Genomic DNA, 115,343 nt, shown 5'->3' with positions numbered 1-115,343 from the left:
CCCACCAGGGCAAGTACCCGTACTACATGAACATCGTGATCATGGACCTGATCGCCAAGACCGGCGGCATGGAATCCGTGAAGGCGATCGACAACCTCGACAAGAAGGCCTTCGTCGGCAACCCGGCCGCCGAGCGCGCCATCGAGGCGGTGTACGAGATCGTGGAGAAGGGCCTGCTGATGCCGGGCACCAACTCCCTGGAGCACACCGAGGCCCAGACCAAGTGGAACGAGTACAAGGCCGTCTTCATCCCCTCGGGCTCCTGGCTGGAGAACGAGCAGGCCAAGCAGACGCCCGACGACTTCGAGATGACGTTCCTGCCGCTGCCCCTGCTGCCCGACTCCAAGATGAAGCTGCACGCCCTGCGCACCGGCGCGGACGAGCCCTTCATCGTGCCGTCCAAGGCGAAGAACGTCCCCGGCGGCCTTGAGTTCCTGCGCCGGATGCTCTCCAAGGAGGGCGCCACCGCCTTCGCCAAGGAGGCCAGTTCGCTGTCCGTGATCGGCCCCGAGTACGTCGACAAGAGCGTCCAACTGCGCCCGGGCATCAAGACCGCGCTCGCCGCCGTCGACGCCTGTCCGGTCGACGAGCGCTTCAACTTCCGCTACTCGGAGTGGTACGGCGAGCTGGACGTCGCCATTCAGAACGCCACCGGCGAGCTGATGGCCAAGCGCATCACGCCCAAGAAGTGGCTCGAGCGCTGCCAGGCGGCGGTCGACAAGGAAGCAGAGAAGAACCCGGACACGAAGCGGAAGTAGTCGTCGTCAGCCGCCGGCCGGGGCCGGGCGCCGCCCACGGCCCGGCCGGGGGTGCGGTGCCGCCTCGGCACGGTCACGGCAAGGCCAGGAGCAGGGTGTTATGCATCGGAAAAAGTACCCGTTCATCGCGGGGTTCCTCATTCTTCCCGTCGGGCTCTATGTATTGCTGGTGATCTGGCCCTATCTCCAGACCATCAGTTACTCCTTCACCGACTGGAGCGGCGCCTCCCAGAACTTCAATTTCGTCGGCCTCGACAACTACAAGGACCTCGCGAACGACGACGTCTTCATCAAGGCGCTGCAGCACAATGCCCTGCTCCTTGTCCTGGTGCCGACCCTGACGATTCTGCTCTCGCTGTTCTTCGCCTTCATGGTGAATGTCGGCGGGCGCGGCGGAGCCGGCGGTGTGTCCGGCGTCAAGGGTTCCGCCTTCTACCGCGTCATCTTCTTCTTCCCGCAGGTCCTGTCCATCGCGATCCTCGCCATCCTGTTCAAGGCGGTCTACCGCGGCGACGACTCGGGCCTCATCAACGGCACGCTGCAGGCGGTCGGCCTCGGCGACAAGAACAACCCCACGGAATGGCTCAACGACCCCGACCTGGTGCTCTGGTGCATCGTCTTCGTGATGGTCTGGGCCGGGGCGGGCTTCTACATGGTGCTGTTCTCGGCCGCCATGCAGTCCATCCCCAAGGACATCTACGAGGCGGCGCTGCTCGACGGCGCCGGACGGTTCCAGACCTTCTTCCGGGTCACCCTGCCGCTGCTCTGGGAGACCATCCAGACGGCCTGGGTGTTCCTCGCCATTCTGTCCATGGACGCGTTCCTGCTCATCTCCACCCTCACGTCGCAGGACTTCGGCGGTGGCCCCGACCACAGCAGTGAGGTCATCTCGACGTACCTCATGCGCAACTTCCAGACGTACAGCAAGAGCGGATACGCCTGCGCCATGGGTGTGGTGATGCTGCTGCTCACCCTGATCGTGTCCATCGTCACGCTGCGGCTCAGCCGTCGTGACCGCATCGAGTTCTAAGGAGGCGCGAGCGATGACGGCTCCTGCGACTCAGCCACCGGTCACCAAGGTCAAGGTGCCGGGCCAGCGCGGCGGCGGCCGCGGCCCCGGCAAGGACGGCATGGAGGGCAGGACCCTCAACGCCTTCTCGCACGGCTTCCTGGTGCTGTGGGCGGTCATGATCGTCCTGCCGCTGTTCTGGATCCTGCTCGGCAACTTCAAGACCGACTCCCAGATCAAGTCCAGCGCCTGGACCTGGCCCACCGAGTGGACCTTCGACGCCTTCCAGCGCGGCTGGGAGAAGGGCGTCGGCGACTATCTCCTGAACACCGTGATCGTGATGGTCATCTCCGTCCCGCTCACCATGCTGCTCGGCGCGATGGCGGCCTACGTGCTCGCCCGCTACGACTTCGTCGGCAACCGGTTCGTGTACTACTTCTTCGTCGCCGGGTCGATGTTCCCGGTGTTCCTGGCGCTCGTACCGCTGTACTTCATGGTCGACCGGCTCGGCATGCTCAACACGTACCAAGGGCTGATCCTGGTGTACGTCGCCTACTCGCTGCCGTTCACCGTGTTCTATCTGCACTCGTTCTTCCGCACCCTGCCCACGGCCGTGCACGAGGCCGCCGTGATCGACGGCGCCTCGCACACCCGGGTGTTCTTCCAGATCATGGTGCCGATGGCGAAGCCCGGACTGATCAGCGTCGGGATCTTCAACGTCCTCGGCCAGTGGAACCAGTACATCCTGCCGCTGACCCTGATGCAGAAGCAGAGCGGCTCCGACCCGGACCGCTCGATGCTCGCCCAGGGCCTGGTCAGCCTGATGAACCAGGGGAACTACGAGACCGACCTGCCCGCCCTGTACGCGGGCATGACCATCTCCATGATCCCGGTCCTCGTGGTCTATCTGTCCTTCCAGCGGCAGGTGCAGTCCGGCCTCACGGCGGCCACGATCAAGTAGTCGAACGCGATCAAGCACAGGGAACGCCCCGCACGCGGGGCGTTTCGTGTGTGTGGTGTGACCTACTGGATTTTCGTCAAGGACTTGACTGCGGTAACCCCTTCAGCAGAGCTTGGAGTTCACAACTTGTACGGGCGGCGCAGGCGCCGCCCGCCATAGGCGGGAGTGGATGAGTCGATGGAGACTCCGGGGTCGCAGTCCTCACTGCACCGAGCAAATCTCGAGCGGGTCGTACGCGCGGTACGGCTCGCCGGATCGCTCACGCAGGCGGAGATCGCCAGGACGACGGGCCTGTCCGCCGCGACGGTGTCGAACATCGTCCGGGAGCTGAAGGACGGCGGCACCGTCGAGGTCACCCCCACCTCGGCGGGCGGCCGCCGGGCCCGCAGCGTCTCCCTCAGCGGGGACGCGGGCATGGTCATCGGCATCGACTTCGGCCACACCCACCTGCGGGTCGCCCTAGGCAACCTCGCCCACAAGGTGCTCGCCGAGGAGGCCGAGCCGCTGGACGTGGACGCCTCCGCCGCGCAGGGCTTCGACCGGGCCGAGCGGCTCGTCGGCAAGCTGATCGAGGCGACCGGCGTGGACCGCACCAAGGTCGCGGGCGTCGGCCTCGGCGTGCCCGGGCCCATCGACGTGGAGTCCGGCACGCTCGGCTCCACCGCGATCCTGCCGGGCTGGGCGGGCACCAAGCCCGCCGAGGAGCTGAACGAGCGGCTCGGGGTGCCCGTGCACGTCGACAACGACGCCAACCTCGGCGCGCTCGGCGAGCTGGTCTGGGGCAGCGGCCGCGGGGTCAAGGACCTCGCGTACATCAAGGTCGCGAGCGGCGTCGGCGCCGGTCTGGTGATCAGCGGCCGGATCTACCGGGGGCCGGGCGGCACAGCGGGAGAAATCGGGCACATCACCCTGGACGAGTCCGGCCCCGTCTGCCGCTGCGGCAACCGCGGCTGCCTGGAGACCTTCGCCGCCGCCCGGTACGTCCTGCCGCTGCTCCAGTCCAGCCACGGCACCGACCTGACCATGGAGCGCGTGGTCGCCCTCGCCCGCGACGGGGACCCGGGCTGCCGCCGGGTGATCTCCGACGTCGGCCGGCACATCGGCAGCGGTGTCGCGAACCTGTGCAACCTCCTCAACCCCAGCAGGGTCGTCCTCGGCGGTGCCCTCGCCGAGGCCGGGGAGCTGGTGCTCGCGCCGATCAGGGAGTCCGTGGGGCGGTACGCCATCCCCAGCGCGGCCCGTCAACTCTCCGTGCTTCCGGGGGCACTTGGCTCGCGCGCCGAGGTCCTGGGGGCGCTCGCCCTCGCGCTCAGCGAGATGGGAGATTCAACCCTTTTGGACGAGAGTCTGCCTGCTGCCACACCCGCCTTCACTTAGATAACGCATGGCACCGTTGTCATCTCGTTAAGGATTTACTCCTTGACGCGTGTCGGGCGGCCGAGTTGACTTCGAGCCACCTCGGCCGCAGCGACGCGGCCACGTCAGGGAGGCACCCCCAAATGAACGCATTGACGCGCCGCGTCGGCATAGGCACCGTCACCGTTTCCATGGCGCTGGCCTTGGCCGCGTGCGGCGAGGCCGGTGACGGCGACGACAAGGGCAGCGGCGGCGACGGCAAGACCATCGGCCTGCTCCTTCCGGAGAACAAGACCACCCGCTACGAGACCTTCGACCGCCCCATCATGGAGGCGAAGATCAAGTCGCTGTGCAGCGACTGTGAGGTCAAGTACAACAACGCCGCGCAGGACATCGAGACCCAGAAGAAGCAGTTCGACGCGCTGATCACGCAGGGCGTCAAGGTGATCATCCTGGACTCGGTGGACTACAAGTCCACCAAGGGCTGGATCGAGCGCGCCAAGAAGGAAGACGTGCAGGTCGTCGCGTACGACCGGCTCGCCGAGGGTCCGCTGGCCGCCTACGTCAGCTACGACAACGAGAAGATCGGCCGCCTCCAGGGCGGCGCACTCGTCAAGGCGCTGGGCTCCGACGCCAAGGACTCCAATGTCGTCATGATCAACGGCTCCCCGACCGACCCGAACGCCCCCTTCTTCAAGAAGGGCGCCCACTCGGTGCTCGACAAGAACGTCAAGAAGGTCGCGTACGAGCAGGACATCCCGGACTGGTCCCCGGACGAGGCGAACAAGAAGATGGCCGCCGCCATCGACAAGCTCGGCAAGGACGGCATCGACGGCGTCTACTCCGCCAACGACGGCATGGCGGGCGGCATCATCACCGCCCTCAAGCAGCGCGGCATCGACGTCCCCGTCGGCGGCCAGGACGCGGAGCTCGCCGGCATCCAGCGCCTGCTGAGCGGCGACCAGGCCTTCACGATCTACAAGCAGATCAAGCCGGAGGCCGAGACCACCGCCGAGATCGCGGTGCGGCTGCTCAAGGACAAGAAGATCGACGACCTGACCGACCGCAAGGTCAACTCGCTCAGCGGCGACTACAAGGGCATCCCCGCCAAGCTGTACGACGCCCAGGCGATCACCAAGGACGAGGTGGCGGGCACCATCGTCAAGGACAAGGTGTACAAGGCCAGCGACATCTGCACCAAGCAGTTCAAGAAGGCCTGCGACGAGGCCGGGATCAAGTAACTCCCGGTCAGGTTCAAGGTGTTGACGCGGCCCGCGGGCCGCGAGACACCTTCCCCAGCGGTCCGGTGTCCGCCCGCTCCATTCCGCCCCGCAGTCGGAGGGCGGGCACCGGGCACCTTGTCCTGCGTGCCGCACGCACCCGTGTTCCCCCGCACGGGGTCCGTGCCGCCCGCGCGCACCACCATCCCCGCCCCTGAAGGCGGCGAAGGAGATGATTCACGTGTCCGCTACGCCCGTGCTGGCGTTGCGCGGGGTCTCCAAGCGGTTCGGCGCCGTCCAGGCGCTCACGGACGTAGACCTCGAGATCCACGCCGGTGAGGTGGTCGCCCTCGTCGGCGACAACGGCGCCGGCAAGTCCACGCTCGTCAAGACCATTTCCGGGGTCCACCCCATCGACGAGGGCGCCATCGAGTGGGAGGGCAGGGAGGTCCGCATCGGCCGCCCCCACGACGCACAGGGCCTCGGCGTGGCCACCGTCTACCAGGACCTCGCGCTCTGCGACAACCTCGACGTCGTCGCCAACCTCTTCCTCGGCAGCGAGCTGAAGAGCGCCAGCGTCCTGGACGAGATCAAGATGGAGAAGCGCGCCCGGGTCCTCCTGGACACGCTGTCCATCCGCATCCCCAGCGTCCGCATCCCCGTCGCCGCCCTCTCCGGCGGCCAGCGGCAGGTTGTCGCCATCGCCCGCGCGCTGGTCGGCGATCCCAAGGTCGTCATCCTCGACGAGCCCACCGCCGCCCTCGGCGTCGAGCAGACCGCCCAGGTCCTGGACCTGGTGGAGCGGCTGCGCGAGCGCGGCCACGGCGTGATCCTCATCAGCCACAACATGGCCGACGTGCAGGCCGTCGCCGACCGGGTCGCGGTGCTTCGCCTCGGCCGCAACAACGGCGTCTTCCGGGTCGCCGACACCTCGCCCGAGGAAGTCATCGCCGCCATCACCGGCGCCACGGACAACGCCGTCACCCGCCGCAGGGCGCGCACGGCCACGGCAACGAAGGAGGGCGCGAAGTGAGCGACCTCGCCAAGACCCCCGACACCGACAAGGTCGAGGCGGCCACCGGCGGCATCGTGGACGCCGAGCCGTCCGCGACCCCCGCCGCGGCCGTCGACCCGCGCCTGCTGGTGCGCGAGCAGGGCTTCGCCGGTTACTGGACGGAGTTCGTCCGCAAGGTCCGCGGCGGTGAGCTGGGCTCGCTGCCCGTCGTCGTCGGCCTCATCGTCATCGCCCTGGTCTTCCAGCTCCAGAACGACAAGTTCCTGTCCGCGAGCAGCCTCGCCAACATCGCGGTGTTCACCTCCGGCGTCGGCATCATGTCGGTCGGCATCGTCTTCGTGCTGCTGCTGGGCGAGATCGACCTGTCCGTCGGCTCCGTCGCCGGTGTGGGTGCCGCCGTCTGGGCGGTCCTGAGCGTCACCCACGGGTGGGGCGACTGGCTGTCGGTGGTCGTGGCCATCGGCTCCGGCCTGGTGATCGGCGCGCTGCACGGATTCTTCTTCGCCAAGATCGGCGTACCGGCCTTCGTGGTCACCCTGGCGGGCTTCCTCGGCTGGAGCGGTCTGCAGATCTGGCTGATGGGCAAGGAGGGCAGCATCAACACGCCCACCGGCTCCGTCGTCGAGGACCTGACCACGCACTTCTTCGCCGACAAGGCCGCCGCGTACGGCCTCGCGCTGATCGCCGTGCTCGCCTACGGGGCCTCCCAGTACCTGGACGCCCGCCGCCGCAAGAACGCCGAGCTGCCCTCGCGTCCGCTCAGCGAGATCCTGCTGCGCACCGGCCTGCTCGCGGTCCTCGCCTTCGTCGCCGCGTACTTCCTGAACGAGCCGGAGGGCGCCCGCGGGCTGCCGCTGGCCCTGGTGCTCTTCCTCGCCGTGCTCGTCATCGCGGACTTCGTGGCCCGCCGCACCACCTTCGGCCGCCAGGTCTTCGCGGTCGGCGGCAACGCGGAGGCGGCGCGCCGCGCGGGCATCAACGTCGACCGGGTGCGGATCACCGTGTTCGCGATCTCCGGCATGCTCGCCGCCTTCGGCGGGCTCTTCATCGCGAGCCTCTCCGGCGGCGCGACCAAGAGCCTCGGCGCCGGCAACACCCTGATGATGGTGATCGCGGCGGCCGTCATCGGCGGCACCAGCCTCTTCGGCGGCCGCGGCAAGATCTGGTCCGCCATGCTCGGCATGCTGGTGATCCAGTCGATCCAGCAGGGCCTGAACCTGGAGGGCATGCCCAACGAGATCCAGTACATGATCACCGGCGCGGTGCTGCTCGCCGCCGTCGTGATCGACTCGGTCTCGCGCAAGACCCAGAAGTCCGCGGGCCGCGCCTGACCGCGCAGGTCCATGCTTGATCACGCGTGTCCGTGCCCGGTACCGGTCATTCCGGTACCGGGCACGGGCATGTCGCCGAATGGGAACATGCGTTCCCGTCCGAAGGGTCGGATTTCCGGGCCGCCCCCGGTCGTACCAGTCGATTTACAGCCGATCGCGTGACGCGGGACCCCTGGCCCGGACTACGCCGTCAGCGGCGGAACATTAGACTCGACAGGCCCGGCAATGCTCGAACAGCGCTACACGCTCTACTGCAAGGAGGCACGGGTGCCGCTGCTGACCCGCATCACGGGACCGCGCGATCTGGACCTGCTCGGCCCGGAACAGCTCAACCAGCTGGCGAACGAGATCCGCGGCTTCCTCGTCGACGCTGTCTCCAAGACCGGCGGTCACCTCGGCCCCAACCTCGGTGTCGTCGAGCTGACCATCGCCCTGCACCGCGTCTTCGAGTCGCCGAAGGACAAGGTCCTGTGGGACACCGGCCACCAGGCCTACGTCCACAAGCTGCTCACCGGCCGCCAGGACTTCGCCAAGCTGCGCGCCAAGGGCGGCCTGTCCGGCTACCCCTCGCGCGCCGAGTCCGACCACGACGTGATCGAGAACAGCCACGCCTCCACCGTCCTCGGCTGGGCCGACGGCCTCGCCAAGGCCAACGAGGTGCGCGGCAAGGACGACCACGTGGTCGCCGTCATCGGCGACGGCGCCCTCACCGGCGGCATGGCCTGGGAAGCGCTGAACAACATCGCGGCCGCCAAGGACCGCCCGCTCGTCATCGTCGTCAACGACAACGAGCGCTCCTACGCCCCCACCATCGGTGGTCTCGCCAACCACCTCGCCACCCTGCGCACCACCGACGGCTACGAACGCTTCCTGGCCCGCGGCAAGGACCTCCTGGAGCGCACGCCGGTCGTCGGCAAGCCGCTGTACGAGACGCTGCACGGCGCCAAGAAGGGCCTGAAGGACTTCATCGCCCCGCAGGGCATGTTCGAGGACCTCGGCCTGAAGTACGTCGGCCCCATCGACGGCCACGACATCGAGGCCCTGGAGTCCGCCCTGCAGCGCGCCAAGCGCTTCGGCGGCCCGGTCATCGTGCACTGCATCACCGAGAAGGGCCGCGGCTACAAACCCGCCGAGGAGGACGAGGCCGACCACTTCCACGGCATCGGCCCGATCCACCCCGACACCGGCCTTCCGATCGCCGCGGGCGGCATGGACTGGACGTCCGTCTTCGGCGAGGAGATGGTCAAGCTCGGCCACGAGCGGGACGACATCGTCGCCATCACCGCGGCCATGCTCCAGCCCGTCGGCCTGCAGAAGTTCGCCAAGGCCTTCCCCGACCGGGTCTACGACGTCGGCATCGCCGAGCAGCACGCCGCCGTCAGCGCCGCAGGCCTCGCCTCCGGCGGTGTCCACCCCGTCTTCGCGGTGTACGCGACCTTCCTCAACCGCGCCTTCGACCAGCTCCTGATGGACGTGGCCCTGCACAAGTGCGGCGTCACCTTCGTCCTGGACCGCGCGGGCGTCACCGGCACGGACGGCGCCTCGCACAACGGCATGTGGGACATGTCGATCCTCCAGTGCGTGCCGACCCTGCGCATCGCCGCGCCCCGCGACGCCGACCAGGTCCGCCTCCAGCTCCGCGAGGCCGTCGAGGTCGACGACGCGCCGACCGTCGTGCGCTACTCCAAGGGCGCCGTCGGCCCCGCGGTGAAGGCCGTCGGCAAGGTCGGCGGCATGGACGTGCTGCGCAAGCCGGACACCGGCCGCCCCGACGTGCTGCTCGTCTCCGTGGGCGCGCTCGCCCCGATGTGCCTGGAGATCGCCGACCTGCTCGACAAGCAGGGCATCTCCACCACCGTCGTCGACCCCCGCTGGGTCAAGCCGGTCGACGAGGCGATGGCGCCGCTCGCCGAGCAGCACCGCGTCGTCGTCACCGTCGAGGACAACTCCCGCGCGGGCGGCGTCGGCTCGGCCGTCGCCCAGGCCCTGCGGGACGCGGGCGTGGACGTGCCGCTGCGCGACTTCGGCATCCCGCCGCGCTTCCTCGACCACGCGTCGCGCAAGGAGGTCATGGCGGAGATCGGCCTGACGGCCCCGGACATCGCCCGCCAGGTGACGGGTCTGGTCGCCAAGCTCGACGGCCTCCCCCACTCCTCACTTCGTTCGAGCGGGGGGACCCCCACCGGACGCGACGCCACGGGCGTGGACTCCGTGGAGCCCGCCCGCGACTGACGTACGTGACGTGCGCGGCTGACGTACGAGGACGACGTTAACGACCGATGTGTCCGGATGGGTCGGTTTCACCACCGTGAAGAGTGGTGAAACCGGCCCATTTGCGTGAATCCACCCGCGTCGGGGCATAAGCAGAACGTGCCCTCTCGATCATGTCGAGGACGACAAGCGTGGGAGGTACGCCGTGAGCAGCACCCTCTTCCGGACGAAGAAGGTCGAGCAGTCCATCCTCGACACCGAGGAACCAGAACACGCGCTCAAGAAATCCTTGTCCGCGCTGGATCTGACCGTCTTCGGCGTCGGTGTCATCATCGGCACCGGCATCTTCGTCCTCACCGGCACGGTCGCCAAGAACAACGCCGGTCCCTCGGTCGCCCTGGCCTTCGTGGTCGCCGGGGTCGTCTGCGCCCTCGCGGCGCTCTGCTACGCCGAGTTCGCCTCCACGCTCCCGGTGGCGGGGTCCGCGTACACGTTCTCGTACGCCTCCCTCGGTGAGCTGCCCGCCTGGATCATCGGCTGGGACCTCGTCCTGGAGTTCGCGCTCGGCACGGCGGTGGTCGCCGTCGGCTGGTCCGGCTATATCGCCTCGCTGCTCGACAACGCGGGCTGGCAGCTGCCGGAGGCGCTCAGCGGCCGGGACGGCGCCGACGGCTTCGGCTTCGACATCCTGGCCGCCGCCCTGGTCCTGGTGCTCACCTTCATCCTGGTCCTCGGCATGAAGCTCTCCGCGCGGATCACCTCCCTCGTCGTCGCGATCAAGGTCCTCGTCGTCCTCGTCGTGATCGTCGCGGGCGCCTTCTTCATCAAGGGCGAGAACTACGATCCGTTCATCCCGAAGGCCCAGGAGGTGGAGGCGGGCAGCGGACTGCACTCCCCGCTGATCCAGCTGATGTTCGGCTGGGCTCCGGGCAACTTCGGCGTGATGGGCATCTTCACCGCCGCCTCCGTCGTCTTCTTCGCCTTCATCGGCTTCGACATCGTGGCCACCGCCGCCGAGGAGACCAAGAACCCGCAGCGGGACATGCCGCGCGGCATCCTCGGCTCCCTGCTCATCTGCACCACGCTCTACGTGGCCGTGTCGATCGTCGTCACCGGCATGCAGCACTACAGCGAGCTCTCCGTGGACGCCCCGCTCGCCGACGCCTTCAAGGCCACCGGGCACCCCTGGTACGCGGGCTTCATCAGCTTCGGCGCCGCCGTCGGCCTGACCACGGTCTGCATGATCCTGCTGCTCGGCCAGACCCGGGTGTTCTTCGCGATGAGCCGCGACGGACTCCTTCCGCGCTTCTTCTCCCGCGTCCACCCGCGCTTCCACACCCCCTACCGGCCGACCATCCTGCTCGGCGTGATCATCGCGGTGCTCGCCGGGTTCACCCCGCTGAGCGAGCTCGCCGAGCTGGTCAACATTGGCACCCTGTTCGCCTTCGTGATCGTCGCGATCAGCGTGATCATCCTCCGCAGGACGCGCCCCGACCTGCACCGCTCCTTCCGCACGCCGTGGGTGCCTTTCCTGCCGATCCTGTCCGTCGGCGCCTCGCTGTGGCTGATGCTCAACCTGCCCGCCGAGACCTGGGTCCGGTTCGCCGGGTGGATGGCGCTCGGCGTCGTCGTCTACTTCCTCTACAGCCGCTCGCACAGCCGCCTGGGACGGCAGCAGGAGACGGCGGTGGGCGAGGTGCTGCGGCCACCGGGCCGCGACGGCAAGGAGTCGTAGCCGCGTCGGTCGCCCGGCCCCGTGTGGTCCCTTCGGAGGGGAGCGCACGGGGCCGGACGCTGTCCCGGCCGTGCCGTTCGAGTCCCTCGCCCCGCTGCCCTTTCGGGCACATTCGCCCTGCAAATCCTGCCCTCGGGGCGGACGGCCGGGGCAGTCTCCGTCTCCGCGTGGGTCTGCTCGCCGTCCGCGGGCCGGGGGGAGCGGTGAGGGGAGGGTCGGGGGCCTGGCGGCCCCGGGCGGGCGCGGGTGCCCCTGAGGGCTCCTGGGTGCCCTCAGGGGCACCGGCGCTACATCCGCCGCCAGTCCCGCGTCACCGACGCCATCGCCGACACCGCCGCCCGCAGATGCCGCTCGCGGTCGCGGATCCGGGCGCCGAACTCGACGTGCAGGAACTCCGTGTCCTGTGCGGCGGCGCCCCGGCCCTGGACGTTCTTGCGGCCTTCGAGGGGGCAGGAGCGGGCCCAGGCGCGGCATACGTCGTAGCCGCGGCGGCGCAGCGCGTCCGCCAGGTCCCGGCCCTCGGCGACGGCCTCGCGGCCCTTGCCCGTGGAGGCGACCACGTCGTACTTGGGGGCGGAGTCGTCCGCCATCCCGTGCACCTGGATGCCGGGCACGCCGCGCTTCGCCAACTCGTCGCAGATGGCGTGGAATACGCTCTTCCGCCGGTGCGCCACGTCCGCCTCGTCGTCGCGCCCAGCTTTGCGATGTGCCCCCGCAATGACCATGACGCCGCCGGGGGAGCGGCTCAGGAGCGCGGCGCCGAGCCGTTCGGTGTGGCGGTCGGCGACGGGGTGGGGGACCTGCACGGACCAGCGGATCGGGGAGTCGAGGTCCACATAGATCCGGCCCCAGCCGCGCGGCGCGGAGGCGTCCTCGGACAGGTCGGACACCTCGGCGTAGCGCCGCCCGGACTCGGTGTCGGTGACCGTGCGCACCCGGAAGTCGACGTCGGCCAGGCGGCGTTCGGCCCGGGAGCGGTGCCGGTCAAGGAGCAGGGCCACGCCCTCGGCGACGGTGCGCCGGTCCCGGGCGGAGGGGCGGCGGTAGCCGCTGTCCTCGGAGAAGCCCGAGGTGTACGCGGTGACCCGGCGCTCCAGGTCGGCCCGGACGCGGCCGCCGGACGACGGCGACGACGTGGCCGAGGGGGACGGCGTCGCGGACGGCTCCCGGCCCTCCGGGGAGCGGTCGGCCGACGGGCGGCGGTCGGGGGAGCGGTCGGCCCACCCGGAGCGCGGCTTCTCGCTGTCCGACGCCGAAGAGCACTGTGTGAGGCACAACACGCTCGCCAGGACGATGGCAAGCGCCACAAGACCCCTGCGCCGCTTTGCGTTTGTTATCGACCGAATTGGAGGGTGAGTCATGGTTGTATAAAGATAGCCTCGTGATGACACGTCCTTCTCGCAGGCTCATATCGACCTGCGCCGCCTCGCTCGTCCTGCTCGCGGGCACCGCCTGCGGTCCTTTCGGCGACGACGACGGCGACGCCGCCGACGGCGAGCCCACCTTCACCGTCGCCGCCGCGGGCGACATCCTCATCCACCCCGAACTCACCGAGCAGGCCCGCAAGGACGGCAAGGTGACGGGCAAGGGTGAGAAGGGCATCGACTTCGACCCGATGATGGCCGGCATCAAGCCGGTGATCAGCAAGGCCGACCTCGGCATCTGCCACTTCGAGCCGGTCGTGGGCGCACCCGGCGGCCCGTTCCAGGGCTTCCCGGACTTCGTGGTCCCGCCGCAGATCACCACCGCCGTCAAGAACGTCGGCTACGACCAGTGCTCCAGCGTCTCCAACCACAGTCTCGACCACGGCCCCGAAGGCGTCACCCGCACCCTCGACGCCCTCGACAAGGCGGGCCTGCGCCACACCGGCACGGCACGGAACAAGGCGGAGGCCGACAAGCCCCTCATCACCAAGGTGAAGGGCGTCAAGGTCGCCCAGATCGCCTTCGCCCTCGGTTTCAACGGCCGCGAAGTCCCCAAGGACAAGCCGTGGCTCGCCAACCTCACCGACTTCGACCGGATCGCCGCGGCCGAGAAGAAGGCCCGCGCCGCGGGCGCCGACGTCGTGATCCTGAGCATCCACTGGGGCAAGGAGCACCAGCCCAACGCCGCCGCCCAGCAGGTCGAACTCGGCCGCAGGATCGCCAAGGAGACCGGGATCAACCTCGTCATCGGCCACCACGCGCACGTCGTGCAGCCGATGGAGAAGATCGACGGCACCTGGATCGCGTATGGCCTCGGCAACCAGATCGCCCGGCACGACGCGCCCAGCGGACTGACCGAGGAAGGCGTCATCGGCTGGTTCGAGTTCCGCAAGAACGGTGACGACTGGGACGTCAACGCCAAGTACGCGCCCACGTTCACGGAGATCCCGCCGGAGCCCGACGAGGACGGCGGCGCGCTGCCCAAGGGCGCGGTCAAGGACCACCGGCTGCTCGACGTGGCCAGCGCGCTGCGCGCGGACAAGGGCCTCACCACCCAGCAACGCGCCCGCTACCGCCTCGCGTTCGAGCGCACCCAGGGCACGCTGCTCAACCGCGGCGCGAGCAAGGACGGCCTCAAGCCCCTGGAGACGTTGCCGGACTGAGAAATTCCGCGGAACTCCAGGTGAACCGTCCGGCGGCCTTGTGAAGGATGCCGGAAGTGGATCTTTGACGTAGCTCACATCTCGCTACTCTCGTACATCCATCCGGACCCGTCATGGGTCATGACATTCCAGATCGCACCCGTGCGCCCGCGCGCGCCGCGGCGCGACACCCACACCCCGTGTCACATCAGTGTCACTCGCTGTGTCACTCCAGGAGAGGAGCACCCCCTTGGCCGCTTCGCCCACGAAGCGGCGGCACAAGGTCCGCCGAAGGACCGACATGTCACTGATCGGAGGCATCCGCCCCCCGATCGCCGTGTTGTCGGTCCTGCTCCTTGCCCTGGCGGGCGTCACCGCCCTCACTCTTGGCCGCGTCGGCCAGGAAGCCGTCCCCAAGGCAGTCAAGTCGTCCCAGCAGCACTTCGCCGAGGACGGCGCCATCGCCCTGCGCGCCTCGATCGACGAGAGCGTCACCGACCTCACCCGGACCGCGGATCTGTTCAACGCGTCCGACCCGGTGCCCGCCGACGCCGTGCTCGACAAGATCAGCAGCGTGTACCAGAAGTGGATGGGCACCGCGGTCATGGAGGTCCGCTCGGGCAAGCTCCTCGCCGCCCGCGGCGAGAACGTGCCGCTGGCCGCGATCGACCGCGCCAAGCTGTCCGACGAGGACGGCCTCGCGCCCCGCATGGTGCGCCTGGAGAGCGGCGAGACCCGGCTGCTCGCCTTCGCCGTCCTCGCCTGGAAGGGACAGCCGCAGCAGCTCCTGGTCGCATCGAGCAGCCTGCGCTTCCCCGGCATCAGCCTCGGCAACTTCCGCTCCATCGCCGTCGTCGGCGACGACGGCAAGGTGCTGAGCACCGACGGCATCCCCGCTCCCGAGCAGGTCAGCACCGACCAGGAACGAGCGGAGGTCAAGGCCTCCGAGAAGCAGCTCAAGGCGTTCGCCGAGACCGCCGCGAAGAAGTCCCGCAGCCACCCGATCCTGGCCAAGGAGCCCGGCTCCGGCGGCTATCTCGGTGTCAGCGGCCATCTGGTCGGCGACCGCCACCTCGGTGAGCGGTCCATCGCCGGTTACGCCTCGCTCGCCGCACCGGAGGCGGGGGAGTCCACCGTGGCCACCCGCCTCGGCCTCAGCGTCGTCTCCATGGTGCCGGTCGCCGAGGACGCCAAGCGCACCAAGGGCTCCGCCCTCGGCCTGTTCGCCGCGGGCGCGCTCCTCCTCATCGGCGGCCTCACCGTCTTCCTGCTCCTGCGCACCGTGCAGCGCCCGATCGTCCGGCTGTTCCTGGAGAGCCGCAGACTCACCCGCGGCGACCTCGGCCGGCCGGTGTCCGTGCCCAAGCACGGCGAGGCCGCCCGCATCGGCGGCGCCCTGGAACGGCTGCGCCGCCAGCTGAACGGCGAACCGGCGGCCAAGGCCACCCCGGCCAAGCGCAAGGGGCTCGGCAGCCGGACCCTGCTCGCCGTCGCCGGTGTGCTGCTGCTCGTCTGGTCGGCGCCGCTGCTGCTGCTCCTCAACCGCGCCGGGGACACCGTCCAGGTGCCGCAGCAGATGGTCAACGACCAGCGCGAGCGCACCGACACCCTCTCCGACCGGGTCCGCCGCGCCCTCAACGAGGGCCACGCCGACCTCACCTCGCTCGCGTCCCTCATCGGTGCCCGCACCGACCCCGCGGACATGGACAAGGTCCTGGAGAGCACCCGCAACCAGCACTCCCGCTATCGCTCGCTGTACGTCCTCGACAAGGACGGCAAGGTCCTCTCCAAGGCGGGCGACGACCCGCGCAGCCCCTCCGGTGAGAAGCCGTCCGACGACGCGGTCCGGGTGATCGACGACGACGGCAAGGAGCCGGTCATCATCGGCACCGCCGAGGTGCCGGGCCGCCAAGGCGCCGCCGTGGTGGGCGAGTTCCGTATCGAGTTCCTGAACTCGCTGCTCAAGCGCCCCGGCCTCGGCGAGGTCCGCGTCGTCGACGCCAAGCGCCGGGTGCTCGGCGGCAACAACGGCTACCGCGAGTTCCAGGGGCTGCCCAGCGGCCGCCTCAACGGGCTCGTCGAGGGCACCGGCCAGAAGGTCGGCGGCAAGCCGCGCCCCAGCGGTGTGCTGTACCGCGACGGCGGCGACATCCAGATCGCGGCCGCGGCCCCGTTCGCCGGCGGCGGCGCGGCCGAGCAGCTCGGCTGGTCCGTGGTCAGCTGGCAGCCCGCGTCGAACCTCGAGATCCCCGAGTACACCCTGCAGAACCGCACGGTCCTCGCGGGCATGCTCGGCATCACGGCGGCCGCGGCCTGCCTCGGCTGGCTGCACATCATCGTGGTGCGGCCGCTGCGCAAGCTCGCCGACCAGGCCGAGGCACTGGCCGACGGCGACCGCAAGACCGTCCTGTACCCGGTCCATCACGACGAGGTCGGTGCCGTCACGCGCAGCCTCGAACTGATCAGGCAGCAGCTGCCGTCGGGCACGCAGCGCAAGCGGGACGGCGCGAGTGCCGGCCTCGCCGGAAGGAACTGAACCGCTGTGCTCTTCCTCTACACCGTCCTGGTGGTGTGCTGCGCCGTCCTGCTGGTCGCGGGCGTGATCGAGCAGCGACGGCACTTCACCAACCTGGAACACATACCGTCGCGGGTGCTGGTCAACGGCATCCGCGGCAAGAGCTCCATCACCCGCCTGTGCGCGGGCGCCCTGCGCGGCGGCGACCTGACCACGGTCGCCAAGACCACCGGCACCGCGGCCCGGTTCATCCACCCGGACGCCACCGAGGAGCCGGTCTACCGCAAGTTCGGCATCGCCAACGTCGTCGAGCAGATCGGCATCGTGCGGCGCGCCGCCGCGTACAACCCGGACGCGCTGGTCATCGAGTGCATGGCGGTCATGCCGGCGCTCCAGGAGATCAACCAGTCCAAGCTGATCCGCTCCACCATCGGCGTGCTCTGCAACGTCCGTGAGGACCACCTCGCCGAGATGGGCCCGACCCTGGACGACGTGGCGCGCTCCCTGTCCCGCTCGATGCCGGAGAACGGCATCTGCGTGACCGCCGAGAAGGACCGCTTCGCGATCCTCAAGGAGGAGGCCGACGCCCGGAACTGCGAGCTGATCTACGCGGACCCGGAGACGGTCAGCGACGAGGAGCTGCGCGGCTTCAGCTGGTTCACCTTCAAGGAGAACGTGTCGATCGCCCTCAAGGTCGCCGAACTCCTCGGCGTCGGCCGCGAGGTCGCCCTCCAGGGCATGTACGACGCGCCGCCGGACCCCGGTGTCCTCTCCGTCGAGCGGTACGTCACCGAGGAGGGCAAGAAGCTCCGCTTCGCCAACGTCTTCGCGGCCAACGACCCCGAGTCGACGCTGATGAACATCAACCAGCTGCTCGACCTCGGCGCCATCCACCGGCCGCTGAACGTCGTCATCAACTGCCGCCCCGACCGCGTCGAGCGCAACGGCCAGATGGGCGAGATCATCCCGGACCTGCAGCCGGACAAGGTCTTCGTCATCGGCCACCCCGCCAAGTCCGCCATCGACGCGATCCCCGCCGACTGGCGCTCGCGCGCGGTGGACCTCGGCGGCGACCGGCGCGACCCGGAGGAGTTCATGGGCCAGCTGCTCGGGCAGCTCGGCGCCGACTCCTCGCTCGTGGCCATCGGCAACATCCACGGCCAGGGCGAGCTGCTCCTCGAGCACCTCGCCGAGCTCCCCGCCGACGAGAGCGAGGACCCGGCGACCCCGGCGGCCCCGGCGGGGGAGTCCGCCAACGAGACCACCGGCAGCCACCAGCTGTACGAGCCGCACATCGACCCGTACCAGCACTACCCGGAGGCGTACGAGTCGCGGTACACGAACACGGGATCGCACCGGATGGTCCCGGTGCCGCCCATCCCCGTGCAGCGCACCGCACAGCAGCCCTACCCGCAGTACGACGCCCAGGCCGCGCAGGACCCCTACGCGGGGCAGGGCGCGTACCAGCAGGGCCAGGGGCAGTACGCGGCGCAGGAACCGTACGCGGCACAGCAGGCGTCGTACGACACGTCGGTCACCTACGACGCGTACGGCCAACAGCACCAGCAGGCCCCGCACGAGCACCACGGCCAGCAGGGTCACTACGGCCAGCACTCGCAGCACCACCAGCACGCCCCGCACCAGCCCCAGGGCGCGCACGAGCAGTACGCGCCGCACGAGTCCTACCGCGCGCCGCACGCGCCGCACCCCGAGGACCCGTCCCAACCTCCCGCCCCCCGCGGCCTGTTCGAGCCGCGCGTCCCGCCCGCCCCGCCCGCCGCGGATGAAACCCAGCAGTGGCACAGCCCAGGAGAGCAGCGTTGATCCCGTCCGTCCTCACCCCCGAGATCGCCGCGGTCGGCATCGCGCTCGGGCTGCTGTTCTCGCTCGTCTGCTATCTGACGACCAACCTGTCGCCCGGCGGCATGATCACGCCGGGCTGGCTCGCGCTGACCCTCGTCGAGGACCTCCAGCGCGCCGCCATGGTGGTCGGCGTCACCGTCCTGACGTACGTCTGCACCCTGCTGATGCAGAAGTTCGTCATCCTCTACGGCAAGCGCCTGTTCGCCGCGGTCGTGCTCACCGGCGTGGTGCTCCAGGCCACCGTGATGATCGTGCTCTCGATCGAGTTCCCGCTGATGTACAGCAACCAGACCCTCGGCTTCATCGTGCCGGGCCTGATCGCCTACCAGCTGGTCCGTCAGCCCAAGGGCCCCACCCTGCTCGCCACCGGCTCGGTGACCCTCATGGCCTATGTCGTCCTCACGGCCGGGATCCTCCTCGGCTTCATGCCCTCCGCCTGACTTACCGGAGCCACACATGCCGCCCAAGAAGAAGCGCCCCGCAGTCCACGCCGTCACCGTCCTCGCCCTGCTCGCGGGCAGCACCTACCTGACCGTCGAGCTGCGCAAGGACGAGAAGGACAAGACGCCGACGGTGCAGGCCGTCACCGACACCCCGGACCTGACCAACGGCACCGGCCAGGCCGACGGGAAGCAGAAGTGGGAGCGGCTGCGCAACCCCGACCGCTCCGTCCTGCGCACCGAGGACGGCAAGGTCCTCGCCTCGTTCACCGACGGCGCCCGCACGGCGACCCTGTCCGGGCCGAGCCGTACCTTCGCCGAGCCCAGCCAGACCAAGTCGAAGGTCGTCACCGACGACTGGGTGCGGCTGATGCCGGAGGTGTGGCGCAAGGGCGCGGAGAAGGAGAAGTGGTTCAAGGACTGGTTCAAGGAGTTCGCGGGCAGCGAGGAGGACGACCTCTTCGCGATGGCGTTCCAGTACGTGGAGGGCGCGCCCGTCAAGAAGGACGACGAGGGCATCTCCTACGCCGGTGACGCCAGCTTCGGGCCGCTGAACCCGGCCGGCAGCGAGGGCAACGACCTGCGCGAGGAGCAGTCCGACTTCTACGACTACCTCGGCATCCCGTACACCTTCCGCGACGGCACCACGATCCAGCCCGAGGCCAAGCGGGCCCGCGCCATCGACTGCTCCGGCTTCATCCGGACCGTCTTCGGCTACCGCGCCCGCTTCCCGCTGATGGCGAGCGACACCACCGGCGACGGCCTGCCCCGCACCGCCAACGGCATGGCCCGCGGCAAGCTCGGCGCGCCCGTCATCCCGCTCAAGGGCGTGGGTGCCACCGACCGCCCGAAGACGATCGATGTGGTCCAGCCCGGCGACCTGGTCTTCTTCAAGCTCGACGCCCGCACCAAGGAGCGCCTCGACCACGTGGGGATCTTCCTCGGCCACGACGCCGAGGGCCACAAGATATTCATCTCCAGCCGCGAAGAGGTCAACGGCCCCACCATCGGCGACAAGGGCGGCACGTCCCGCCTCGACGGCAACGGCTACTACGCCAAGGCGCTGCGCAGCGCCAAGCGCCTCTAGCCACCCGGCTCCCGCGCGGCCCGGCCAGGCCCGCGCGGGAGCGCCGTACCCCTCCTCACCCCCTACCTGGCGAGAACGTCACCCGTGACAGGAGCGAGAGCCCCTATCGCTGATGACAGGCCGCGGGGCGGCGTGTTTGTCTGGGCCGCCCGATCACGGACGGCCCCGCAACGCGGGCCGCAGAAGGGGGAGTTCATGAAGTTCGCCAAGGTGCCCGCGCGCGTGCTGCTGCCGCTCGCCGGAGCCGCGCTCGCCACCACCGCCCTCGCCGCGCCCGCCACGGCCGCGCCCGAGCACTGGACCGACGGCGAGGTCCACTACGCCGAGTCCCGCTCGTTCGTCACCCCGTACGACGGCTCCCAGGGCGCCCGCGCCGTCCTCCGCGTGGACTGGGAGACCGGCAAGGGCGGCGTCTACGGCAACACGTGGGACCTCAAGAAGGACGGCAACGACGCCATCCTGCAGGCCGGTTACTCCTGGCTCGACGGCGCCACCTGGAAGTCCACCACCCGCACCCTCAACACGGTCAAGGACGCCAGCGACAGCGGCCGCCACACCAGCCTGCACACCGACCCGGCAGTCAAGATCAAGGACCTGAAGGTCAGGGTCTGCACGGTCGACGGCGCGGGCGCCCAGGTGTGGTGCGGGGCCTGGTACTGAGCACCGGAGCGGGCCTGAGCGCCGGGGCGGGCAGGCCCTAGTCCCGCACCGTCCGCGGCCCCACGCACTCCGCCCCCAGCGCGCCGACGCGGCGGCGCAGTTCGCGGTCCGCGGTCACCACCACACGGCGGCCCGGGATCTCCGCGACCAGCTCCACGATCCGGTCGTCGCCGCTGCCGGGGGCGGAGTCGACCCGTACACCGGGGACGGACTCGACGCCTCGGGCCTGCCCTTCCACGACGAGGACGACAGCCAGGGGCCCCGGCAGTTCGGGCAGGCCCGCCGCGGCGAACGGCACCAGCCGGTCCCGCAGCCGCTCCGCCGCGCCCCGCCGGTCCCGCCACCAGCCGTCCGGCACGGAGCCCACGACATTGGCGGCGTCCACGACGAGGGTCACAGTGTCCATGCGGCCAAGCCTCGCACGCCCGGGTGCACCCACCCCCACCTCGCCCATTAGAGTTGCTGTGACCCGACGTCCCTGGCCACGGAAACCGCCGCATGCCCCCAGCCCCCACCCCACCGACCGTGAACGGCGACTGGCTCATACGCGCACGCGACGGCAGGCTCGCCGTCTACGCCTGCGAGAGCGACGCCGTGGTCTGCCGCACCCAACGCCACCCCGGCGAGCCCTGGACCGCGCCCCGCGTCGTCGGCGGCGACCAGCGCGTCCACCCCGTCCTCGCCGTCGCCCAGGGCACCGACACCTACGCCCACCTGGTGTCGTGGCGCCCCACGGTCTCCGGCGAGTCCGGCCTCGTGCACTCCACACACTTCCAGCCACATCTCACCGCCCTCGACTGGAACCCCCTCGGCCACCCCAACAAGAAGGGCGCGAGCACCGGCGTCCCCGCCGTCACCGTCGACGCCCAGGGCCGCGCCCATGTGTTCGTGCCCAACCGGGGCGGCGGGGTCAGCATGCGCGGTCAGAAGGAGAAGGGCGGCTGGGGTCCCTGGCGCGACCTCAAGGGCCAAGGGGTGCGCGGTCCGCTCGCCGTCGTGACGGGTGAATCCGGCCTGGTCACGGCGTACGCGGCCACCCAGGACAGCATCCTGTGCTGGCGCCAGGCCTCACCGGGCGCCGTCCCCGCCCCGGACGAGGAGCCGCTGCCGGTCAGGGCCCGCCCCGGCACCCTGCGCGCCCTCGCCACCTCCGCCGAGCACACCACCCTGTTCTTCACGGACGAGGACGGCGAGCTGTGCGCCTGGCGCGGCACCGCGGCCGACGAGCCCGTACGCCTCCTCACGGCCGCGGGCCCGGGGCCGGTCTCGGCCATGCGCTGCGAACTCGACGGCCACGACTGCACGTTGCTGGCCCAGCGCGCCGAGAGCGGCCGCGTGGCCTTCGCCGCCTACCCGACCGAGCTGGAGTCTGCGGGCGCCTGGTGGGCCGAGTCGGGCCCCGCCCTGCCGGTGGACGCGCGGGTCGCCCTCGCCACCGACGCCGCGGGACGGGTGATCGCGGCGACCTTCGTGCCCGGCACCGGAGCGCTGCGCCTGACCCACCGCAAGGACGAGCCCGGCCTCGCCCTCAAGGCGTGGGAACAGGCGGCCTCCGCGTAGCGGATCCGGACACGACAGTGCCCGGCACGCCAGTCGGCGTACCGGGCACTGAGGCTTCTCCTGTTACGCGGGGACGCTCGCGAGACCCTGCGCCAGGAACCGCTTGCCGTTCACACGCTCGCTGACACCCTCACGGTCCAGGTACGGCGTGACGCCGCCCAGGTGGAAGGGCCAGCCCGCGCCGGTGATCAGGCACAGGTCGATGTCCTGCGCCTCGGCGACGACACCCTCGTCGAGCATGAGCCCGATCTCCTGGGCGACGGCGTCGAGCACGCGGGCCCGCACCTGCTCCTCGGTCAGGACGGAGTCGCCCTGCTTCAGGAGCGCGGCGACCTCCGGGTCCAGCTCCGGCTTGCCGCTGTCGTACACGTAGAAGCCGCGCTTGCCGGCCTCGACGACCGCCTTCAGGTTCGGCGACACCGTGAAGCGGTCCGGGAAGGCGCGGTTCAGCGTCTCCGAGACGTGCAGACCGATGGCCGGGCCGACCAGTTCAAGGAGGACCAGCGGCGACATCGGCAGGCCGAGCGGCTCCACGGCCTTCTCGGCGACCGGCACCGGGGTGCCCTCGTCGATGACGTTCTGGATCTCGCCCATGAAGCGGGTGAGGATGCGGTTCACGACGAACGCCGGGGCGTCCTTCACCAGGACCGCGGTCTTCTTCAGCTTCTTGGCGACACCGAAGGCCGTGGCCAGCGAGGCGTCGTCGGTCTGCTCGCCGCGCACGATCTCCAGGAGCGGCAGGATCGCGACCGGGTTGAAGAAGTGGAAGCCGACGACCCGCTCGGGGTGCTTCAGCTTCGACGCCATCTCCGTCACCGACAGCGAGGACGTGTTCGTGGCGAGAATCGCGTGCGCCGGAGCGACCGCCTCCACCTCGGCGAACACCTGCTGCTTGACGCCGATCTCCTCGAAGACCGCCTCGATGATGAAGTCGGCGTCGGCGAAGCCCTCGGCCTTGTCCAGGACACCCGTGACCAGGGCCTTCAGGCGGTTGGCCTTGTCCTGGTTGACGCGCCCCTTCAGCAGGAGCTTGTCGATCTCCCCATGGACGTACGAGACGCCCTTGTCCACGCGCTCCTGGTCGATGTCGGTCAGGACGACCGGCACCTCCAGGCGGCGCAGGAACAGCAGCGCCAGCTGCGAGGCCATCAGGCCCGCGCCGACGACGCCGACCTTGGTGACCGGCCGCGCCAGGCTCTTGTCCGGCGCGCCCGCGGGACGCTTGCCGCGCTTCTGCACCAGGTTGAACGCGTAGATGCCGCTGCGCAGTTCGCCGCCCATGATGAGGTCGGCGAGCGCCTTGTCCTCGGCGTCGAAGCCCTTCTGGACGTCGCCGTCCTTCGCGGCGGCGACGATCTCCAGGGCGCGGTACGCGGCCGGGGCGGCGCCGTGCACCTTGGAGTCGGCGATGGCGCGGCCGCGGGCGACCGCCGCGTCCCAGCCCTCGCCGCGGTCGATCTCGGGCCGCTCCACCTTGACGGTGCCGTTGAGGACGGAGGCCGTCCACACCAGCGACTGCTCCAGGAAGTCCGCGCCCTCGAACAGCGCGTCCGCGATGCCGAGTTCGAAGACCTGCTTGCCCTTGAGCTGCTTGTTCTGGTTCAGCGAGTTCTCGATGATGACCGAAACTGCTCGGTCCGCGCCGATCAGGTTCGGCAGCAGCGTGCAGCCGCCCCAGCCCGGGACGAGCCCCAGGAAGACCTCGGGCAGCGAGAACGCGGGCAGCGCCTTGGAGACGGTGCGGTACGCGCAGTGCAGACCGACCTCGACGCCACCGCCCATCGCCGCGCCGTTGTAGTACGCGAACGTCGGCACGGCCAGGCCCGAGAGGCGCTTGAAGACGTCGTGGCCGCCCTTGCCGATGGCCAGCGCGTCCTCGTGCCGCTTCAGGATCTCGACGCCCTTGAGGTCGGCGCCGACGGCGAAGATGAACGGCTTGCCGGTGATACCGACACCGACGATCGTGCCCTCGGCCGCCTCCTTCTCGACCTGGTCGATCGCGGCGTTCAGGTTCGCGAGCGAGCCCGGGCCGAAGGTGGTCGGCTTGGTGTGGTCGAAGCCGTTGTCGAGGGTGATGAGGGCGAACCGCCCGGCGCCCGCGGGCAGGTCGAGGTGACGTACGTGGGCCTGCGTCACGACCTCGTCCGGGAACAGCTCCGCCGCACCCTTCAACAGCTCAGTGGTGGTGGTGCTCACTTGTCGCCTCCGGCGTCCTTGTGGTGCGGGTTCTCCCAGATGACCGTGGCGCCCATGCCGAAGCCGACGCACATGGTGGTCAGGCCGTAGCGGACCTCCGGCTGCTCCTCGAACTGCCGGGCCAGCTGCGTCATCAGGCGGACACCGGACGAGGCGAGCGGGTGGCCGAAGGCGATGGCGCCGCCGTACTGGTTGACGCGGGTGTCGTCGTCGGCGATGCCGTAGTGCTCCAGGAAGGCGAGGACCTGGACGGCGAAGGCCTCGTTGATCTCGAAGAGACCGATGTCGGAGATGCTCAGGCCCGCCTGGGCGAGGGCCTTCTCGGTGGCCGGGATCGGGCCGTAGCCCATGACCTCGGGCTCGACTCCCGCGAAGGAGTACGACACGAGCCGCATCTTGACCGGAAGGCCGTTCTCCCGGGCGAAGTCCTCGGAAGCGATGATCGAGGCGGTGGCGCCGTCGTTGAGCCCGGCGGCGTTGCCCGCCGTGACGCGGCCGTGCGTACGGAACGGCGTCTTCAGCCCGGACAGATTCTCCAGCGTCGTGCCCGGACGCATGGGCTCGTCCTGGGTGGCCAGACCCCAGCCGGTCTCGCCCGCCTCCTCGTTGGTGCGGCGTACGGAGATCGGCACCAGGTCCTGCTGGATCTTGCCGTTGGCGTACGCCTTGGCGGCCTTCTCCTGCGAACGCACCGCGTACTCGTCGGCGCGCTGCTTGGTGATGGAGGGGTAGCGGTCGTGCAGGTTCTCGGCGGTCATGCCCATGAACAGGGCGGACTCGTCGACGAGCTTCTCGCTCACGAACCGGGGGTTCGGGTCGACGCCCTCGCCCATGGGGTGGCGGCCCATGTGCTCGACGCCGCCCGCGATCACCGCGTCGTACGCGCCGAACGCGATCGAGCCGGCCGTCGTCGTCACGGCCGTCAGAGCGCCCGCGCACATGCGGTCCACCGAATAGCCCGGCACGGACTGCGGGAGCCCCGCGAGGATGCCCGCCGTGCGGCCGATCGTGAGCCCCTGGTCGCCGATCTGCGTGGTGGCGGCCACCGCGACCTCGTCGATCTTGGCCGGGTCCAGGGCCGGGTTGCGGCGCAGCAGCTCCCGGATGGCCTTCACGATGAGGTCGTCGGCGCGGGTCTCGTGGTAAATGCCCTTGGGGCCCGCCTTGCCGAACGGGGTGCGGACGCCGTCGACGAAGACGACGTCCCTGACGGTACGAGGCACGATGGCTCTCCTCCAGGGTGCGGTGCGCCTGCGGCGCGCTTCCTCCGGTCATGCTACTTGTCGGTAACTATGAGGCCAAGGGTTGGTCCGGGGAGGCACACGTCACATGCGGTGCGCAGCCCGGACGCCTGCCTCCGTCCCACCGCTCCGCGGCGGGTTCCTCCCACCCGCCCACCCGTGACTGCCGTCCCAGTCGTACCGCCTGGAGACCCGCTTGTCGGCTCGCGGCGGGGTGGTGTGGTGTCTCGGGGGTGAGGTCTGTTGTTGGGGTGTCCGCCGGTGGTCGGCTGCATCCCTCCGCCGCTTCGCGGCGGGTTCCCCCCACCCGCCCACCCGTTCGCCGCCGTCCCAGGGGCACCGGCGGGGGTGGGTGTCGGGGTGCCGAAGTGGGTGCTCGGGCCGGCGTTCGGGTCTGTCGGGTCGAGAGTCGTCTGCAAGTTGGTTGATGGGGGGCGGGTGGGAGATCGCCGCGCACCGGCGGGGGTGGGTGTTGGGGTGCCGAAGTGGGTGCTCGGGTCGGCGTTCGGGTCTGTCGGGTCGAGAGTCGCCTGCAAGTTGATGGGCGGGTGGGTGGGAGAGACCGCCGCGCAGCGGCGGGGGTTGGCGCCCCGGGGGAAAGGGTGAGGCGCCCTCGGGGATGAGGGCGCCTCTGGTGGGGTCGGGGTGGTGCGGTCGGGCAGGGGGCAGGGGGCAGGGGGCAGGGGGCAGGGGGCTCGGGCCAGGGGCCAGGGGCCAGGGGGGCCGGGGTTTACGGGGCCGGGGTTGTGAGGGCTGTGGTGAGGGTGGGGGTTACCTGGGTGATTTGCCAGGGGCGGGCGCCGTGGGTGGCCAGGGCTGTGGAGACCGTGTCGGGGGTGAGGTCGGACGGGGGCTCCCAGCAGACGCGGCGGACCGTGTCGGGGGTGATCAGGTTCTCCTGGGGCATGTTCAGGCGCTCGGCGAGCGCGGAGACGGCCGCGCGGGCCGCGGACAGGCGCGCGGCGGCGGCCGGATCCCGGTCGGCCCAGGAGCGCGGCGGCGGCGGCCCCGCCACCGCCTGCCCGGGCTGCGGCAGCTCGGAGTCCGGCAGCGCCCGGGCACGATCGACCCCGGCCTGCCACTGCTCGAGCTGGCGCCGCCCCATCCGGTGCCCGAACCCGGGCAGCGCGGTGAGCGCGTGCACATTCGGGGGCAGGGCCAGAGCCGCCTCCACGATCGCCCCGTCACTGAGCACCTTGCCGGGCGAGACGTCACGACGCTGGGCGATCCGGTCCCGGGTCACCCACAGTTCCCGTACGACAGCCATCTGACGCCGCCGCCGGACCTTGTGCATGCCGGACGTACGCCGCCAGGGATCCTTGCGGGGCGGCGCGGGCGGCGCGGAGGCGATGGCGTCGAACTCCTCGCGGGCCCACTCCAGCTTCCCCTGCCGGTCCAGCTCCTTCTCCAGGGCGTCCCGCAGGTCGACGAGCAGCTCCACGTCGAGCGCGGCGTAACGGAGCCAGGGCTCGGGGAGCGGACGGGTCGACCAGTCGACGGCGGAGTGACCCTTCTCCAGGACGTACCCGAGGACGCTCTCGACCATGGCGCCGAGCCCGACCCGGGGGAATCCGGCGAGCCGCCCGGCGAGCTCCGTGTCGAAGATGCTGGACGGGACCATGCCTATTTCCCGCAGACACGGCAGGTCCTGGGTGGCGGCGTGCAGCACCCACTCGGTACCGGCGAGCGCCTCGCCGAGCCCGGACAGGTCGGGGCAGGCGACGGGGTCGATCAGCGCGGTGCCCGCGCCCTCGCGGCGCAGCTGGACCAGGTAGGCGCGCTGGCCGTAGCGGTAGCCGGACGCCCGCTCGGCGTCCACGGCCACCGGTCCCGTACCGGCGGCAAATGCCGCGATGACCTGCGCGAGCGTCGCGTCGTCGGCCACGACGGGCGGAATGCCGTCACGCGGTTCGAGCAGAGGGGTGGGTGTCCCTTCGACGGAGACGCCTGTGACGCCTTCGTCCGGAGGAGCGCCTCCGGTGGTTCGCAGTGAACTGTCTGCTGCGGTCTCTTGGGCGTCGGTCACCTGTCAAGGGTATCTGTGAACGCACGGCGCCCGTCGACGGAACGTTACGTCGACGGGCGGCCGGGGGGTGTAAATCGGTCAGTGGATGATTCCCGTGCGCAGGGCCACCGCGACCATGCCCGCCCGGTCGCCGGTACCGAGCTTGCGTGCGATGCGGGCGAGGTGGCTCTTGACGGTCAGTGCGGACAGGCCCATCGAGACGCCGATGGCCTTGTTGGACTGCCCCTCGGCCACCAGGCGGAGAACCTCCACCTCGCGGCCCGACAGTTCGCGGTAGCCGCCCGGGTGGCTCGGGGTGCCCGGCGGGCGCCGGTGCATACGGGCGGCGGCGGAGCCGATGGGGGCGGCGCCGGGACGGGTGGGCAGACCCACGTTGGTACGGGTGCCGGTGACGACGTAGCCCTTGACGCCGCCCGCGAGGGCGTTGCGCACGGCGCCGATGTCGTCGGCGGCGGAGAGCGCGAGTCCGTTGGGCCAGCCCGCGGCGCGGGTCTCGGACAGGAGGGTCAGGCCGGAGCCGTCGGGAAGGTGGACGTCGGCGACGCAGATGTCGCGGGGGTTGCCGATGCGGGGACGAGCCTCCGCGATGGACGAGGCCTCGATGACGTCACGTACACCGAGGGCCCACAGGTGGCGGGTCACGGTGGAGCGGACGCGGGGGTCGGCCACGACGACCATGGCGGTCGGCTTGTTCGGGCGGTAGGCGACCAGGCTTGCGGGCTGCTCGAGGAGAACGGACACCAGGCCTCCTGGGGTGGCGGGTCGGAACCGGCTCGGGGATGAAGCCGGGACGAACCGTACGTTTCAAGGTCACAGACCTCTTCGGCACCAATGGCACCCGCCTTTAGGGGATGATCACGATTTGGTGAGTAACAAATTCGGGCGATTCGGACGCGTGATCGATCATCCGACGATCAACCCCTCTCACCAGGCGTGCCGTTCCCGTCGCCCGCGCTCGACCCCCGGCCACGTCAACGCCGGGGGTCATCGCCGCGACGCCGGGGGTACCGCGCTCCCGCGCCCTCAGGTGGAACGGGGCCCCCGCCGCTGCGGCAGCGACACCACTGAGCCGTCGGCGGCCGCCACCGGCGGCAGCCCCGCGATCTGGCACAGCAGGTCGCACCACGCCGCCAGGTGCGCCGCGGTGTCCGGCACCCCGGTGGCAGACTCGCGCGGCGTCCAGGACGCGCGGATCTCGATCTGGGAGGCGGGCGGGCGCTCGGCGAGACCGCCGAAGTAGTGCGAGCCCGCCCGCGTCACCGTCCCGCTCGGCTCCCCGCACGCCAGGCCCCGGGCGGCCAGCGCCCCGGTCAGCCAGGTCCAGCACACCTCCGGGAGCAGCGGGTCCGCCGCCATCTCCGGCTCCAGCTCCGCCCGCACCAGCGTCACGAGCCGGAACGTCCCCTGCCAGGCGTCGTGCCCGTCCGGGTCGTGCAGCAGCACCAGTCTGCCGTCCGCCAGATCCTCGTCGCCGTCGACGACGGCCGCCTCCAGCGCGTACGCGTACGGAGCGAGCCGCTTCGGCGACCGGGTCTGTTCGACCTCGATCTGCGGCCGCAGCCGTGCCCCGCGCAGGGCGTCGACGGCAGCACGGAACGGCGGTGGACCCGCGTCCGCCACCACCCCCTGCGCGCCGTCCATCTCGCCCGCGTCGTCCGACCGTTGTCCTTGAGCCGCAGCCATGCGGGGAAGATTAAGGGGAACGGCGCCTCCGTGCAGGGAGGCGCCCCTCTCGGGGCGCGCTTTGCTCACTCCTTGACACTGGCTCGGGGTGGTGTCCGCCTGTCGCGCTGCGTGCTTGTCCTCGTGCGCCGGGCGGGCTGGTTCCTTCCGGGTGTGGGTTTTGTCCCTTCTCGCCGTGGGGGTGCTGGTCCGTCGCGCTTTGCGCTCGTCCTCAAACGCCGGACGGGCTGGGTGTGTCCGGCTGCGGGCTTTCTGCGTGCCGCAGTGGGGGAGTTCCGTCGGCTGACCCGGCGTTCCGGGGCTCCGGGCGCGTGCGAGACTTTGGGGGTGAGTGTCAATGACGAGGCCACGGGCCGGCAGAACGCAGCTACGTACGACTCCGCATTCCTGAAGGCGTGTCGGCGGGAGCCCGTGCCGCATACGCCGGTCTGGTTCATGCGGCAGGCCGGGCGCTCACTGCCCGAGTACCGCAAGGTCCGTGAGGGCACGGCCATGCTGGAGTCCTGCATGATGCCGGAGCTGGTCACGGAGATCACGCTGCAGCCGGTGCGCCGCCACGGCGTGGACGCCGCGATCTACTTCAGCGACATCGTCGTCCCGCTCAAGGCCATCGGCATCGACCTCGACATCAAGCCGGGCGTCGGGCCCGTCGTCGAGCAGCCGATCCGCTCCCGCGCCGACCTCGCGCGGCTGCGCGACCTCACGCCCGAGGACGTCTCGTACGTCACCGAGGCCATCGGGATGCTCACGCGCGAGCTGGGCGGGACGCCGCTCATCGGATTCGCCGGTGCGCCTTTCACCCTCGCGAGCTACCTCGTCGAGGGCGGTCCGAGCCGTAACCACGAGCACACCAAGGCCATGATGTACGGCGACCCGCAGCTGTGGGCCGACCTGCTCGACCGGCTCGCGGAGATCACCGGTGCCTTCCTGAAGGTGCAGATCGAGGCCGGCGCGAGCGCCGTGCAGCTCTTCGACTCCTGGGTGGGCGCGCTCGCCCCCGCCGACTACCGCCGCTCCGTGATGCCCGCGTCCACCAAGGTCTTCGAGGCCGTCGCGGGGTACGGCGTGCCGCGCATCCACTTCGGTGTCGGCACGGGTGAGCTGCTCGGCCTGCTCGGCGAGGCCGGGGCCGATGTGGTCGGCGTCGACTGGCGCGTGCCGCTGGACGAGGCCGCTCGGCGCGTGGGTCCCGGCAAGGCGCTCCAGGGCAACATCGACCCCGCCGTCCTCTTCTCCTCCCGCGAGGCCGTCGAGGCGAAGGCCGACGAGGTGCTCGCCGCGGCCGCCGGGCTGGAGGGGCACGTCTTCAACCTCGGGCACGGCGTGCTCCCCACCACCGACCCCGACGCCCTCACCCGGCTCGTGGAGTACGTCCACACGCGTACGGCCTGAGGCGCGCGTACGGCCTGAGGCGCGCGTACGGCCTGAGGGGCGAGTCCGCACCCCCTCCCGGAGCCCGACGCCGCGCGCGACGCCCCCCCTGGGCCCCGGGAGGGAGCCCCCCCACCATCCGCGGCCGCCCTCCCACCTGCCCCCCGACGGGTGGGAATGCGGCCCGCGGGCCTCGCCGAGGGCCACCGGACCGAGGTCCGGAAGCCCGAGTCCCCCCAGCGAACCGAACGCCTGTTGCCGTGTGTGTTCGTTCCGCTCTGACGCGTCACATAGTGCGGCCCGCCCGTGGGGCCTGTGCCGATTCTGTGAAAAGTGGCGGAAAAGAGCGGGCAGCTGCTGGGAGGCGTGGGGCGGGGCGTATGGGGCCCGTGGGGAGGGGTCCGGTGTCGCCGTGTGTCCGGTGGGGATGACGGCGTGGCCGCTCAGCGGGGTTCGGGCTGCCTCGTCGGCGTAGTGCATGGTGCACGCATGTATGGGGCGTGCGCCCGGCGTGTTCGGGTTTTTGCAGTGGACCGGACCAATGAAGGAAATCGGCCACGCCCCAGGGCTTGCCGAACGCCGCACCGGAATGCCGGAAAGCGCGTTCTGACCTGCACGGCAGACGCGTTCCGGGGGAGCGGTGCGCGGTGGGTATCAGGCCCCGTTCCCCACGGTGCCGGGCGCCGTCGCGCCGTGCCCCCGGAACCCGTCGCCGCAAGGGTGCGGACCGCGCCAGCGGCAGGGGGGCGGCCGGACGGCGGACACCTCAGCCCCGGGTGCCGCCCCGCCGCACCCCCGGCGCCGCCCCCGCCGTCCCCGGCGCCCCCGACGCCCCCGTCCCTCAGGCCCCGCCCGCCCGCACCGCCGACACCGCCTTGCGCGCCGCCACCAGGACCGGGTCCCACACGGGCGAGAACGGCGGCGCGTACCCGAGGTCGAGCGCCGTCATCTGCTCCACCGTCATGCGTGCCGTCAGCGCCACGGCTGCCACGTCGACCCGCTTGGCCGCGCCCTCGCGGCCCACGATCTGGACGCCGAGCAGCCTGCCCGTGCGCCGCTCGGCCAGCATCTTCACCGTCATCAGGGCCGCCCCGGGGTAGTACCCGGCCCGGCTCGTCGACTCGATGGTCACCGCCACGTACTGCAGGCCCGCCGCCCGCGCGTCCTTCTCCCGCAGGCCCGTGCGCGCGATCTCCAGGTCGCAGACCTTGCTCACGGCCGTGCCGACGACGCCCGGGAACGTGGCGTACCCGCCGCCCACGTTCGACCCGATGATCTGCCCGTGCTTGTTCGCGTGCGTGCCGAGCGCGATGTGCCGCTCCCGGCCCGAGACCAGGTCGAGGACCTCCACACAGTCGCCGCCCGCCCAGATCGCCCCGTCCGCGACCGGCCCCCGCACCCGCATCGCCAGGTCCGTGAGCAGGCCGCCGTGCTCCCCGAGCGGCAGCCCGGCGGCGCGTGCGAGCGCGGTCTCGGGGCGTACGCCGATGCCGAGCACCACCACGTCCGCGGGGAACTCGCGGTCCTCCGTGGCCACGGCCCTGGCCCGGCCGTCGTCCCCGGTGAGGATCTTGGTGACCTCGGCGTCGTTCACCATCGTGATGCCCATGCCGGTCATCGCCTCGCGCACGAGGCGGCCCATGTCCGGGTCGAGCGTGGACATCGGCTCCCGGCCGCGGTTGACGACCGTGACCTCGTAGCCCCGCCCGATCAGCGCCTCCGCCATCTCCACGCCGATGTAGCCCGCGCCGATCACCACGGCCCGGCGGCCGGGCGTCCCGGTGAGCGTGTCGAGGAGCGCCTGTCCGTCGTCCAGGGTCTGCACGCCGTGCACGCCCGGGGCGTCGATGCCGGGCAGGTCCGGGCGCAGCGGCCGGGCGCCGGTGGCGATCACGAGCTTGTCGTACGCGGTCCACTCCTCGGCGCCCGACGCGAGGTCCCGTGCGCGCACCCGCCGCTCCCGCGCGTCGATCTCGACGACCTCGGTACGCATCCGCAGGTCGATGGAGCGTTCCCGGTGCTCCTCGGGCGTCCGCGCGATCAAGTCGTCCCGCTCGGCGACGTCGCCGCCCACCCAGTAGGGGATCCCGCACGCCGAGAACGAGGTGAAGTTGCCCCGCTCGAAGGCGACGATCTCCAGCTCCCGCGGCGACTTCAGCCTGCGTGCCTGCGACGCGGCCGACATCCCGGCCGCGTCCCCTCCGATGACCACCAGTCGTTCACTCATGCGGACACGCTACGGGGCAGGGGCAGTTCGGGTCCCGGTGCCGCCCCCGGCACGGCACCGGGACCCCGTTCCCGCCCCCGCGCAGGTCAGGAACCGCCCGACGCCTCGGGAGGCTTCGGGCCGCCAGTACCGCCAGTACCGCCAGTACCGCCCGGCCTCCTGCCGCCGGAGCCGCCGGAGCCGCCGGAGCCGCCGGAGCCGCCTGCGCCACTGCCACCGGAGCCGCCGGAACCGCCCGTGCCGCTGCCGCCGGAGCCCCCCGCGGGCAGCGCCACCACCCGCCGTCCCATCCGCGGCCGCACCACCCGCAGCCACAGCAGCACCAGCAGCGCCGCGACCGCCGCGAACGGCAGGGCCGCCGCCAGGGCGACCGCCAGCCACCCCAGCATCGTCACGAACGCGCCCCAACCGCCGGACAGCGCGCCCGTGAACGTCGGGTCGTCGTCGTCCTTGCCGTCCGCACCGGAGTCCGGCGACTCGGTGAGCGTGAGCGTGATGGTGGCCATCGTTGTGCGGTCCTTCAGCGAGGACTGCCGTGCGAGCAGTGCCTCCAGGTCCGCCTGGCGGCTGCTCAACTCGCCCTCCAGCGAGACGATGTCGCTGATCTTCGTGGCCTTGTCCATCAGCGTCCGCACCCGTGCCACGCTTGCCCGCTGCGTCCTGATCCGGCTCTCGACGTCCACGACCTCCTCGGTGACGTCCTCGGCCTTGGCGTTGCGGCTGATCAGCTTCCCCGTGCCCGCGAGGTCGGAGAGGACCTGCTGGTAGCGGTCCTGCGGGACGCGGAGCACGACGCGGGAACGGTCGTGGCCGCGCCCGTCGCGGTCCGTGGACTCGTCGCCGACGAGCCCGCCCGCGCCCTCGGCCGCCGTCCGCGCCCGCTCCAGGGCCCGCGGCACGTCCTTGACGCGCACGGTCAGCGAGGCGGTGCGGATGATGTGGGTGTCGGCGCGCCGCAGCGGACCGGACGGGTTCCGGGCGTCGCCGCGCTTCTTCCCGCTCCCGGCACGGTCGCCGCCCGCCTCGGCGTCGCCCCGCGCCCCGCTCTCGTCGGTCAGGGCGGCACTGCCGTCGCCGGGCCCCTGGCTGGCCTGCGCAGCCGCGGCCCGGTCGCCGCCGGAGTCGCTGCCCTTGGCGTCGTCGTTGTCACCGCCCGCGCCGCACCCCGCGAGCGCGAGCGTCACCGCGAGGAGCACCGCGGCGAGCCCGGTGAGCGGGCCCCGCCGCACCGCGCGCCCGCGCCCCGCCCGCCCGGGAGGCGTCGGCGCACCCGGAAGCGGCGGCCCATCGGCGGGCGCGGGCCCACCGCCCGTACCGGATGACCCTGACGTGCTGGACGTGTACATCGACATACCCCCGAGGTCGTGGTGAGTGTGCTCCTACGACGCCGGGACCGGTCACGGCGTTCGGTCCGGGTGGTCCCGATGAGGTTCCGGCGCGGTCACGGACGGGACTCGTCCGCAAGAGTGCGCGGGGGCACGGAGCGGGGGCGAGGGGGTGCCCGGGCCCCAGGCCGTGCGGGCGCCTGGGCCGGAGGGGTGTGCGGCGCCGGGGTCGGAGGGGTGCGTGGGCCACCGGCCCGGAAGGGGGTGCGGGCTCCCGGTCCGGAAGGGCGGGTGGGCACCGGGGTTCGGATGGGCATGCGGGTGCCGATCCGGAAGGCGGCGCGGGCCCCCGGCCAGGAAGGGCGCAGGTGCCCGAAAGCGGTTCTGATCGGCTCTGAGAGAGTGGGGGTATGTGCGCAGCGGACACACGGGCCAGCAACAGGACGAGTCAGGATTCCTCCGCCCCCGGCGGCCCGCCGGGCGGCCTCGGGCACGTCGTCGTCATCGGTGGTGGCATCGCGGGGCTCGCCGCCGCACACCGGCTTCTGGACGCCGGAGCGCGTGTCACCGTCCTGGAGGCGTCCGACCGGCTCGGCGGCAAGCTGCGGGCGGGTGAGATCGCGGGCGTGCGCGTCGACCTCGGTGCCGAGTCGATGCTGGCCCGCAGGCCGGAGGCGGTGGGCCTGGCCCGCGAGGTCGGCCTCGGTCAACGGTTGCAGCCACCGGCGACGGCGAGCGCCGCGATCTGGACCCGCGGGGTGCTGCGCCCCATGCCCAAGGGCCACGTCATGGGCGTGCCCGGGGACGCCTCCGCCGTCGCCGGGGTGCTCTCCGACGAGGGCCTGCGCCGCATCGAGCGGGACCGCGAACTGCCGCCCACCGAGGTCGGCGAGGACGTCGCGGTCGGGGAGTACGTCGCCGGGCGGGTCGGCCGCGAGGTCGTGGACCGGCTGGTGGAGCCGCTGCTCGGCGGGGTGTACGCCGGGGACGCGTACCGCATCTCGATGCGCTCCGCCGTCCCGCAGCTCTTCGAGGCCGCCCGCACCCACACCTCCCTCACCGAGGGCGTCCGCGACCTCCAGGCGCGGGCCGCCGGGAACCAGCAGACCGGCCCCGTCTTCATGGGCATCGACGGCGGCGTCGGCCAACTGCCGCTCGCCGTCGCGGAGTCGGTGCGGGCGCGCGGCGGCGAGATCCTGCTGGGCTGCGCGGCGCACGGCCTGCGCCGGGTCGAGGACGGCTGGGAGGTGTACGTCGAGGACTGGGACCTGGAGGCCGACGCCGTCGTCCTCGCCGTGCCCGCCCCGCACGCCGCCCGCCTCCTGGAGCACGACGTCCCCGGGGCCGCGGCCGAGCTGCGCGCCGTCGAGTACGCCTCCATGGCGCTGATCACCCTCGCCTACCGCCGGGCCGACGTGGGCGCGCTGCCCGCCGGGAGCGGGTTCCTGGTGCCGCCCGTGGACGGGCGGACGATCAAGGCGTCGACGTTCGCGAGCCAGAAGTGGGGGTGGATCGCGGAGCAGGACCCGGAGCTGTTCGTGCTGCGCACGTCCGTGGGGCGCCACGGCGACGAGAAGGACCTGGGCCGCCCGGACGACGAGCTGATCGGCGTCTCGCGGTCGGACCTGCGCGCGGCCACCGGCCTCGACGCGGCGCCCGTCGCCTCGGCCGTCACGCGCTGGGACAGCGGACTGCCGCAGTACCCCGTCGGCCACCACGCGCGCGTGGCCCGTGTCCGCGAGCACGTGGGCCGGGTGCCGGGCCTCGTGGTCTGCGGGGCGGCGTACGACGGAGTGGGCATCCCCGCCTGTATCGCGAGCGCGAACGCGGCCGTCGACCAGCTGACCGGGGACCTTTCCGGGGTGCGGGAGCTCACCGCCAACCCGGTGCAGAGCCTGCACGGCGGCGCGGGAGAATAGCCGCATGAGTGACGACGCCCCCGCCAAGATCCCGAACGCCGGCAAGAAGGCCAAGGACCTCAACGAGGTCATCCGCTACACCCTGTGGTCCGTCTTCAAGCTGCGCGACGTCCTGCCCGAGAGCCGCCTCGGGTACGCGGACGAGGTCCAGGAGCTGTTCGACAAGCTCGCGGCCCGTGACATCACCGTCCGCGGCACCTACGACGTCTCCGGCCTGCGCGCCGACGCCGACGTCATGATCTGGTGGCACGCGGAGACCGCCGACGAGCTCCAGGAGGCGTACAACCTCTTCCGGCGCACCAAGCTCGGCCGCGCCCTGGAGCCGGTCTGGTCGAACATGGCGCTGCACCGCCCCGCCGAGTTCAACAAGTCGCACATCCCGGCGTTCCTGGCCGACGAGACGCCCCGCAACTATGTGAGCGTCTACCCCTTCGTGCGCTCCTACGACTGGTACCTGCTGCCCGACGAGGACCGTCGCCGCATGCTCAAGGACCACGGCATGATGGCCCGCGGCTACCCCGACGTGCGCGCCAACACGGTCGCCTCGTTCTCCCTCGGCGACTACGAATGGCTGCTGGCCTTCGAGGCCGACGAGCTGTACCGCATCGTCGACCTCATGCGGCACCTGCGCGCCTCCGAGGCCCGCATGCACGTCCGCGAGGAGGTGCCGTTCTTCACCGGCCGCCGCAAGTCCGTGGCGGACCTCGTGGCGGGCCTCGCCTGAGCCGAAATTCGGTTGCCGCGCCCGCCCCGCGGGGGTTTCATCGAGAGGTCGAACCTCTGGCCGAGAGGACCGACCTCCTCAGCCGAACCCCCAGACGGAAAGCCGGTGTTGTATGCCCAGGGCCCTGCGGAATCTCTCGAGTTCACCCCATTCCGCATCGCTCAGGAGTCCTCTCTCCCATGTCACGCAACACCTCCCGGCGGGCGCGCACTGAAGCACGCGCCCAGTCCTTCCGCTGCCTGCACTGCGGCCTCGACGTACCGATGACCGCACCCGGCACCGACCACCGCAACCACTGCCCCACCTGCCTGTGGAGCCGTCACCTCGACGACACTCCCGGCGACCGGGCGGCGGACTGCGGAGCCCGGATGGAACCCCTCGCCATCTCCGTACGAGGAGACGGCGAGTGGATCCTCGTCCACCGCTGCACCCACTGCGGCGTCCTGCACGCCAACCGCACTGCGGGCGATGACAACGCCCTGCCGCTGACGCGTCTCGCGGTGCGCCCGCTGGCCCAGCCACCGTTCCCGCTGGAGCGGCTCGGCGCGCTCTGACGTCTAGAGCGGCTTGGGGAGGCCCGCCGCCCGCGCCGCGGACAGCGGCTTCGGCTCCGGGTGCGGCGCGCACGACGCGCGTCGCACCGGGAGCTCGCCCTCCAGGAGATACGCGTCCACGTGGCCGTTGACGCAGGGGTTCGGGCCGCCCGCGATGCCGTGCGTGCCCGCGTCCTTCTCGGTCACGAGGACCGAGCCCGCGAGCCGGTGGTGCAGCTCCAGAGCGCCCTCGTACGGCGTCGCCGCGTCCCGCTCGGCGGCCAGGATCAGGGTCGGCGGCAGGGCGCCCGCGGCGGTGCGCACGTCGAGGGCCTGCTGGCGCGGCGCGGGCCAGTAGGCGCACGGCAGGTTCATCCAGGCGTTGTCCCAGGTCTCGAACGGCGCGAGGCGCGCGAGGGCGGAGTTGTCGCGGTCCCAGGTGGGGAAGTCGGTGGGCCAGGCGGCGTCGTTGCACTCGACGGCCGTGTAGACGGCGTTGCCGTTCTCGTCCTCGGCGGCCGCCGCCGGGTGCGGCGCGGCCTGGTCGATCAGCGGCTTCGGGTTGCCCTTCAGATACTGCGACAGGGCCGTCGCCCGCATCGGCCAGTAGTCGTCGTAGTACGCGGCCCGCAGGAACGCCGCCCGCAGCTGCGAGGAGCCGACCTTGCCGCCCGCGGGCTTGTGCGTCAGCTCGGCGCGGACCGTCTCGTAGGAGCGCTGCACCTCCTGCGCCGTCGTGCCCAGGCCGTACGTCTTGTGGTGCTTGGCGATCCAGGTGCGGAAGTCCGCCCAGCGCCGCTCGAAGGCGAAGGACTGGTCGAGGTTGTTGGCGTACCAGATCTGGTCCGGAGCCGGGTTGACCGCGGAGTCGAAGACCATGCGGCGCACGTGTCCGGGGAACAGCGTCGCGTAGACGGAGCCGATGTAGGTGCCGTACGAGGCGCCCATGAACGTCAGCTTCCGCTCGCCGAGGGCCGCGCGCAGCACATCCAGGTCGCGGGCGTTGTTCAGGGTCGTGTAGTGGCGCAGGTCCGGGCCCGCGTGCCGGGCGCAGCCGCGTGCGTACGCCTTCGCCTGCGCGATGCGCTCCGCCTTGTACGAGGCGTCGGGGTGCGTCGGCGAGTTGGTGGGCGCCTTGGTGAACTGCTTGGGGTCCTGGCAGGACAGCGGCGCGGAGCGGCCGACGCCGCGCGGCGCGTAGCCGACGAGGTCGTACGCCGCCGCGATGCGCCGCCACTCCGGCATCGGGCCGACCATCGGGAAGTACATCCCCGACGCGCCCGGGCCGCCCGGGTTGAAGACCAGCGCGCCCTGCCGCGACACCACGGCCCGGCCCGACTTCCCGGTGGCCTCGACGCGGCTGACGGTCAGCCGGATCTGCTTGCCGTCGGGCTGGGCGTAGTCGAGGGGGACGGTGACCGTGCCGCACTCCACGGACGGCGGCAGGTTCTCCGCCCGCGGGCAGGGGCCGAAGTCGATGCCGGTGGTCTGGGCGCGCTGGGCGGCGAGCGCGGTGCCGAGGGTCTCGGGGGAGGGGGTGGCGTTGGCGGGGGTGGCGGCGCTGCTCGCGGGGGCCGCGGCGAGGGCGGTCAGGACGAGGGAGCCGATGGTTCCGACGGTTCTGTACAGGGCGGCTGCTGCTGGTGCTCTCATCGCTGTTCTGTGTCCCTTTCGCGGCGCGGGCCCAAGTGACTGCGTAAATCGCAAAATCACAACAAAAGGGATATTCAGTTCGAAGAGTGGCAATGTCCAGCACCGGCCCGCGGGCGTCGCGAGTCGCGCCCCAATGGCCCCTCGGGGGCGGCGGGGCGGGGCCCTACGGCCGGGTCTCGCGGTACCCGTCGAGGTTCGGGTCCCGGTGCGAGAGCGCGGCGCGCAGGGCCGGGTCCTCCAGGGCCCGCAGACCGCGCACGGCCACCGACGTCAGGTCGTCCCGCGAGGGCAGCGCGCCGAGCAGCCGCCGCCCCGCCGGGGAAGCCCAGCGCGTGGTCGGCACCTCGAAGCGGGCGATGGCCAGACAGCTCACCGTGAGGAAGAACGGCAGCGCGAACCACACCGCGACCGGCAGCTCCCCCTCGCGCCCCTGGGCCGGAAGCAGCGCCGCGCACGCCCCGAGGACGACGACGGCGACCGCGGCCGCCCGCACCTGCCGCGCCGCGCCCGCGATCCCCGACCACATCCCGTCCGGCACCGCGAGGCCCGCCGCGACCAGCCGGTCCGCGAGCGCCCGCACCCCGTCCCCGGCCGCCGCGGCCCTGCGCACCGGCGCGATCCGCGACTGCCCGGCCGGACCGATCGCCCCGAGCACCGACCGCTCCAGGTCGTCCCCGGCCACCGGATCCACCACGGTCGCCCACCCCGTGTGCGCGAGCAGCAGCCGCCGCCCCCGCGCCATCGAGAGGAGCGCCACATCGACGACCCGCCCGGGCCCGCCCGACAGGAACGCCGCCTCGTACAGCGTCAGACGCCGCCCCTCGTGCGCCCCGCGCGCCTCACTGGCCGCGGCGCGCACCGCGGCCACGCAGAGCCGGCCGCAGGACAGCGCGGCGAGAGCACAGGCGAGGAGCAGCAGCGGGACCCAGAACATGCCGGTTTTCTATGTGAAGGAGGTGTGACGCCGCTACCGGTATTCCACGATGTGGACACCCGCCCCCGCGCCCCGCTGATCCGCCGCCCCGGCTGCCCCGCCGCCCCGGCTGCCCCGCCGCCCTGGTCGTCCCGCTGTCCCGCAGCCCCGCCACCCCGGTCCCGCCTCAGTCGCGCGCGCCGGGCGCGGGCCGCGAGACCGCGGGGGGCAGGGAGTACGTGGGCGTCGGGGACACCGGTACCGCCGGGGGCGGGGAGTCCTGGGGGCCCGGGGGCGCGGGGGAGCGGGCCGGGGGCTGGGGCGTGGACGTGGCGGCGTCGCGGGCCAGGCCGTCGAAGTCGACCAGGCCCGTCCCCTCCAGGACCTTGATGTGGTCGAGGACCGTGGTGTTCGCGTCGTCGGCGAGCGCCCGCACCTGCGAGTTGCGGGTGGTGGCGCGGACCTCCGCCACGAGCGCGAAGACCTTGCCGTGCGCGCGCCGCAGGATGTTCGCGAACTTCACGTCGTACGCCGTGCCGCGCTCCGCGCTCAGCTCCGCCAGCCAGCGCCGCTGCTGGCCGCTGGGCTGGCTGGGCAGTTCGAGCCGCAGCGCCGCCGCCACCTCGCGCACCCGCGCGTCCAGGAACGTGTGCCCCTCGACCAGGTGCTTGCCCGCGATGTGCACGGCCCGCGTGGTGCCGCGCTCCCCGGCCTGCTGGCCCGCGGGCAGCTCCCACAGGCCCGCGAGCCGCACCTTGGTGATGAAGTCCCGGTCGAGCGCGGACAGCGGTCCGTAGTCCGTCGACACGGTCTGCGAGGTGAGCGCGTCGAGGCCGGTGCCCGAGCGGTCCTCGTACGACCACACGGGATAGACCAGCGCGGCCAGCGTGGCCACGAGACCGGTGAGAACGAGACCGGTGCCGCTGATGATTCGGGAACGCATGCCGCCTCCTGTCGCGCCACCGCACGCTAGTGCGCGGCGCGGGGGAGGCGTTCCGCATACCGAACGGAGTACGTCAACGGCTGTACGAGGCCGGGAGATTCCGTTACGTCGCCGGGGCGGGGTCGGCGTCCACGCCCTCGTGGCCGGGGGCGGACCGCCGCGCCCTGCGCAGCGCGAGCCGGGCCGCCCGCGTCCGCAGCCAGCGGGTGAGGGGCCGCCCGTCGAGCGGCTTCGGCCCCGAGCGCTCCAGCCACCAGGCCGTCAGCTCGCCGCGCGCCGCCGCGTCCTCGGGCCGCCCGGCGAGCAGCAGGTGCTCGGCGAAGTCGAGGGCGTCCTGGCGGTAGCCGCCCGTCATGGGGCGGGTGCGGGCGTAGTCGAGGAACTCCGCGCGGTACGCGTCGCCGACGATCCACGGCAGCTCCGGCGCGACCTTCGCCACCACGTCCGCCCGCTTGGCGCCGAGCGCGCGGCTCTGCACCCGCAGCCGGGCCCCGTCGAAGCCCTCCGGCGCGGGGGTGCCCGCGACGAGGGCGGAGAGGAGGGCGGCCTGGGCGAGGGCCACGCGCTGGCGGGCTTGGGGCGTGGTGGGCTCGGTGGTCGGCTCGGGCTTGAAGGGTGTGGGGGACGTGGTGGGCGTGGGGCCGTCGGCCGGGTCCGGTGCCGGGGGCAGCGCCGACCTCGTGGCCGTGACCGTGGCCGTCGCCACCGTCTCCCGGATCGCCGCCAACTCCCGCTCCAGCTCGCCCTCCTCGGGGAAGTTCTCGTCCCGCTCCAGGAGCACGCCCGGCGGCCGGGTGCGCGCGGCGAGGTCGGCGAGGATGTCGAGGACGGGCCGCGGCACGGGGTGGGCGTGGCTGTCGTGCCACACGCCGTCCCGCTCGAAGCCGCCCGCCACATGGACGTACGCGATGGCCTCCACCGGCAGCTCGTCCAGGGCGCGGGCCGGGTCCTCGCCCCGGTTGACGTGGTTGGTGTGCAGATTGGCGACGTCGATGAGCAGCCGGACGCCGGTCCGCTCCACCAGCTCGTGGAGGAACTGCCCCTCCGTCATCTCCTCGCCGGGCCAGGAGATGAGGGCGGCGATGTTCTCGACGGCGAGCGGCACGGGCAGCGCGTCCTGGGCGATGCGGACGTTCTCGCACAGCACGGCGAGCGCGTCCCGGGTGCGCGGCACGGGCAGTAGGTGCCCCGCTTCGAGGTGTGGCGACGCGGTGAGGGCGCCTCCGGCCCGTACGAACGCGATGTGCTCGGTGACGAGCGGTGAGCCGAGTGCCTGCGCACGCTCCGCGAGGGCGGTGAGCCGGGCCTCGTCCGGGCGCTCGGCCCCGCCGAGGCCGAGCGAGACGCCGTGCGGCACGACCGTCACGCCGCGCTCGCGCAGCCGCAGCAGGGAGTCGGGCAGGTGGCCCGGGCACACGTTCTCGGCGACGGCCTCGACCCAGTCGATGCCGGGCATGCGCTCGACGGCGTCGGCGATCTCCGGACGCCATCCGATGCCGGTCCCCAGCTGAGCCATCGTGCCTCGTGCGGTCGTTCGTGTGGTCGTTCCTCGTGCAGTGGCGGCCTCGCCCGCCGCTGTCTCCTGTACCGCTCGTACCGTCGTCGTCCCCCGTGCGGTCATCGTCGTTCCCCCTCCTTGCCGCTGGTCCTCCCCGGTCGTTCACGTAGCCGTAGTCATGACCGCGCCAGACCTGGGTGAACCCTCTGATCAGGGGTTTCAGAGCTACATTTGAGGTTCGGGCCGATCGGTGTTGACGGTGCCCGGAGCGCCGGGGGAGGGCCGTGAGGTGCCGGAGACGTCGCCGGTGGGGGCTGCGGGGTCGGGCTGCGGGGGAGCGTTGCCGTCGGGCGGCGGGGGCCCGGTCGGGCTCGCGGTCGCCTTGCCCGCGGTGTCGTTCGCGATGGCGTCGAAGTCGACGTAGCCGGTGCCTTCGAGCATCGTGATGTGGTCGAGGACGGTCTGGTTGGCGTCGGACGCGAGCTGGCGCACCAGGGAGTTGCGGGTGGTGTCGCGCACCTGGGCGACGAGGCTGAAGACCTTGCCGTGCGCGACGCGCAGCCGGTTGGCGAACTTGCGCTGGTAGTCCTCGCCGGTCGCCGCGGTCAACTCCCGCAGCCAGCCCTGCTGCTGGTCTGTGGGCTGGTTCGGCAGCTCGACCCCGAGCTGCGAGGCGATGCCGCGCACCCGCTCGTCGAGGTCGGTGTGGCCGACGATCAGATGGTCGCCCGCCTCCTTGACGGCCTTGCTCGGTGCGCGCTCCACGGCCTGCTGTCCGGCGGGTATCTCCCAGAGCCCGGCGAGGCGCACCTTCACCAGGAAGTCCCGGTCGGTGGCGGACAGCGGGCCCCAACGGGTCGACACGCTCCCGGCGTTGAGGTTCGCCTCGCCCGTGCCCGAGCGGTCGGCGTAGGACCACACCGGGAAGGCGAGGGCGCCCACGGTGACGACGAGAGCCGCGATGATCAGGGCCGTGCCGTTGATACGCCCCATGTGCCTGATGCGCTGCAAAGTGCCTCCCGAGCCGCATCCCGGCCGGGGGCCGGGCCACTTGGTGGTACGGGAAGGTACGGGAGGGGCGGGGCCGGTGTTCAGCGACGTGAAGGTTCTGTGACGGGGGTCACGTGTCGGGGGTGCGTGGGCGGGTGGTGCGCGGCCTCGGCGTTGTCAGTGCCGTCGACTAGGGTCCGGAAGGACAGGGGCCGGGGCCGTGTGGAACGACCCGGTCCGGACACGATCGTCAACTCAACACCGCGGGGCGGCTCACGCGCGCACGGGGAACGTGTTCGGAGTGCGCGGGGGAGCCGTACCGGGCGGTGCACACGGGGAATTGGGAGGGGCCATGGCGCCTGCGGAGCCGATCGACCTGATCCGCCTGGAGGGCGAGGACAACAGCGTCGTCGTCAGGATCACCGGAAAGCGCCCCGCCCCGGGGCGCCCCGGAGTCGACGAACTCGTCGGCGAGATCCTCGTCGACACCGCCTTCGTCCGGGGGACGCTCGCCACGTCGGTGTCCCCGGAGGACCTCACTCAGTGGCGCGAGACCCTCGACGCCCTGGACGGCGGCGACGACACCACCTGGCGCGAGGGCGACCGCGCCCCCGAACTCCTCGTCGAACTCGACCCGGACGGCGAGCACGCCCACGTCACGATCACCGACCATGCGATGTCCCGGACGACGGTCACGGCGACCGTCACGCTCACGGACGAGTGGTTCGACGAGGCGTACGACCGGTTGGACGCGACGCTGCGGGCGTGGCCGGTGGAGGGGGCGCTGCAAGGGTGACGGGACGGGCGGACGTCGAGTACTGGCGGGGCTACCTCGCCTCCTACAGCGCCGACATCCTGCGGGCGAACGGGAGCGACGCGTCGCGGGAGATCAGCGACGCTCAGCGGGCTGCCGGGTGGCTCGGGCAGGCGGGCGCGACCGAGGAGCAGCTGGCGGCCGCGGAGGAGCGGCTCGGTGTCCAACTGCCGCCCAGCTACCGCGCGTTCCTGGGCGCGTCCAACGGCTTCAGCCACCTGGGTCCGTTCATGTACGAGATGAGAACCACAGGAACGGTGGGCCTGCTGCGCGAGGCGGCTCCCTCGACCTGGGCGATCATCCGCAAGGGCGGACCCGAGGAAGCCGCCTACATGGACCGGGTGTTGCTGGTGTCGGACTTCGGCGACGCTCAGTTCTGGCTGCTCGACCCCGGTGACGTCTCGCCCGACGGGGAGTGGGCCGCCAACATCTGGGCCAGCTGGTACCCGGGCCTGCGTGAGCGTCGCCGCTCGTTCGCCGACCTCGTCGCCGACGAACGGCGGTCCTTCGAGCAGTTGCGGGACGACGCCTGACCCGGCCGGACGCGCCGGCTCACCCCGCGCGGAGCCGGGCTCAGGCCTGCCGCAGCGCCGGGTGGTCCGCCACCACCGTGCAGGAGCCGGGGGCGATCTCCGTGAAGCCCGCGTCGCGGACCACGGGGAGGCCGCTCGTGGTCAGTCCGGGCCAGCGGGACGCGGGGGCGGTGCGGACGGACAGGGGGAAGCCCGCCTCGCGCCAGGCCGTGCGGTCCGCGGCGGAGAGGTCCCACCAGGCCAGCTGGGCGCCGTGGCCCGCCTGGGCCATCGCCTTGCCCGCCGACATGGTGATGTCGGGGTTCAGCCAGAGCACGGGGGTGGACGGGTCGGGGTCCCGCGGGGGCTCCGGGTCGTCCAGGTCCGTGCCGGAGACCTGGAGGCGGGCCAGGTCCTTGGGCCAGCCGTCCAACGGCACCGGCGGATACACGCGCACCTCGGCCGACTTGCCCGTCACCGTGATGCCGGGCAGCGCCTCCGCCCGCCGCCACTCCGCGCCGCGCGCCCTGCGCACCACCTTGCGGATGCGGGCGTCCTGCCAGTCCCGCATCGCCCGCGCCCACTCCCCCTCGCCGAGCGCCCGCTCGTCGCTGAGGATCGTCAGGACCGCCCGGGCCGCCGTCTCCAGCGCGTCCGTACGGGCCGGGGGCGCGGCCCGCTCGATCCGGGCCACCAGGGGCAGCACGAACTGCGGGGCCTCGTCGCGCGGCGTGCGTTCGACGCGGAAGGGGCCGGCCGGAGCGGAGTCCCCGGCGGCGGGGGTGCCCTGGGAGCCCTGCGGGTCTTGGGGGCCCTGCGGGTCTTGGGAACCCCGCGAGTTCTGGGAACCCCGCGAGTCCTGGAAAGCCTGCGTGTCCGGGGAGTCGTCGGGGCGGGGCGCGTTGCTGGTCACCCGTCCAGTCTGCCAGGGCGGTGATCGCGGCCCCGGCGCGGTCCCGCGGCCCCCAGAGCCCTCGCCCGCGGCCGTGCGCGAGGATGAGGCGCATGACGAGCGACCCCCTGGTGCGCCTCGACGCCGTCGGCCGCCGCTACGGACTCCGCGGCCCGTGGGTGCTCCGGGACGTCCGCCTCGACGTGCGGGCCGGCACCCTGGTCCGGGTCCAGGGCGGGAACGGCACCGGCAAGTCCACGCTCCTGCGGCTGCTCGCCCGTATCGACGCCCCCTCCACGGGCCGCGTCACCGGCCGCCCCCGTACCGCCTACGTCCCCGAACGCTTCCCCGCCGCCCTGCCGTTCACCGCACGCGGCTACCTCACCCACATGGGCCGCGTCCACGGCCTCTCCGGGAACACGGCGGCCCGGCGGGCGCGGGAGTGGCTGGAGCGGTTCGGGGCGGGACACCACGCGGACGCACCGCTGTCCGAGCTGTCCAAGGGCAGCAGCCAGAAGGTCGCCGTCGCCCAGGCGCTGCTCGCCGGGCCCGAGTTGCTCGTCCTCGACGAGGCGTGGACCGGCCTGGACACCGAGGCCCGCGACACCCTGGACCGCGCGGTCGCCGAGCACACGGCGGCCGGTGCGGCCGTCGTCCACGTCGACCACGACCCGCGACGCCTCGCGGGGCACGCCGACGAGACGTACGCGATCACGGGCACCGGCGTGAACCGGGTCACGGGGACGGGGAGTTCCGCGGGGACGGCGGCCGAGGCGACCGCCGGTCCCGTCGTCGTCATCGAGGCCCGCGGACCCCACGGGGCGCCGCCCCCGCTGCCCGTGACGGTGACCCGTGCCGACGGCACCGTCACCCCCGGCCCGGACGGCACCACCCGCCTGGTCGTCGCCGCGGCCCACTCCGACCTCGCCCTGCGCACACTCCTCGCGGCACGCCCGCCGTGGCACGTGGTGTCGGTGAACCGGGGGAGGGCGCCCGGCCCGGCGGGGGAGAGCGCGGAGGCCGGGGGCGCGGACGTGGACGAGGGCGGGCGTGGTGACGTACCGGGTGATCGGGGCGTACCGGGTGCTCGGAGCGCACCGGCCGACCGGCCCGACGGCCGAGCCGCAGCCGAGCACCAGAACCGGGACGAGAACCGGCACCAGAACAGGGACCAGGACCGGCACCAGCGCCGCCACGACGACGAGGACGCACACCGGTGATCGCCCTGCTGCGCTATCAGACCGCCCTCCTCCTGCGCTCCCAGCGCTGGCTCGCGCCGGTCGTCCTGTACGCGGCGTTCCTCGCCGTCGGCGTACAGGGCGGGCAGCCCGTGCTCGACTCGCTCGCGTACGCGGCCGCCGCGCTGCTGCCCGTCGCCGCCTGGCTGGTGCGGATCTGCGTCACCAACGAACCGCCCGCGGCCCGCGACTGCGCCGCGGCGGCGGGAGGCACCCGGCGGGCGCACCTCGCCTGTGTGCTCACCGCCTTCCTCACCACGGCCGTGCTCGGCACGGCGGCCGTCGCGGCGGTCGCCGTCATGAGCGACGCGGCGAGCACCGACCACCAGACGGCGGTGGCGCGGGGTCCCGCGGCCGGGGCGGGGCTGCTCGCGATGCTCGTCAGCGCGCTGCTCGGCACGGCCGTCGGCGCCCTCACCAGCCGACCGCTGCTGCGCTCGCCAGGACGGGCCGTTCCGGCGCTCCTGTCCGGCGTGCTCATCGCCCTGGTGACGGCGGGCTCACCGGCCAGGACGGCGCTGACGGAGCTGGTCGGCGGCTCGCGGGACGGGGTGGTCCCGGTGCCGGTGGGGGCGTTCGCGGGGGCGCTGGCCGCGGCGGCGGTCGCGGTGGGGGTGGCGTGCGGGGTCTGCTCGCGGCGGGGGTGAGGCCCGGCCGCGGCAGGCCCGGACGACCGCCCCGCTCAGCCCGAGCAGGCCGTCCGCTGGGCCTCCTGCCACTCGCAGACCGGGCACAGGGTGCTGCCGCGGTGGGACTCCGGGTACTCCGTGGGCTTCCGGCACAGCACGCACTCCGCGAACGGTGGGCCCTCCGCCGGGAGGGGGCCGGTCGCGGGGGCCTGGGCGCAGTACTCGTCCTCGTCCGCCATGGTGGCGAGCCTAGGTTCTGCCCGGTGGGCCGGGCGACAGCCCCCCCGGGACACGACAGCCCCCGGACCCGACAAGCTCCCGCCGGACAGCCTCCAGGTGCCGCGTCGGCGAAGGCTCATGAGTCGGACGCGTCAGCGGCGGCCCAGGAGACGGGTACGTCCGGCGCGGCCGCTGAGACGAGCGCGTCAGCCGAGGCCCATGAGACGCAGGAGCGTCTCCCGTGTGGTCAGGCCGGCATGCGAGCCGGTCTTCTCGCCCTGGTCGAAGGCCATCGCCATCGGCACGGACCGGACGCTGTACCGACGCACTGTCCCGGGGCAGTCGTCGATGTCGACCGAGACGACCTTGATCTTGGTCCGGAAGTCCTCCGCGATCTTCTCCGCGACCGGGGCCATCTGCTTGCACGGCCCGTTCCACGAGGCGCGGAACACCACAAGGACCGGCACGGGGGCCATGAGGACATCCCCGGGGAAGTCGGCATCCGTCGCGACGGCCTTCACGAACTGGTTGTCTGCCATGGGGCTCTCCCCGGTCTCGGCCGCGCACGCCGCATCGGACAGCGCTTCACGCTAGTGCCGCCGCCGACGGTCCAGGAAGAGCGCTGTCAGGCCAGGGAGACGCCCTCGGACAGGGCCTAGCCCCGCGCGGCCCCGATCTGCTCGGAGACCCGGACGAAGCGGAACCCGCGCTCGCGCAGCTTCGGGACGATCGTGCGCAGGGCGCGCTCCGTCGCGGGGGCGGCGCTGCGGGTGCAGTGCAGGACGACGACCGAGCCGGGCCGCACCCCGTCGAGCACCTGCCGGGCCACCGCGTCGGGGTCCGTGGCGAACGCGTCGCCGCCCACCACGTCCCACTGCACGGCGGTGACCCCGGCCGGGGCGAGCGCGCGCAGCGCCCGCTGGTCGTAACAGCCGCCCGGGAAACGGAAGTACGGCACCGGGCGCTCGACGCCCGCCCTGCGGAAGGCGGTGAACGCGCGCTCCACGTCGGCGCGCATGCGGTGCGGGGCGACGGTGGGCAGGCCGTAGCAGTCGGGGGTGAAGGAGTAGTGGCTGTACGAGTGGTTGGCGACCTCGAAGAGGGGGTCGCGGCCGATGGCCTTGGCCTGCGCCGGGTACTCCTCGGCCCACCGGCCCGTCATGAAGAACGTCGACGGGACCTCGAGGCGGCGCAGGGTGCCGACCAGGGCCGGGTTGTCGAAGCGCTCGCCCGCCCGGGCGCGGGGGCCCTGACCGGCCGTCATGTCGGCGTCGAAGGTGAGGGCGACGGTGGGGGACCCCTGCCGGGCGCGGGGGGCGTTCCTGAAGACCGGGGTGAGGCCCTGGGGGCCGGGGGCGAGGGTGGGCGGGGCGGCCTTCTCTGCGGGGGCGGTGTGGCGGGGAGCGGGCTTGCTGGGGCGTGGGGCGGGCGCGGCGCAGGCGCTGAGGGCGGTCAGTGCGGCGGCGGTGAGGGCGGCCAGGGAGACGCGGGCGGCCCGCTGCTGTGCGCGAGTGATCATGCCGCGAAGATAACTGTGCAAATAGGATTAATCGGGTAGGTGGGGCCTGGTTCGCGAGGCCGTGCCGGGCTGTGCCGGGCCGGGCCGTGCCGGGCTCGCGGGAGACGACGCGCGCTCGGCTCGTGATCGCAGGAGAGGGCGTGCCCCCTGCCCGCCTCCCTCGCGTTCGCCGGGGAAGTCCGGGTTTGCCAGGGGGCGGTCGCTGTGTAATCGTCCTGAGATCCTGAACGCTTCCCGGTCGCTCCGCGGCCCCGGGCCCCGCGCACCCGCGACCACGAGGAGTTGACGAGCCGTCGATGTCCGACCGCACCGACATCACCTGGACCGAGGACATCCGGCCGACCAGAACCCCCGCCCCTGAGTCCGAGCCCGCCCCCACCACCCTCACCCACACCACCCCCTGGCACTCCGAGAGCGGCCTCCCCGCCCCCCGGCGCGTCGTCGTCGCCGACGACCGGATGAAGGCCGACGCCGCCTACCGCCTGGTGTGCGAGGGCACCGCGCTGCTGTGGCGCGGGGACTACCAGGGCGCCCGGCAGCTGCTGAGCGCCCTCGGGCGGCGGCTCGACCGGCTGAAGCCGAAGCCGGGGGCCACCCCGGCCGAGACGTTCCACCGGCACCGGCAGGCCCGCGGCCACCGGGCCAGGGTGCTCGGCATGCTGCTCGTCGTGCTCGAGGACGACCACGGGCTCGCCCTGCGCCGCGCCCCCGACGTCCGGGCCGCCTGCACCGAGGCCTACGGCCCGCCCCGGCACCGCACCGTCGTGTCGCTGCGCGAACTGCTCGGCGTGATCGGCGCCCACGAGTGGCGCCGCAAGGGCGTGCCGATCCCGGCGCTCGACGCCCGCATCCACCCGCACTACGGCGTGTTCTCCCCGGTCAGGGGCGAGTACGTCGACCTCGTCGGCGACGCCCCGCTGCCCGCCGCGGCCGCGGGTGCCCCCGCGGTCGCCTTCGACCTCGGCACCGGCACCGGCGTGCTCGCCGCCGTCCTCGCGCACCGCGGCCTCGGCCGGATCGTCGCCACCGACAGCAGCCCCCGCGCGCTCGCCTGCGCGCGGGACAACGTCGAACGGCTCGGCATCGGCGACCGCGTGGACGTCACCGACAGCGGGGACCTCTACCCGGCGGGCCGCGCCGCCCTCGTCGTCTGCAACCCGCCGTGGCTCCCGGCCCGCCCCACCTCCAGCGTGGAGCAGGGCGTGTACGACCCGGGCAGCGCCATGCTGCTCGCCTTCCTCGACGGGCTCGCCGAGCACCTGGAGCCGGGCGGCGAGGGCTGGCTGATCCTCTCCGACCTCGCCGAACACCTGGGCCTGCGGAGCCGCGACGAACTCGTCGGCGCCTTCGACGCGGCCGGGCTGCGCGTCGTCGACCGCCTCGACGCCAAGCCCCGCCACCCTCGCGCGAGCGACACCACGGACCCCCTGCACGCCGCCCGCGCCGCCGAGGTCACCTCCCTGTGGCGGCTCGCCCCCGCCGTCTGAACCGGGGAGTCAGCCTTCGCTCAGCAGTCGCGCCTTGCACTCCGCCACGTCGAAGTCCGCCTTCGGGTACTGCGGGTCCAGCGCCTCCAGGTGCTCGCGAAGCAGTGTGCTGATCGCCCAGTTCCGGTACCACTTGCGGTCCGCGGGGACCACGAACCAGGGCGCCGCCGACGTCGAACAGCGTTCCAGGGCCAGCGCGTACGCCTCCTGGTACGCGGGCCACACCGCCCGCTCCTCGATGTCCGTCGGGTTGAACTTCCAGTGCTTCTCGGGGGTGTCGAGGCGGGCCGCGAGACGGCGCCCCTGCTCCTCGTACGAGAGGTGCAGGAAGCACTTCACGAGCGTGACGCCGTCGTCGGCGAGGGACTGCTCGAAGCGGTTGATCTGGGCGTAGCGGCGGGTCACCTGGGCGCGCGGCACCAGTTCGCGGACGCGGGCGATGAGGACGTCCTCGTAGTGCGAGCGGTCGAAGATGCCCAGCTCGCCCGCCTCGGGCAGGGCCTTGCGGATCCGCCACAGGAACGGGTGCGCGCGCTCCTCGGGCGTCGGCGCCTTGAACGCCCGGATGCGGCAGCCCGACGGGTTGAACAGGCCGACGACATGCTTGATCGTGCCGCCCTTGCCGCTGGTGTCCATGCCCTGGAGGACCAGGAGCAGCCGGCGCGGATCGCCCTTCGTGCTCGCCGCGTACAGGCGCTCCTGGAGGTCCGCGAGATGTTCACCCATCCGTGCGGTCGCCGCGAGCCCGGCCGCCTTGTCCGCCGGGCCCGCGGGGGTCGCGGCCGCGTCCTGCGCTGCGAGGTCGTAGGGCTCGCCCCCGGGGACGCGCAGCAGGTCACTGAGTCGGAGCGCGGGCTCCTCGACGGCGCCCCTGCCCTTCCCGTCCCGACCCTTGGCACCCTTCGCGCCCTTCTTGCCCCCGTCCTTCCTGCCTTTGCCCTCGCTCTTGCCCTTGGCCACAGCCCGCACCTCTTCCGGTCGCCTGCCCCGATCGTGCGCCGGGGCAGGCGGCGGCGCTACCTGTGCCAGGGGCCGGTCACGGCGAACGTGGTGCCGGGCGTGTAGCAGTTCACGTACATCGTGTCGTGGTCGGGGGAGAAGGCGACGCCCGCGAACTCGCCCCACTCGGGCTCTTCGGGGGTGCCGATGTTCTGGGCGTTGCGCGCCATCGCGTACACCGTGCCGCCGCGCGTCACGCCGTACACGTGCTGGGTGCCGCCGCCGTCCTCGCACACCATCAGGCCGCCGCTGGGCGCGAGGCAGATGTTGTCCGGGGACTCGCCGGGGAGCTGGACGTCGGTGTCGGGGCCGAAGACGATCACGAGGGTGAGGCGGCGGCGCGCCGGGTCGTAGCGCCAGACCTGGCCGTAGTGGTCGCCTGCGGAGCCCTCCGCACTGCGCGCGTAGCTGGAGACGAAGTACACACAGCGCCCGCCCCAGTAGCAGCCCTCCAGCTTCTGGGCGTGCGTGATGCCCTTCGGCCCGAAGTCCTGGTTGCGGATGGGTGTCCGGGCGGCCAGCGGGTCGGGTACGTCGGCCCACTCGACGCCGTCGAAGGTGGCGCCGGTCTCCTGGATCGCGGACAGGTCCGGCACACCGGGCACGCGCATCGCCTGGAGCTTTCCGCCCGCGCGCAGCGAGCCCCTGCCGCCCTCGGGCTTGTCCGGCAGGAAGCGGTAGAACAGGCCGAACGGCTTCTGGAAGGCGTCCTCCGTCTCGTAGACGACGCCGCGCCACGGGTCGACGGCGACCGCCTCGTGCTGGAAGCGGCCCATGGCGGTCAGCGGCACGGCTCCCGTGCGCCGCGGATCCACCGGGTCGACCTCGAAGACGAAGCCGTGGTCCTTGGTGTAGCCGTTGGTACCGGCCTTGTCCTCGGTCTCCTCGCAGGTCAGCCAGGTGCCCCAGGGGGTCGGGCCGCCCGCGCAGTTGACGGCGGTACCGGCGATGGCGACGCGCTCGTCGACCACCCGGCCGTGCCGGTCGAGCCCGAGCGCCGTACAGCCGCCCTTGGCCATCGGGTCGTACGTCAGGCCCTTGACGGTCGGGACGCCGAGCTTCGCGGTGACGCGGTTCTCGTGGTTGCGGACGAGGTGGACCCCGCCCCGGCGGCCCCGGAACGCGGCCATCCCGTCGTGGTTGCTGGGGACCTTGCCCTCGCCCGAGCGCAGTTCGTCGCCCTCGCGGGAGAGCACCCGGTAGCGGAATCCTTTCGGCAGATCGAGCAAGCCGTCGGGGTCGGGCACGAGCGGGCCGTAGCCCGCCTTGCCCTGGGTGGCCGCGGTGGCCGTGCCCGCGAACAGCTCCGACAGGGCGCCGGTGAAGGCGATGGACGCCCCCAGGGCTCCGGTGCCGGCGAGCACTTGGCGTCTGGTCGCGGACAGCTTGGCGTCTGACATGGGGCAACCTCCTGCTGGCGGACAGGAACATGACCCGCACGTGTGTAGCACGCACACGGCCCGCGCACGAGGGTTTGCACACCCCCGCGATCAACCGTCGCCGGGACGGCCGGTCAGTCCCGCACGAGCCCCTTCGCGTCCCGCGCCAGCGCCGTCAGCCGCGAGATCGCCCGGAAGTACTTCTTCCGGTAGCCGCCGTTCAGCATCTCCTCGCTGAAGAGCCTGTCGAACGGGACGCCGGAGGCGAGCACCGGCACCTCCCGGTCGTAGAGCCGGTCGGCGAGGACGACCAGGCGCAGCGCCGTCGACTGGTCGGGCACCGGAGTGACGTCCGTGAGGCAGACGGCCGTGACGCCGTCGGTGAGGGCGCCGTACCGGCTCGGGTGGACGCGCGCGAGGTGGCCGAGCAGATGCGGGAAGTCGTCGAGGCTGGCGCCTTCGGTGGCGTACGCGGCCTTGGTGACCTGCTCGTCGGAGTACGGCTCGGGGGCCTCGGGCAGCCCCCGGTGGCGGTAGTCCTCGCCGTCGATGCGCAACGCCTTGAAGTGGGCCGAGAGGCCCTGGATCTCGCGCAGGAAGTCGGCGGCGGCGAACCGGCCCTCGCCCAGCTTGCCGGGCAGCGTGTTGGAGGTCGCCGCGAGCGCCACGCCCGCCTCGACGAGCTTGCCGAGCAGCGAGGACACCAGGACGGTGTCGCCCGGGTCGTCCAGCTCGAACTCGTCGATGCACAGCAGGCGGTGGCCGCTGAGCGTGCGCACCGTCTGCTGGAAGCCGAGCGCCCCGACGAGGTTGGTCAGCTCCACGAACGTGCCGAAGGCCTTGAGCGCGGGCTCCGCCGGGGTGGCGTGCCACAGGGAGGCGAGCAGGTGGGTCTTGCCGACGCCGTAGCCGCCGTCCAGATAGACGCCCCGGGGCCCGCTGGGAGCCGTCTGCTTGGCCCGGGAGAACCAGCGCCGCTTGCCCGATCCGGTCGCGTGCGCCCCGCCGAGCCCGCCCGCGAAGGAGCTGAGGACCCGCACGGCCTCGCTCTGGCTGGGCTGTCCCGGGTCCGGGATGTACGTATCGAAGCGGACCGCGTCGAAGCGCGGCGGCGGCACCATCTCGGCGACGAGACGGTCCGCGGGCACCTGCGGCTCGCGGGCGCACAGGGACACGGGGCCCGCTTCGGCTATGGGGCTCTGCCCGGCGGCAGGGGAGGTTGCTGACACGATTCTCCACTGTAGAGCCGTCGCGGGGCCGTGTAAGACTGCCCGGCATGCGACGCCTGTTCCCTGTGACCGACCACACAGTAGAGCCGAACCCGGACGGGAGCGCTCCGGCGGCCGCCCGGGACCGGGCGGCCGAGGACCGCGAGTGGTCCCTGGACGAGCTGGCCGACGCGTACGCCTACCCCGCGGGGGCCGGCCCCTGGCTGCGCGCCAACATGGTCTCGACGCTGGACGGCGCCGCCCAGCACGAGGGCCGCTCCCAGCCCCTCTCCAACGCCACCGACATGCGGATCTTCGGCACCCTGCGCGGGCTCGCCGACGTGGTCGTGGTCGGTGCGGAAACGGTACGGCAGGAGGGCTACCGGCCCGCCCGCGCCCGGGACGCCTTCGCGGCCCGCAGGGCGGCGGCCGGACAGCCCCCGGCCCCGGCGGTCGCGGTCGTCAGCGCCAGCCTCGACCTGGACTTCACGCTGCCCCTGTTCACCGCCCCGCTCACCCCCACGCTGCTGGTCACCGGCGCCGCTGCGGCCGCCGACCGGGTGGCCGCGGCCCGCAAGGCGGGCGCGGAGGTCGTGATCGCGGGCGAGGGCGCCGGGGCGGACCCCGCGCGGGTCGTGCGGGAACTCGGCGAGCGGGGTCTCACCCGGCTGCTCACCGAGGGCGGGCCGAGGATGCTCGGCCAGTTCGTGGCGGCGGGCGCGCTCGACGAGCTGTGCCTGACGGTGTCGCCGATGCTGACCGCGGGGGACGCCCAGCGCATCGCGGGCGGACCCGGTCTCGCGGTGCCCGAGAAATTCGTACTGGCGTCCGTTCTGGAGGAGGCGGGGTTCCTGTTCACCCGATACCGCAGGGGCTCCTGACAATCGGCGGAATATTCCGTTCCGTTTCGCTTTCGCGGGGCACACTAAATCTCGCAGCCCCCGCTCAGGCAGGGGCAGGATGGTTTCAGCAGGGGGCCGGAAGCACGGCCTACGGAGGAGAAGGGCGCCTGTCGTGTTCACAAGCGTATTGATGATCGAGAAGGCCCTGACGTCCGCCGACGTGGAGTTCGTCACCACCTTGCACAGCGACGAGCCGGTCACCTTCCACGTACTGCTCCAGCCCCGCGGCGACCAGGCGGACCGGCTGCTTCGGGCCATCGACGACGTCGCACTCGGCGAGCTCGACGAGGCCGTCCGCGAGGGCGAGGTGCCCGAGGGCAAGGACGCGGTGGCGCCGGCCGAGCAGGCGCTCCAGGTGTCCCTCCTGGCGCTGCGGGCGGCGGGCAGCGAGGCGACGGGCCGTCTGATCGAGGCCCACCCCCTGGACGCGCTCCAGGAACTGGTCGACGCCGCGGGCGCGGACGAGGTCATCGTGCTGACCGAGCCGCACCTGGTCGAGGAGTTCTTCCACCGCGACTGGGCCTCACGGGCCCGCCACAAGGTGGGCGTACCCGTCCTGAAGCTCTTCGCGCACAGTACGTGAGCGCTGACACGCGTGGCCCGGCGCCGGACAGGGCCGGAAACAGCCCGTCCGGCGCTTGAGGACGAGGCCGCGGGCCGATCAACCCAGGGTGGCGGAGCCCAGTAGGCTGGCCCCGCACGTGACCGTCCCACCCTTCGGAGAGAACTCGATGCCCACCGCCATGGACCGACCGCACTTCATCGGCATCGGCGGCGCCGGAATGTCGGGCATCGCGAAGATCCTCGCCCAGCGCGGCGCGAAGGTCGCGGGCAGCGACGCCAAGGACTCCGCCACCGCCGAGGCCCTGCGCGCCCTCGGCGCCCGGGTGCACATCGGCCACGCCGCCCGTCACCTGGCCGACGACGCGACCTGCGTCGTCGTCTCCTCCGCGATCCGCGCCGACAACCCGGAGCTGGCCCGCGCCGCCGAGCTCGGCATCCCGGTGGTGCACCGCTCGGACGCGCTGGCCTCCCTGATGGACGGCCTGCGCCCGATCGCCGTCGCGGGCACCCACGGCAAGACCACCACCACGTCGATGCTCGCGGTCAGCCTCGCCGCGCTCGGCCTGCGTCCCTCGTACGCGATCGGCGGCGACCTGGACGCGCCCGGCTCCAACGCCGACCACGGCAGCGGCGAGATCTTCGTCGCGGAGGCCGACGAGAGCGACCGCAGCTTCCACAAGTACGCGCCCGAGGTCGCCATCGTCCTCAACGTGGAGCTGGACCACCACGCCAACTACGCCTCGATGGACGAGATCTACGAGTCCTTCGAGACCTTCGCCGACCGGATCGTGCCCGGCGGGACGCTGGTGATCGCGGCGGACCACGAGGGCGCCAGGGAGCTGACCCGGCGCGTCGTCAAGCGCAATCCCGAGCTGCGGGTCGTCACCTACGGCGAGTCCGCCGACGCCGACGTGCGGATCACCGACGTGACCCCGCAGGGCCTCAAGAGCGACGTGACCGCCGTCATCGACGGCACCGAGCTGCGCTTCTCCGTCTCCGTGCCCGGCCGGCACTACGCGCACAACGCCGTCGCCGCCCTCGCCGCGGGCGTGGCCCTCGGCATCCCGGCCGCCGAGCTTGCCCCCGCCCTGGCCTCGTACACGGGCGTGAAGCGCCGCCTCCAGCTCAAGGGCGAGACCGCCGGAGTGCAGGTCGTCGACTCCTACGCGCACCACCCGACGGAGATGACCGCCGACCTGGAAGCCATGCGCGGCGCCGCCGCCGACGCCCGCCTCCTGGTGCTCTTCCAGCCGCACCTGTTCTCCCGCACCCAGGAGCTGGGCACGGAGATGGGCGCGGCCCTGGCGCTCGCCGACGCCTCCGTGGTCCTGGACATCTACCCGGCCCGCGAGGACCCGATCCCCGGCGTGACCAGCGACCTCATCATCGACGCCGCGCGCGCGGCGGGCGCCGACGTGACGGCCGTGCGCGACAAGGCGGCGGCGCCCGCGGCGATCGCGGGAATGGCGCGGCCCGGCGATCTCGTTCTCACCATGGGAGCGGGCGACGTCACCGACCTCGGCCCGCTGATCCTGGCCGAGCTGTCGAAGTAGCCCGGCCCGCCGCGGCGGGCCGGAATGTCCACGAAGGGGATGCGACCCATGTCGTACGACGTCGAGAAGCCCGACGAGCAGTGGCGCGCGGAGCTGACCCCCGCCGAGTACCAGGTCCTTCGTCAGGCCGGCACGGAGCCCGCGTTCCGGGGCGAGTACACCGACACCACGACCAAGGGCGTCTACTCCTGCCGGGCCTGCGGCGCGGAGCTGTTCACGTCGAACGAGAAGTTCGAGTCGCACTGCGGCTGGCCGAGCTTCTACGACCCGCGGGACTCCGAGGCCGTCGAGCTGATCCAGGACACCTCGCACGGCATGGTCCGCACCGAGGTGCGCTGCGCCCGGTGCGGCTCGCACCTCGGGCACGTCTTCGAGGGCGAGGGCTACCCGACGCCGACGGACCAGCGGTACTGCATCAACTCCATCTCGCTGCGCCTCACCGCCGACGAGAGCTGACCGGATCCCGGCTCAGCGGGGCCGTGGCCCGCGACTAGCGTGAGGGCATGTCGACCACGGGGGCCCGCGGGCCGGTTGGAGTGAGGTGTCCCGGCTGCGGCGGCGCGGACGTCGCCGCGGTGCGGGAGGCCGCGGACGGCCGCGGAGCCGCCCGCAGGGAACTGGCGGCCCGGCTCGCCAAGGGGCCCGACAAGTCCGGCGACGGACTGCTGCACTTCGCCGAGGGCATGCTGCTCGTTGGCCTCTCCCTCGCCTGGGCGTGGATGGGCACGGACCCGGAGAAGCCGTTGTACGTCTGGGGCGGGATCGCCCTGGCCGTGCTCCTGTTCATCGGCACGCTCGCCGTGGTGCGCGGCGACGGACGCGAGAAGGCCGCCGAGCGGGCCGGTGCGCCGCTAGCCGCCGCGCTCTGGGACCCCGCGCACTACTGCCGGGGTTGCGAGTCCGTGTTCTGCCCCCGAGGGGAGCCGTGGCAGGGCCTGTTGACGCCGGAGCAGTTCAAGCGGCTGGTGTGGGGCGAGGCCGGGTACGCCGACCAACTGCCGCCGGGGGACCGGGCGAAGGACGTGGACGTGCCGCCGGGGACCGTGGTGGGGCGGCCGTTGCGCGGGTGACTCCGTTGGAGAGAACGGCAGTTGTGAGGGGCGTGTGGCAGGAGTGCGGTCGTGCGCCGGTAGTGCGCTCCCGTGCGCCGTGAGATTTCCTCGAACGTGGCGTTCCGGTTCCGCGTTTACGTAGCTAAGGTATGCGTCAACTCGGGGGCGAACATTCATTCAAGGACAAGAAACACGGAGTCGCACGTGATCCCTGCACGATGCTCGAACCGGCACGACCTCTCCGCCCCGCTGCCCGGCGAGGAGAGCATCTTCATGTGGATGTGGCGGGGCTAGTCACCCCGGGCTCCCCGAGGGCGAGGCGGAGATCCCGCGCCCGCCCCGCACAGCCGAGCCGCTCGTAAAGATCCAGCGCGTCCTCCGCGAAACCCCGTGCGGAGGGCGCGTCCTGCGTGTGCGGGGCCGTGCGGGCCAGGCCGTCCAGGGACCGGGCCGTCGCCAGCGGGCTGCCGACCTCACGGGCCAGGCGCAGCGCCTCGCGGAGCGCGTCGAGCGCCGCCTCGTACCGGCCGAGCAGGCGCAGCGCCGTGCCGGTGCCGAGGAGCGCGGCCTGCAGGTCGAAGGGGCTGCCGATGCTGCGTGCGATGCGCTCCGCCTCCGCGAAGTGCCACAGCGCCTCGCCGGGCCGCCGGTTGCCGGTGTACGCCGAACCCAGGCTGATCAGGGTGTCCGACTCGCCGCGTGCGTCGCCCGCCGCGCGGTAGCTGGTCAGGGCGCGGCGGAAGTACGTGAGGGCCTGCTCCACCTGGCCGGTGGCCTCACAGACGCTGCCCAGGTTCGAGAGCAGGTTCGCGCGCTCCTGGCGGCCCCCGACGCGGTGGGCCAGGCGCAGGGAGCGCTCGAAGTGGGCGCGGGCCTCGTCGTGGCGGCCGTCGAGGCGGTACACCTCGCCGACGTTGTTCAGCGCCCGCAACTGTCCGTAGAGGGAGCCGGTGTCCTCGTGGATGCCCAGCATCGTGCGGAACTGGTCGAGGGCCTCCCGGTGGCGGCCCGCCGCGTGCAGCGCCACCCCCATCATGTTGGCCACGTCCGCCCGGCCGCCCGCGTCGTCCACCCGCTCGTACAGCGTGTGTGCCGCCCGCAGCACCCGCAGGCACAGACCGCCGCGGCCCGCGGCGAAGTGGGCCCGGCCGGACTGGAACAGGGCGTCCGCGCGGCCGCGCACATCGTTCAAGTCCTGAAAGAGCAACAACGCCTCGGTCGCCCGGTGCAGGGCCTTGGCATGGTCCTTCTGCGTCAGTACGTCGGCGTGCTCGACCAGGGTTCGGGGCAGCGCCACCCGGTCCTCGCGCAGCCGCGCCGCGGCCACCGCCGCCTCGAACAGCTCCGCCGCCAGGTCCCATGTCCCCCACAGGCGCAGCGACTTGGCCAGGACGTGCGGGAACAGCACCGCGTGCTCCGGCGACTGGGCGGCCGCCGCGCGGGCCAGGGCGAGCAGATTGCCGCGCTCCACGCTCAGCCAGGCCGCGGCCACGTCCGCGCCGTCGGCCGCGTCGGCGCCGCCGAAGTCCGGCGCGTACGGGCAGGTCAGATGCGGCCCCGGCGGCAGGACGCGGCGGTGCGGGTCGACGCGGACGGCCGCGCGGTGGGCCCCCGTCAGATAGCAGTTGAGCAGCCGCGCGAGCGCAGCGCGCCGGGCGGAGTGCGGCTCGTCGCGGGTACACATCCGCAGGCCGAAGGCGCGGGTGAGGTCGTGAAGGCGGTAGCGGTCGGCCATCGGCTCCTCGACGAGGTTGCGGTCCAGGAGCTGATCGAGGATCTTGCGGGTGCGGGCGGTCTCCAGGAGCGGGTCGGGGGCGGCCTTCCCGGCCCCGCGCGCCGGACCCGTGTGCTCCGCCGCGAGCGCCGTCGCCGCGCGCAGGGTGATGTCCGGTCCCGGGTGCAGCGCGAGACGGCGCAGCAACCTGGCGGCCTGCGGGGGCAGTTCGGTGTACGAGAGGGAGAAGGCCGACGCCACCGCGTCGCTGTCGAACTCGTCGAGCGGGTCGGCCGCCTGGACGAGCCGGTCCGTGAGGTGGTCCAGGCTCCAGGAGTCCCGGTGCCGGAACTGGCTCGCGAGGAGCTGGAGCGCGAGCGGGTGGCGGCCGCAGGCGGCGACGGTCCGCGTGAGCGCCGACGGTTCGGCGGGCAGCCGGCCCGCCCCGGCGACGCGCGTGAACAGCGTCGCGGCCTCCGCCGTGGACAGCACCTCCAAGTACAGCGGTGTCGCACCGGCCAGCCCGGTGAGCCGGTTCCTGCTGGTCACGAGGGCACGGCAGGACGCGGCGCCGGGCAGCAGCGGGCGGACCTGCTCGGCGTCGCGGGCGTTGTCGAGGACGACCAGGACGCGCCGCCGCGCCGTCCACTCCCGCCAGCGCGTCACGCGCGCGTCCAGCGAACCGGGCAGCTCGCCCGTGAACCCGGCCGCGTGCAACAGGACGGCCAGCGCCTCGGCCGGGTCGTACGGGGGCAGCGCGCCGTACCCGCGCAGGTCGACGTAGAACTGGCCGTCCGGGCAGGCCGTGTGCAGGCGGTGCGCGGCGTGCAGCGCGAGTGCGGTCTTGCCGACGCCGGGCATGCCGTGGATGACGGTGAGGGGGAGGGAGGTGCGGGGGGCCGGGTCGGCGGGAGTGGCGGGGTCGGCGCTGGGGTCGCCGGGGTCGGTGGGTGGGTGGTCGCTCAACTCGCCTAGCAGAACGCGCAGTTCACTTGCCCGGCCGGTGAAGTCGCGGACGTCGCGGGGGAGGTTGGTGCGGGGGCCGTTGCCGTCGACCCGGCTGCCGTTGTCCGGGGCGCTGCTCTCTTGGTCGCTGTGGTTCGGGGCGGGCTCCTCCGGGGTGGCGGTCGGCGTGGACCCTGCGGCCAGCGCGGACACGGTGGACAGCGCGTGCCCGCGCGCATCCGGCGTGGTCGTCATCAGGACGCGGTCCTGTTCCAGGATGCGCAGGTGCAGCTCCTGGAGTTCGGCGCAGGGTTCGATGCCCTGGCCGCTGTGCAGGCGGGCGCGGGTGGCGCGGTACAGGCCGAGGGCCTCGTCGTCGCGGCCCGAGCGGTACAGGGCCAGCATCAGGGCGGCGACGACCCGCTGGGCCAGGGGATTCTGGGCGGCCAGCTCGCGCAGTTCGCCGATGAGGTCGGCGTGCCGGCCGAGGTCCAGCTCCAGGCGGATGCGTTCCTCGCGCACCCGGCGGTGGTCCTCCAGGAGGCGGGCACGCGCGGAGCGCGCCCAGGCGCCGGTGAACTCCGTCAACGGCTCGCCCCGCCACAGCGACTCGGCGGTGCGGAGCAGGTCGACGGCGCGCCCGCTGTCGCCCCGCCGGGCGGTCACGGCGGCCTCGGTGCGCAGCCGCCGGTAGCGCAGCAGATCGACGGCGTCCGACGCGACCCGTAATCGGTACAGGCGGGGTGCGTACCGCTCCAGGCAGGCCTGTTCGCCCGCCGCCCGGGTGAGCCGCGAACGCAGCCGCGACAGATAGCTCTGCAGGGTGTCCTGGGCCGTGCGGGGCGGATCGTCGTCCCACACGCGGTCCATCAGGGTGTCGAGGGAGACCGGCTCGCCGTGGGCGTGCACCAGGACCGCGAGCACGCAGCGCTCCTTCGGCGATCCCAGCTCGCAGCGCACGCCGTCCTGCCAGAGTTCGAGCGGCCCGAGGGCCCGTAAGTCCACCGTCACCCCCGATGGGCGCACGCCCGGCGGGCACACCGCGCCGCCGCCGTCGGCCGTCCCGCACGCGTGTCCATGGGCGGAACATTCCCCCGCCCGGCCGGGTGAACCTCAACAGGCGTTGCGAACAAGGGAGTTGAGGTGTGGGTGGTGTGCGCCGGTGCGAGCCGGAGTACTGGCGTATGCCCTCGGCCAGCGGCACTCGGACTGCAGGATTCCTGCAAGGCGGCCATCCAGTCCCCCCGGGCACGCTGGGCGCGTCCGAGCGACACCGCCGGTCCGACGGCGGGGAGACGGGGGAGACGACCATGAGTGTGACGATGCTGGAAGCGCACGGGCAACCCGTGCCCGTGCGCCCGGACGTGGAGCGCTGGGCCACCCGAACCGCCCGGCGCCGCGTGCTCGCCGTGGTGCACACGGTGACGTCGGGGCGGCGGCTCCTGGACGCGGTACGCCTCCTGGAGGGCGACTGGCGGGTGCAGGTGTTCTTCACCGCGGCCCCCGACGTGTTCAGCGGCGGGGTGGCCGACTTCCTCGACGGGCTGCGCGCCCTGGTGCTGCCGTGGAGCCAGGCCGTGCAGACGGTCTTCGACCTCGCGCTCGCCGCGGGCCACGGCGGCTTGCACGAACTGCACGCGCCGGTGGTCGTGCTGCCGCACGGCGCCGGGCACAACAAGATCGTGCGGGCCCGGCGGGGCGGGGCCGTCGCCGCGCGCGGCGTGTACGGGCTGAGCAGGCAGCGGCTCGTACGGGACGGGTCGGTGATCCCCGAGGCGATCGTCCTCGCCCACCGGGAGGAACTGGAGCGGCTCGGCCGCGAGTGCCCCGAGGCGGTGCCCGTCGCCGAGGTCGTCGGCGACCCCTGCTTCGACCGCGTCACCGCGAGCAGGCCCGCGCGGGCGCTGTACCGGCAGGCCCTGCGCACCGGCGCGGGACAGCGGCTCGTCCTCGTCTGCTCCACCTGGGGGCCGGGCTCGCTCCTCGGCTCCTGCGGCCGGGAGCTGATCGAGCGCCTGATGGCCGAACTGCCGCCCGCGGACTACCGGGTGGCGGCGCTGCTGCACCCGCACGTGTGGCACTCCCACAGCGAATGGCAGGTCCGCAGCTGGTTCGCGGGGCTCAGCAGGGACGGGCTCGGCGTCGTCAGCCACCGCGCCGACTGGGTCGGCGCGCTCGTCGCCGCCGACTTCGTCGTGGGCGACCACGGCTCCGTGTCGCTGTACGGCGCCATGACGGGGCGGCCGGTGCTGCTCGCCTGCCTGCCCGACGCCGACGTGGACCCCGGCTCGCCGATGGCCGAACTCGGCTCGTTCGCGCCCCGGCTGCACGACGACAAGCCGGTACGCCGCCAGCTCGCGCGCGCCGCCGCCACGTACCGCGCGGACCTGCACGAGCGGGTCGCCGCCCGCATCAGCTCCGAGCCCGGCCGCTTCGCACGCAAGATGCGCGCCCTGCTCTACCGCAAGCTCCGCCTGCGCCCGCCCGGAGCCCTCCCGGCCACCGAACCGGCCCGGCTGCCCCGCGTCCTGTCGTACGACGAGCCGGGGAGCGTCGCGTCATGGCGCTGACGGCCCACGTGACGACCACGGCCGTGGTGAGCCGTGTCGAGCGTGTCCGGGTGGCCCTGCGGTGGCCGGAACGCGGCGTGGACTTCGTGGACGAGCACGTGCGCGTGGCGCTGCCCGCGCCGGCGGGCTGGGCGCGGGCCGGGGACGTGCTCCACGAGGCGTCGGCCGCGCCGGGGCGTGCGGTGCGGGTCGCTTCCCGGCACCCGGGGGCGTTGGTCGTGGCCGTGTACGACGGGGAGGTGTGCTCCCTGCGGGTCGGGTCGTGCGATGCGCTGGTGCGCGCGGCCCAGGGGGTGGGGGTGCCGCCTTGGCCGGTCTGGGCTTCGTTGGCGCATGCGGTGCTTGCGGCTGCGGGTGGGGGGTGGTTTCCCGCCGCTACCGCGGCGGGTGTTTCCCGCCCGCCCGTTTCCAGTTGACCAGGAGGTGACGGCCTCAGTGGGGGGTACTCGACGTTGGCGGTTGCGGTGCTGTGTCCCCGGCAGGGGGCCGGTCACTGGTCCGGCAGGGACTCCAGGCGGGACCTGGCCGTGTCCGCGTCCGGGGACGTGGCGCGGCCCGCCGTGCCGTAGAGGGTGAGGGCCTCGGCGTAGCGGGTGCGGGCCGTGGCCGGGTCGCCGCGGTGTTCGGCGAGTTCGGCCAGGGCGTGCAGGGCGCGGGCCGACTCGTAGGCCGCCGACATGGCGCGCAGGGCGGTGAGGGCGGGGGCCAGGTGGGTCTCGGCCAGGTCGGGTTCGTCGCGGGCCAGGTGGGCGCGGCCGAGCAGGACGGACGCGCGGGCCGCGTTGTACGTGTCGCCCGCGTCCCGCAGCGTCGCGTGCGCGGCCGTCGCGTGCCGGGCCGCCTCGGTGGGGCGGCGCCGGGTGAGGGCCACGTCGGCGAGGTTCAGTCGGGCCAGGCCGCCCGCGCGGACGTCACCGACGCCCGGCAGGGTCTCCGCGGCCCGGGTGAAGTAGCGGGCCGCCTCGTCGAGCCGCCCCAGACGCTGGTGGGCCAGACCCCGGTAGTTGAGCGTCCGGGCGTGCCCCAGCGCGTTGCCGTCGGCCCGGAACTGGCGGGCCGCGCGCTCGAACATCGCCAGGGCCCGCTCGTGGCAGCCCATGCCCAGCTCGCCCACGCCGCCGGAGGTGAGCATCCGGCACTGCGCCGCCGTGTCGCCGAGCCCCTCGGCAGCGGCGAGGCCCTCGTCGTGCGCGGCCCGCCACTCCGCGTAGAACTTGCGGCGCAGGAAGAGCGGCCACAGGGCGTCGGCGAGCTGCCAGGTGACCGTGGGGAAGACCGTGCGGGCGAGGCGCAACACCGCCATCAGGTTGGGCAGTTCGCGCTCCTGCCAGTCCAGGGCCGCCTCCGCGCCCGCGCCGAACTCCTCCGTGAGCACCGGCCCGGGGCCGTGGTCGCGGGGCAGGGTGCGGTGCTGCGGGTCGACGGCCCACTCCGCGGCGGTCGCCGTGGCGAGATAGTGGTCGGCGATCCGACGCAGCGCCGCCGCGCGCTCCCACGGCGGCTCGTCCTGCACGGCCTTCGCCGCCGCGTGCAGCCGGACGAGGTCGTGGAAGCGGTGGCGGTCCTCGTCGGCGTCGGTGAGCAGGTTCGCCTCGTGCAGCAGGTCGAGGAGCGCGCGGGTCCGGGCGGCGCCGGGGGAGGCGGCCGCCGGTGCGGTCCGCGCGGGCCCGGACGGTGCCCCCGCGTCGATGGGCGCCGGGTCGGGCGCGGCCAGCGCGGCGATCGCCACCGCGTCCCCGAACTCCGTGCCCGGGTGCAGTCCGAGCAGCCGGTAGAGCCGCGCGGCCTCCGGCGGCAGCTCCTGGTACGTGAGGTCGAGGGCCGCCCGCACATTGTGGTCGCCGTCGATCGCCAACCCCTCCAGCCGGTCGTGCTCCTCGGCGAGCGCCCGCACCATCGTGGTGATCCCGCGCCGGGGCCGGGCCGCGAGCCGCGCCCCGGCGACCCGCACCGCCAGCGGCAGCCCCGCGCACAACTCGACGAGGGCGCGGGCCTGTTCGGGCTGCGCGTCCACGCGGTCGTCGGCGAGCGTGGCGGCGAGCAGCTCCACGGCCTCGTCCACGCCGAGCGGCTCCAGCTGCACGGAGTGACAGCCGTCGACGGTCAGCCCCGGCATCCGCCAGCGGCTGGTCACGACGGTCACGCCGGTGCCGCCCGGAAGCAGCGGCCGGACCTGCGCGGCGGACGCGGCGTCGTCCAGGAGCACCACGAGCCGCAGCTCCGCCGTCAACGACCGGTACAGCGCGGCCCGTTCGGCGAGCCCCGCGGGGACCTGCCCGGCCGGTACGCCGAGCGCGCGCAGGAACCGGCCGATGACCTCGCCCGGGTCGGCGGGCCCGCCGGGCGACTGGGCGCCCAGGTCCGCGTACAGCTGGCCGCCGGGGAAGTCCGGGCGCAGCGTGTGCAGCCAGGCGAGGGCGAGCGCGGTCTTGCCGACGCCGCCGAGGCCGCTGACCGCGACCAGCGTGTGGTGGCCGGCGTGTCCGGCCCGGCGCCGCTGGCGTTCGAGCAGGCCGAGTTCGGCGGTGCGGTCGGTGATGCGGGCGGCGGGCGGCAGCTGCCAGGGCGGGCGGGGCGGCGGGTGCGGGGGCGTGGGCGACTGGATGTGGATGCCGCCGTACACGGTCTGGGCCTGTACGGCCGCGCCGTGCACCGTCCCGCTCAACTCGTTCTGGCCGCCCTGCTCCTGCCCCCGCACCGAGCACCCCCTCCGCCCCGGCTCCATGCGAACCGGCCCCGGTAGGGCATCCTTTCCGTACAGGCGAGCGGTATCCGCGGTGCGGCCGGGGCGCGTCGGAGGCGGCCGAAAGGCGACCCTCGGGTGCCGGTCGGGGGGGCGACCGTCAGCCCGGGAACGGCACCCGCAGCCACGGGCTGTCCGGATCCGTCGTCAGCGCCCGGTGCGCCCGCAGCACCGACGTGTACCACGTGCCGAACTCCTCCTCGTCGAAGTGCAGACAGCGGCCCAGGATGTAGCCCGCGGAGAACTCCTCCCAGGACGCGTACGCCGAGCGGGTCCCCTGCGCCACGCGTTCGAGGGCGGTGACCAGTTCGGTGTGGGTGGCGTAGCGGGCACCGCGGCCCCAGCGGGCCATCTTGGAGGCGCGGCCGAGGTCCCAGGCCGCGACGGTGGCGACATGGCCGTCCGGCGGCAGCAGGCCGTCGGCGCGGAAGCGGGCCTCGTAGCGCAGGACCTTGCCGACCAGGGCGCGCAGCGCGTCGACGAACTGGTCGAGCTCCGGGTCGTCGCCGGGGCGGTGCGGCACGTCGGGTCCGCCGGTCTCCACGACGCGGTTGCGCAGGGTCACCTCGACGCAGCGGCGCCACAGCTCCGCGTCCAGCGGCGGACCCTGCTCGGCGAGCACGGCGGTGCGGGCGCCGAGGACGAAGTCCCAGTACCAGGGGCTGACTTCACGGTTCAGGAGGCGCTCCTGCACGCCGTGCCACTCCTCGCGGTCCCGCACGCCCCACCACTCCTCCAGGCGCGCCACCTCGTTGGTGTAGCCCGCGCCGTGCCAGTCGAGGGTGTTCCAGGGCGCGCCGTTGGCGAAGCACAGGTGGGCGCCGCAGGCCAGGCCGTGCAGGACCGGGCCGTCCGGGGCGCCGGTGCGGCGGGTGTCCACGCGGTCGTCGATCCGCCCCGGGCGGTGGTGCTCGTCGTGCAGGTCGGCCCAGACCTGCCGCTCCTCGTCCGTGGTGAGGTAGTACTGCTCGCACGGCGTCTGGGTGTTGACCACCATCACGTCGATGTCCTCGGGCCACTGGCGCGCCAGGGTGCCGAGCGTCACGTACTCGTACACGACGTCGGGGTGCGGGCGCGGCAGCAGACCGGCCGTGTACACCTGCGCCACCCTGCGGCCGTCGGGGACCTCCACGCTGAACAGGGGCGGGGCGTCCGGCGCCGCCGCGAGGTCGGTGAGCAGCACCGGGCGGTACAGGCCCTCGACGGCGAGCGCCCGCAGATAGCCGTAGCCGTCCTCCGCCCCGATCAGCTCGTACAGGTGCTCCTCCAGGTCGGCGGGCGCCTGCCAGCGGGTGCCGTCCTGCGGCGCCGGGACGACCGGGAACACGTCGTCGTGGTAGTCGTCTTCGGCTGCCGCGTACATGGCCGCATGCTCGCTTCCGTGCTGGGGATGATCTTTCCCGAACGGTATCCGACGCGGCGCGGGGCTCCCTCAGTCCAGCACCCGCAGGGGCAGCGACTTGAGGCTGTTGATGAAGTGCGAGACCAGCCGTACCGGTGGCCCGGCGAGCCGCGGATCCGGCACGGCGGCGAGGAACTCCTCGTAGAATAGGGCGAGTTGCAGCCGCGCGAAGTGCGCGCCCAGGCAGACGTGCGGGCCGCCGCCGAACGACACGTGCGGGTTCGGCGCGCGCCGCAGGTCGAGCCGATCGGGCTCGGCGAAGACGCGCTCGTCGCGGTTGGCCGAGGCGTGGAAGACGACGACCTTGTCGCCGCGCCGGACCGGCCGCCCGGCCAGCTCGGTGTCGCGGGCCGCCGTCCGCCGGAAGCTGAGCACCGGCGGATGCCAGCGCAGCAGCTCCTCCACCGCGCCGGGCACCGGGGCCGCCCCCGACCGCAGCGCGGCGAGCTGGTCCGGGTGCTCGGCGAGGGCGAGCACCCCGCCGGGCGCGGCGCCGCGCACCGTGTCGTTGCCCGCGACGGTGAGCAGGAAGAAGAACATCTCCAGCTCGCCCGCCGCCAGTTCGGGCGTGGTGGCGAGCGCCGTGAGGATGTCGTCCCCGGGGTGGAGCCGCTTGTGCGCGGCGAGTTCACCGGCGTACGCGAACATGTCCGCCAGCATCGCCGGTGACCGCGGATTCACCGGTTGCCCGCCGGGGCCGAGCACCGGCTCGCCCGCCTCGTCCGGGTCCTGGTAGCCGATGACCCGCCGCGTCCAGTGGAGCAGCAGCCCCCGGTCGCTCTCCGGCACGCCGAGCAGGTCCGCGAGGTTCAGGAGCGCGTAGTCGTCGGTCACCGCGGGGACGAGGTCGAAGGCGCCGTCCCCGGCGCGGGCCCCGGCCACCGCCCTCCCGAGGAGCGCCCGGGCCCGCTCCCGCGCCCGCTCCTCGAAGCGGGCGATCCGGCGCGGAGTGAAGGCGCGGCTCACGAGCGTGCGCAGCCTGCCGTGCCCGGGCGGATCCTGGTTGAGCATCATGCGGCGGATGAACGGCAGGTCGTCCGGGTCCGGGTCGCGGATCTGGGTGGCGCCGTCGTACGAGGAGTACGTCGCCGCGTCCTTGAGGACCGCCGTCACGTCCGCGTGCCGCGTCACCGCCCAGAACCCGGGCCCCGCGGGCCAGCCGAGCACGGCCGGTTCCTCCTGCCGGGCGACGGGGTGGTGGTCGCGCAGGACACGGTAGCGGTCGTAGGGCACGCCGTCGGCGTACAGGCGCGGGTCGAAGACGTCGGGGAGCGCGGCGGCGGGACCGGGCGGTGGGGTCATGCGCCGGGGGCGCCGGGCGCGGCCTGTTCCGCGCCGTCGTCGGCCCGCAGGAAGTCCTCCACCGCGCGGATCAGGTCGAGGGGCGCCTCGTCCATCGCGTAGTGCCCGGCGCCCGGCAGGTCCACCAGCTCGCCGCGCGCGAACCAGGTCAGCCAGGTCTGCCGCATCAGGTCCGCCGACAGGGCCGGGTCGAGGGCGCCGGTGACGGCGAGCGCGGGCACCTGGCAGTTGTCGAGGCGCGTGTGGAAGTCGTCGCCCGTCCAGGAGTCGAGCCAGGCCCGGAACGCCTTGGCGTCGCTGCACGCCAGGGACCGGGCGACCATGCGGCCGAGCCAGGCCTCCGGACGGACCCCGCCCGTCGTCACGTCGATGATGGCGCGCCGGTTCTCCGGCCGGTGCGCGGCCGACGCGAACAGCTCGCCCTGCTCGGGCGGCAGCGGCAGGCCCGACGCGGGCACCGGCGAGATGCCCACGATCCGCCGCACCCGGTGCGGCGAGAGCGCCACCACGCGCTGCGCCACGCTCCCGCCCATCGAGTGCCCCACCAGCGAGAACCGCTCCCATCCGAGCCGGTCGGCCAGATCGACGAGGTCGGCGGCCCCTTCCGCGGTGGTGTACGAGCCGACGGCGTCCCTGGCCTCGCCGTACCCCCGCAGATCCACCAGGGCGTACTGGAAGGCGTCGGTGTCGAGGTCGGCGAGCAGCGGCGCGTACGCCGAGCGGTCCGCGAACCAGCCGTGCACGGCCAGCACCTTGTGGGGTCCTTCGCCGATCAGCTGATGAGGAAGTATGAAGGCGGTCACGTCGGTCACCATGGCCGGGACCGGCGGGTCGCGCAAGAGTGCCGTCGTGCCCCGGGGGCCGGGAGCGGCGGGGCGAAACTCCCCGTGTGCGTGGGAAGTTGGCTGACTTCCTGCGGGCGGTGCGCGCTGATGGTCACAATGTGGCATGGCCATCCGCCACCTCAACTACCGGCTCGACGAGGAGTCGGTCACCGGCGCCGTCCGGCTGGTTCCTGTCCCTGTCCCGCCCGGCTCCGCGTACGGATCCGGGCCCGGCCCCGGGGCCGCGTCCGCCGCACCGGAGGGCGCTTCGACGGCTGCTCGGGCGTCGGCGTCTGCCTCGGGTTCGGATTCCGGGGGTGCGTCGGGGCTGGTGCCCGCGCAGGCGTCCGGCTCGGAGTCCGGCTCGCGGTCCGGCGTGGAGTCCGGTTCGCGGTCCGGCGTGGAGTCCGGCGTGGAGTCCGGTTCGTCGGCGGACGACGTGGAAGTCGCCGAGTGGGTGGCGCTCGCCGTCGGCGCCGGGCGCGGACGGGGCGCGGACGGGCTCGGGAGCGAGGCGCGGTTCAGCTTCAGCAGGCTGCCCGACGGCGCCAGCCTGCTGTGCCGCACCGGCGGTACCGAACGCGGGGTCCTTGCCATTCACCTCACCGGGGCCGACACGGCACACTTCGCCGAGGAGTGGCCGGTCACGCTGCTCGCGGCCGGGTCGGCCCTCGCCGCCGACACCCCGGCCGACGGGAACGCCGACGCCCACTCCAGTGAACTCCCGGGCCCCGGCGGCCCGTTCGGCCACGACGAGCTGGCCGCCTTCGCCCGCGCGCACGAACCCCGCGTCGCCCCCTTCCTCGCCGACGTGCGCCGCCTCTTCGACGACCCGGCCGGGCGCCAACTCGTCGTGGCCGAGGAGAGACCGGACACCGTCGCCCGCTGGATCGCGCTGGCCTGCGCCTCGCTGCCGCCCGCGTACGTCCCCTCGCTGACGTTCACCACCCGGGCCGCCGACCCCGGCCGGGCCCCGCAGCACATCGTCGGCATCGGCCCCGACGCCGACTTCGACCGCTTCGACGTCACCACGCTCGACCACCTCTACCGCGTCCACGACGGCCTCGACGGCCCCGGCAGCCCGCCCGCCACCGACATCTGGGCCACCTGGACGGCCCGCTTGTGGATCGCGGGCGTACCGCTGCCCCGGCCCACGGTTGGCGCCACCACCGCCGACACGGCCGCCGCCACTGCTGCCATCGCCCACGCGGACGCCCCCGACGGCCGCGACGACCCGGCGGACTCCGGCACTGGAACCGACCCCGCCCCCGACTCCTACGCCTTCTCGCCGACCCGGCTCGTGCCCGCCCTGCTCCGCGCGGGCCTGCTGTCCGGCGGCGACCTCGCCGAGCTGACGGGCGACGTGCGGCGGGACGCGGTGGCCGCGCTGGTGGAGGCGGTGCGCGTCAGCGGCGGGGGTCCTTCTCCGGGCCGTACGGGAAGGGGGCCTTCGGCGAGTCGTACCGGCGAGGGCGCGTCGGCAGGTCGTACCCGCGAAGGCTCTTCGGCGCCCGGCACCGCACCCCCCACCGTCCCCGCCGCCGACCTGGCGCCCCCTCCCATCGACCCCACCCACCTCACCGCCCTCTGCCAAGAGCTGCACGCCCACGCCCCGGACGCCGCCGAGCCCCTCGCGCTCGCCCTGGCCCGGCACCGCCTCGGTGGCGCCGACCCGGGCGAGCTGGCCGGGGAACTGGCCGCGGTCTGCGAGGAGTTGCCGCTCGGTGCCCACGGCAAGAGGACGCTGCGGGCCGAGTACGGCGGGGACGCCGACGAGGCGCTGTGGCGGGCCCTGCGGGAGCCCCCGGAGGCCTGGGTGGAGCCGCTGCGGCTCGCGCTCGCGGTCGCCGCCGACGGCGGGCGCGGCATCGACGCGGCGCTGAAGCGGCTCGCCCGCGCCCTGCGCACCCCCGACGGCACCGACCGCGAACAGGCCGTGCACGTCCTCGACGCCGTCGACTACGCCCCCCTGACCCGGCGGGTCCTGAAACTGCTCGGCTCCGACGGCGGCATGGGGCGGCTCGACCTGCTGCGGGAACTCGCCGCATCGCCGCAGGGCGACTGGCTGCGCCGCAACCTCGACGACAACTCGCCGCCGCCACTGCGCCTGGCCGCGGCCGCCGCCCAGTGGAGCGGCCCCGGCAACGGGCTGCGCGGCGCCGAGCTGTTCGGCAAGCTCGCCGAGACCCTGCCGGGGCGCCGGGTGAGCGACGCGGCGACGCTGCGGCAGGTGTGGCGGCTGGTGTGGCGCGGCGCCGACCCCGCGCCCGCCGAACTCCCCTGGCTCGCCCGCACCTGCACCGTGCCGCTGCTCGTCCAGGCGGGCCTCGGCAGGCACATCACCGGCGTCGTCACGGCACCCGACCGGTTCGACCGGGAGACCGTCACCTTCGCCCGCGACCTGCTCCACGACCGCGGCCTGAACCGCTACCAGCGTGCCACCGCCCAACTCCTCGTCCTCGCCCAGGACCTGGCCGACCGCAGGATCGCCCTGCCGCAGAGCGTCCACCGGCTGCAGGCGCTGCACGTCGACGCGGCCCCGCTGGCCGTCACCGTGCGCCGGGGCGTGGGCGAGTTCGTCGCGGTCGCCCTCGTCCACGCCGAGGCCCAGCAGCTCGCCCGCCCGCCCGTGTACGACTACCTGATCTCGGCCGGTCCCGAACTCCTCGACCACTACCGGCAGTTGATGCTCGACGACCGCAGACGCGACCAGCTCGAACGGGACCTGCCACGGCTACCGGAGGACATCAGCGCGTACTACTGCCTGTGGCGGCCCACACGGCGCCCCGGCGTCAGCCGCGACTGGCGGCAGGCCGCCCAGGAACTCCTCCACGAGATCCTCGCGCCGGTCGTGGCCCGCCTCGACGAGCGGGGCCTCAGCGAGGTGGCCACCGTCATCGCCCACCGCCAGGGCGAGGCCCGGCTGCGGGAGTGGAACGCCTGGCGCCACGGCTTCCGCTCCGGGTAGCCGCCGCCCCGCCCCGCCCGCCACGTCCCGCAACCGCGCCTCGTTCCCCGTACGTCACCGTGTACTGAGGAACCGTCAGCACCGACGAGGCGTACCGAGACCGTCAGCGCCGACGAGACCGTCAGCACCCGACCTGATCCACCCCGATCCACCTGGAGAGGACCAGCGTGAGCCGAACGAACAGCACCATCGTCACCGGTGAGTCCAGCGAGACCGCCGACAACTTCCCCGGCGGCTCCATGGCGAGCCGCCCCGTGCACTTCATCTGGATGCTCGACTGCTCGGGCTCCATGAGCGTGAACGGCAAGATCGGGCAGCTGAACTTCGCCATCCGCGAGGCCATCCCGGAGATGCGGCAGGCCGCCGACTCCAACCCCGCGGCCTCGCTGCTCGTGCGGGCCATCTCGTTCGCCAGCGGCGCGAGCTGGCACGTCGGCGAGCCGACCCCGGTCGACAGTTTCTCCTGGGAGGACGTGCACACCTACGGCGGCACCGACATGGGCGCCGCCTTCAAGCTGGCCGCGGGGGCCCTGGAGACCCCGCCGATGCCGCAGCGCGCCCTGCCCCCGGTGCTCGCCCTCGCCTCCGACGGCCAGCCCACCGACGACTGGCGGGCGGGCCTGCGCGCCATCGACAGCACGCCCTGGGGCAAGCGGGCCGTGCGCGTCGCCGTCGCCATCGGGGACGACGCGGACAAGAGCATGCTGAAGGAGTTCCTCGCCAACCCCGAACTGGAGCCGTTGCAGGCCAAGAACCCGCGCCAGCTCGCCGCCGCCATCCGCTGGATGTCCACCGCCGTCGTGAAGGACGCCTCCACCCCCAAGGTCGAGGACGCCAAGCCCGCGGCTCCGGTGGGCCCGCCGCTGACCAAGGGCGGCGACGAAGACGAGATCTGGTGACCGCGGTCCGTGCGCCGCTCGACCGGGCAGCGGACTGGGAGCTGCTCCGCGGCGCCGTCAAGGGCGTCGCCAAGAAGTACAGCCAGGACTGGTGCGCCGCCCAGGCCACCGCGGACGGCCGCGCCGTCGTCCTGACGGTCGCCGACGGCCACGGCTCCGCCGCGCACTTCCGCAGCGACCAGGGCGCCCGCTGGGCCGTCGAGGAGTTCACGGCCTGCGCGGAGGTCTTCGCGCACGAGGCGGTGCGGCTCGGCGCCGACGCGGCGAACTGGCCGGGGCTGCGCGCCGAGGCCAGGCTGCTGCCGCGGGCCGTCGGGCACCGCTGGCAGCAACGGGCCCTGGTGCACGACGCCAGCTCGCCCGCGCACGGAGCCGGGCCCGTCCGGCGCGCCGCGGCCCGCGCCCGCCGCGACCGGGAAGGACCGGCGGGTACCTGGGACCTCTCCGCGTACGGCAGCACCCTGCTCGGCGCCGTCCTGACCCCGCACATGCTGCTGTGCTGGCAGTTGGGCGACGGGGACATCGTGCTCGTCGACGACGGCGGCGTACCGCACACACCGCTGTCCACCGGGCCCGACATGGGCGACGAGACCGACTCGCTGTGCGAGCCGGAGCCCTGGCGCAAGACCCGCACCCACTGGCAGCCCCTCACCGGCGGCCCGCCGCCGGCCGTGCTCCTGTCCACCGACGGGCTCTCCAAGAGCTTCGCCGACCACCAGGGCTTCCTGGACTTCGCCACCGGCGTGTGCGAACGGGCCGTCGGACAGGGCGTCGTCGCCGTACAGGGGCAGCTGGAGGACTGGCTGGCGCGGGCGGCGAAGTACTCGGGGGACGACACGACGCTCGTGGCGGCCTTCGCGACGGGGACGGCGGCGAGCGCGGAGCGCGGCGCGCCCGGCACCGCGGCCGCCGACGCGCCCGGCACGGCACCGGAAGGAACGACAACGGCATGACGGAAGGAACGGGGACCGCATGAGCAACGGCATGCTCGCCACCGGCAAGAAGCTGGTGACCGAGGCCGGAGAACAGGTCACGGTCGGGGAGCTCTTCGGATCCGGCGGCCAGGGTGAGGTGTACCGCGTGTCCACGGTCCGCGGCGACCGCGCCGTGAAGTGGTACTACCCGCAGCTCGCCGACGCCCGCCAGCGGCACATCCTGGAAGGGCTCATCGAGAAGGGCTGGGACGACGACCGCTTCCTGTGGCCGCGGTCCATCGTCATGGACCCCGACGGCAAGGAGCCCGGCTTCGGCTATCTGATGGACGTACGCCCCGCGCGCTTCCAGGACCTGCCCGCGCTGTTCCGGCGCGACCCGTCCGTGAAGGAGGCGACGATGCGCACGCTGGTGACGGTCGCCCTGCACACCGTCGAGGCGTACCGCGCGCTGCACTCCAAGGGCATCGCCTACCGCGACATCAACTGGGGCAACATCTTCTTCGACCCGCGCACCGGCGACGTCCTGGTCTGCGACAACGACAACGCGGTCGTCGAGGGCGGCACCGCGGGGGTCGCGGGGACCATGGACTTCATGGCGCCGGAGCTGGTGCGCGGCGACCGGGGCGCGCAGCCCGGCACCCAGACCGACCTGCACTCCCTCGCCGTGCTGCTCTTCCTGCTCCTGATGAACGAGCACCCCTTCAACGGGGCGCTCGCCATGCGCATCCACTGCATGGGCGAGGCCGCCAAGCGCAAGCTGTACGGCACGGACCCGGTGTTCGTGTACGACCCGGCGGACACCCGCAACCGTCCCGTCGTCGGTGAGCAGCCGACCGTCATCGCGACCTGGGCGGCGCTGCCGCAGATCCTGCGGGACCTGTTCGTGCAGACGTTCACCGACGGCCTGAAGGCGCCCGCGAAGCGGGTCCGCGAGACGCAGTGGCGGGACGCGCTCAGCCAGGTCCTCGACGCCATCACCCAGTGCCGCGTGTGCGGCAGGCAGAACCTGACCCAGCCCGACGGCGCGCCGCCGGACTGCTGGAAGTGCGGTCGGCCTCTCCAGCTCCCGCCCCGCCTGGAACTGGTCACCGCCACCGGCACCACCCTGCGCACCCGCCGCGGCATCCGCCTCGACCCGAGCGCCCGCGTGTACGCCCACCACCTGGACGGCGACCCCGACCGGCACGACTTCCGCGCCGTCGTCGGCGAGGTCACCGAACACCCCAAGCAGCGCGGCCGGTACGGCCTGACCAACCGCACCCAGAACGTCTGGACGGTCCGCAAGGACGACGGTTCGGTACGCGAGGTGGAGCCGGGCCGCACCATCGCGCTGCAGTCGGGGCTGCTCCTGGAGTTCGGGGGCGGGGTGGAGGCGGAGGTCAAGGAGTAGGGGGGCGGGGAGTCCGGGAGTCCGGGGCTCCGGGGATTCCGGGGCTCCGGGGGCTCCGGGGTTCCGGGGCTCCGGGGCTCCGGAGTCCCCGGCGAGGCAGGGGAGCGGTGGGTCCGGCCGGGTGCCGGTGTCGGGCGAAGGTGTCAGCCCTGGCGGCCACTGGTGCGCAGCCAGCGGCGCCACCACTTCCGCCACAGCGGGGGCTCCGGCGGGGGTGGCGGCAAGTGCGCCGCGGGCAGGCGGGCGTGCGCGGGCGGCGCCGGGATCGCGACGGCGTCCGGGCGGGTCAGCGGGGTGACCGTGACGGTGCAGGCGGTGTCCGGCACGGACAACTCGACCGCGCCGAGCCTCGACATGTACGTGCTGCGCGGCACACGACGGGAGTCGCCGCGCGTGCCGTCGTGCCAGCCGACCTCGACGAGCACGGCGGGCTCCGGCCAGCTGAACCACGCGTTGGCGCGCCCGGGCGCGAGCCGGACCACCGCCAAGTCCTCGACCGGGGGCGGATTTTCAATGACGACACTGGACCCGGCCACCGCGCGCTCGCCCAGCACGCTCACCGCCGTCATCCGCAGCCGCCCCACCGAGGGCGGCCTCACTTCGAGCAGCAGGTCCCGTGCGTCCTCCCCGCGCGGGTGCGGCTCCGCCGCCCGAGGCTCCGACAGGTCCGGCGCGCTCCCGCCGGGCGTGGCGTCGGCGGTCAGGCGGGCGAAGCGCTCCGACACGTCCGTGCCCGGCTCGACCGGACCACCCGGCCACGGCACGAGCGTGCTCCAGCCGCGCCTGGGCGCGCGCCACCCGAGCAGCACGCGGTCCCCGGCGAGTTCGCCGGTCAGCTCCTCCACGGGGGTCGGCCACTCGTCGGCGCGGGCCATGACGTGCACCCCGGGCGACCGGACGACGGTGCCGCCGGGGCCCGGATAGCCGCAGCTCACCTGGTACGTGTAGATCCCCGGGGGCAGCGAATCGTCCACCAGTCCCCGGCGTCCGCAGGGCACGACCGTCGGCCCGTGCGCCGCGCCGACGTCCGGCACGTCGTAGCGCAGCACCTCGACGTCGACGGCCGCCGGGTGCGGCCGCCAGTGCACCTGGACGCCGCCCGGCACGGGCTTGGTCAGCAGCCCCTCGACGTCCGGGGCGACGAGGACCGGCGCGGTGACGCGCGGCACCCCGGCGACGCGTTCGCCGCGCAGCGGCAGCACGGCGTAGCGCAGCACGCGGCCCAGCGGCGCGGCCGGGTCGTGGGCCGTCAGCAGCCGCCCCTCCGGGCCGGTCACGTCGACCGTCGCGATCTCAGTGGTGGTCTCCGGGGCTCCGTCGTGGAAGCGCAGGACGGCGTATGTCACGGGGGCGGCGGAGCGCGTTCCCGGGACGTGCGGAGTACGCCAACTCAGGCCGACGCGGCGGTCGTTCGTCCACGTCCGGACCGCGGCCTGCTCGGGTGCGGAGGGTGCGTCGGCCAGCGCGGTGGCCGCCCGGAGCAGGCCCGCCCGCAGCTCCGGCGCGTCCGTGGCCTGCCGCAGCGCGGCGAGGCACGCGGTGGCCGCCGCCCGCGCGTCGCCGTCCTCCTGCGCCCTGCGGGCCGCGTACGCGAGGAACCGCACCTTCGCGGAGCGGGCCCGCAGGGCGCCGAGCAGTGCGGCCAGGACGTGGTCGTCCGGCGCGGCCGGAAGGAGGTCCGCGAGGTGCTCGGCCCGGCGCAGGCGGGCGCTCGGCCAGACGTCGTTGAACTCCTCCGCCGCGCGCCGCGCCTCCCCGGCGGCCGGGAACGCGGCGTCCACGGCGGCGGCGAGGAGACGGGCCTCGCTGCGGTGCACGCCGAGCGCGGCGACGTCGTCGGCGGTCGTCGCCGCGTACGCACCGCCGCCGCGCCCGCCGCCCTTGCTGCCGCCGTCCTTCAGCAGGCAGCACAGCTCCCACAGGACGATGTGCCGCAGGCCCATCGGGTTGTCGCGCGCCAGGGTCTCCAGGACGTCCGTGACCGCCGCCGCCGTCAGCGCGCGCGGGTCGGCCGACGTCTGCCAGGCCTCCCGCGCCCGCCGCACGAACGGCACGTCCACGCGCTGCCACAGGCCGCCGCGGCCGGGGAACCACAGGCCGTCCAGGACACGGAAGCCGTCGTCGGTCTCCGCCATGGGCAGGGTGCCGAAGACACCGCTCGCCGCCCGCTGCCGCCCCGGCTCCCGCAACAGCTCGGCGGCGTGCCGGAACCCCAAGCCGCGGATGCTGGTACGCAGTTGGCGATAGCCCCGCATGCCGGGGAACTGGGGGAGCACGGGCAGCGGCGGGGGCGCGCCGTCGGTGCCCCGGACGCCGGGCCGCCAGGTCGTCGCCACCGGTCAGCCTCCCGGCGCCGTGAAGAAGTACACCCGGACCACGGCGGTCGACGGGCTGCTGCTCAGGTCGTGGAAGTCGTCCGTCGCCGTCTTGCGGGTGAACATCTCCGGACGGCCCTTGCCCAGCAGCGAGTTGACGCGATGCGCGTACGTCGTACCGCTCTGACCGCCGCCGAAGGTCAGCACCAGCGCGGCCGTGCGGCCCTGCCACTTCTTCGTCGACCGGCCGATCTGCGCCACGAGCGCGTCCTTGTCCGTGCCCTTGACCTCGAACTGCTCGGGCCTGCGCTCCACCGAACGCGGCCCCGTGGGCTTCGGTTCCGGCTTCTTCGTCCCGTCCGCGCTGTTCGACGGCTTCGGGCGCGCGGCGAGCGGGTCGGGCCGGTCGGCCATCGACACCAGGGCGAGGACCAGGAGGAGGTCCGCGAAGAGCCAGCCCGCGAGGACGACGCCCGCGACCCGGCTGCCCGTGCCCCGGCCCCGCCGTCGGGACGGGCTCACGCGTCACCTCCGGAGGGCGGGGGAGAGGAGGGGCGGCGAGTGGGTGGGCGCAGGGCGCGGGTGCGGTTCGAGGCGACGTCCGACGCGGAGTCCTGCGGGGCGTCCTGCGGGATGGAGTCGCGTGGCGCGTCCTGCGGGGCGGTGTCTTCGTACGGTGTCGTGGCTGGTGCTGGTGCTGGTGCTGGTGCTGCGGCTGCTGGCGGGGTGGGGGCGCCCTCGGCCGCCCGAGGCCCGGGCACGGGCGCCCCGTTCGTGCTGCCCGGTCGGGGCGTCGGCGTGCCGTACGGGCCCGTCGACGCGTCGTACGAGGGCAGCGACGTGCCGTACGGCTCCGTGTCGGGCTGCCCGTGGCCGCCCGTGTGCGATGCCCCGTACGGGTCCGGCGTCGACGCCCCGTACAGATCCGCCGCCGGACGCCCCGCCCCGTTGCGTACGGGCGCCCCCGCCGAGGACACCGTGGCGGAGCCCGCCGCGGACCGCACGCCCGACTCCACCCGGGCCGCCGCGTCCTGCCAGTGGGCCGCCGCCGCGTCCCAGCGCTCCGTGGCCTCGCGTATGCCGTCCATCGCGTCGCTCGTGCGGCCGGTGCTCGTGATCAGGGCCTGGGAGGCCTGTTCGGTGGCGCGGGCGACCGACTCCGTCTTGGCCACGAGCGCCCGCTGGGCGGTGACCAGGGCCTGGAGGGAGGTCTCGACCGTCGTGCCCGCCGCCTTCACGCGCTCGGCGATGACGTCGGCCGCGGCGGTGTTCGCGGCGCCCGCCTGGACCGTCGCCGCCTGGACGTCGCGCAGCGTGGTCTCCATGCGGTTCGCCGCCGCGCCCAGCTTCGGCACCTCCTCGGTCAGCTTGGTCGCGGCGTCCTGCATGGACGTCGTCGCGGTCGCCACCGCACCGGCCGCGACGGTCAGCTCCATGTGGTTCTTCTCGGCCTTGGCGGCGAGGGAGTTCATCTGCCGCGCGGCCTTGGTCAGTTCGGCGGCGAACTGGGCGGGAGAGGCGCTGCGATGCTGGGCGAGCAGCATCTGGAGCCGGGTGAGCACGGACGCGAGCCGGGCGAGCAGCCGCTCCCGCTCCGCCTCCTGGTCCACCTCCTCCTTGTCGGCGCGCCAGCGCACGCGCGCGTGCACGACCGAGAGCAGCACGAGCAGGGCGATCAGCACCACGGCCGTCAGCGCCACGTTCTCGAACCGCCCGAGCGGCGACAGATGCCCGCCGAAGCCGGACTGCCACAGCTGGAGGAAGGGCCGCGTCGCCTCCTTGCGGTTCTCCTCGGCGAGTTCCCCGTACGCGCGCACGGCGTCCCGCAGACCGAACCAGGTGATCAGCAGCGGGATGAAGACGAGGACGCCGAGCGCGGCCTCCAGCACGCCGTCGCGGCGCGCCGACGGCCGGGAGCTCGACGTGGTGACGGTCTCGGGGCGCACATAGGCGTGTACGAGGTCCAGCTCGGCCCACTTGTCGAGCCGGTTGCTGTGCGTCAAGTCGTCGGCGAGCGCCTGGAGTTCGGCGGCGCGCGGGCTGAGCGCCGGTCTGCCCGCGAGGTCCTGAAGCTGCTTGATGAGATCCTGCTTGTCCAGCAGTTCCGCGGGCGTCAAACGCGTACTCCCTGTCTCGGAGTGGCTTGAAGGGGCCGTCCCGGGCCGGTGGCATGGGCGCCTGGGGCGCCGCGCCCGGGAGGCCTCGTCAGTCGAGGACGTCCCCCCGGCCGCGCCGGTTCCTGCCGTCGCGGCCGAGCAGGCGCGACAGCGCCTCGGCTCCGGGGTGTTCACGGTCCCACACGAGGCACTTGCCAAGGGCCTCAATCGCCTCATCCCGCGCACCGATCCGGTGCAGTTCCTCCGCGTGCCGGAAGGTGCGCCGCGCGAGCAGCCCCCGCACCCGCTCGTTCGTCGGGTCGTGGCCGTACGCGCACCGCAGCCACCGCTCGGCGTCCGCGAAGTGGTCCGGCGACATGTCGGCCATCGCCGCCGCGCAGTGCACGTCGATCATCGCGTCCAGCACGTCGGCGCGGTCCGTGTGCGCGGTGGCCTCCTGCCAGGCCTGGTGGGACGCCTGCACGGCGTGCTCGTACCGGCCGTGCTCCAACAGAAGCCGGGCACGGGCGAGTTGGCGCTCACTGCCGCGGGCGGGGCGCTGTCGTACGACACGGGCCTCGGCGTCCGGCCGCTCCCGCCGCTCTTCCTGCTCCGGCTCACCGGCGCCCTCCGCCCGGCTGTCCCCGGCACTCGTACCGGAGCCCACACCTGTGCCGGTGTCCGGGGCCGCACCCGCTCCCGTGCCCGGGGCCGCACCCGGAGCCGTGACCGCGTCCGCCCCCGTGACCGTGTCGGCCTCCGTGGACGTGACCGCCTCCGCGGACCTGACCGCCCCCGCGCCCACCTCCCCACCCACCCCCGTCCCGAGCCCCGCCTCCAGCCCCGCGAGCAGCTCCCGCGCCTCCGTCACGATGTCCCGCAGCAGCGCCACCGCCTCCTGCCTGCGCCCCTGCCGGGCCAGGTCCCGGGCGCGGGCGACGTCCTGGCGCGGCGCGGCCGGGGTGCCGTCGGCGGGGGAGTCGGACGGAGTGTCGAGGGGGAAGAGGCTCGCCGTGAGGGCGGGGGCGTCGGCGAGGGTGTCGCGGGCCGGGTCGGCGGGCTCGACGAGGCCCTCCTCCAGGGCCGTCGAGCGGGACGAGGGGGCGCCGCCGCCCCCGAGCCGCACCGCGTGCTTGAGCGCGCCGAGGGCGAGCAGCTCCGGCGGCCCGTGGGCGGTGCGCCGGCCGAGGCCCGCGACGCCCGCGCGCACCTGTTCCATCAGGGTGCCGCCGCCGACCAGGAGCAGGGTGTCCACGTCACCGCGCGGCACCGCGGACTCGTCGAGCAGGGCCTGGGCGCGCCGCACGGTCCGGCGTACGTGCGGCTCCAGGAACATGTCCAGGTTCGGCCGGGTGATGCCCATGCGCAGGGCGGGCCCGGTGCCCAGGTCGAGGGTGAGCGCCGCGAAGTCCGTGACCGCGGACCCGCCCCCGGCGGCCGGACCGGTCAGCGCCTCCCTGGCCCGCTGCGCCCGCTCGCGCAGGCCGAGCCACACCTCGGCCGGGGCGCCCGTCACCGACGCGGGCCCGCGGTGCGCCCGCAGCAGCCGCACCGCGGACTCCAGGGTGGCCTCGTCGAAGGCGCGGCCCCCCGAGGTGCCCGCGCCGTCGTAGCCGAGGGCGCGGCAGTGCCCGCGCACACCTCGTACCAGGCCGAGTTCGAACCCTTCGTACCCCATGCCGTACACGAGGAACGTGCCGCTGTCGCGGTCCGTGGTGTGCCCCATGACCGCGGCCATCGAGTCGCTGATCAGCCGCACGGGCGTGAGCCCGGCCTCGCTCGCCGCGTCCCGCAGGGCCTGGCGCTGCGCCGACTGGAAGGACGCGGGCACGCTGACGACGGTCTGCGCGACCAGCGCGTCCGCCTGCTCCTCGACGCGCTCGCGCAGCGCCCGAAGGAGCCGCACCACGACCGTGTCCACATCGGCCGCCTCCCCCCGCCACGGCACCGAACGCCCGCTGCCCACCAGGGACTTCAGGCTCGGAAACGTCACCGGAAGGACGCCCGCCCCGGCCGGGGCACACCCCAGCCACGGGGCTCCGGCCGCGGGCAGGTCGAGGCGGCGCACCTGCTGTCCGGGCCCGGCGAACAGCGCCCGCACCCCGGTGGCGCCGAAGTCCACGCCGAGGCTGACGCGGTCCGCCCCGGCCCTGGCTGCCGTCATCCGCCGGCCGTGTCGTCGGGGACCTGGAGGATGCCTCCGTAGTCCTTCTTGCTGGGCAGGGTCGGCACCGCGCGCTCCGAGTAGGCGACGGCGATCATGCTGCGCAGGTTCTTGGCCTGCTCGGCGGTCTGGATGCGATTGCCCTGCCGATGGGCCGCCTTGACCTGCTCGACGGCGTCACTGATCGCGTTGACCGTCTCCAACGGCGCGCCGTCCGAGGCCAGTTCGGCCTGCCGGAACTGACTGGCGAGCCCGCACTGGTGGTACATGTCGTCGAGCAGCAGCTCGGTGAGGCGCTTGTACTCGCGGCTGTCGCCCATCTCCACGGCCCGCTGCGCCTGCGCGATGTCGCGGCGCGCCTTCATCTCCTGCGTCTGCTCGATGTACGTGCCGTACTGCTTGAGGAAGCGCTGGGCCTCCCGCACGGCGAGCCCCAGCTCCTCGCGCAGCACCGCGCTGTCCACCTCCTGCTCGGTCTCGGGCGGCGGGGTGCGGGGCTTCTCGCGCCGGGGTGTCGCCTCCAGGACCATGTCCGTGCCGCGCACGGAGATCCGTACCGTGATGATGCGGTCCGCCGAGTAGTTGAACGACACGTCCACATGGCAGTTGATCTCGATCTCCTGCGGCAGCTCGAACTCCACCACGCCCTGTTCGTGGTTCTCGCTCGCCACATGGCTGTCGCCCTCGTACACCGGCACCCGGATCAGTCTGCTGTCCGTCGCGTGGAACGTGCGCTGGCGCGGCTCGGGCAGCGGATAGGGGGAGCCCGCCGGGATGATCTCGACGAACACGTCCCGCTGCGCGCCTTTCACGGCGGCGATCCCCATGGCCATGGGCGTCGACTCGAACAGGCCCGTGGAGCCCACCGGCCGCCCGTTGACCAGGCTCTGCCCGCAGTCCACGCAGGTCTCGGCGGTGTACTCGTTCGTCCGTGCGCACTTCGGCGCGGGGCACTCCACGCCGTCGAGGGTCTGCGCGAGCACGCCCGCGCCGTAGGCCACGCACTCCATCGGGTTGATGTTGCGGCGCACCTTGTCGGCGCCGAAGAACGCCTCCACCGCCTCGTACACCGGGCGGGTCAGCGTGCCGCCGCCGACGAGCAGCACGTCGGAGATGTCGCCGGGGGTCAGCTCGAAGCCCGACAGGGTCTCCTTGACCAGGTCCATGGTGCGGGCCACCAGGGGCGCGATCATCGCCTGGAACTCGTCACGGGTGAGCGCCATCTCGACGTCGACGATCCCCTCGGGACCGCGGTACGCGGCCGGGATCACGATGTACGTCTCCGGGAGCTCGTTCAGCTCCCGCTTGGCCGCCTCCGCCGCCTTCTTCGCCTGGAACAGGAACTCCTTGTCGGCCACCGGGTCGACGCCCCGCTCCGCCCGCATCCAGGCGATGATCCGCTCCACGATCACCAGGTCGAAGTCGTCGCCGCCCAGCCAGATGTCCCCGGCGGAGCGGAGCACCTGGAACTGGCTGTGCCCGTCGCGGTCCTTGACCGTGTTCAGGACGGAGATGTCGAAGGTGCCGCCGCCCAGGTCGTACACCAGGACGCGGCTGCGGGCGCCGTCCGGCTTGTGCAGGCCGAAGGCGACCGCGGCGGCCGTCGGCTCGTCGACGATCTTCTTCACCACCAGACCCGCGCGCTCCGCGGCCTCCCGCGTCGCCGCCCGCTGCGCGTCCCGGAAGTACGCGGGCACCGTGATCACCGCGTGCGTGACCTGCTCGCCGAGGGTGCGCGCCGCGTCCCGCACCAGCTTGTCGAGGATGACGCTGGAGATCTCGGCGGGCGTCCGGGTGCGGCCCCCGAGCGTCACATGGGCGCGCGGGTCGTCGTCGGGTCCGGGCACGATCTCGTAGCTGAGCCGGTCGCGGGCCTCGGCCACCGAGGTGTCCGCGAAGTCCCGGCCCATCAGGCGCTTCACCGACACGATGGTGTCCGTGGGCTGGCGCACCGCCCAGTTCAGGGCGTCCTCGCCGACGATCGTCTGCTCCTTGCCGTCGCGCCGCACCAGGCCGACGACGGACGGGGTGAGGCGGTCGCCCTTGCTGTTGGTGAGCACCGCGATGTCGCCGCGGTGCGGATCGTGGGCGGCGACGGCGCTGTTCGTCGTGCCGAGGTCGATCCCGATGGCCTTCATCCGTGCGTGGTCCCTTCCCGTGGTGCCCTGCCTGCCCCGCCGTCGGTGCCCCTTTCGGCCGCCGCGACCACGACCCGGGCGGCGCGCAGCACCTGACCCCGGTATCGATACCCGCGCCGCACGACCTCAAGGACCTCGTCGTCCACCGCCCCGTCCGGAGCGGCGCGCACCTCGACGACGTGGTGCGTCGCCGGGTCCGCGCGCTCCCCGGCGCGCCCGAACACCTCCAGGCCCTCGTCGGCGACGGCCGACTCCAGCTGCCGCACGACGAGTTCGAGACTGCGGTGGTACGCGGCCGGGTCCGCGCCGCCAGGACCTTCGGCGAGCAGCCGCCCGCAGGCGTCCAGCGTGTCGGCGCACACCAGGAGCAGCCGCTCGGTGTGCGCCCGGTGCGCGGCGTCCCGGGCGGCCAGCGCCCTGGAGCGCTCGTACGCGGCCAGGGCGGCGGCCCCGTGCGGGTCGTCGTGGTCGAGCGGGTCGTCTGGGTCCGGGCGCGGGGGGCCCGGCGGGTCCATCGGGTTCATGTGCGCCTCCTTTCGGGCGGTCGGATCGGGCGGTCACACGTCGAAGCGGACGAGGTCGGCGAGGAGGCGGGCGGCGGCCTCATCGGACAGGGGATCCCCGGCGCCGGGGCCGCCCGGCTCCGCGAGCAGCCGGTCGATCCCGGCGACGGCGCCCGGGAGTTCGGCGGCGAGGTCCACGTCGTAGCGGAACAGATCGACGAGCAGCCGCCCCGGTACGGTGCGCAGCTCGTCCCAGGCCGCCTGCGTGAACGGTGTCATCAGGCGCCGGGCGAGCAGCTCGAACGGCACGTCCCGCAGGTCCGCGTGCGAGGTCCACGGGGTCACACCGGCCTCGGCGAGGACGTCGTAGGGGCTCGGTGCGCTGTCGGGATCCTTGATCACGAGGGGCCGCCTCCTTCGGTGGTCAGGGCGGTCAGCCAGCGGCTCACCGCGTCGAGCAGCGCCCGCCGGACCCTGCCGTCCATGACGTCGGCGCGGGTGGCGCGGATCAGGTGGTGCAGGGCCCTGCGGACGTCGCCGCGGGCGAGTTCGGCCTCCGCGCGGTCGGTCAGGGTGGCCGCCCAGGACGCAAGGTCGTTCTCGTCGGGGGGCGGCTCCGCGCCGTCGCTGCGCATCAGCTCGCCCACGCCCACGACACCCAGGTCCGTGGCGAGCAGCCGGTCGAGCTCCTCCAGGCTCTCGCCCAGGGTCTCGCGGTAGTTGTGGGTGAGGGCCTGGCCGAGGCCCACGTCGAGCAGGCCGAGCGCCTCGTGCAACAGGCGCAGCCGGGCCGGGAGTTCGTCCGTGCGGGCGTCCAGGGTGAAGACGAGGGCGCGGGCCAGGTTGTCGCGCGCGTGGTTGGACGCCGGGTTCAGGGCGAGGGCGCGGCGCAGGTCGGCCTCCGCGCCGTACACGTCGGAGCGCATGCCGTGCTTGGTGCGGGTGTAGCCGCGCCACACGCCCCGCATCGAGTACAGCGACGAGAGCCGCCCGTCGAGCACCTCGCGCACCTCGCGCTCCAGCGGGTGCAGCACCGGCGGCACCGCCTCGACGAGCGTGATCGCCTCGTCCAGGACGTCCCCGCGGCGCACCCGGTCCTCGTCGAGCAGCGCCTCCACCCGCCCGAGCACGGTCCGCACCAGCGCCTTCTTCGCCCGCGCCGTCATCCCCGCGCGGCGCGCCACCCGCACCAGGCGCTCCCACTGCTCCAGGGCCCGGCCGAGCCCGCACTCGCCGTCGGCGAGCGCCGTGCGCGACAGCTCCAGGCGCACCCGGACGGCCAGTTCCACCCCGTCCTGCAGCAACCGGGCGTGCCGGTGCGGCAGATGGACGTACGCCGGGTCCCTGCGCAGGAACTCCTGGCAGTACGCGCACCCCTCGATGTGGCGGCGCGGGTCGGGCGCGGCGGCGGGGCCCGCGCAGTCGTCGGGGAGCGTCGTCAGGGTCGGGAACGCGGGCAGGGCGCGCAGGGCGGGCTCGAACTTGTGCACCGCGCACAGCGTCAGGGCCCGCGCCAGGTCCGAGAACGCCCAGCGCAGCTCCCGCACCGCGTACTCGCCCGGGTCCTTGCCGTCCTTCGCGGCGGCGTCCAGGTCCGCGGCGAGCTCGGCCAGCGGCAGTTGCAGCTCCAGGAGGCGCAGATAGCGCGGGCCGCAGGCGAGGGCGGTGCGCGCCCCCGGCACCCCGGGCAGCCCGCCGACGTCCTTGAGGACCCGCGCGCCCGCCAGCTCCGCCTCCAGAAACTCCGCCAACTCCTCGTACCAGGCCGCCTGTTGAGGCCGGTCCTGCTCGGTGTGCCGCTGCTCGTACGCCGAGAGCAGACCGAACAGATGGCGGCTCAGCTCCCAGCGCAGCCGCGTCATGTCCTCATGGGGCAGCTCCCGCTCGTAGCAGGCGGCCCGCTCGGCCCGCCAGCCGTCCCAGTACACGTCGTCGCTCAACAGCGTTGCCCAGTAGGCGAGCGCCAACTCCCAGGTCCGCACAGCGTGTTCCCACGCCCCGCTCTGCTCCAGGTCCTGCGCCTGCCACAGCCGGGCCACGGCGAGCCCGTGCACGGCCGCCATGTCGCCCGGCGCGGCCGCGAGCCGCCGCTCCCACTCGGCGGTGGCCGCGTCGCGCCCCCGCGCGAGCAGCAGAAGCAGCGGGGCGTCGCCCGGGAACCGCTCGCACAGCACGTCCACGAAGCCGGGCCCCGCGTGCTCGTCGTCCGGCGACAGCGTGGCGAGCGCGGCCCGCAGCCCGTCCGGCTCCTGCCACCGGTACAGCAGCGCGTCCACCTGCAGCCGTCGGCCCGGCAGCCGCAGCCTGTCCCACGCGACCCGCTCCGACCACGTCATCCCGCCACGCTCCAGGAGCGTGTACGAGGCGTCGCTCACCGCGGCCATGGACACACCAGGGTGCACGCCCGCCGCGCGCAGCGCCCGGTAGGGGTACGTCTCGTCGCGCAGCGCGAACGGGTCCGCGGCCAGCGGGCCCCGGGTGGGGCCGTCGGCCCACGGCAGCAGCTCGACGAGCCGCCGCAGCCTGCGGCGGCGCACATCGGCCCGGTCCAGCCGGTCCGCCGCCCGCCCGTACGCCTCGACGGCCTCGCCCCACCGGCCCTCCGCCTCGAGCGACCTGCCCCGCGCGTACGCCAGATGGGCGTCCGCGTCCCCGTGCCCCCGGCACTCCTCGAAGGCCTCGGCGGCCCGCCGCCACTCCTGGTGCGCGTCCGCGATCCGGCCCCGGGCGTACGCGGCGACGGCGGGCGCGTCCCGGTACGGGCCCAGCGCCCCGGCGGCCGCGACCACGGCGGCCCACTCGCCGTCGGCCTCGGCGGCGCGGACGCGGGCGTACTCGGCGCGTGCGACGTGATCCCGCCCCGCACCGGCCCCGCGCACGCCGCCCGCGCCACACGCACCGCTCGCGCCGCCAGCGCCACTTGTACCGCCCCCGCTGCCCGCGCCACCCGTACCGGCCGCGCCGCTCGCCTCGCCGAGCAGGTCGTACGCGGCGGCGACCGCCCGCCACTCCGCGGCTGCCCCCGGCGCCCCGCCCGCCGCCTCGACCGCTTCCTCGGCCACCCGGGCCCGCGCGTACCGCCGCCGCAGCGCCACGTCGGCCCACGCGTCGGGCAGCACGAGCAGCGCGTGCAGGGCGTCGGCCCAGCGGGAGGACAGCTCGTGGGTGCGGGCGAGCGCGTAGAGGTGGAGGTGGAGGGATTCGCGGGTGGTGGGGGTGAGGGCGGGGGTGAGGGGGGTCGGGGCGGTGGTGTTGGTGGTGAGGGGGGCCGGGTCGACGGTGGTGGTGTGGGAGTCCGGGTTGGTGTTGGCGGTGTGGGAGTTCGGGATGGCGGTGACGTCGGGGGCGAGGGGGGCCGGGTCGACGGTGGCGGTGGGGGAGTCCGGGTCGGCGTTGGGGGTGAGGGAGTTCGAGGTGGTGTCGGCGGGGGGAGCGGCCGGTGTGGAGGCGGGGGCGGATGCGGTGGTGGCGGGGGTGCCCGGAGTGGTGGTGCCTACGGGCCCGGAAGTGTGCGGTGGCAAGGGGGTGCGGGGTGGCGGCGGGGTGCCGCCGGGGGCGCCGCCGGTGAACGCGCGGGCGTAGATGGCGCAGGCCGCCGCCCAGTCGCCCCTGGCTTCCGCGCGGCGGCCCTCCGCCTTGCGGCGCAGCGGGGCGACGGTGCCGTCGCGGGCGGAGTCGGGGAGGTCGGCCAGGAGCCCGGAGGCGGCGGCCCAGTCCCCGCGCCGGTCGGCGGCGGCACGGGCCCGGGCGTAGAGGCGGCGCACCTTCACCTCGCCGTCGGCGTACTCGTCCGGCAGCCCGCCGAACCCGTCGATGACGCCCTCCCACTCGCCGTGCCCGTCGGCGAACATGCCCCGGGAGTAGCGGAGTTGGTCCTGTACGTCGGCGAACTCGGCCGGGAGCGCTGCGAGGTGGGCCACAGCGCCGCCCCAGTCCCACAGCTCCTGGCAGCGACGGCCTTGGGCGTAGGCCCAGCGGAGGGTGACGTCGTTGTGCCCGGTCACCCCGCCCCCGGGGGCCGCCTCCCTGCACGTGCCGAAGGCGTCGGTCGCCGTCGCCCAGTCGCCCGCGTCGGCCGCCGCTCGCCCGCGTGCGTAGGCGTGCCGAACGGGGGCGTCGGAGAGATCCGGGGCTTCCGGCGGGCCGGAGGGGGCGGGGTTGTTGGCGGAGTCGCCGAGGGGTGCGGGTGGGGCGGTCGGTGGACCGGGTGGCGTGGTGGCCGTGTTGCCTCCGGGGAGCGTGTGGTCGGCCGTGATGGCCCGGTTTCCGGTGGCCGCACCCGCTTCGGTGGCCGCCGTGCCGTTCCTGGTGGGTGCGGTGGCCTCGGTGGCTGCGCCGTATCCGGGAGCGGCGTCCTCTGCGACGCCCACAGCCCTGCTCCCCAGGGCCCCACCGCCCCCAGCCCGCAAGCCGTACCCGGCACCCACCCCCTCCCCGCCAGCCCCCCTTTGCCCCACAGCCACGCCGCCCCCGGCCGCCACTCCGTCCCCCGCACCCCCACCGTTCACGGCGCCCCCGCTCAAGGTGCCCCCACCAGCCCCCATACAGATCCCGAACGCCTCCACCGCCCCCCGCCAGTCCCCGGCGCCCTCCGCGATCCGGCCCCGCACGTATGCCGCGCGGGCGGTGAGTGTCGGGTCGTCGGGGAGGAAGGTCAGGGCCTCGGCGTAGGCGTGGGCGGCCCGGGGCCAGTCCGTGTGGTGGTGGGCGTGGGTGGCCGTCGTGAGGGTGGTGGCCAGGTGGAGGTGGGTGCGGGCCGCGGTGAGGCGGGTGCGGGGGGCGGGGGAGTCGGGGGTGGTGGCGAGGATCTGTTCGTAGAGGGCGATCGCGGTGGGCCAGTCGGCGGCGGCCTCCGCGGCCCGGGCCCGGTCGGCCAGGTCGGCGGCGTGGCGCAGCCGGTCCGCGCGGTGGACGAGCGCGGCGGGCAGCGGGCACGGCAGGGCGTCGCGGACCGCGGCGAGCCGCCGTGCCGCGTCCGCCCCGTCCCGCCCGGCGGCGAGCACTCCGCAGAGCGCTTCCAGCTCGGGCCAGGCCAGCTCGAAGGCCGCCTCGTCCCGCAACTGCCGCTGCTCGTCCTCGTACTGCCGCGTCGGTGTCCGCAGGATCCGCAGCACCTGCGCCCACTCGCCCCGGTCGCGCTCGAACCGTGCCGCGTCGATCAGCGTCGCAGCGCCGACGTGCCCGACGGGCCGCTGGAAGGCGCGCAGGGCGTCCGCGCCCTCGCGCAGCGGGTCGGGCGCCGCGGTGTCGTCGTCGCGCACCTCCCGCGCCTTGAACAGCCACCCGTGCCGGTACCCCGCGTGCAGGAACAGCGCGGGCGTCGCCCACTCGACGGCGGTGTGCCGCGGCAGATGGGAGATGCGGCGGCGCGCGGCGGCCATCGACTCGTCGACGGTCCGGTTCGCCGCGAGCCCCTTCAGGAGTTCCGGGCTGAAGCGCCCCGCCGACACGTCGCTGACGCGGCCGCGCATGGCGACGACGGCGGGCACGCCCCCGCCGATCAGCGCCTGCGCGAGCCCCGAGAACGGCTCGGTGTGCACGCCGTCGGGGCCCGAACTGTCCGCCCCGGAACAGAGGTTGAGGACGGCGAGGCGCAGCCGTGGCGCCTTGAGGAGGATGCCGCTCAGGAGGTCGGCGGGGACGGGGTCCGTGCCGCCGTGCTCCGTCTCCAGTTGGACGACGCCCTTGCCGAGGTCCTCGTCGTACGTTCCGTGGGCGATGAGGAGCACGGCCGTCGGCAGGTCGCCGTGCGCGCCGAGCGCCGCCTCCAGACGCTCGCGGGTGGCCCGCTCGACGACCGTGGTACGCACGGACACCTCGGGCAACTCCTGGCGCAGCGCGGCTACTTCGGTGTCCACGCGCAGCGCGGGGCCCGGCCCGGCCGGGGAGGCGCAGGCGACGACGAGGCGGATCAGGCTGGGCTCGTCCGTCGGGTCGGGCAGGCGGCGGCCGAGGGGCCCGCCGGGCAGCGAGCGGGCCAGGGAGTAGCCGGGGCCGAGGGCGAGGGACTGCTGCGGCAGCCCGGCGGGCGCGCACAGCGCTTCGAGCGGCAGTTCCCGCAGGTGCGGCGGCAGGTCGAAGCGGAGCCGCAGGCCGCGTGGGGGGCGCAGGCGCTGGGCGAGTTCGAGGGCGGCGGCCAGGCAGGTCCCGACCTCACCGTCCCCGGTCCCGTCGACCCCGGCCCCGACTTCGCCCTCGCAGGGTCGGCCTTCACCTCCCCTTCCGCCACCCCCGAACAGCAACTCGTACACATCCCGGCCGAGTTCACGCAGCTGCTCGGCCGTGTGCCGCTCACCCATGGGCGCGAGGCCGAGGTCGGCGGCGACGAGCCGGTCCCAGCGGGCCCGGAACGCCGCCGGTGCGCCGTCCACGGCGATCACGCCGAGAGCGCAGGCAGGGCCGCTGAGGGCCACGAGGCAGTGGGACGGGCCGAACGGGCGGACCCGGATGCGCAGTTCCTCGTACTGGAGCACTGCCGTCGCTCACCTCCAGCTCTCGTCGAACTGTTCGCGTACGAAGTCGAGTTCGCCCTGGGCGCGGTTCCGCTCCTCGGTGATCTCCGGGTCGTCGGGGAAGTGGACGAGTGCGGCGGTCAGTTGCCCGACGGCCTCCTCCAGGGCGGTGCGCGCGCCGGACAGGCTGCCCGAGCCCCACCGGTGCAGGGCCAGGCCGCGCAGCACGATACCTAGGCTGAGCTGCGCCCGCCGCAGTCGCGGGCCGATCGCCACGGAGCGCCGCAGGTCCGTCGCGGACGTCTCCAGGTCGGCGTCCTCGCGGTTGGCCTCGCGGATGCCGCGGTCGGCGAGGACGCGGGCCAATTGACCGTCCAGGCGAGGGCGTTCATTGGCGCCGATGACGGAGCGGGCCGTCTCCAGGGTGCTCGCTGCGCGGGTCAGGTGCCCGGCGCGGTAGGCGTCCTTGGCGGCGGCGAGGGCGAGGCCGACGACGGCCGCCTGCGTGTGCCGGTAGCGCTCCAGCTGTCTGCTGTGGACGAGGGCGCGGCGCCAGCACGCGGCGGCGGCGCCGAAGTCCGGCCGGTCGGCGGTGAGATGGTCCCTGCCGAGGGTGACGCGGGCGTGCAGGGCCAGCTCCCGGGCGTCCCGGGCGAGCCGCCGGTGGCGGTCGGGGAGGCCCGCGTATCCGGGGTTGAGCCCGTCGAAGCGGGCGCAGTCCGGTTCACAGACGGGCCCCGCGGCCGAGCCCGCCGCCCGGGCCCGCGCACGGCAGTCGCGACAGCGCAGCTCGGCGAGGGCGGCGAGGGCGTCGCCGGGGAGCCCGGCGGTCAACTGGAGGTGGGCGAAGCCGAGTTCGGAGAAGGGGTGGAGGAGGGTGGGGTGGGCGGGGCCGAGGTCGGTGGCGGTTGCCGTGCCCGCGTCGGTGGCGGTGGCGGTGGCGGTGCCGGTTTTCGGGCTCGGGTCGGTGCTCGTCTCGGCCCCGGCGGCGGTGGCCGTACCTGTGGCGAGGGCGCCGCCGCTCCCGGCGGTGAAGGCGCCGAACTCCCGTACCTGGCCGAGTGCGGCGATCGCCAGCGGGCCGCAGCGCAGCGGGGTGGGCCAGGGCCCGGGGAACCCTCCGGCCTCGTCGAGGAGCCGCGCGGCGTCGGCCTCGCGCTGGAGGAGTACGTCCGGGGGTACGCGGCTGCCGCTGTCGCCCTCGTCGGGCAGGTGCCGCGCCACGCGGTCACGCAGCCCGGTGCGGAGGTCGGGCACGAGGTCGGCGCCCACGTCCACGCCGTACCGCCGCCCGGCCGCGAGCCGCACGCGGTCCCAGAAGGAGGTGTCGTAGAGCAGGGTGCCCCAGGCGGCGATGGCTCGCTCGCAGGGTGGGGTTGTCAGGGCAGCCGAGGCAGTCGAAGCTGTCGGGGCTGTCGGGGCTGTCGGGGCTGTCGGGGCCGTCGGTGGCGCCGGGGGCATCGGGGGTGCTGCGTCCGCCGGGGATGTGGGGGGTCTGGAGGAGTCCGTGGTGCGCGAGCCGCCGGTGAGGGGCTCCTTCGCCGAGTTCGCCGAGTTCGCCGAGGCGTCCGCCGGGGCATTCGCGGGGGCGTCCGCCGGGAAGTTGAGGAGGGCGATCGCGAGGGCGTGGGTGACGCGGTGGTCGGCGGGGTCGCGCCGGGCGGCGGTGTCGAGGACGTCGACGGCGTGGCCCCGCCGCCCGCCCGCGGCCAGGGCGACGCCGTACAGCGCCGCGAAGCGCCCGGGGTCCGGCTCGATGTCCCACGCCGCGCCGAACAGGGCGGCGGCTCGCGGCCAGTCCGGTTCGGCGCCGTGGAGCGCGGCGAGCCCGGCCTTGCGGAGCAGGGTGGCGATGCGCGGGGCGTCGCATTCGGGTTCGGGGGCGCTCGCCGGGTCGGCGCTCGCCTCGGCGGTGCCGGAGGGGGTGGTGCCTGCATCGGCCGCGCTGCCCTGTACCGGCCCCGCGCCGGTCAGCACCGCCGCCGCGCTGCCCCGCGCCCCCGCCGCGCTGCCCCCCGACGCCCCCGCCGCGCCGCCCCGCGCCCCCGACAGAACCGCCGCCACCCACCTCGCCTCGTCGTCAAGGACCCCACCGCGCTCCGCCGCCCGAAGGTCGGCCCGCGCCCCTTCGCGGTTCCCCGACGCGACGCGTACGTAGGCGCGCTGGACGAGGGCGCGCGGGTGCGGAGCCGCGCACGCGAGGGAACGGGTGAAGTGGTCCTCGGCGCCGTCGAGTTCGCCCTGGTGGGCCAGGGCGCAGCCGAGCCAGAACAGGGGGGTGGAGTCGTCGGGCGCCGAGTCGTGGGCGAGGCGGAACTGGGTGAGGGCGTCGCCGAGTTCCCCGGCGGCCAGGCGGACGCGCCCGAGCCCCACGTGGGCCCGCGCGGCGAGGCGGGAGCCGGGGGCGAGCGACAGAGCGAGCCGGAAAGACCGCTCGGCCGCACAGCCATCAGCGCCCGCGTGGCCGCCAGCCCCCGCCCGGCCGCCAGTACCCACACCACCCTCAGCCACCGGGCCCCCATCCCCCCTGGCCCCGGCCTTCACCCCTCCATAGAGCCGCGCCACCGAACCCCCCTCGGCGCCCACTCCCACCCCCCGCCGCCCCAGGCGAGCCTCCCCCTCCGCGCAAGCCCTCTCCGCATCGGCGAGTGCCGACTCCGTCCGTGGCTCCACTCCCACAAGCCCCCGTTCAGCAGCCGGTGTCGGGTCCTTCAGTCCGCGGCCTCGTCCAACTCCGATCGCCAGCGGCCGAGTTGGCGATCGTAGTGCAGTGGCCCCACCCGGAACTTCGTCAGGTCGAGGCCCAGCAACTGCTCATACGCCTCGGCGGGCAGATCCGGTTCCAGGACTACGCTCAGCCCGCTCCGGTCGTCCTGGAGCACCAAGGGACGCGGCGCCCCGCCGTCACCCACCGCCTCTCGGCCCGCCCCGCGCCGCACCACCCCCTTGAACGACGCGTACGCGTCCCGCACCGCCTCCGCACCCAGGCCGCTGAGGAAGGCCTGGAGCGGCAGGGAGACGAGCAGGAGCCACGGGAGGTCAAGCGCACCGCGGTGGTCGACGGCCCGGCGGACGCGGGCCGTGCGGACGCCGAGTCCGTCGAGCGCCGCGACCAGGTCCTGGCCGAGGGCTTCCGGGGCCTCCTGGTCGAGCAGCAGCTCCGCGCGCAGCGGCAGGGCGTCGGGCATGGGGCGCGTTCTCCTTCCGGCGGCGGACGGGGCCGGGCGGGCGGTCGACACGAACCCGGGTCCCGGGACCCGCAGCCTAGAGGCGCCGGTCACTCCCGCACCGGGAAACCGCGATCTCTCCCCCGCACCAGCGGCCCGGGAGCCCCCACCCGCACCACCCCTCGGCACCCCATCAGCCAGCCGCCAGGCGCCCACCGTGCATCCGCCATGCACCCGTCATGCGCCCTTTTTCCGGAATGCGAGATTCATGGAACTTTCGCCGTATGCCGGGAGTCTTCTGAGGTGAAGGCTGAAGAACAGCCGAGTCAGCCGTATCACTGGAGACAGCTGAGCACGGGGGTGTTCGACCTTGACCGACGTGACTGACACTCAGACCGCAACGCAGACCGAGAGCCAACCCGAACCTCGGACCGGATCGCAGACCCACACCGGAACCCGCCGAGGCGCGGGCGTACGACCGACCGACCTCGACGCCGCCACGCGCGACCTCGAAAGCGGAGACCTCGAAACCCGCGACCTCGAACCCCGCGAACTAGCGCCGTTCATGGCGCCGTTGACCGTCCCGCCCGTCCTGCGCCCGGCGGGCGGCGACGTCCTGGAGGAGACGGAGATCGCCGTCCGCCCCACCTGGGTGCGCCTGCACCCCCAGCTGCCGCCCACGCTCATGTGGGGGTACGAAGGGTGCGTGCCGGGACCCACCATCGAGGTGCGCCGCGGCGAGCGCGTGCGCATCGCCTGGACGAACCGCGTGCCCAAGGACAGCGAGTTCCCCGTCACGGCCGTCGAGGCCCCGCGCACGTCGCCGCCGCCGAGCACCCGCCCGGGCCGCGACGGCGTCGAGCCGGACAAGAACGTGGCGGCGCTGCCCGCCTGGACGGTCACGCACGTGCACGGCGCGCAGACGGGCGGCGGGAACGACGGCTGGGCGGACAACGCCGTGGGGTACGGCGACGCCCAGCTGTCGGAGTATCCGAACGACCACCAGGCGGTCCAGTGGTGGTATCACGACCACGCCATGAACATCACCCGGTGGAACGTCTACGCGGGTCTGTACGGCACGTACCTGGTCCGGGACGACGAGGAGGACGCGCTCCAACTCCCGTCCGGAAAGCGGGAGATCCCCCTGATCCTGGCCGACCGGAACGTGGACACGGACGAGGACGGCCGCCTCACCGGCCGCCTGCTGCACAAGACCACCATCGTCGACCCGAAGAACGCGGAGACGGGCAAGCCGGTCTCGCTGCCCTTCACCGGCCCGTACACCACGGTCAACGGCCGCATCTGGCCGTACGCGGACGTGGCACCGGGCTGGTACCGCCTCCGCCTGGTCAACGCCTCGAACGCCCGGACGTACGACCTGGTCCTCGTCGACGAGGACAACGAACCGGTGCCGGGCGTGCTGCACCAGATCGGCAGCGACGGCGGCCTGCTGCCCCGGCCCGTGCCCGTCGACTTCGACGCGGCCCTGCCCGCGCTGACCGTCGCGCCCGCCGAGCGCTTCGACCTGCTCGTCGACTTCCGGACGCTTGCGGGCAAGCGGCTCCGCCTGGTCAACAAGGGGCCGAACGCGGCGCCCGGCGTGCCCGACCCGGCAGGTGACGTGGCGTATCCGCACGTCATGGAGTTCCGCGTCGGCAGGGGCGGCGGCGCCCAAGAGACCTTCCGGCTGCCCGAGGTCCTGTCCGGCTCCTTCAGGGCCATCGGCCACGGCGTGCCGCACGGCCACCGCCTCGTCGTGCTCACCCCGCCCGCCACGAAGGGCGGCGGCGGCCACCCGGAGATGTGGGAGATGGTGGAGGTGAAGGACCCGGGGTCCATCCAGATCCCCACCGAAGGCATCATCCAACTGCGCGGACCGGACGGCGTGCTGAAGACGTACCGGCGCATCGCCCGCACGTTCAACGACGGCCTCGGCTTCACCATCGGCGAGGGCGCGTACGAACAGTGGAGCTTCCTCAACCTCGCGGTGAACCCGAACGTGACCCACCCCATGCACATCCACCTGGCCGACTTCCAGCTCCTCGGCCGCGACGCGTACGACGCCTCGGGCTTCGACGTCACGATCGGCGGCACCCGCGCCCCGATCGCCCACGACCCGGACACGCGGATCCCCCTGGCCCCCAACGAGCGCGGCTGGAAGGACGTATTCCGGGTGCCCGGCGGCCAACTCCTGCGCGTCATCGGCAAGTTCGACGGGGCGTACGGCCGGTTCATGTACCACTGCCACCTCCTCGAGCACGAGGACATGGGGATGATGCGGCCGTTCGTCGTGATGCCGAAGGAGGCGCTGAAGTTCGACCACGGCGGCGGGCACGGTGGGCACGACGGCGGCCACGGGAGCGGCCTCTGAGGGCGATGCCACCAGCCCCGGCGGGCGGGGCGTGGGCTCAGGCGGTCCGCGCCTCCTGCCCCTCCGACGCCCGTGCCTCCGCAGCATGCGCCACCGCCGCCCGAGCGAGCCCCCGCACGAACGGATGCGCGCGTGAGCCGTCGCCGTACTGCTCCGGCTGGAAGAGCGAGGCCAGGAAGAAGGGGTGGCCGGGAAGTTCGGCGACCCGCACCTGGCCCTGCTCGTCCCTGCCGCTGAAGCGCAGGCCGTGGGCTTCGAGGGTGGGCAGATGGGCGCTGCCGTCGGGGCCGTACTGGCAGTGGAAGCGCTCCAGGGAGCGGTCGGCGCCGAGCAGCGACTCGGCTAGCGAGCCCGGCGTGAGCCGCACCATGCCCTCGTGGCCGACGAGCGAGCAGGCCAGCGGCGTCACCAGCAGGTCCTCGGCGTCCGGGTCGTTCTCGGCGTGCGCGACCTCGGTCAGGCCGCACGCGTTCCGCGCGAACTCCAGGAGCGCGTGCTGGAAGCCGCCGCACGTGCCGAGGAACGGCACACCGTCCTCGCGGGCGGCGCGGATCGCGGCCAGCGCGCCCGCCTCGCTGCGGTACGGACTGCCCGGAAGCACCCACACCGCGTCGAAGCCGCGCACCGCGTCCGGCTCCTCGGCGTCCCGCGTCGGGATCCAGTAGGCGTCGAGGAGCAGTCCGTCGCGGGCGGCGAGCGCGGACAGCAGGAGCGGGACGCGGGTGTGGGCGAGGACGGACGGCGAGCGGTCGGCGATCAGGGCGATTCGGGCCACGGGGGCCGGTGTTCCGGTCATGACCCTCATCCTGGGCGGCCCCGCCCGTTCACGTCCAACGATGAAATCTGCACCCTCCATAAGCAACGCTGATGCACGTGGGCGATCCTGGACGGCATGGACCCGCACCTCCTGCGTACGTACGTCGTCGTCGCCCGGCTGGCCTCGTTCTCCGCCGCCGCCCGCGAACTCGGCTACACCCAGTCCGCCGTCTCCCAGCACATCGCCGCCCTGGAACAGGACCTCGGCACCCCGCTCCTCACCCGCCGCCCCGTCGCGCCCACCCGCGCGGGCGAGCGGCTCCTGGAGCACGCGGGCCCGCTGCTGCTGCGCCTCGACGCGGCCCGCGCGGAGGTCGCGGCCCTCGCGGGCGCGGTCGACGAGGGCCTCACACTCGTCGCCGCGCCGACGGCCCTGACGCCCCGCACGCTCCGGGCGCTCCCGCCGACCGGCGTCACCCTGCGCGTCCTGCCGCGCGCGGACATCCCCGAGGCCGTCGCCACGGGCGCCGCCCTCCTCGGGCTCGTCGACGGCCTGGCCGCGCCCAGCGACCCGCTGCGCCTCGCCGACGTGGCCCCGCTCGGCGTCCGCGGCGTCGGCGAGGAACCCGTCCGCGTCCTGCTGCCCGCCGACCACCCGCTGGCCCGCCGCACCGGACTGCGCCTGGGCGACCTCGCCGACGCCCGCTGGCTGGACGCGCCCGGCGCGGGCCTGCCCCTGGACCAGCTGCGGGCGGCCCACGGCACCGGCGGCTTCCGCCCGGCCCTGCGCTACGAAGGCACCGACGTCCGCACCCTCACCGCCCTCGTCGCCGCCGGCCACGGCCTTGTCCTGCTCCCGGAGTCGGCCGCCACCGCACCCGGCACCGTCGCCGTAGCGCTCACCGAGCCGCGCGTCGTCCACCGCACCGAACTGCTGCACGCCGGGGCCCCGCACGGCCCCGCCGAGATGTTCGCCGCACGCCTGGACGTCACCCGTTCGTGAATCGTCGCGCGGTGTCACGCCGGGTAGGGCTGTGGCCGGAGGCGAGCCATGGAACAGACCGCGTTGCGTCCCAAGCCGCTGCCGGGAGACGAGCCCGGCCCCGGCCAAGAATCCGTCACAGCCACCGTGTCCGCCGCGCCCGGGAAACCCGGACGCTCCGCCGCACCCCGCAAGGGCCACCGTCCGCACGCCGCCCGCCGCCGCGGCAGACGGCTCTTCTCACTCCTGTTCGGCCTGTTCTGCGCCGCGGTCCTGCTGCTCTCGGGCATCGGCCTCGGGACCGTGGGCGCCACGGTCATCGGCATGAGCAAGCTCGCGGAGATGCAGAGCCAGGCGGGCGAGCAGGGCGCGGCCATGGGCGCGGCACCGGCGACGGCCTCGGGGGCAGGGGCAGGGGCGGGGACGGGGGCCGGGGCGGACCACGCCGCGTCCCCGAAAGCGGCCCCGAAAACCTCCCCGAAGGCGCCCCCGGACGCGTCCCCGAAGAAGACCTCCTCCGGCAAGGGCGCCGCCGCCCTCGGACCGGGGTCCCCGCGCCCCGCCCTCGGCGTCGAGGCCGTCGACGCCCCCGGCGGAGGCGGCGCGCTGCTCATCGGGGTGCACCAGCCGGGCCCCGGGCACACGGCGGGTCTCGTACGCGGTGACGTCCTGCTCGCGTTCGGCGGCAGCCGGATCGCCTCGGCCGGTGACCTGGCGAAGGCCGTGGCGCGGGCCGGGCCGGGCAGGAACGTCACGCTGACGGTCCGTCACGCGAGTGGCGCACGGCAGGTGTTGTCGGTCCGACCGGGACTGGTGACGTGACGACGACCCCGAACCGCTGCTTACACGACCACCCTGAAGTGCGTGGTCAGCCGCCGCTCGTCGTCCAGGATGTGGAAGGCGAGCCCGACGGGGGCGTCCAGGTCGACCAGGCCCTCGCCCTCCCACGGCAGCCGCAGTGTCGAGACGACGCCGGGGCCGACGATCAGCGGCCGCCCCGCGAAGGTGGTCGCCGCCGGGGTGTGCGCGTGCCCGATGATCAGGCCCACGATCTCGGGGTGCCGCTCCACCAGGGCCGCGAGGGGCTCCGGCCGGCGCAGTCGCCAGGTGTCCAGGCGCGGGTGGTGCATCCGGACGGGGTGGTGGTGGAAGGACAGCAGGACCGGCGTGCCCTCGTCGAGCCCGGCGAGCCGGTCCTCGAGCCACGCGTACGTCTCCTCGTCCAACTGCCCCTCGTCGCTGCCGGGCAGGCTGGAGTCGACCATCAGGATCTCGGTGCCGCCGACGCGGTGGGCGCGGTTCACCGGCGCCTCGGAGGGCGCGCTCTCGCCGAGCAGCGCCGTCCGGTAGGGGCCGCGCACATCGTGGTTGCCGGGGCAGGTCAGGACCGGCCAGGGTGCGTCGGTGAAAAGGAGGCGCGCGGCCTCCTTGTACTCGGACTCCTCGCCGTGGTCGGCGATGTCGCCGGTCACCAGGAGCGCGTCCAACGGCCCCGGCAGCGCCCGCAGATGGTCGAGCACACGCTCGGCCCGCTCCGTCGCGCGTGCCGTACCGTCCAGGTGAAGGTCACTGATCTGCGCCAGTACCAGCATGTCGTACGCCCCTCCGTACCGAGTTGATCTAATGGCTGGAGTGGATCCAAGCATTAGTCGGGTCGGTGGCGGAACGGCCAATCGCAAACGGGTGGCATGGGGAGGCCGGGCCGCCCATGATGGGCGCCATGCTGACCACCCTGATCGCCTTCCTCGGCGCGTGCACGCTGATCGCCGCCTCGCCCGGACCGAGCACGGTCCTGATCGTCAAGCAGTCGCTGCGCAGCAGACGGGCCGGGTTCATGACGGTGCTCGGCAACGAGACCGGCATCTTCATCTGGGGTCTCGCCGCCGCCTGCGGCCTGACCGCTCTCGTCGCGGCATCGGAGTTGGCGTACGACGTCATGCGCGTCGTCGGCGCCGGGGTGCTGCTCTTCCTCGGCGCCCAGACGCTGTGGAACGCGCGCAAGAAGAAGACGGGCGACGGAGCCGCCGAGGACGCCGACGCGCCGGTCAGGGCGCAGTCCTCGTGGGCGGCCTACCGGAGCGGACTGCTGCTCAACCTCGCCAACCCCAAGGCCGCTGTCTTCGCGATGTCCTTCCTGCCGCAGTTCGTGCCGTCGGGCGCGCCCCAACTGCCCGTCATGATCGGCCTCGCCGCGCTGTGGGCGGTCTACGAAGTCGGCTACTACGGCCTGTACGTGTGGTTCGTCGGCCGGATGAAGGCGGTGCTCTCGCGGGCCGCGGTGCGGCGCAGGCTGGAGCAGGTGTCCGGCGGGGTCCTCGTGCTGCTCGGCGCGCGGCTCGCGGTCGAGGGCTGAGGCGGCGCGGGTCTCCTGGCCCCGGTCGCGAGGCACGGGGATACCCGGTCGCGAGGCGCGGGGCGGCCGTGCAGGATGCTGGGGGAGATCCCGCACCCAGCCCAGGAGGCCCGATGACCACGGTCACGCCCGCGCCGTTCACCGCCGACGACTACCGCGCCCGGATGGACCGCGCCGCCCGCGCCGCCGCCGACGCGGGCCTCGCGGGCGTCCTCGTCGCGCCAGGGCCGGACCTGGTCTGGCTCACCGGCTACCGCGTGCCCGCCGACACCGAGCGCCTCACCCTGCTCGTCATCGCCCCCGGCCAGGACCCGGTCCTCGTCGTGCCGAAGCTGGAGGCCCCCGACGCCGCGCGCGCGACCGGCGCCCCCGCCCTGACCCTGCGGGACTGGACCGACGGCATGGACCCCTACGACGTGACCGCGCCGCTGCTCGACGCGCGCGGCCGCTTCGGCGTGAGCGACAACGCCTGGGCCCTGCATCTCCTCGGCCTGCAGCGGCAGTTGCCCGACAGCTCCTACACCGCCCTCACCGAGGCCCTGCCGATGCTCCGCGCCGTCAAGGACGCCGCCGAGCTGGAGCGGCTCGCCGCGGCCGGGGCCGCCGCCGACGCCACGTACGAGGAGATCAAGAAGGTGGCCTTCGCGGGCCGCAAGGAGACCGACGTCGCCGGTGATCTCGCGGACCTGCTGCGGCAGTTCGGGCACGAGCAGGTCGACTTCACCGTCGTCGGCTCCGGGCCCAACGGCGCGAGCCCGCACCACGAGGCGGGCGACCGTGTCATCGAGCGCGGCGACATGGTCGTCCTCGACTTCGGCGGCCTGCGCCACGGCTACGGCTCCGACACCTCCCGCACCGTGCACGTCGGCGAGCCGTCGGCCGAGGAGCAGCGCGTCCACGACGTGGTCCGCGAGGCCCAGGACGCCGCCTGCCGCGCGGTCGAGCCGGGCATCGCCTGCCAGGACGTCGACCGGGTGGCGCGCGCGGTGATCACCGAGGCCGGGTACGGCGAGTACTTCATCCACCGCACCGGCCACGGCATCGGCGTCACCACGCACGAGCCGCCCTACATGATCGAGGGCGAGGAGCAGCCGCTCGTCCCGGGCATGTGCTTCTCCGTGGAACCCGGCATCTACCTGCCGGGCCGCTTCGGCGTCCGCATCGAGGACATCGTCACGGTCACGGAGGACGGCGGCCGCCGCCTCAACGCCACCGCGCGCGAACTGGCCGTCGTCGACTGACGCCTGACGCCCGCGCGGACCGCTCCGCGCGGGCGACGGGGGTTCAAGAGCAGGCGCTCAGCCGTGCGGCCGCTCGTCCGTGAAGTGCGCCAGCAGGTCGTACGGATACGGCAGCGGTCGCGCGCTCGCCTCCGTCAGGCGCCGGTCCTGCGCCGCCGTCAGCGTCCAGCCCGCCGCGCCCAGGTTGTCCGTCAGCTGCTCCACCGAGCGGGCGCCGACGATGGGCGCGGTCACGCCCGGCCGCTGGAGCAGCCAGCGCAGCGCCACCTGCGCGGGCGTGCGGCCGGTCTCCTCGGCGACGGCGAGGACGGCGTCCACGACCCGCCAGGTCTCCTCGGTGGCGCGCCCCTCCCAGTCCCCGCCGCCACGGGCCCCCGCGGGCGGCGCGGCCATGCCGCGCCGGAACTTCCCCGAGAGCCAGCCCGCCTGGAGCGGGCTGTAGGGAATCACGCCGACGCCCTCCGCCGCGCTCAGCGGCAACAGCTCCCACTCCACCTCGCGGGCGAGCAGGTTGTAGCGCGGCTGGAGGCAGACGTACGGCTCCCAGCCGCGCGCGCGGGACACGTCCAGGGTCTTCTGGAGCTGGGCCGGGCTGACGTTGCTCGTGCCCAGGTAGCGGACCTTCCCGGCCCGCACCAGGCCGTCGAGCGTGGACAGCGTCTCCTCCAGCGGCGTGCGCGCGTCCCACACGTGCGTCTGGTAGAGGTCGATGTAGTCGGTGCCCAGGCGGCGCAGGCTCGCGTCGACGGCCGACAGGATGTGCTTGCGGCTGAGGCCGCGCGCGTTCGGGCCCTCGCCCATCGGCAGGAACACCTTGGTGGCGATGACGAGGTCGTCGCGGCGGCGGCCCTTGAGCCAGCGGCCGAGCACCTCCTCCGAGACCCCGCCGCCGTACACGTCCGCCGTGTCGATGAACGTGCCGCCCGCCGCCGTGAACGCGTCCAGCATCCGGTGCGCCGTCGCCTCGTCCGCGCCGCTCTCGCCGCCGCCGAACATCATGGCGCCGAAGCACAGCTCGCTCACCCGCAGCCCGGTCCCGCCCAGGTACCGCTGTTCCATGCGATCTCCTCCTGTGTCCGGCGCAGACTAAAAGTTCAAGTGCCCTTGAAGTCAAGGGCCCCGCGCGACGGCCGTCACGGCCCCGCGTGCCGCCACGCCCCTACGCGAGGCCGAGCACCGCGCACGACTCCGGCGGCAGCCGCAGCACCCCGTCCGCCCCCGGCGCCGCGACCGTGCCCCAGGCGGCGAGCACACGCGCATGGGGCACGCCCAGCGGGACCGCGGCCGCCTCCCCGGACAGGTTCACGGCGACCCGCAGATCCCCGCGCCGCACCGCGAACCAGCGCGCCGCCTCGTCGTACGCCACCCGGACCGCCGCCAGGTCCGGGTCCGTCAGGTCCGCGCGGGCGTGGCGCAGCGCGATCAGCTCGCGGTACCAGGCGAGCACGCGCGCGTGCGGCTCGCGCCGCTGCTCCGACCAGTCGAGGCAGGAGCGCTCGCGGGTCTTCGGGTCCTGCGGGTCCGGGATCTGGTCCTCCGCCCAGCCGTGCGCGGCGAACTCCCGCCGTCTGCCCCGGCGTACCGCCTCCGCGAGCTCCGGGTCCGTGTGGTCGGTGAAGAACTGCCAGGGCGTACCGGCCGCCCACTCCTCGCCCATGAACAGCATCGGCGTGAACGGGCCGGTGAGAGTGAGCGCCGCCCCGCACGCGAGCAGCCCGGGGGACAGGGCGGCGGACAGCCGGTCCCCCTGCGCGCGGTTGCCGATCTGGTCGTGCGTCTGCGTGTAGCCGAGGAGCCGGTACGCGGGCGTGCGGGCGCGGTCGACCGGGCGCCCGTGACCGCGTTCCCGGAACGTCGAGAACGTACCGTCGTGGAAGAAGCCGTGCGTCAGCGTCTTGGCGAGCGCCGCCAGGGGCGCGGCCGCGAAGTCCGCGTAGTAGCCCTGGGACTCGCCGGTGAGGGCGGTGTGCAGGGCGTGGTGGAAGTCGTCGTTCCACTGCGCGTGCAGACCGAGGCCGCCGCCCACGCGCGGGGTGATCACGCGCGGGTCGTTCAGGTCGGACTCGCCGACCAGGGCGAGCGGCCTGCCCAGTTCGTCCGCGAGGCCGTCCACGGCCGCCGCGAGCTCCTCCAGGAAGTGCAGGGCGCGGGTGTCCCGCAGCGCGTGCACGGCGTCCAGGCGCAGCCCGTCGATCCGGTACTCCCGCAGCCAGGCCAGCGCGCTGCCCACCAGATACGCCCGCACCTCGTCCGACCCCGGCGCGTCCAGGTTCACGGCGGCGCCCCACGGCGTCTGGTGGGTGTCCGTGAAGTAGGGCCCGTACGCGGGCAGATGGTTGCCGGACGGGCCCAGGTGGTTGTGCACCACGTCGAGGACGACGCCGAGGCCGTGCGCGTGCGCCGCGTCGACGAACCGTTTCAGCGCCTCGGGGCCGCCGTACGGCTCGTGCACGGCCCACAGCGACACCCCCTCGTAGCCCCAGCCGTGCCGCCCCGGGAACGGGCACAGCGGCATCAACTCAACGTGCGTGACGCCGAGTCCGGCGAGGTGGCCGAGGCGCTCCGCGGCCGCGTCCAGGGTGCCTTCGGGGGTGTACGTGCCCACGTGCAGCTCGTAGAGCACCGCGGCGCGCAGGCCGCGCCCCGCCCACGGCGTCCGCCACGCGTACCGGTCGTGGTCCACGACCGCGCTCAGCCCGTCGGGGCCGTCGGGCTGGCGCGCCGAGCGGGGGTCGGGCCGCGCGGGGCCGCCGTCCAGGGAGTAGCCGTAGCGCGTGCCGTCGGCCGCCGCTGCCTCCACCGCCCACCACCCCGGGCGCTCCTTGTCGCGCGCCAACGCGCGCGTGGCGCCGTCCAGGACCAGACCCACCCGCTCCGCGCGCGGCGCCCACACCTCGAACCTCACCGGCAGTCCCCTCGTCGGTCGACCATGCCCATGGACTTGCGTATACCCGTCGGACCCGTCGGACGTACGGCACGACCCGTCGGACCGTACGGCCCACGATCCTCCGTCAGGTCACGCCTTCTCCAACAGGTGGCCCGATACCGCGAGCCTGAGCACGGCGTCCGGATCCCCCTCCGCGCCCCGGCGGAACGCCAGCTGGAACGCGTACTCGCCGATGGACGCGACGGCCGCCGCCCGGCAGGCGCGCCGCATCTCGCGCAGTTCGGGGGTGCCGCGCTGCGCGTGCCCCACGGCGGCCCAGTACGTCTGCCCGGCCCCGGAGGCGAGGGCGGCCGGCTCGCCGAGGCCGCGGGCGGCGGCAGCGGCGGCCAGGACGTCCATGCCGAGGGCGATGCCGAAGGTGTCGCCCAGGTGGCGCATGCCGGTCAGCATGGCGCGGGCGTGCTCGGCCGCGGGCACGGGCCGCCCCTGCGCCAGCGCGATGAGGGCGAGCTGCTGATCGGTGTACGCACGCGTCCAGTGCTCGCCGCGCGCCGCGCAGAGCGCCCGCAGCGCGGCGGCCTCGCGGTGGGCCAGGTCGAGCCTGCCGAGCGCGGTGAGCGCGAACACCCGCACCAGATGGCAGCGGAGCGTGGACGCGGACGCGAAGGGCCGCGGCGCCCCGGCCGCCGCGAGCGCCTCGTCGGCCACCTCCTTGGCCCGCTCCGGCTCCCCGCCGAGCAGCCCGGTCAGGCCGATCAGATAGGCCGCGGCCAGCCTGGCCTCGACGTCGTCGAGGCGCTCGGCGCCCCGCGCGCACCGGTCGCCGATGGCCGCCGCCCCGTCGAGGTCGCCCTGAAGGGCCTTGACGACCCCGAGCGCCCACCGCGCCCGCTCGCCCGTCCTGCTGAACCCCGGGCTCAGGGACAGCACCTGCTCCAGATACGCGTGTGCCTCCCGCAGATGCCCGCAGCAGACCCAGAAGAAGCCGACCAGGGCGGCGAGTTCCACGGCGGCGAGGGGTTCGTGGTCGCAGAGGTGGTCCAGGGCGGCGCACAGGTCGACGTGCGCCGCCCCGATCCTGCGGTACCACAGCGACTGCCCGGGCCCGGCCCAGCCCCGGTCCGCGGACCGGGCGCCGGCCAGGAAGTATCCGGCGTGGCGGGCGGCCGTCGCCTCGGTCTCCTGGAGCTCCTCCAGCCACATCGCGCCGTAGTCCCGCACGGTCCGCGGCAGCCGGTGGCGGTCGTCGTCCTCCCTGCCGACCACCGACTTGGCGATGAGGCCCGCGAGCGCGGTGTCCACGGCCGCCGCGGACAGCGGCCCGCCCGCGCACACGCCCCGTGCCGCGCGGCTGTCGAAGGAGCCGGGGAACACCGAGAGCCTGGCCCACAGCAGCCGCTCCAGCGGGGTGCACAGCTCATGGCTCCAGCCGATGGCCAGGCGCAGCGAGCGGTGGCGCGCGGGCCAGGTCGGCGACATCAGCCCGGCGCGGCGCGAACTCAGGCGCTCGCTCAGTTCGTGCAGCGTGGTGTGCATCAGCTGGGCCGAGGCCAGTTCGAGGGCGAGAGGGTTGCCGTCGAGCAGCGCGCAGATCTCCCGGGCGCTGTCGTTCTGGCGCGGGGTCCGCAGGCTCAGGGCGGGGGCCACGACCAGCGCCCGGTCAAGGAACAGGGTGAGCGCGTCGCCGTCCGTCGGCAGGGGAGCGATCCGCAGGGCGCGCTCCCCGGGTAAGCCGAGGCGTTGCCTGCTCGTGGCGAGGATCCTCAGGTCGGGGCAGGCCGCGAGGAGTGCGCCGACCACGTCGGCGCACGCGTCGACCAGGTGCTCGCAGGAGTCGAGGACGAGCAGGAAGCGGCGTCCGGACAGCCAGGTGATGAGCGCGTCCAGGGCCACGCCGGTGGTGTGGTCGGCGAACCCCACGGCGTGCGCGAGGGTCGCGATCAGCTGCCGCTCGTGCGGGAGCCCGCCGAGGTCGGCCCAGCGCGTCTCGCCGAGCGCGTCCGGCCGGTCCGCGGCGATCCGGTGCAGGCTCTCGACGGCCAGGCGGGTCTTGCCCACGCCCGCCATGCCGGTGATGGTGGTCACGGGGTGCGCCACGAGCGCGGCGGCCACGCGGTCCAGATCGGTCGCACGGCCCACGAAACTGTTCGCCACTTGCGGAAGATCAGCCACCATCCGCCCATTCTGGCCCAGGGGGCGGCGCCGTAGTCCAGCCGCCGTAACCCGTAAGGCTGTTGGGGCCCGGGGCGGGGCGGCCGGTGCGCCCGGGGCGGGTCCGCGCGCGGTGCGCACGGCTCGGGCCGCGCGGCCGGGGGCGCGCCTCCTCGGGCCCTGCCCGGCCCTTGCCCGGCCTTTTCTGGACACCCGCCGTGGCCTGGCCGACAATTGTCGACGTGACCTCGCCTTCTTCGCTGCCCTCCGAGTCCGGTACCAACCCGGTGCGGCTGACCGACGCCGAGCGGGAGCGGGCCCTCGAGGTGCTCAGAGAGGGCGCGGCGATGGGCCGGCTCTCGCACGACACGTTCGTACGGCGCATGGAGCTGGCCCTCGCCGCCCGGCGCCGGGACGAACTGGCCGCGCTCACCGCCGACCTGCGCACCGAGAGCCGCTGGTCGAAGCTCGTGCTCGGGTCCGTGGGCGCGGTGTCCGGGTTCACGGTGAAGCTGCGCAGGGCCTGGCAGTCCGAGCGGCTGCCGAAGCTGCTGCTCCCGGCTCCCGGCGCGTACCCGCTGCGGATCGGCCGCGACCCGGCGAACGGCCTGCGGCTCAGCCACGACACGGTCTCGCGGCTGCACGCCGAACTGTCCGCCCAGGGCGGCATGTGGGTCCTGCGCGACCTCGGCTCGACCAACGGCACATCGGTGAACGGCCGCCGCGTGATCGGCGCCGCCGTCGTCCAGGCAGGGGACCAGGTGTCCTTCGGGAGCCTGTCGTTCTGCCTCGCGACGGCCTGAGCGAAACCGTCCACGGCGCCGCGCGCTGAGCCGCGCCCGGCACTCGTAACCAGGTCGCGTCCGGCGAGCCCGCACGCAGGCCGCCCCCGGCGCCCGCCTCCTCAGTCGAGCGCCTCGCGCGCGTGCAGCGCCGCCTCCACCGCCGTCCTTGCCTGGTGCTCCACCTGGTGCTCCAGCGGCACCCACCGCGCCCCGAACCGCTCGGCGAACGTCTCGCTCCACTGCGTCACAAGGCGGTCAAGGCGCGGCGCGGCCCGGTCGCCCGCGCTGTTGAGCACCCGCAGCAGCATCGCCGCCGCCCGCAGCGGCAGCCGCCGCCCGAAGGCGTCGACGCTTGCGATGTACGCCATGGACGTGCCCGCGGGCGGCAGCCGCCCCCAGTCGTCGGCGAGCCCCGGCACCAGGCCGAGCGCCCACCTGGCGGCCCGCAGCAGCGGCCCCTCCGCGCGTGCCAGCCGGGGCAGCGCGTCCCCGAGCACCTCCTCCACCAGGCGCGCGTCGTGCCGCAGCCGGGACGCGAAGGACCGCATCGCCGTCCGCGGCGCCGGGTGCGCCGCCACGTCGCCCACCGTGTCGCTCGCCCACATCGGCACCTCCACGATGGCCGTCGTACCGCCGTAGCGGTGCGCGTGGTGCCACGTCGTGTGCCGGGCGTCCTCCGGCAGGCTCGGGTACGCCGCCGCCGACCCCGGCCCCGGCAGCACGTGCACGCCGGGCCCGGACACCGGCCACCCGGCCGCGTCCGACGCGCCCGTCTCCACCGGGATGCCGTGGCGGGCCGCCGACTTGGCGAACGGCTCGGCGAGCCCGGGGATGTCCCGGGTCAGCTGCACCCAGCTGCCGCCGAGGTCCGTGCAGTGCAGGGACACCTGCAAGTAGGGCCGCAGTTCGTCGATGACGCCGGTCAGGGCGCGCGTCTCCGGCGGCAGCCGGTCGGGCGGGAGCACCGAAGGGGACCACTCGGGCTGCTCAGGGCCCGCCGGGCGGAAGAAGTGCCGGTGGTAGTCGAGGAGGCTGCGCGGCGCCGGGGTCCGGTGCAGGCTCGCGCCGTCCGGGTCCGCGCACAGCAGGAAGTGCCAGGAGGTGTCGGCCCGCAACTCCCGGTCGAGAAGGGACTGTTCGGCGAGTGCGAGCAGGGTCGAGCCGCCGGTGGGTTCGTTGGCGTGGGCGCCCGCGACGACCAGGACCGCGTGTGGGGAACGGCCCACGGACAGCAGGTGCAGGGGACGGCCGCCGCGTGAGGTGCCGATTTGGCGCAGCGTGCTCAGCTCGGGACGGTGGGCCGCAAGCTCCCGAACGGACAGGACGAGTTCGGGAACAGTGGGATAGCGGTTTTCCGCCAGTTGACTCACCCCCGCTGGTCCGTCCGCTGACGCAATCCGCAGTACGCCACGCGACGGTTCAGGTGTCAAGCACTCCGGACCCGGGCTCCCCAGGGCCCGCGCAAGAAAGGCACGCCTCCGCCTCGTCACCGCCCCGTCCGCGGCGCTTCCCCGGTGCGTTCCAGGAGCGCCACCGGAAGCTCCGCGAACAGCTCCGCCACGCGCACGTGGCCGCTGAACCGCCGCCCCGGTACGAGCAGATCGGCCCAGTCGCCCTCGGGGAGCGGCAGCGCGGTGTCGCCCCAGCCGCCCGCGTCGGCGAGCCGCAGCGACAGGCGTGTCACGGCCGCCACGACGTCCCCGGAGCGCGCGTGGGCCAGGCAGTGCCCGGCACCGGGGCCCGTCGCGGTCAGCGGTTCGTACGTGCCCGCGCCGCCGAACAGCTCCGGTCGCCGGGCCCGCAGCCGCAGCGCCGCGACCGTCACGGCGAGCTTCTCGGCGGACAGGTCCGCGGAACCGCCGAAGGGGTCGCCGGAACCGTCGACGGGGTCGCCGAACGACACGGGGTGGCGGTTGTCCGGGTCCACCAGGGCCCGGTAGTCGCGCTCGGTGCCCTGATAGAGGTCGGGCACCCCGGGCATCGTCAGGTGCAGCAGCGCCCCGGCGAGCACGTTGGCCCGCACGTGCGGTGCCAGCTCCGCGGCGAACTCGGTCACCGCGTGCAGCGGCGGCCCGCACGGCCCGGCCTCCAGGAACGCCGTCACCGCCCCCTCGTACGCCTCGTCGGGCTCCGTCCAGCTCGTGTGCAGCCCGGCCTCCCGGACGTGCTTCAACAGCGCCTCCCGCAGCCGCTGCCCGTACGGCCCGGCCTCCGTCGCGGCCCGCGCGGTGAGCGCGGACGGCGCGAACCCGACCGCCGTCTGCCAGGCGGCCCACGCCAGTTGGGGGTCGGGGGCCCGCCTGCCGCCCGCCCGCGCGGTCCGCCGCGTCACCTCCGCGAGCAGTGCCGCCCACCGCGCGGGCGCCTGCGACAGGACACTCACGGCCGCCCGCACGTCCGCGCTGCGCTTGGAGTCGTGCGTCGTCATCACCGTGCCCGAGTACGGCCAGTCGCGCTGCACGCGCGCGCAGTACGCGTGGAACTCCGCCACGTCCACGGCGGGCCGCGCGGGCGAGCCGCCCACCTCGGCGGCCGAAAGGAGCGGCGCGTGCCGGTAGAACGCCGTGTCCTCCACCGACTTGGCCCGCAGCGCGGCAGCCGTCTGCGCGAACCGCGCCCGGAACGCCTCGCGCGCCCCGTCGCCCGGCGCCCTGCCGAGCACCAGGTCCCGCACGGCGTCCACGGCCTCGGCCTCCTCGGGGACGGCGAACACCCGCTTGGCCTCCCGCGCCGCCCCGGCCGTCAGGACCGTCTCGGGATCGGCGCCCCCGGTGGCGTACGGACGGTAGACCTCAAGTCGTACGAGGAGTTCCCGCAGCGCCGTCCGCAGCGCCCACGGCGCGTGGTCCCGCAGCGCGGGGTCCGCCGCGCACAGCGCCACCGCCTCGCGCGTGAGGCGGTCGACCTCGGCGGCCAGCTCGCGCGTCACGACCTTGTACGCGGCGCGACGCAGCGTCGCCGTCCAGTCGCCGCCGCGGTCGGCGGGCGGCGCCGCGAACCTGCGGTACTGGTCGAGGAGTTCGGCGGCGCCCGCCCCGTCCGCGAGGACCCCGTCGACGTGCCGCAGCGCGTCGTAGCCCGTGGTGCCCGCCACGGGCCACGCGGCGGGCAGCCGCTCCCCGTCGGCCAGGATCTTCTCCACGGCCGTCCAGCGCCCGCCCGTCGCCTCGTGCAGCCGCTGGAGGTACGCCCCGGGGTCGGCGAGGCCGTCGGGATGGTCCACGCGCAGGCCGTCCACGACGCCCTCGTCCAGGAGCCGCAGGACCGTCGCGTGCGTCGCGTCGAACACCTCCGGGTCCTCCACGCGGACGGCGACGAGGTCCGAAATGGTGAAGAACCGCCGGTAGTTGATCTCCGTTCGGGCGAGCCGCCACCAGGCCAGGCGATACCACTGGGCGTCGAGAAGCCGCGCGAGCGGCAGCCCCTCCGTGCCCTCCCGCAGCGGGAACTCGTGGTCGTGGTAGCGCAGGACGCCGCCCTCCACGCGCAGGTGCTCCAGCTCGTGGCCGAGCCGGTGCCCCAGCACGGGCAGCAGCACCTTGCCGCCGCCCGCCTCCCAGTCGATGTCGAACCAGCGCGCGTACGGGGAGCCCGGCCCCTCGCGCAGGACCTCCCGCAGCGCCCGGTTGTGCCGCGGCACCGCCGCCATGTGGTTCGGCACGATGTCCACGACCAGGCCGAGCCCCGCGTCCCGGGCCGTCCGCGCGAGCGCCCGCAGCCCGTCCTCCCCGCCCAGCTCCGCACGCACGCGCGCGTGGTCCACGACGTCGTACCCGTGCGTCGACCCGGGCACCGCCTCCAGGACCGGTGACAGATGCAGATGCGAGACCCCGAGCGAGGCCACATACGGCACCGCCCGCGCGGCGGCCGCGAACGGGAAGTCGGGCTGCAACTGCAGCCGGTACGTGGCGGTGGGCGGCGGCGGAACCACAGGCACAGAGCGCGCTGACGTCATGCGAACGTACGTACCCGCCCCACCGCCTTTCGTGCCTTCGACGCATGCGCGCTCGCGCGGGAGCGCGGTTAGCGTCCAACGATGGCCGAAAGGGACACCGACACCAGTACCGCCCCCGCTCCGACCGCTCCCACCCCGACCGCCCCCGCGCCGGGCGCCACCCCCTCCCCCCGAGCCACCCTCGACGCCTACCGGCAGGTGCTCGCCGTCACCGGGGCCGTGCTCCCCGTGGTGTCGTTCCTGGGGCGCTTGCCCGTGGCCGTGATCCAGTTCGGGAGTGTGCTGCTGGTCAGCCGGACCAGCGGGTCGATCGCCACCGGGGGAGCCGTCGCGTGTGCGCTGGCGCTCGGGCAGGTGGGCGCGGGGCCGTTCGTCGGGCGGCTCGCGGACCGGCGGGGGCAGCGGCCCGTGGTCCTCGCGTTCGCCGCCCTCAACGCCCTCTGCGTGGCCGCGTACACGCTCGGCGCGCTCCTGGGGCTGCCCACCCCCGCGCTGCTCCTCCTGGGCGTCCTCGCGGGCGCCAGCGTGCCCGGCATCGGGCCGCTCGCCCGGGCCCGCGTCGTGCGGCTCGTCCGGAAGGAGGGCGGCGACGCGCGGCTCGTCGGCACCGCGCTGTCCCTGGAGTCCACGATGGACGAGCTGTCCTTCGTCCTCGGCCCCGCCCTCGTCGGCCTCGCCGCCCTGGCCGGCCACCCCGCGTACGCCTTCGGTGCCGCAGCCGTCCTGGTCGCCGTCTGCGGCACCGGGTTCGCGCTGCACCCGACGGCCCGCGCGGTCCCGCCGGGCGGACCGGCCGCGCGGAGCGCCCCCGGCGGCCGCCCGCCCCTGCCGCGCGAGGTGTACGTCGTCCGGATCGGCCTGGTCTTCCTCGGCGTGCTGCTCGGCGCCTGCGGTGCCGGGATCACCGCGCTCACCGAGGAACTGGGCGCGTCCGGCCAGGCGGGCCTGGTCTACGCGGCGATGGGCGTGATGAGCGCCGTCACCGGGCTCGCGACGGCCGCGCTGCCGGACCGGTTCGGGCTGCACGCGCGCTGGCGGGTGGCGACGGCCGCGGCGGCGCTGCTCTCACTGCCGCTGGTGTGGACGCACAGCATGGCGGCCCTGTACGCCGTCGTGACCGTCTTCGGAGCCGTGTACGCCCCGAACCTCATCACCGGCTTCGCCCTCACCGAACGCTCCGTGCCGCAGGCGCGGCTCGCCGAGGGCATGACGTTCGCGGCGAGCGCCTTCGTCGGCGGCCAGGCCGTCACGCTCGCGGTGGCCGGCCGCCTCGCCGAGACGCACGGGGCGGCCGCCGCGTTCGCCCTCGGCAGCGCGGCCGCGGCGGTGGCCTTCGCGGTGGCGCTGCTCGCCCGCCCGGGGAGGGGGGAGGGCGCAGCCGGGGGTGGGGACGGGGGCGGGGAGGACGACGGGCACGCGCGCGTACCGGACGCCGCTGCCCGGGCGTAGGAAGTCCCCCGTACGACGAAAGCAGCCCTCACGCCGGACGGCCCCCGCAGGACAGCAGCCCCTGCACCCCGGACAGCCCCCTGCCCGCCTCCTCAAGCCGGCCGCTGCAACACCACCAGGCTCCGGTCGACCAGCGTCACCCGCTCGCCCGCCCGCACCTTCCCGCCCGTCCCCGGCGGCACGCCGTCCTCGCGGGCGGTGTCGACCACCACCTGCCACTGCGCCCCCTGGTTCACCGGCACCACGAAGTCGAGGGGTTCGGCGGAGGCGTTGAACATCAGCAGGAACGAGTCGTCGGTGATGCGTTCGCCGCGCTCCCCGGGCTCGGAGATGGCGTTGCCGTTGAGGAACACCGTCAGGGCCCGCGCCTGCGCCGCGTCCCAGTCGTCCTGGGTCATCTCCTCGCCCTCGGGTGTGAACCAGGAGATGTCGGACAGTTCGTCGTGGGTGCCCTCGACCGGGCGGCCGTGGAAGAAGCGGCGCCTGCGCAGGACGGCGTGGTCGCGGCGCAGCCACGTCATCGCGCGCGTGAACTCCAGCAGCGTGCTGTCGCCGTCGGGCCAGCGCACCCACGCGACCTCGTTGTCCTGGCAGTAGGCGTTGTTGTTGCCGCCCTGGGTGCGGGCGAACTCGTCGCCGTGGCTGAGCATCGGCACGCCCTGGGACAGCAGCAGGGTGGCGACGAAGTTGCGGAGCTGGCGGGCGCGCAGCGCGAGGACGTCGGGGTCGTCGGTCTCGCCCTCGACGCCGCAGTTCCAGGACCGGTTGTGGCTCTCGCCGTCCTGGTTGTCCTCGCCGTTGGCGTCGTTGTGCTTGTCGTTGTACGCGACCAGGTCGTGCAGCGTGAACCCGTCGTGGCAGGTGACGAAGTTGATCGAGGCAAGCGGTCGCCGCCCGTCGCCCTGGTACAGGTCGGAGGAGCCGGTGAGCCGGGACGCGAACTCCGCGAGCGTGCGCGGCTCACCGCGCCACATGTCCCGCACCGTGTCGCGGTACTTGCCGTTCCACTCCGTCCACAGCGGCGGGAAGTTGCCCACCTGATAGCCGCCCTCGCCGACGTCCCACGGCTCGGCGATCAGCTTCACCTGGCTGACCACGGGGTCCTGCTGCACCAGGTCGAAGAACGAGGACAGCCGGTCCACCTCGTGGAACTGCCGCGCGAGCGTCGCCGCGAGGTCGAAGCGGAAGCCGTCCACATGCATCTCGGTGACCCAGTGCCGCAGCGAGTCCATGATCAGCTGGAGGACGTGGGGGTTGCGCATCAGGAGCGAGTTGCCGGTCCCCGTGGTGTCCATGTAGTAGCGGGGGTCGTCGGTGAGGCGGTAGTACGAGGCGTTGTCCAGGCCCCGGAAGGACAGCGTCGGGCCCAGGTGGTTGCCCTCGGCCGTGT

General features: G+C 73.8%; 86 protein-coding genes and 1 pseudogene (1 of these 87 running past the window's edge). 43 read left to right on the top strand and 44 right to left on the bottom strand.

What is annotated here, in order from left to right; all coding sequences use genetic code 11:
* From ngcE to ACZ6AA_RS28320, 9 genes are all read left to right on the top strand, one after another.
* Positions 1 to 758: the 3' portion of an N-acetylglucosamine/diacetylchitobiose ABC transporter substrate-binding protein gene (gene ngcE / locus ACZ6AA_RS28360; RefSeq protein WP_468456022.1), read on the top strand. It extends 691 nt beyond the left edge of the window; the window shows 758 of its 1,449 coding nt (coding positions 692-1,449); its start codon lies beyond the left edge, outside the window; its stop codon occupies positions 756 to 758.
* A gap of 100 nt (positions 759 to 858) precedes the next feature.
* The gene (locus ACZ6AA_RS28355; protein ID WP_468456020.1) at positions 859 to 1,788 is read left to right on the top strand and encodes a carbohydrate ABC transporter permease; all 930 of its coding nucleotides are present in this window, start codon (positions 859 to 861) and stop codon (positions 1,786 to 1,788) included.
* Between the two features lie 13 nt (positions 1,789 to 1,801).
* Complete coding sequence (locus tag ACZ6AA_RS28350; protein WP_468481134.1) at positions 1,802 to 2,728, top strand: carbohydrate ABC transporter permease; 927 nt, start codon at positions 1,802 to 1,804, stop codon at positions 2,726 to 2,728.
* A 177-nt stretch (positions 2,729 to 2,905) separates the two neighbouring features.
* Positions 2,906 to 4,105 (top strand): ROK family transcriptional regulator, encoded by a 1,200-nt coding sequence (locus ACZ6AA_RS28345; RefSeq protein WP_468456016.1) that lies wholly within the window; start codon positions 2,906 to 2,908, stop codon positions 4,103 to 4,105.
* Positions 4,106 to 4,227: 122 nt separating this feature from the next.
* On the top strand, positions 4,228 to 5,325 hold the full coding sequence (locus ACZ6AA_RS28340) for a substrate-binding domain-containing protein (RefSeq protein WP_468456014.1): 1,098 nt from the start codon (positions 4,228 to 4,230) through the stop codon (positions 5,323 to 5,325).
* Positions 5,326 to 5,536: 211 nt separating this feature from the next.
* The gene (locus ACZ6AA_RS28335) at positions 5,537 to 6,337 is read left to right on the top strand and encodes an ATP-binding cassette domain-containing protein (RefSeq protein ID WP_078618988.1); all 801 of its coding nucleotides are present in this window, start codon (positions 5,537 to 5,539) and stop codon (positions 6,335 to 6,337) included.
* On the top strand, positions 6,334 to 7,650 hold the full coding sequence (locus tag ACZ6AA_RS28330) for a sugar ABC transporter permease (RefSeq protein WP_468456012.1): 1,317 nt from the start codon (positions 6,334 to 6,336) through the stop codon (positions 7,648 to 7,650). The genes ACZ6AA_RS28335 and ACZ6AA_RS28330 overlap by 4 nt, the downstream gene beginning before the upstream one ends.
* Positions 7,651 to 7,917: 267 nt before the next feature.
* Positions 7,918 to 9,882, top strand: coding sequence for a 1-deoxy-D-xylulose-5-phosphate synthase (gene dxs / locus ACZ6AA_RS28325; protein WP_468456363.1), 1,965 nt, complete (start codon positions 7,918 to 7,920; stop codon positions 9,880 to 9,882).
* Positions 9,883 to 10,066: 184 nt separating this feature from the next.
* Complete coding sequence (locus ACZ6AA_RS28320) at positions 10,067 to 11,596, top strand: amino acid permease (RefSeq protein ID WP_468456010.1); 1,530 nt, start codon at positions 10,067 to 10,069, stop codon at positions 11,594 to 11,596.
* Between the two features lie 287 nt (positions 11,597 to 11,883).
* Here the strand turns inward: ACZ6AA_RS28320 and ACZ6AA_RS28315 are convergent, their stop codons facing one another.
* Positions 11,884 to 12,903: a hypothetical protein gene (locus tag ACZ6AA_RS28315; protein WP_468456008.1), complete on the bottom strand. Its 1,020-nt coding sequence runs from the start codon at positions 12,901 to 12,903 to the stop codon at positions 11,884 to 11,886.
* A gap of 77 nt (positions 12,904 to 12,980) precedes the next feature.
* Here ACZ6AA_RS28315 and ACZ6AA_RS28310 point away from each other — a divergent pair, with 77 nt between their 5' ends.
* The 6 genes from ACZ6AA_RS28310 (at position 12,981) to ACZ6AA_RS28285 (ending at position 20,727) form a co-directional block, all read left to right on the top strand.
* The gene (locus ACZ6AA_RS28310) at positions 12,981 to 14,183 is read left to right on the top strand and encodes a CapA family protein (RefSeq protein ID WP_471460701.1); all 1,203 of its coding nucleotides are present in this window, start codon (positions 12,981 to 12,983) and stop codon (positions 14,181 to 14,183) included.
* A gap of 280 nt (positions 14,184 to 14,463) precedes the next feature.
* Complete coding sequence (locus ACZ6AA_RS28305) at positions 14,464 to 16,698, top strand: HAMP domain-containing protein (protein WP_468456004.1); 2,235 nt, start codon at positions 14,464 to 14,466, stop codon at positions 16,696 to 16,698.
* A 6-nt stretch (positions 16,699 to 16,704) separates the two neighbouring features.
* The gene (pgsB, locus tag ACZ6AA_RS28300) at positions 16,705 to 18,501 is read left to right on the top strand and encodes a poly-gamma-glutamate synthase PgsB (protein WP_471460700.1); all 1,797 of its coding nucleotides are present in this window, start codon (positions 16,705 to 16,707) and stop codon (positions 18,499 to 18,501) included.
* Positions 18,498 to 18,980 carry a poly-gamma-glutamate biosynthesis protein PgsC/CapC gene (locus ACZ6AA_RS28295; RefSeq protein WP_030357209.1) on the top strand — a complete coding sequence of 161 codons (483 nt, stop codon included), beginning with the start codon at positions 18,498 to 18,500 and terminating at the stop codon, positions 18,978 to 18,980. The genes pgsB and ACZ6AA_RS28295 overlap by 4 nt, the downstream gene beginning before the upstream one ends.
* Positions 18,981 to 18,996: 16 nt before the next feature.
* Positions 18,997 to 20,067, top strand: a complete 1,071-nt coding sequence (locus ACZ6AA_RS28290) for a C40 family peptidase (RefSeq protein ID WP_468456000.1) — start codon at positions 18,997 to 18,999, stop codon at positions 20,065 to 20,067.
* Positions 20,068 to 20,262: 195 nt separating this feature from the next.
* Positions 20,263 to 20,727 carry a hypothetical protein gene (locus ACZ6AA_RS28285; protein ID WP_468455998.1) on the top strand — a complete coding sequence of 155 codons (465 nt, stop codon included), beginning with the start codon at positions 20,263 to 20,265 and terminating at the stop codon, positions 20,725 to 20,727.
* 37 nt (positions 20,728 to 20,764) lie between these two features.
* Here the strand turns inward: ACZ6AA_RS28285 and ACZ6AA_RS28280 are convergent, their stop codons facing one another.
* On the bottom strand, positions 20,765 to 21,133 hold the full coding sequence (locus ACZ6AA_RS28280) for a PIN domain-containing protein (RefSeq protein ID WP_468455996.1): 369 nt from the start codon (positions 21,131 to 21,133) through the stop codon (positions 20,765 to 20,767).
* A gap of 119 nt (positions 21,134 to 21,252) precedes the next feature.
* Here ACZ6AA_RS28280 and ACZ6AA_RS28275 point away from each other — a divergent pair, with 119 nt between their 5' ends.
* Complete coding sequence (locus tag ACZ6AA_RS28275) at positions 21,253 to 22,287, top strand: PLL family lectin (RefSeq protein WP_468456361.1); 1,035 nt, start codon at positions 21,253 to 21,255, stop codon at positions 22,285 to 22,287.
* Between the two features lie 63 nt (positions 22,288 to 22,350).
* On the opposite strand, the gene ACZ6AA_RS28270 is transcribed toward ACZ6AA_RS28275, so the two are convergent.
* The 5 genes from ACZ6AA_RS28270 to ACZ6AA_RS28250 all read right to left on the bottom strand — a co-directional run bounded on the left by ACZ6AA_RS28270 (position 22,351) and on the right by ACZ6AA_RS28250 (position 29,433).
* Positions 22,351 to 24,483, bottom strand: a complete 2,133-nt coding sequence (locus ACZ6AA_RS28270; protein WP_468455994.1) for a 3-hydroxyacyl-CoA dehydrogenase NAD-binding domain-containing protein — start codon at positions 24,481 to 24,483, stop codon at positions 22,351 to 22,353.
* Positions 24,480 to 25,706 carry a thiolase family protein gene (locus ACZ6AA_RS28265; RefSeq protein WP_468481130.1) on the bottom strand — a complete coding sequence of 409 codons (1,227 nt, stop codon included), beginning with the start codon at positions 25,704 to 25,706 and terminating at the stop codon, positions 24,480 to 24,482. Before ACZ6AA_RS28265 ends, ACZ6AA_RS28270 begins: the two co-directional genes overlap by 4 nt.
* A 748-nt stretch (positions 25,707 to 26,454) precedes the next feature.
* A complete protein-coding gene (locus ACZ6AA_RS28260; protein WP_468455990.1) occupies positions 26,455 to 27,750 on the bottom strand; it encodes an HRDC domain-containing protein in 1,296 nt (431 codons plus the stop codon).
* Positions 27,751 to 27,828: 78 nt separating this feature from the next.
* A complete protein-coding gene (locus tag ACZ6AA_RS28255; protein WP_016643199.1) occupies positions 27,829 to 28,491 on the bottom strand; it encodes a response regulator transcription factor in 663 nt (220 codons plus the stop codon).
* A gap of 282 nt (positions 28,492 to 28,773) precedes the next feature.
* The gene (locus tag ACZ6AA_RS28250; protein WP_289944662.1) at positions 28,774 to 29,433 is read right to left on the bottom strand and encodes a DUF3000 domain-containing protein; all 660 of its coding nucleotides are present in this window, start codon (positions 29,431 to 29,433) and stop codon (positions 28,774 to 28,776) included.
* Between the two features lie 327 nt (positions 29,434 to 29,760).
* On the opposite strand from ACZ6AA_RS28250, the gene hemE reads away from it, so the two are divergent.
* Entirely contained in the window at positions 29,761 to 30,825 is a 1,065-nt protein-coding gene (gene hemE / locus ACZ6AA_RS28245) for a uroporphyrinogen decarboxylase (RefSeq protein WP_468481128.1), read from the top strand.
* Positions 30,826 to 31,645: 820 nt separating this feature from the next.
* Here hemE and ACZ6AA_RS28240 read toward each other — a convergent pair.
* Positions 31,646 to 33,031, bottom strand: coding sequence for an FAD-dependent oxidoreductase (locus ACZ6AA_RS28240; protein WP_468481127.1), 1,386 nt, complete (start codon positions 33,029 to 33,031; stop codon positions 31,646 to 31,648).
* A gap of 86 nt (positions 33,032 to 33,117) precedes the next feature.
* On the bottom strand, positions 33,118 to 34,260 hold the full coding sequence (locus ACZ6AA_RS28235; RefSeq protein ID WP_471460699.1) for a DUF4349 domain-containing protein: 1,143 nt from the start codon (positions 34,258 to 34,260) through the stop codon (positions 33,118 to 33,120).
* Between the two features lie 506 nt (positions 34,261 to 34,766).
* Between ACZ6AA_RS28235 and hemG the strand changes: the two genes are divergently transcribed.
* The 3 genes from hemG to ACZ6AA_RS28220 all read left to right on the top strand — a co-directional run bounded on the left by hemG (position 34,767) and on the right by ACZ6AA_RS28220 (position 37,553).
* Complete coding sequence (gene hemG, locus ACZ6AA_RS28230) at positions 34,767 to 36,275, top strand: protoporphyrinogen oxidase (protein ID WP_471460698.1); 1,509 nt, start codon at positions 34,767 to 34,769, stop codon at positions 36,273 to 36,275.
* Positions 36,276 to 36,279: 4 nt separating this feature from the next.
* Positions 36,280 to 36,999: a hydrogen peroxide-dependent heme synthase gene (gene hemQ / locus ACZ6AA_RS28225; protein WP_385708860.1), complete on the top strand. Its 720-nt coding sequence runs from the start codon at positions 36,280 to 36,282 to the stop codon at positions 36,997 to 36,999.
* A 179-nt stretch (positions 37,000 to 37,178) separates the two neighbouring features.
* A complete protein-coding gene (locus ACZ6AA_RS28220) occupies positions 37,179 to 37,553 on the top strand; it encodes an RNHCP domain-containing protein (RefSeq protein WP_471460697.1) in 375 nt (124 codons plus the stop codon).
* A gap of 3 nt (positions 37,554 to 37,556) precedes the next feature.
* On the opposite strand, the gene ACZ6AA_RS28215 is transcribed toward ACZ6AA_RS28220, so the two are convergent.
* From ACZ6AA_RS28215 to ACZ6AA_RS28195, 5 genes are all read right to left on the bottom strand, one after another.
* Entirely contained in the window at positions 37,557 to 39,185 is a 1,629-nt protein-coding gene (locus tag ACZ6AA_RS28215; protein WP_468455978.1) for an alpha/beta hydrolase, read from the bottom strand.
* 163 nt (positions 39,186 to 39,348) lie between these two features.
* Positions 39,349 to 40,119, bottom strand: a complete 771-nt coding sequence (locus tag ACZ6AA_RS28210) for a TIGR04222 domain-containing membrane protein (RefSeq protein ID WP_468481124.1) — start codon at positions 40,117 to 40,119, stop codon at positions 39,349 to 39,351.
* Between the two features lie 166 nt (positions 40,120 to 40,285).
* The gene (locus ACZ6AA_RS28205) at positions 40,286 to 41,041 is read right to left on the bottom strand and encodes a DUF4142 domain-containing protein (protein ID WP_468481123.1); all 756 of its coding nucleotides are present in this window, start codon (positions 41,039 to 41,041) and stop codon (positions 40,286 to 40,288) included.
* Between the two features lie 103 nt (positions 41,042 to 41,144).
* The gene (locus ACZ6AA_RS28200) at positions 41,145 to 42,557 is read right to left on the bottom strand and encodes an MbnB/TglH/ChrH family RiPP precursor modification enzyme (protein ID WP_471460696.1); all 1,413 of its coding nucleotides are present in this window, start codon (positions 42,555 to 42,557) and stop codon (positions 41,145 to 41,147) included.
* 207 nt (positions 42,558 to 42,764) lie between these two features.
* Positions 42,765 to 43,532, bottom strand: coding sequence for a DUF4142 domain-containing protein (locus ACZ6AA_RS28195; protein ID WP_468455970.1), 768 nt, complete (start codon positions 43,530 to 43,532; stop codon positions 42,765 to 42,767).
* Positions 43,533 to 43,881: 349 nt separating this feature from the next.
* Here ACZ6AA_RS28195 and ACZ6AA_RS28190 point away from each other — a divergent pair, with 349 nt between their 5' ends.
* Positions 43,882 to 44,325, top strand: a complete 444-nt coding sequence (locus ACZ6AA_RS28190) for a DUF5959 family protein (RefSeq protein WP_471460695.1) — start codon at positions 43,882 to 43,884, stop codon at positions 44,323 to 44,325.
* On the top strand, positions 44,322 to 44,876 hold the full coding sequence (locus tag ACZ6AA_RS28185; protein WP_471460694.1) for an SMI1/KNR4 family protein: 555 nt from the start codon (positions 44,322 to 44,324) through the stop codon (positions 44,874 to 44,876). The genes ACZ6AA_RS28190 and ACZ6AA_RS28185 overlap by 4 nt, the downstream gene beginning before the upstream one ends.
* 40 nt (positions 44,877 to 44,916) lie before the next feature.
* Here the strand turns inward: ACZ6AA_RS28185 and ACZ6AA_RS28180 are convergent, their stop codons facing one another.
* On the bottom strand, positions 44,917 to 45,768 hold the full coding sequence (locus tag ACZ6AA_RS28180; protein ID WP_468455964.1) for a peptidyl-tRNA hydrolase: 852 nt from the start codon (positions 45,766 to 45,768) through the stop codon (positions 44,917 to 44,919).
* 92 nt (positions 45,769 to 45,860) lie between these two features.
* Here ACZ6AA_RS28180 and ACZ6AA_RS28175 point away from each other — a divergent pair.
* Together ACZ6AA_RS28175 and ACZ6AA_RS28170 are read left to right on the top strand one after the other, a co-directional pair.
* Positions 45,861 to 46,748: pseudogene (locus ACZ6AA_RS28175) on the top strand (ABC transporter ATP-binding protein); the annotation flags it as partial.
* Positions 46,749 to 46,963: 215 nt separating this feature from the next.
* The gene (locus ACZ6AA_RS28170) at positions 46,964 to 47,632 is read left to right on the top strand and encodes an ABC transporter (protein WP_471460693.1); all 669 of its coding nucleotides are present in this window, start codon (positions 46,964 to 46,966) and stop codon (positions 47,630 to 47,632) included.
* 35 nt (positions 47,633 to 47,667) lie between these two features.
* Here ACZ6AA_RS28170 and ACZ6AA_RS28165 read toward each other — a convergent pair whose 3' ends face one another.
* The 3 genes from ACZ6AA_RS28165 to ACZ6AA_RS28155 form a co-directional block, all read right to left on the bottom strand.
* Complete coding sequence (locus ACZ6AA_RS28165; protein WP_468455958.1) at positions 47,668 to 47,853, bottom strand: hypothetical protein; 186 nt, start codon at positions 47,851 to 47,853, stop codon at positions 47,668 to 47,670.
* Between the two features lie 186 nt (positions 47,854 to 48,039).
* Positions 48,040 to 48,372 carry a thioredoxin family protein gene (locus ACZ6AA_RS28160; RefSeq protein ID WP_471460692.1) on the bottom strand — a complete coding sequence of 111 codons (333 nt, stop codon included), beginning with the start codon at positions 48,370 to 48,372 and terminating at the stop codon, positions 48,040 to 48,042.
* Between the two features lie 116 nt (positions 48,373 to 48,488).
* Positions 48,489 to 49,352 (bottom strand): polysaccharide deacetylase family protein, encoded by an 864-nt coding sequence (locus tag ACZ6AA_RS28155; protein ID WP_471460691.1) that lies wholly within the window; start codon positions 49,350 to 49,352, stop codon positions 48,489 to 48,491.
* Positions 49,353 to 49,648: 296 nt separating this feature from the next.
* On the opposite strand from ACZ6AA_RS28155, the gene ACZ6AA_RS28150 reads away from it, so the two are divergent.
* Positions 49,649 to 50,839: a methyltransferase gene (locus tag ACZ6AA_RS28150; RefSeq protein ID WP_468455952.1), complete on the top strand. Its 1,191-nt coding sequence runs from the start codon at positions 49,649 to 49,651 to the stop codon at positions 50,837 to 50,839.
* 9 nt (positions 50,840 to 50,848) lie between these two features.
* Here the strand turns inward: ACZ6AA_RS28150 and ACZ6AA_RS28145 are convergent, their stop codons facing one another.
* From ACZ6AA_RS28145 to zapE, 3 genes are all read right to left on the bottom strand, one after another.
* Entirely contained in the window at positions 50,849 to 51,799 is a 951-nt protein-coding gene (locus tag ACZ6AA_RS28145) for a PPK2 family polyphosphate kinase (RefSeq protein ID WP_471460690.1), read from the bottom strand.
* A gap of 56 nt (positions 51,800 to 51,855) precedes the next feature.
* A complete protein-coding gene (locus tag ACZ6AA_RS28140) occupies positions 51,856 to 53,238 on the bottom strand; it encodes an alkaline phosphatase PhoX (protein WP_468455948.1) in 1,383 nt (460 codons plus the stop codon).
* 113 nt (positions 53,239 to 53,351) lie between these two features.
* Positions 53,352 to 54,446, bottom strand: a complete 1,095-nt coding sequence (gene zapE, locus ACZ6AA_RS28135; protein ID WP_468455946.1) for a cell division protein ZapE — start codon at positions 54,444 to 54,446, stop codon at positions 53,352 to 53,354.
* Between the two features lie 47 nt (positions 54,447 to 54,493).
* Between zapE and ACZ6AA_RS28130 the strand changes: the two genes are divergently transcribed.
* The 5 genes from ACZ6AA_RS28130 (at position 54,494) to ACZ6AA_RS28110 (ending at position 58,514) form a co-directional block, all read left to right on the top strand.
* Positions 54,494 to 55,306 (top strand): pyrimidine reductase family protein, encoded by an 813-nt coding sequence (locus tag ACZ6AA_RS28130; RefSeq protein WP_471460689.1) that lies wholly within the window; start codon positions 54,494 to 54,496, stop codon positions 55,304 to 55,306.
* Positions 55,307 to 55,439: 133 nt separating this feature from the next.
* Complete coding sequence (locus ACZ6AA_RS28125; protein WP_468455942.1) at positions 55,440 to 55,910, top strand: indole-3-glycerol phosphate synthase; 471 nt, start codon at positions 55,440 to 55,442, stop codon at positions 55,908 to 55,910.
* Positions 55,911 to 56,070: 160 nt separating this feature from the next.
* Positions 56,071 to 57,444: a UDP-N-acetylmuramate--L-alanine ligase gene (gene murC / locus ACZ6AA_RS28120; RefSeq protein WP_468455940.1), complete on the top strand. Its 1,374-nt coding sequence runs from the start codon at positions 56,071 to 56,073 to the stop codon at positions 57,442 to 57,444.
* Between the two features lie 48 nt (positions 57,445 to 57,492).
* Positions 57,493 to 57,900: a peptide-methionine (R)-S-oxide reductase MsrB gene (msrB, locus tag ACZ6AA_RS28115; protein ID WP_385708916.1), complete on the top strand. Its 408-nt coding sequence runs from the start codon at positions 57,493 to 57,495 to the stop codon at positions 57,898 to 57,900.
* A gap of 47 nt (positions 57,901 to 57,947) precedes the next feature.
* Positions 57,948 to 58,514 carry a hypothetical protein gene (locus tag ACZ6AA_RS28110; RefSeq protein ID WP_468455938.1) on the top strand — a complete coding sequence of 189 codons (567 nt, stop codon included), beginning with the start codon at positions 57,948 to 57,950 and terminating at the stop codon, positions 58,512 to 58,514.
* 253 nt (positions 58,515 to 58,767) lie between these two features.
* Here ACZ6AA_RS28110 and ACZ6AA_RS28105 read toward each other — a convergent pair whose 3' ends face one another.
* Positions 58,768 to 62,160 (bottom strand): AfsR/SARP family transcriptional regulator, encoded by a 3,393-nt coding sequence (locus ACZ6AA_RS28105; protein ID WP_471460688.1) that lies wholly within the window; start codon positions 62,158 to 62,160, stop codon positions 58,768 to 58,770.
* Positions 62,161 to 62,465: 305 nt separating this feature from the next.
* Between ACZ6AA_RS28105 and ACZ6AA_RS28100 the strand changes: the two genes are divergently transcribed.
* Together ACZ6AA_RS28100 and ACZ6AA_RS28095 are read left to right on the top strand one after the other, a co-directional pair.
* Positions 62,466 to 63,725: a hypothetical protein gene (locus ACZ6AA_RS28100; RefSeq protein WP_468455934.1), complete on the top strand. Its 1,260-nt coding sequence runs from the start codon at positions 62,466 to 62,468 to the stop codon at positions 63,723 to 63,725.
* Positions 63,716 to 64,141 (top strand): hypothetical protein, encoded by a 426-nt coding sequence (locus ACZ6AA_RS28095; RefSeq protein WP_468455932.1) that lies wholly within the window; start codon positions 63,716 to 63,718, stop codon positions 64,139 to 64,141. The genes ACZ6AA_RS28100 and ACZ6AA_RS28095 overlap by 10 nt, the downstream gene beginning before the upstream one ends.
* 74 nt (positions 64,142 to 64,215) lie before the next feature.
* On the opposite strand, the gene ACZ6AA_RS28090 is transcribed toward ACZ6AA_RS28095, so the two are convergent.
* The 4 genes from ACZ6AA_RS28090 to ACZ6AA_RS28075 form a co-directional block, all read right to left on the bottom strand.
* A complete protein-coding gene (locus ACZ6AA_RS28090; RefSeq protein WP_471460687.1) occupies positions 64,216 to 66,423 on the bottom strand; it encodes an ATP-binding protein in 2,208 nt (735 codons plus the stop codon).
* 145 nt (positions 66,424 to 66,568) lie between these two features.
* Positions 66,569 to 67,831 carry a DUF1266 domain-containing protein gene (locus ACZ6AA_RS28085; RefSeq protein ID WP_468481118.1) on the bottom strand — a complete coding sequence of 421 codons (1,263 nt, stop codon included), beginning with the start codon at positions 67,829 to 67,831 and terminating at the stop codon, positions 66,569 to 66,571.
* A gap of 69 nt (positions 67,832 to 67,900) precedes the next feature.
* The gene (locus ACZ6AA_RS28080; protein WP_471460686.1) at positions 67,901 to 69,172 is read right to left on the bottom strand and encodes a cytochrome P450; all 1,272 of its coding nucleotides are present in this window, start codon (positions 69,170 to 69,172) and stop codon (positions 67,901 to 67,903) included.
* Positions 69,169 to 69,975: an alpha/beta fold hydrolase gene (locus ACZ6AA_RS28075; RefSeq protein WP_471460685.1), complete on the bottom strand. Its 807-nt coding sequence runs from the start codon at positions 69,973 to 69,975 to the stop codon at positions 69,169 to 69,171. The genes ACZ6AA_RS28080 and ACZ6AA_RS28075 overlap by 4 nt, the downstream gene beginning before the upstream one ends.
* Before the next feature lie 145 nt (positions 69,976 to 70,120).
* Here ACZ6AA_RS28075 and ACZ6AA_RS28070 point away from each other — a divergent pair, with 145 nt between their 5' ends.
* The 4 genes from ACZ6AA_RS28070 to ACZ6AA_RS28055 all read left to right on the top strand — a co-directional run bounded on the left by ACZ6AA_RS28070 (position 70,121) and on the right by ACZ6AA_RS28055 (position 76,188).
* Positions 70,121 to 72,964 carry a GTPase-associated protein 1-related protein gene (locus ACZ6AA_RS28070; RefSeq protein WP_471460684.1) on the top strand — a complete coding sequence of 948 codons (2,844 nt, stop codon included), beginning with the start codon at positions 70,121 to 70,123 and terminating at the stop codon, positions 72,962 to 72,964.
* A 239-nt stretch (positions 72,965 to 73,203) separates the two neighbouring features.
* Positions 73,204 to 73,863 (top strand): vWA domain-containing protein, encoded by a 660-nt coding sequence (locus ACZ6AA_RS28065; protein ID WP_468456359.1) that lies wholly within the window; start codon positions 73,204 to 73,206, stop codon positions 73,861 to 73,863.
* The gene (locus tag ACZ6AA_RS28060; RefSeq protein ID WP_471460683.1) at positions 73,860 to 74,816 is read left to right on the top strand and encodes a protein phosphatase 2C domain-containing protein; all 957 of its coding nucleotides are present in this window, start codon (positions 73,860 to 73,862) and stop codon (positions 74,814 to 74,816) included. Before ACZ6AA_RS28065 ends, ACZ6AA_RS28060 begins: the two co-directional genes overlap by 4 nt.
* A gap of 19 nt (positions 74,817 to 74,835) precedes the next feature.
* Complete coding sequence (locus ACZ6AA_RS28055) at positions 74,836 to 76,188, top strand: protein kinase domain-containing protein (RefSeq protein WP_468455920.1); 1,353 nt, start codon at positions 74,836 to 74,838, stop codon at positions 76,186 to 76,188.
* 143 nt (positions 76,189 to 76,331) lie between these two features.
* Here ACZ6AA_RS28055 and ACZ6AA_RS28050 read toward each other — a convergent pair whose 3' ends face one another.
* From ACZ6AA_RS28050 to ACZ6AA_RS28005, 10 genes are all read right to left on the bottom strand, one after another.
* Positions 76,332 to 78,524 carry a hypothetical protein gene (locus ACZ6AA_RS28050; RefSeq protein WP_471460682.1) on the bottom strand — a complete coding sequence of 731 codons (2,193 nt, stop codon included), beginning with the start codon at positions 78,522 to 78,524 and terminating at the stop codon, positions 76,332 to 76,334.
* A 3-nt stretch (positions 78,525 to 78,527) separates the two neighbouring features.
* On the bottom strand, positions 78,528 to 79,025 hold the full coding sequence (locus ACZ6AA_RS28045) for a hypothetical protein (RefSeq protein WP_468455918.1): 498 nt from the start codon (positions 79,023 to 79,025) through the stop codon (positions 78,528 to 78,530).
* Entirely contained in the window at positions 79,022 to 80,620 is a 1,599-nt protein-coding gene (locus ACZ6AA_RS28040) for a hypothetical protein (protein WP_471460681.1), read from the bottom strand. The genes ACZ6AA_RS28045 and ACZ6AA_RS28040 overlap by 4 nt, the downstream gene beginning before the upstream one ends.
* Positions 80,621 to 80,708: 88 nt before the next feature.
* Positions 80,709 to 82,763 carry an Hsp70 family protein gene (locus ACZ6AA_RS28035; RefSeq protein WP_471460680.1) on the bottom strand — a complete coding sequence of 685 codons (2,055 nt, stop codon included), beginning with the start codon at positions 82,761 to 82,763 and terminating at the stop codon, positions 80,709 to 80,711.
* The gene (locus ACZ6AA_RS28030) at positions 82,760 to 84,901 is read right to left on the bottom strand and encodes an Hsp70 family protein (RefSeq protein ID WP_468455913.1); all 2,142 of its coding nucleotides are present in this window, start codon (positions 84,899 to 84,901) and stop codon (positions 82,760 to 82,762) included. The genes ACZ6AA_RS28035 and ACZ6AA_RS28030 overlap by 4 nt, the downstream gene beginning before the upstream one ends.
* Positions 84,898 to 85,425, bottom strand: a complete 528-nt coding sequence (locus ACZ6AA_RS28025) for a nucleotide exchange factor GrpE (RefSeq protein WP_468455911.1) — start codon at positions 85,423 to 85,425, stop codon at positions 84,898 to 84,900. The genes ACZ6AA_RS28030 and ACZ6AA_RS28025 overlap by 4 nt, the downstream gene beginning before the upstream one ends.
* Before the next feature lie 33 nt (positions 85,426 to 85,458).
* Positions 85,459 to 85,806 carry a hypothetical protein gene (locus ACZ6AA_RS28020; RefSeq protein WP_468455909.1) on the bottom strand — a complete coding sequence of 116 codons (348 nt, stop codon included), beginning with the start codon at positions 85,804 to 85,806 and terminating at the stop codon, positions 85,459 to 85,461.
* Complete coding sequence (locus ACZ6AA_RS28015) at positions 85,803 to 91,877, bottom strand: CHAT domain-containing protein (protein ID WP_471460679.1); 6,075 nt, start codon at positions 91,875 to 91,877, stop codon at positions 85,803 to 85,805. The genes ACZ6AA_RS28020 and ACZ6AA_RS28015 overlap by 4 nt, the downstream gene beginning before the upstream one ends.
* Before the next feature lie 9 nt (positions 91,878 to 91,886).
* Positions 91,887 to 94,352 carry a CHAT domain-containing protein gene (locus ACZ6AA_RS28010; RefSeq protein ID WP_471460678.1) on the bottom strand — a complete coding sequence of 822 codons (2,466 nt, stop codon included), beginning with the start codon at positions 94,350 to 94,352 and terminating at the stop codon, positions 91,887 to 91,889.
* 215 nt (positions 94,353 to 94,567) lie between these two features.
* Positions 94,568 to 95,044, bottom strand: a complete 477-nt coding sequence (locus tag ACZ6AA_RS28005; RefSeq protein WP_468481108.1) for a hypothetical protein — start codon at positions 95,042 to 95,044, stop codon at positions 94,568 to 94,570.
* A 544-nt stretch (positions 95,045 to 95,588) separates the two neighbouring features.
* Between ACZ6AA_RS28005 and phsA the strand changes: the two genes are divergently transcribed.
* Complete coding sequence (gene phsA, locus ACZ6AA_RS28000) at positions 95,589 to 97,394, top strand: O-aminophenol oxidase PhsA (protein ID WP_471460778.1); 1,806 nt, start codon at positions 95,589 to 95,591, stop codon at positions 97,392 to 97,394.
* 37 nt (positions 97,395 to 97,431) lie between these two features.
* Here the strand turns inward: phsA and ACZ6AA_RS27995 are convergent, their stop codons facing one another.
* Positions 97,432 to 98,190, bottom strand: coding sequence for a CTP synthase C-terminal region-related (seleno)protein (locus ACZ6AA_RS27995; RefSeq protein ID WP_468455902.1), 759 nt, complete (start codon positions 98,188 to 98,190; stop codon positions 97,432 to 97,434).
* A 96-nt stretch (positions 98,191 to 98,286) separates the two neighbouring features.
* Here ACZ6AA_RS27995 and ACZ6AA_RS27990 point away from each other — a divergent pair, with 96 nt between their 5' ends.
* Together ACZ6AA_RS27990 and ACZ6AA_RS27985 are read left to right on the top strand one after the other, a co-directional pair.
* A complete protein-coding gene (locus tag ACZ6AA_RS27990; protein WP_468455900.1) occupies positions 98,287 to 99,153 on the top strand; it encodes a LysR family transcriptional regulator in 867 nt (288 codons plus the stop codon).
* A 48-nt stretch (positions 99,154 to 99,201) separates the two neighbouring features.
* Positions 99,202 to 99,954, top strand: a complete 753-nt coding sequence (locus ACZ6AA_RS27985; RefSeq protein WP_471460677.1) for a PDZ domain-containing protein — start codon at positions 99,202 to 99,204, stop codon at positions 99,952 to 99,954.
* A gap of 20 nt (positions 99,955 to 99,974) precedes the next feature.
* Here ACZ6AA_RS27985 and ACZ6AA_RS27980 read toward each other — a convergent pair whose 3' ends face one another.
* Complete coding sequence (locus ACZ6AA_RS27980; protein WP_468455896.1) at positions 99,975 to 100,724, bottom strand: metallophosphoesterase; 750 nt, start codon at positions 100,722 to 100,724, stop codon at positions 99,975 to 99,977.
* 128 nt (positions 100,725 to 100,852) lie between these two features.
* Here ACZ6AA_RS27980 and ACZ6AA_RS27975 point away from each other — a divergent pair, with 128 nt between their 5' ends.
* Positions 100,853 to 101,485 carry a LysE family translocator gene (locus tag ACZ6AA_RS27975; protein ID WP_468455895.1) on the top strand — a complete coding sequence of 211 codons (633 nt, stop codon included), beginning with the start codon at positions 100,853 to 100,855 and terminating at the stop codon, positions 101,483 to 101,485.
* A gap of 113 nt (positions 101,486 to 101,598) precedes the next feature.
* Complete coding sequence (locus ACZ6AA_RS27970) at positions 101,599 to 102,726, top strand: aminopeptidase P family protein (protein WP_468455893.1); 1,128 nt, start codon at positions 101,599 to 101,601, stop codon at positions 102,724 to 102,726.
* 57 nt (positions 102,727 to 102,783) lie between these two features.
* Here ACZ6AA_RS27970 and ACZ6AA_RS27965 read toward each other — a convergent pair whose 3' ends face one another.
* From ACZ6AA_RS27965 to ACZ6AA_RS27955, 3 genes are all read right to left on the bottom strand, one after another.
* Positions 102,784 to 103,785 carry an aldo/keto reductase gene (locus tag ACZ6AA_RS27965; RefSeq protein ID WP_468455891.1) on the bottom strand — a complete coding sequence of 334 codons (1,002 nt, stop codon included), beginning with the start codon at positions 103,783 to 103,785 and terminating at the stop codon, positions 102,784 to 102,786.
* A gap of 100 nt (positions 103,786 to 103,885) precedes the next feature.
* Positions 103,886 to 105,631, bottom strand: coding sequence for a malto-oligosyltrehalose trehalohydrolase (treZ, locus tag ACZ6AA_RS27960; protein WP_468455889.1), 1,746 nt, complete (start codon positions 105,629 to 105,631; stop codon positions 103,886 to 103,888).
* Between the two features lie 111 nt (positions 105,632 to 105,742).
* Positions 105,743 to 107,767 (bottom strand): ATP-binding protein, encoded by a 2,025-nt coding sequence (locus tag ACZ6AA_RS27955; RefSeq protein WP_471460676.1) that lies wholly within the window; start codon positions 107,765 to 107,767, stop codon positions 105,743 to 105,745.
* Positions 107,768 to 108,006: 239 nt separating this feature from the next.
* On the opposite strand from ACZ6AA_RS27955, the gene ACZ6AA_RS27950 reads away from it, so the two are divergent.
* The gene (locus tag ACZ6AA_RS27950) at positions 108,007 to 108,567 is read left to right on the top strand and encodes an FHA domain-containing protein (protein ID WP_468455885.1); all 561 of its coding nucleotides are present in this window, start codon (positions 108,007 to 108,009) and stop codon (positions 108,565 to 108,567) included.
* Positions 108,568 to 108,668: 101 nt separating this feature from the next.
* On the opposite strand, the gene ACZ6AA_RS27945 is transcribed toward ACZ6AA_RS27950, so the two are convergent.
* Entirely contained in the window at positions 108,669 to 109,919 is a 1,251-nt protein-coding gene (locus ACZ6AA_RS27945; RefSeq protein ID WP_468455883.1) for a M14 family zinc carboxypeptidase, read from the bottom strand.
* Between the two features lie 116 nt (positions 109,920 to 110,035).
* Positions 110,036 to 112,504 carry a malto-oligosyltrehalose synthase gene (treY, locus tag ACZ6AA_RS27940; protein WP_471460675.1) on the bottom strand — a complete coding sequence of 823 codons (2,469 nt, stop codon included), beginning with the start codon at positions 112,502 to 112,504 and terminating at the stop codon, positions 110,036 to 110,038.
* Between the two features lie 81 nt (positions 112,505 to 112,585).
* Here treY and ACZ6AA_RS27935 point away from each other — a divergent pair, with 81 nt between their 5' ends.
* A complete protein-coding gene (locus ACZ6AA_RS27935; protein WP_468455880.1) occupies positions 112,586 to 113,953 on the top strand; it encodes an MFS transporter in 1,368 nt (455 codons plus the stop codon).
* 92 nt (positions 113,954 to 114,045) lie between these two features.
* Here ACZ6AA_RS27935 and ACZ6AA_RS27930 read toward each other — a convergent pair.
* On the bottom strand, positions 114,046 to 115,343 hold a 1,298-nt coding region (locus tag ACZ6AA_RS27930), incomplete at its 5' end, for a glycogen debranching protein (protein WP_471460674.1).

It is taken from the genome of Streptomyces sp. NPDC040610 (assembly GCF_055594065.1).
This window is presented reverse-complemented; position numbering and strand designations above follow the sequence as displayed.

What these genes read in the sequence shown, in the direction of transcription:
- ACZ6AA_RS28280 (WP_468455996.1), bottom strand. Translation starts at nt 21,133, where the DNA reads ATGGACACTGTGACCCTCGTCGTGGACGCCGCCAATGTCGTGGGCTCC.
- ACZ6AA_RS27965 (WP_468455891.1), bottom strand. Translation starts at nt 103,785, where the DNA reads ATGGAACAGCGGTACCTGGGCGGGACCGGGCTGCGGGTGAGCGAGCTG.
- ACZ6AA_RS28250 (WP_289944662.1), bottom strand. Translation starts at nt 29,433, where the DNA reads ATGGCTGCGGCTCAAGGACAACGGTCGGACGACGCGGGCGAGATGGAC.
- ACZ6AA_RS28150 (WP_468455952.1), top strand. Translation starts at nt 49,649, where the DNA reads ATGTCCGACCGCACCGACATCACCTGGACCGAGGACATCCGGCCGACC.
- ACZ6AA_RS28240 (WP_468481127.1), bottom strand. Translation starts at nt 33,031, where the DNA reads ATGAGTGAACGACTGGTGGTCATCGGAGGGGACGCGGCCGGGATGTCG.
- ACZ6AA_RS28220 (WP_471460697.1), top strand. Translation starts at nt 37,179, where the DNA reads ATGTCACGCAACACCTCCCGGCGGGCGCGCACTGAAGCACGCGCCCAG.
- msrB (WP_385708916.1), top strand. Translation starts at nt 57,493, where the DNA reads ATGTCGTACGACGTCGAGAAGCCCGACGAGCAGTGGCGCGCGGAGCTG.
- ACZ6AA_RS27970 (WP_468455893.1), top strand. Translation starts at nt 101,599, where the DNA reads ATGACCACGGTCACGCCCGCGCCGTTCACCGCCGACGACTACCGCGCC.
- ACZ6AA_RS28210 (WP_468481124.1), bottom strand. Translation starts at nt 40,119, where the DNA reads ATGTTCTGGGTCCCGCTGCTGCTCCTCGCCTGTGCTCTCGCCGCGCTG.
- ACZ6AA_RS27985 (WP_471460677.1), top strand. Translation starts at nt 99,202, where the DNA reads ATGGAACAGACCGCGTTGCGTCCCAAGCCGCTGCCGGGAGACGAGCCC.
- ACZ6AA_RS28200 (WP_471460696.1), bottom strand. Translation starts at nt 42,557, where the DNA reads ATGGCTCAGCTGGGGACCGGCATCGGATGGCGTCCGGAGATCGCCGAC.
- ACZ6AA_RS28005 (WP_468481108.1), bottom strand. Translation starts at nt 95,044, where the DNA reads ATGCCCGACGCCCTGCCGCTGCGCGCGGAGCTGCTGCTCGACCAGGAG.
- ACZ6AA_RS28290 (WP_468456000.1), top strand. Translation starts at nt 18,997, where the DNA reads ATGCCGCCCAAGAAGAAGCGCCCCGCAGTCCACGCCGTCACCGTCCTC.
- ACZ6AA_RS28285 (WP_468455998.1), top strand. Translation starts at nt 20,263, where the DNA reads ATGAAGTTCGCCAAGGTGCCCGCGCGCGTGCTGCTGCCGCTCGCCGGA.
- ACZ6AA_RS28030 (WP_468455913.1), bottom strand. Translation starts at nt 84,901, where the DNA reads ATGAAGGCCATCGGGATCGACCTCGGCACGACGAACAGCGCCGTCGCC.
- ACZ6AA_RS28025 (WP_468455911.1), bottom strand. Translation starts at nt 85,425, where the DNA reads ATGAACCCGATGGACCCGCCGGGCCCCCCGCGCCCGGACCCAGACGAC.
- ACZ6AA_RS27995 (WP_468455902.1), bottom strand. Translation starts at nt 98,190, where the DNA reads ATGACCGGAACACCGGCCCCCGTGGCCCGAATCGCCCTGATCGCCGAC.
- ACZ6AA_RS27975 (WP_468455895.1), top strand. Translation starts at nt 100,853, where the DNA reads ATGCTGACCACCCTGATCGCCTTCCTCGGCGCGTGCACGCTGATCGCC.
- ACZ6AA_RS28095 (WP_468455932.1), top strand. Translation starts at nt 63,716, where the DNA reads ATGGCGCTGACGGCCCACGTGACGACCACGGCCGTGGTGAGCCGTGTC.
- hemQ (WP_385708860.1), top strand. Translation starts at nt 36,280, where the DNA reads ATGAGTGACGACGCCCCCGCCAAGATCCCGAACGCCGGCAAGAAGGCC.
- ACZ6AA_RS28305 (WP_468456004.1), top strand. Translation starts at nt 14,464, where the DNA reads ATGTCACTGATCGGAGGCATCCGCCCCCCGATCGCCGTGTTGTCGGTC.
- treY (WP_471460675.1), bottom strand. Translation starts at nt 112,504, where the DNA reads ATGACGTCAGCGCGCTCTGTGCCTGTGGTTCCGCCGCCGCCCACCGCC.
- ACZ6AA_RS28355 (WP_468456020.1), top strand. Translation starts at nt 859, where the DNA reads ATGCATCGGAAAAAGTACCCGTTCATCGCGGGGTTCCTCATTCTTCCC.
- ACZ6AA_RS28130 (WP_471460689.1), top strand. Translation starts at nt 54,494, where the DNA reads ATGCGACGCCTGTTCCCTGTGACCGACCACACAGTAGAGCCGAACCCG.
- ACZ6AA_RS27980 (WP_468455896.1), bottom strand. Translation starts at nt 100,724, where the DNA reads ATGCTGGTACTGGCGCAGATCAGTGACCTTCACCTGGACGGTACGGCA.
- ACZ6AA_RS28065 (WP_468456359.1), top strand. Translation starts at nt 73,204, where the DNA reads ATGGCGAGCCGCCCCGTGCACTTCATCTGGATGCTCGACTGCTCGGGC.
- ACZ6AA_RS28070 (WP_471460684.1), top strand. Translation starts at nt 70,121, where the DNA reads ATGGCCATCCGCCACCTCAACTACCGGCTCGACGAGGAGTCGGTCACC.
- ACZ6AA_RS27990 (WP_468455900.1), top strand. Translation starts at nt 98,287, where the DNA reads ATGGACCCGCACCTCCTGCGTACGTACGTCGTCGTCGCCCGGCTGGCC.
- phsA (WP_471460778.1), top strand. Translation starts at nt 95,589, where the DNA reads ATGGCGCCGTTGACCGTCCCGCCCGTCCTGCGCCCGGCGGGCGGCGAC.
- hemG (WP_471460698.1), top strand. Translation starts at nt 34,767, where the DNA reads ATGTGCGCAGCGGACACACGGGCCAGCAACAGGACGAGTCAGGATTCC.
- ACZ6AA_RS28190 (WP_471460695.1), top strand. Translation starts at nt 43,882, where the DNA reads ATGGCGCCTGCGGAGCCGATCGACCTGATCCGCCTGGAGGGCGAGGAC.
- ACZ6AA_RS28350 (WP_468481134.1), top strand. Translation starts at nt 1,802, where the DNA reads ATGACGGCTCCTGCGACTCAGCCACCGGTCACCAAGGTCAAGGTGCCG.
- ACZ6AA_RS28110 (WP_468455938.1), top strand. Translation starts at nt 57,948, where the DNA reads ATGTCGACCACGGGGGCCCGCGGGCCGGTTGGAGTGAGGTGTCCCGGC.
- ACZ6AA_RS28035 (WP_471460680.1), bottom strand. Translation starts at nt 82,763, where the DNA reads ATGACGGCAGCCAGGGCCGGGGCGGACCGCGTCAGCCTCGGCGTGGAC.
- ACZ6AA_RS28165 (WP_468455958.1), bottom strand. Translation starts at nt 47,853, where the DNA reads ATGGCGGACGAGGACGAGTACTGCGCCCAGGCCCCCGCGACCGGCCCC.
- ACZ6AA_RS28085 (WP_468481118.1), bottom strand. Translation starts at nt 67,831, where the DNA reads ATGTACGCGGCAGCCGAAGACGACTACCACGACGACGTGTTCCCGGTC.
- ACZ6AA_RS28335 (WP_078618988.1), top strand. Translation starts at nt 5,537, where the DNA reads ATGATTCACGTGTCCGCTACGCCCGTGCTGGCGTTGCGCGGGGTCTCC.
- ACZ6AA_RS28215 (WP_468455978.1), bottom strand. Translation starts at nt 39,185, where the DNA reads ATGAGAGCACCAGCAGCAGCCGCCCTGTACAGAACCGTCGGAACCATC.
- ACZ6AA_RS28205 (WP_468481123.1), bottom strand. Translation starts at nt 41,041, where the DNA reads ATGCGTTCCCGAATCATCAGCGGCACCGGTCTCGTTCTCACCGGTCTC.
- ACZ6AA_RS28100 (WP_468455934.1), top strand. Translation starts at nt 62,466, where the DNA reads ATGAGTGTGACGATGCTGGAAGCGCACGGGCAACCCGTGCCCGTGCGC.
- ACZ6AA_RS28055 (WP_468455920.1), top strand. Translation starts at nt 74,836, where the DNA reads ATGAGCAACGGCATGCTCGCCACCGGCAAGAAGCTGGTGACCGAGGCC.
- ACZ6AA_RS28345 (WP_468456016.1), top strand. Translation starts at nt 2,906, where the DNA reads ATGGAGACTCCGGGGTCGCAGTCCTCACTGCACCGAGCAAATCTCGAG.
- murC (WP_468455940.1), top strand. Translation starts at nt 56,071, where the DNA reads ATGGACCGACCGCACTTCATCGGCATCGGCGGCGCCGGAATGTCGGGC.
- ACZ6AA_RS28155 (WP_471460691.1), bottom strand. Translation starts at nt 49,352, where the DNA reads ATGATCACTCGCGCACAGCAGCGGGCCGCCCGCGTCTCCCTGGCCGCC.
- ACZ6AA_RS28080 (WP_471460686.1), bottom strand. Translation starts at nt 69,172, where the DNA reads ATGACCCCACCGCCCGGTCCCGCCGCCGCGCTCCCCGACGTCTTCGAC.
- ACZ6AA_RS28160 (WP_471460692.1), bottom strand. Translation starts at nt 48,372, where the DNA reads ATGGCAGACAACCAGTTCGTGAAGGCCGTCGCGACGGATGCCGACTTC.
- ACZ6AA_RS28140 (WP_468455948.1), bottom strand. Translation starts at nt 53,238, where the DNA reads ATGTCAGACGCCAAGCTGTCCGCGACCAGACGCCAAGTGCTCGCCGGC.
- ACZ6AA_RS28310 (WP_471460701.1), top strand. Translation starts at nt 12,981, where the DNA reads ATGACACGTCCTTCTCGCAGGCTCATATCGACCTGCGCCGCCTCGCTC.
- ACZ6AA_RS28340 (WP_468456014.1), top strand. Translation starts at nt 4,228, where the DNA reads ATGAACGCATTGACGCGCCGCGTCGGCATAGGCACCGTCACCGTTTCC.
- ACZ6AA_RS27935 (WP_468455880.1), top strand. Translation starts at nt 112,586, where the DNA reads ATGGCCGAAAGGGACACCGACACCAGTACCGCCCCCGCTCCGACCGCT.
- ACZ6AA_RS28195 (WP_468455970.1), bottom strand. Translation starts at nt 43,532, where the DNA reads ATGGGGCGTATCAACGGCACGGCCCTGATCATCGCGGCTCTCGTCGTC.